The following is a 112,012-nucleotide window of genomic DNA, read 5'->3' on the forward strand; positions in this document are numbered from 1 at the left end:
TAGCAGTCACCGCCGAAACGACGCATCCCGACCTTTTTCGACAGCGCCTCGAACCGTGCCGATCCCGTCTCGTCGAACATGTCCGGGGTCGTCGTGTATAGCGTCGCATCGGCCAGACGGGTCACGCCGCTCGTCTTGCAGACCTTCCCATTCAGGGCTGCCCCCCCGCCGCGCAGCCCCACCCAGCGTTCACCCGTCGGCGGTATCGAGATCACCCCAAGTTCCGGCACCCCGTCGGACAGGCAGGCGATCAGCGTTCCGAAGGTCGGCATCCCCGAAACGAAACTCTTGGTGCCGTCGATCGGATCGAGCACCCAGACATGAGCCGCATCGAGCCGCGTGTTCTCATGCTCCTCCCCCAGGATGCCATGCGCCGGAAAACGTTCGGCGATCCTCTCGCGCATCAATGCCTCGATGGCGCGATCGGCCTGGGTGACAGGCGAAAGGTCGGCCTTTCGTTCCACGTCCAGGGGCTTGCGGAAATATGTCATCGCCATCGCGTCCGTCACATCTGCCAGCGTATCGGCGAAACGCGCCAGCTTCTCCCTGTCGGGTGACATCGTGGAGCTATGCATGAAATTTCCTCATTTGCGGGGTCTTGCAGGCCAAGCAGACCCGCGATTGAAATTAATCGTAGACAAAACGCACAAAAGTGCAAGACTACACAAATATCCCCACACCTGTTTCGACAGGCGCGGCAATGAGAACGGGTCCGGGCAAGGACTCGCACCGCCCCGGAAAAGCCCGGGAGCCAGAATTCTGAACCGACAAGGAGATTCGAGAATGACCACCTTCACAAAGATCACCACGGCATCGATGATCGCCCTGGGCCTGGGGGCTGCGGCCTCCGCTGACGAGCTCACGCTCTACACCGCACTCGAGGAAGAAGAGATCGCGGCTTATATCGAGGCCGCGCAGAAGGCGATGCCCGACACCGAGATCAACGTCTTGCGCCTGTCCACCGGCAAGCTGGGCGCGCGCATCCTGGCCGAGGCGGGCAATCCGCAGGCCGACGTGATCTGGGGATGGGCCGTCAGCGCGATGATGGACCCCCAGATCCTCGAGATGCTGGAACCTTACGAGGCAAAGGGCGTCGATGTGCTGCCGGCCAAATTCCGTGCGGATGACGGCAAGTGGTTCGCACCGATCGGCTACATGGGCGCCTTCTGCGTCAACACGGCACGACTGGAGGAAAAGGGCCTGCCGATGCCGAAAAGCTGGAAGGATCTCGAGAATCCGGCCTTCAAGGACGAGATCCTGATGCCCGATCCGAACTCCTCCGGCACCGGCTACCTGCATGTGAACGCCGTGCTGCAAAGCATGGGAGAAGAGGCCGGCTGGGCGCAGCTCGAAGCCATCGACCCCAACATGGCGCAATATACGTCGTCCGGTTCCAAACCCTGCAAATCGGCGCGCGTCGGCGAATACACTGTCGGGGTCTCTGTGGCTTTGACCGCGATGCAATCCATCAGCGAAGGGTATCCGCTGGCCATGGTCTTTCCCGAAGGCGGCGTCGGCTACGAGCTCGAAGCCTCAGGCCTGATGGCCAGCTCCGACAACAAGGACGCGGCAAAGGCGTTCCTTGACTGGACGATGTCGGACGAGGCCATCGGCCTTTACCAGCAGTACAAGTCATTGATCACCATTCCGGGCGTCGATGCCTCGGAGGCAGCAGAGAAGGCCGGGCTTCCGGCGGATATCTCGACTGTTCTTGCCGATATCGACTTTGTCGAGGCCGCCCAGAACCAGACCGCGGTCAAAGCAACCTGGAAGGAAAAGCTGGGTCGCTGATCACGGCTTGAGGGCACACTCCGCCCAGCCGGTGCGCGGGCCTCAACATGAGGCCCGCGCCCTTACGAAAGAAGAATGAAGCGCCATGTATCTGACCGTCCACAACGCCACCAAGATCTACGGAAACTTCACCGCGCTCGACAGTGTTTCGATCGATATCGAACAGGGTGAATTCGTATGCCTGCTGGGGCCGTCAGGCTGTGGTAAGACAACGCTCCTGCGCCTGATCGCCGGGCTGACCGAACTCGATGGCGGCGATATCCTGCTCGAGGGCGAGGCACTGTCGGACCTTCCTGCGCGCAAGCGCGGCTTCGGGATCGTATTTCAGTCCTACTCGCTCTTTCCCAACATGACGGTGGCCGAGAACATCGGCTACGGGCTGAAGATCCGCGGCGCAAGCCGCTCTGAGATATCCCGGCGCGTGAACGAATTGCTGGAACTGGTCAAACTGCCACGCGTGGCCGACAATTTCCCCGGCCAGCTTTCCGGTGGCCAGCAACAGCGCATTGCGCTTGCGCGCGCCATCGCCGTCGATCCGCGCGTCCTGCTGCTCGATGAACCGCTTTCCGCTCTCGATGCCAAGGTCCGGGCCGAACTGCGCGGCGAAATCCGCCACGTTCAGCGCTCGCTTGGCATACCAACCCTGATGGTCACGCATGACCAGGAAGAGGCACTGGCCCTCGCCGACAAGATCATCTGCATGAACCACGGGATCGTGGTGCAGGCCGGCACACCCGAAGATCTCTATCACCGCCCGCAAACACGTTTCGTCGCGCAGTTCATGGGGATCAGCAACCTCCTGCCTGCCGACGCGGTCCAGCGCGCATTTCCCGGCCTGATGGCGACGCGCCCCGCAACGGCGCAGGACACGCATATCGCCTGTATCCGGCCCGAGCAGATCGGCATGATCCCCGACCCGAACGGCAACGCCACGGTGCGCAGCATCAGTTTCCTCGGCAACCTTCGGCGCCTCGAGGTGGATAGCCCGGCAGGCCCGCTTGTGGTCGAGACCCATGGCGCGAACCCCTGCCGCGAAGGCGACAGCGTGACCCTTGATATCGCGCCTGAGGCCTGCATCTGGGTGGCTGACGACATGGCGCCGCAACCCGCGAAGGAAACGGCATGAGCACGACGGAACAGGCCGTCGCACCATCGCGCAAGCAGTTCGATTCAGACCGGCTGCTGACACTGGCATGCGTCGGGCTTCCGCTGCTCGGGCTCGTGCTGTTCTTCCTTTACCCGATGCTGATCGTGTTCCTGCGTTCGGTGACGGTCGATGACGGCTACGGGCTTGGGAACTACACGCAGGTTCTCGGCTCTGTCGGATTCTGGCGCGCGACCTGGCATTCGCTCGTCATGGGCGGCGCCACGACACTGCTCAGTGTCTTCCTGGGCTTCATCATCGCGCACGGGCTCTATCGCTGCGCATTCCCCGGCAAGTGGATCATCCGCGCGGTGATCGTCCTGCCGCTGCTTGCACCCTCGCTCGTGCAGGCGCTCGGGCTGATCTTCCTGCTGGGGCGCAATGGCGTCATCAGCCGCGCGCTCGGCGTCGAAATCGAGATCTACGGCTTCTGGGGTCTGTTGATCGCGAACACGCTTTACGCCCTGCCACAGGCGGTGATGATCATCGGCGCGGCGCTGGTGCTGCTGGACGCACGGATCTACGAGGCCGCGGACGTGATGGGCGCCTCGCCCGCGCGCCAGTTCCGCGACCTGACCCTGCCCGCGGCGCGCTTCGGGATCCTGAACGCGGCCTTTGTCTGCTTCACCATCACGATCACAGACTTCGGCAATGCGGCGGTGATCGGCGGCGACTATTCGGTCCTGGCGACCGAAATCTACTCGCAGGTGGTCGGCCAACGCAATTTCAACATGGGCGCCGTGGTGGGGATCATGCTGCTTCTGCCCACAGTAATTTCCTATGCGATCGAGCGACAGGCGATGAAGCGGCAGCGATCCGGGCAAGCCACCGGGCAGGTGCCCTTCCGTCCGCACTTCGCACCGCTGCGCGACACGCTCATGGCGTCACTCGCCCTGCTGATCTGCGCAGGGATCGTCGCGGTGATCGGCATCGTGGTCTATGCCAGCTTCGTGACCCTCTGGCCCTACAACATGGCGCTGTCCACCAAGCATTACGATATCACCCTGGCGGGTGGCTATTCATCGCTCAGAATGACGATCGTGATCTCCGTCATGGCCGCGACAGGCGGCACGCTGGCCGTGTTTCTGCTGGGTCTCGGGCTGCGGCGCCTGCCGGGAACCGTGGCCCAGCCGATCCAGCTTCTGGCCGCCATGCCCGCCGCAGTGCCCGGAATGGTGCTGGGCCTCGCCTATATCCTGACCTTCAATTCGACGGCGACACCGCTTTACCTTCTCTATGGCACCGCCACGCTGATCGCGATCATCAACTTCTATCACTATCACACCCAGAGCTTTCTCACGCTGATGACCGGCTTCCGCCAGCTTCCGCAGGCGCTTGAGGAGGCCGCAGGCAGCCTTGGCGCCGGCCTGCGGCGCACGGCCACCGATATCGTTGCGCCCTTCATCGCGCCGATGCTTGTCTCGGTCTTCTTCTTCCTCTTCATGCGCTCCATGGTGACCTTGTCGGCTGTGGTCTTCCTGACAACGCCCGACCTCAGCGTCGCCGCCGTGACGATCATGCGCCTCGACGACGCCGGTCTGACATCCCAGGCGGCGGCCTTTTCCACCTGCGTCATGGCTGTGGTCTGCGCGGCCCTGCTTGGCATGAAGGCCACCCTGGCGCTGATCGGCAGGCGCAACCGGACGAAAGGGACCGCCTGATGTGGGCGAAGGAACGTCACCAGCGGATCCTGTCCATGCTGGCCGCCAACCACCAGGTCAGCGCGAACGACCTCGCCGAGATGCTGAACGTTTCGCGGGAAACCGTCCGCCGCGACCTCCTGGACCTCGCCGAAACCGGGCAGGTCAACCGGGTCCACGGCGGCGCCGTCCTGCCCGAACCCCGTTCGGAAGAACCGTTCCGCCAACGCATGACAGCGCAGCTGCGCGCCAAATCCGAGATCGCACGCAAGGCGGTCAGGCTGATCCAGCCCGGACAGACGATCATGGTGGATGCGGGCACGACCACAGCGATCTTCGCAAGGGAACTCGCGAAACTGTCAGGCGTATCGGTCATCACCAATTCGCTCGACATCGCGACAACCCTTCAGGGGGCGGGCAAGCAGGTGTTGCTGCTCGGCGGCAGGATGGCCGCCGACGTCCCCGCCACCGTGGGCGAACTCACGCTGGCTGAGATCCGTCGCTTCCGCGTCGATCTCTGCTTCTCCGCGCCGGTCGCGGTGCATCCGCTCAACGGGGCGTTCTTCTATGACCTCGAGGAGGCCGAGATCGCCATAGCCATGGCACAGCAGGCGCCGCGCTCCGTCATCCTCGCGGACCAGAGCAAGCTAGGCGAAACAAGCCGCGTGCAATCCTGGGAGGCCGAGACCGTCGACACGCTCGTCACCAACCGCACGGCCCATGATGAACATATCGCCGCCTTCCGTCAGGCCGGGGTCAATGTCGTTCTCTGACGCCTGACTGCACAACGGGTACCCGCCGGGCCTTGGCTTGAGTGCGCGCGATGATTAGCTGTTCTCCAACGGAGGCCTTCATGCAGCATTTTTCCCTTCTCGACCTATCACCCATTCCAGAGGGCGGGACCGCCGCCGACGCCCTGGCGCGCACGGTCGATCTGGCCCGCGCCGCCGAACGGTCCGGCTATCACCGCTATTGGCTGGCGGAACATCACAACATGCCGGGGATCGCCAGCGCGGCGACCTCCGTGGTGATCGGTCATGTCGCCGGCGCGACCTCAACCATGCGGGTTGGCGCAGGCGGCATCATGCTGCCCAACCACGCGCCGCTGGTCGTTGCCGAGCAATTCGGCACGCTCGCCACGCTCTACCCGGACCGGATCGACCTTGGCCTTGGCCGCGCGCCCGGCACGGATATGGCCACCGCCCGCGCCCTGCGCCGCCACATGGCGCCCGAAGACAGCTTTCCCCAGGATGTTCAGGAACTGATCGGCTATCTCGGCGACGCATCCGATACAGCGCCCGTGCGCGCCATTCCCGGCACCGGCACCCATGTTCCGGTCTGGATCCTGGGCTCCAGCCTCTATGGCGCGCAACTGGCGGCCTATCTTGGCCTGCCCTACGCCTTCGCCTCCCATTTCGCCCCCGCCATGCTGGAACAGGCACTCGATGTCTATCGCAGCACCTTCCAGCCGTCCGCAGGATTGAAGGAACCACATGTAATGATCGCGGCGGGCGTCTGTGCTGCCGATAGCGATGCCGAGGCGGAGTTCCTGCGCTCATCGCAGATCCTCGCCTTCGCCCGGCTCAGAACAGGACGGCCCGGCAAGCTGCCGCCGCCCACACACGATCTGGAGCAGGAGATCCCGGCACCGGTCATGGCGCAGGTCAGGCAGGCCCTCTCGTGCTCGGCCACCGGCTCGCCCGCCATCGTGCAAAAGCAGCTCGGCGCGTTGATCGACAGGTTCCGACCCGATGAGCTGATGGTCACCGGAATGATCCACGATCACGATGCGCGCATCCGCTCCTTCGAGATCGCCGCAGACGCTCTTTCGGCGTTGCGTGACCGCCCCGCAGTCGCCTGAAACGAACGGGTTCGATCAGCGAACCCTTACCGGCCAATCCACCCGGCCCCGGCGCTCCAGGCGCCGGGGTCGGAATTCAGGTTTACAACACGGCACGTCTATGGAGACTGCGCCCATGCAGGAAAACCAGCCATCATAAGGCCCCGACCATGACCTCCTACGCTGCCACCACTGCCCTTGAGGCCGTTGTCGACTTTGCCTTGACCCACGAAACGCAGTGGCCCCGCAGCATGTATTATCCCGATGGCGCCTATGTCGGGAATGTCGAGTGGAACGAAACCGGCCCCTGGACCGAGATCGTCGGCCCTGTCGCAGAACGCGGCGGCCCCGCGGGCGTCGTCCTGCACCGGGGGCAGAGGGTGGCCGAATGGGGCGATCCCGAGCGCCCCGACATGACCTTCTCGATTGCCAAGAGCTATCTGTCGGTTCTCGCGGGACTGGCCGTGAAAGACGGGTTGATCCCGGACCTGGACGCACCGGTCGCCCGCACTGTGGAAGGGCCGTATTTCTCAGGTTCCCACAATGCGGGGATTACCTGGCGCCACATGCTTCAGATGAACAGCGAATGGCGTGGCGAGATTTTCGGAAAGGACGATCAGGTCGACCATTACCGCCAGATCGGTGTCGGTGCGGACAACAGCCGCAAGGGACAGTTGCGAGAGCTCGGACCACCCGGCAGCTATTATGAATATAACGACGTGCGCGTGAACGCGCTGGCCTACGCCTTGCTCTGTCGCTTTGGCCGCCCCTTGCCGGAGGTCCTGCGCGCTCGGATCATGGACCCCATCGGCGCCTCTGACAGCTGGCGGTGGGAAGGCTATTCGACCTCGTGGATCGATCTGGGCGAACAGCGCGTTCAGTCGGTCACGGGCGGAGGCCATTGGGGCGGCGGAATGTTCATCAGCGCGAATGACCACGCGAGATTCGGCCTGTTCATCAGCAGCAATGGCGCCTGGGACGGCAAGCAGATCCTGCCGGAAGACTGGATGAAGCGATCGCTCGAGCCGACGCCGACACTTGATAAATACGGCTTCCTCTGTTGGCTCAACAAGGGGCGCGATGCCAATCCCGCGCTTCCGTCAACTGCGTTCAGCGCCTTGGGCGCGGGTGGAAATTGCCTGTGGATCAACCCGGATGATGAGATCATTGCCGTGATGCGGTGGCTCGATCCGGCACATACGCAGCAGTTTCTCGAATCCCTCGTCAGCGCCATCCGGCACTGATTATTTCTGCCAATGCCGATGCCTCGACGTTCATGTCATGCCCGTCGGTGACCAGGGATCGGTGTCGACAAACGACACCGCCACCCCGCGGCGCCTGAACGCTCAGCGCCGCGCAGACCAAGGGCAAAGCGGCATGTGCCGGTTCACGTCCTTGTATAGCAGGTAGCGGAACGGCCCCGGCCCGCCAGCATAACAGGCCTGCGGGCAGAACGCGCGCAGCCACATGAAATCACCGGCCTCGACCTCAACCCAATCCTGGTTGAGCCGATACACGCCCTTGCCCTCCAGCACGTAGAGCCCGTGTTCCATGACATGAGTCTCGGCAAAGGGAATGACCGCGCCAGGCTCGAAGGTGACGATGGTCACATGCATGTCATGGCGCATGTCGTCGGGATCAACGAAACGCGTCGTGCTCCAGCGCCCCTCGGTACCCGGCATCGGGGTGGGTTCCACGAGAGTCTCGTTGGTGACCAGTGCCTCGGGCGGGGTGATCCCGTCGACCGCCTGATACGCCTTGCGGATCCAGTGAAACCGAACCGGCCCGCTGCCGGTGTTCCTCGCCTTCCATTGCGCATCGGGAGGGATATAGGCAAACCCGCCCGGCTGCATGTCATGATCGACCCCGTCGATGGTCAGCGCCAGCTTGCCCTCCATGACGAACAGCGCCGCCTCGACCCCCGGCGCGCTGTCGGGATGATCGCTGCCGCCACCCGGCTGAAGCTCGGCGATATACTGCGAGAAGGTCTCGGCAAAACCCGACAAGGGCCGGGCCAGCACCCAGAACCGCGCCTTTTCCCAGAACGGCAGAAGGCTGGCGACGATATCGGTCATGGTGCCACCCGGAATGACCGCATAGGCCTCGGTAAAGACGGCGCGCCCGCTCAGAAGCTGGCTTTGCGGCGGCAGGCCACCTTCGGGGGCGTGATAGCTGCGCTTGCTCATGGCTGGGGTCCTTCCACGTAAAGGGGGGTCTTGAACCGGTATTCCTCAAGGTTTTCACCGGGACCGATCCTGTCGATCACCGCATAATGCCCGCGCGCACCCATCGGCGCCAGCACACCGTGCCAGGTTGCGCGCAGCAGGTTCACCACCTGACCCGGACCGCTCAGAAAGGCGCGCGGCGCACCGGGGCGGCCACCCTCGTCCGGGGCAACCGTGACCAGCATGGCCACGCCGTTCAGCGGCACGAAGGTCTGGCTGCCCAGCGGATGACGCTCCATCATGTCTATGCGGCAAGGCCAGCTGCGCGCCTCGGCATCGAACAGGCTGAGACCCGCCCGCCCATCGGTGAAATCCAGCCGCGCGCGGTCATGAAACCTGCCGCAAAGACCCTCGTTTATCAGCATGTCAGGCGCGCCCCCGGCTTCGATCACGTCGCCAAAGGACCGGAATGCTGCCGCCGTCAGCGGCTCCGCCAGAAGCGCGCCGGTCATGGCAGCACCTCCTTCAGCCGCTCAAGCAGCGCCTGCTCGAACCCGTCGCAGGCGGCATCGGCCGACAGCCCCCCTGCGCTGTCCGCAGCCAGCGCCGAGCGCGCCTCGGGTCCGGCCCGCCGGAAGGCCCGGCAAAAGGCGTTGTGCAGTCCCACCGCGCTGTCATGCGCCGGGCCGAGCTCCAGCGCCCAGGCCCTCTCGGCCAGCCACGCCGCCGGACCCAGCACCGGCGCAAAAACCGCCACAAACCGCTCGCGCGACATCGCACTGGGGCGCTCGGCGCGCGCAGGCGGATGCACACGCGCCCAATGCTGCGCGATGTCGATCCGGCGCGGACACCAGACGCGCTCGTGCCGCTGCACATGCTCAAGGAACCGCTTCAGCCCCGCGATCTTGCCGGGTCGCCCGATCAGGCGGCAATGCAGGCCCACCGTCATCATCTTCGGCGCACCCGCCTGCCCCTCGGCATAAAGCGTGTCGAACGCATCCGTCAGATACGCCTCGAAATCGCCCCCCGTCACCCAGCCGGGCGAGGCAGCGAAACGCATGTCATTGGCCTCCAGCGTGTAGGGGATCATCAGCTGGTCGCGCTGCCCGAAGGCCCGCCAGTAAGGCAGATCGTCGTCATAGCAATCCGACACATAGTCAAACCCGCCCTCTTCGGCGACCAGCCGCACGGTGTTGACGCTGCAACGCCCCGTATACCAGCCGCGCGGCCGCTCGCCGACGACCTCTTCATGCAGGCGCACGGCCTCGGCGATGGCGGCGCGTTCCTCGGCCTCTTGCATGTCCTTGTGCTCGATCCATTTCAGCCCGTGGCTCGCGATCTCCCAGCCCGATGCCTTCATGGCCGCCACCTGTTCGGGGCTGCGCGCCAGCGCCGTGGCGACCCCATAGACCGTTGGTGCGATTCCCGCCTCGGTGAACAGGCGGTGCAGCCGCCAGAACCCGGCCCGCGCGCCGTAATCATAAATCGATTCCATGTTCCAGTGGCGCTGCCCCGGCCACGGCGCGGCACCGGGAATGTCCGAAAGAAACGCTTCGGAGGCCGGATCGCCGTGCAGCACGCAATTCTCGCCGCCCTCTTCATAGTTTACGACGAATTGCAAAGCGATCCTGGCGTCCCCCGGCCATTGCGGATCGGGCGGCGTGGGGCCGTGACCGCGCATGTCCCTCGGGTAGCGGTTCATCTCTGCTCGATCGCCCTGCGTCATGATTGTCGCTCCCTGTCATGCCTGTCCGCGGGCTCCGCTTTGGCCCTTCCTTTTCAGACGGCCTCAGTATATATTGTTAACAAAATAAACAAACAATTATTTTATGTCGATCTGGGTGAAGAAACCTGTAGGCTTCAACGGTAACCATCTTGTGGAGAGTTCCATGTCCGAAACACAGGAAAGCATGATCGTCGAACATGTGCTCGACGCGATCTCGGATCAGCGGCTGCGCGCCGGGACCAAGCTGGGCGAACAGGCGCTCAGCGATCTATTCTCCTGTAACCGTGCCCATGTGCGCCGCGCCCTTGCCACTCTCAGCGCCTACCAGGTGGTCGACCTGATCCCCAATCGCGGCGCCTTCGTCTCGACCCCCTCCGAGAACGAGGCGCGCGACATCTTCCAGGCGCGCCGCGCGATCGAGTCCACGATCATCCGCAACGTGGTGCGCCGCGCAAACGATGCCGACCTTGCCGCCCTGCGCTCGCATCTGACGCATGAAGACGAGGTGCGTCGGGAAAACGACCGCCCCAAGGCGATCCGCGCATCGCGCGCCTTTCACATGCTTCTGGCCCGGATCGGGCGGAACACGGTGCTTGAAAAATACCTCTCGGAACTCACCATGCGCACCTCGCTCATCATCGGCCTTTACGGGACCAACAAGGCCAGTCTCTGCGCCGATGACGAACATCGGCATATCGTCGACAGCATCGCGTCGCGTGACGAGGCCCGCGCCCAGGAGCTTGTGGATCACCACTTGCGCCATATCGAGAACGAGATCGAGTTCGGCTCTCAATCCCCGCGGATCGGGCCGCTCTCGTTCATCCTGCAACCCAGCGAAGGCTGAAAACCCGCCCCCGTCCGCGCACCCCTTCAGGTGGCGGCGGACCTGGCCTGCCCCTGCGCGTCCGGCGCGGTTTCCTGCTCATGCGCAAGGCGCCCGCGTGCGGCGTTGGTATAGCCACCCGCCTTCGATGTGGACAGCCCCGCCGCGACAAGGGCCTCCACCATCGTCACCGCGCAGGAAACCCCGTCGATCACCGGCAGCCCGAAGCGGCGCGACAGCCTGTCATTGAGATCGGCCATGCCCGCACAGCCCAGCACGATCGCATCCGCGCCATCCCGCTCCACCGCATCGCCGATCTCGGCGGCGATCAGCGCCTCGGCCCCCGCACCGTCGCTTTCAAGCTGCAGAACCGGCACATCCGTCGCCCGGATGCTGGCACAACGCCGCGACAGCCCGTAGCGCTCGAGGTTGTCGCGCAATCCCGGCAGCGAGCGCGACAGCGTAGTGACGACCGAAAAGCGGCAGGACACCATGCTGGCGGCGTGAAACGCCGCCTCGCCGATGCCGATCACTGGCCCGTCGAACATGCAGCGCAGCGCATCGACCCCGGTATCGTCGAAACAGGCCACGACAACCGCATCCACGTCGGGATGGCGCTCGGCCACCTCCAGCAGGCCATGCAGGCTGTTGGCCACATCGTGAAAGCCCTGGATGCTGGCCGGGCCGCTGCGGGGCTGGGTTGCGATGATCTGCGTGCCGGCGCGCGCGACGGCCTCGGCGGCCCTGCCGATCTTCGCCGTCATCGACGCTGTTGTGTTGGGGTTCACGACCAGTAGTTTCATGCCCTGCGCCTCCCTGCCGGATTTCGTGCGTTTCGCCACAGCCAAGATGGTTCGGCGCGCAGGTCACCCAGACCTGCATCGCTGATGGCCTGTTCGGCGGCTTGCGTCGCCTCTTGCATCACCGCTTCGGGGTCCATCGTCGCGACGGCACGCCCGCGCATGACGATGCGCCCGTCGACGATCACCGTGTCCACATCCGCCGCGTTGGCGAAATGGGTCAGCGCATGCAGCGGCATCGTCGATGGCGTCATATGCGGCTTGCGCATGTCGACCAGCACGATATCCGCCTTCTTGCCCGTCTCGAGCGAGCCGATCTCGTCCTCGAGGCCCAGCGCGCGCGCGGCGTCGATCGTCGCCATTTCCAGCACCTTGCCTTCCGGCAGGACCGAGGGATCGGCGAAATGGCGGCGGTGATAATGCATCGCCTGCGCCATGTGCCGGAACATGTCGTAACCCCGGTCCGGCGCGGCCGCATCCGAGCCAAGCGCAACGCATATGCCGCGTTCGACCATCTCGGGTGCGGGGCAGCGGCCGAGGATCGACATGATCGCGCTCGGGTTATGGGCGATGGCGGCCTTGGATTGCTCCAGCGCCACGATGTCCTCCTCGGTCAGGTCGACCGAATGCGACAACAGCGCGAATGACCCCAACAGCCCCAGCGCATGGGCATAGGCGATGCTGCCCTCACGGTGGCCGTCCTGCGTGAACAGAACGCCGTGGCGCGCGCGCAGCGCGGCGACCGCCTCGCTCATGCTGCGGATTTCGTTTTCCGGCGCCGGGTCTTTTCCCGGCGGGGCATAAACGGGCATCACAAGGCAGATGCCGGTGCGCCGCTCCAGGATATCGTTGTGGCGCGCGATCAGGTCTTCGCTGACCTCAAGCTGGCGCTCAAAGCTCAGCGGCTTCGCCCCGCCGTCCGGCCCGCGATAATTCTGCGGGAAAGGCGCGCGCCCCGGCCCCACCGCCAGCATCGTGCGCAGGCCGCTTTCGCGCGTCGCCGCGCAATGCGCATCGCCGAACGCCGGATCATCAGTGCGATAAATGTCGGCACCCCCGCCCAGCAGCGTGACGCAGGTCGTGACCCCGCCCATCAAACGCTCCAGCAGCGAAAGACGCGCTTCGGCCCGCCAGAAACCGACATCTGTGCCGCCCGCGTAAAGTGTCTCGCAGGCGCCGAACCAGGCCTGCACGTCGCCCGCCCCCATTGCCCGTACCAGCCCGTGTCCCGCATGCGAATGGCAGTCGATCAGGCCCGGAATGACCGCCATCCCGCGCGCGTCGATCACCTCGACGGCGGTATCAGCCAGATGCGCCAGATCACCGTCGCGCCCGATGGCCTCGATCCGGTCGCCCTTTACCGCGATCGCCGCGTCCTCGATGACGCGCCGCTCGGGATCGAGCGTGAGCGCGGTGGCGTGGCGGATCAGAATATCGGTCATGCGAGGTCCTTCTTGATGGGATAGGTCGGCTCGAAAATCTCTTCGACCGGTGGGTGGTTCAGCGTGCGGTCGGGATATTGCGCGACCATAGCGTCGAAACGCGCCTGCGCGCCCTCGTGCAGGGCGTGGTGGTCGACGCCGGGAATGACGCCCTCCTGCATGACGAAACGCCCGTCGATCACGACGCTGCGCACGTCACGCCCTGCGCCGTTCAGCAGCAAGGTCTGAATCGGGTCGATCACCTGCCCGATGGCCGGGTCATCCAGCCCGATCACCGTGATATCGGCGCGCGCACCCGGCTCAAGCCGCCCCAGGTCCGGCCGCCCGAGCGCATCCGCGCCGCCCAGCGTGGCAGCGTCGTAAAGATCACCTGCGCGCACCGCCTGCGCATCGCCCGCGGCCATGCGTGCCGTCATCAGCCCGATCTGCATGTTCAGGATCATGTCAGGCGGATGGGTATCCGTGCCCATGCCGATCCGCAGCCCGGCATCGCGATAGCGCGCGAAATCCCGCAGCATCGTACCGCCCCGTGCCATGACCAGCGGACAATGCGCCAGCGACGCGCCGCTCTCGGCCAGGATCTCGAGGTCGGGCGCATCATGCGCGATCCCGTTCACCCCGGCGATATAGGTCAGATGCGGCAGGATCGCGCGCTCGGACAGAAAGCCGATATCGCGCAGCCATTCGGGCGGACCCTTGCCATGCATGTCCAGAACGCTCTGATACTCGAACGCCGACTGGCAGCAATGCAGGCGAACCGGCACCGCCAAGTCACGCGACACCTGGGCGCTGCGTGTCAAGAGCGCCTCGGTGCAGGTCTCGATCCGGTCGGGCGCCAGCATGGTGCGCACCAGCCCCCCGGCGCGCCCCTCGAAAGCGGTGCAGAAACGTTCGGCCTGCTCCAGCCCCTCAAGCCCGCGCGCCTCGTCGAAATGAAACGCGATCTCGCCCGGCGCGGTGACATAGGTGTTGCCGCTGCGATAGGCCGGCCCGAGGTAAACCCGCAGGCCCAGCGCCTCGGCGGCTTCGGCGGCACCGGCGAACTCGTCCCATGTCTCGCCCCATTCACGATAGAAAAGCGAAGCGATCGGCAAGGCCGTGGTGATACCGTTGCGAATGAGGCGCGTGAAGCCATAGTGCTTCTGCCAGACCAGGTCCTCGGGCGCATACATCTCGCGCGGACCGGCCTCCATGTAACTTTGCGGCCAGACGCGCCCCTTCTTCCAAGCGGGCTGGTTGTCGAACCCCAGCACGGTGGTATCCAGATCGCCCAGCGCATCCAGATCCACGAAGCCCGGCCCGATCAGCGCCCTGCCGCAATCATGCCGCTCGGCCACCTCTCCCTCGAAACGATGCCCGACATAGATGACCGCGCCATCCTCGAACACCAGCTCGCCATCGGGGATCAGCACATGGCGGCCATTCTCATGGCCGACCACCCACGCCGCCCGCATCAGGATACGGCCCTTCTCTCGGTGCTGTCCCATCACGGTGCCTCTCTCAGCGCCCGGCCGTCGCGGGCAACGACGCGCCCCGCCTTCAGTACCAGCTTCCGCGCCGGGCGTGCGGCGACCGCATGAGTCACGCTCTCGGCCTCGACCAACACCAGGTCGGCGCGGCATCCCTCTTCGATGCCGTAACCGTCAAGCTCCATCACCCGCGCGCCGCCCCAGGAACAGCACCACAGTGCATGTTCCACGTCACGGTCGGCCCGCAGGTTGTTGCGCAGCCCCAGCAGCATCGCGCGCTCCAGCATGTCGCCATTTCCGTAAGGGCCCCATGTATCGCGGATCCCGTCCGACCCCGCGCAAAGCACGACACCCGCCGCGCGCAGATCCTCGGCCAAAGGCACCGGGCGCGACGGCGTTGCAACCGTGGCGACGTGAATCTGCGCATCGGCCAGTTCGCCCACCAACGCGCGTGCCCGGTCACGGTCAGGCATACCCAGACAAAAGGCATGGCTGATCGTGACCTTGCCCTGCATGGCATGGGCACGCGTGCGCTCGATGATCATCTCCATGCTGAAGGCGCCCAGCTCACCAGGCTCGTGCAGATGGATGTCGATGGGCTTGCCATGTTTCTCGGCCAGCGCAAAAACCGCATCCAGCTGCCCCTTGGGGTCCGCGTCGATCCCGCAGGGGTCGAGCCCGCCGACCACATCCGCCGGGCCGCGCAGGGCCTCGTCCAGCAATTCCAGCGTGCCGGGGCGCGACATCAGCCCCGATTGCGGAAAGGCGACGATCTCGATATCGACCTGGTCCGCCAGTGCCGCGCGGGTCGCCGCGACGCCCTCGATCCCGGCAAGCCCCACCTCGGTATCCACGTCCACATGGCTGCGAATGGCGGTCGACCCATGCCCCAGCGACAACAGCGCCTGGCGCATCGACTGGCGATGCGGTTCAATATCCCATTCGCGCCGCAACCGGCGCTCGGTGTCGATCTTGTCGCGCAGCGCCGGGCCGGCCTGATGTTCGCGCCAGCCCATGCCCCACAGGGTCTTGTCCAGATGGGTATGCGCCTCGACCAGCCCCGGCAGCAGGATCGCGCCGCCGCAATCCTCCTCAGGCAGGCCGTCCTCGGCGGGCAGGCCGGGGGCGATGCGCGCGATGCGCCCGTCCCGGATCAGCATATCGGTGGCGTCAGCGCCGAACGGGCGCAGGTTTCGCAGCAGGATATCGTTGCTCATGCCGGCCTCTTGGTCTGATCTTTGCCCGCAAGCGCCTCGCTCGGGGTCAGCACGAACTGCCGGTCCGAAACGATGTAATTATCCGCATGAAGCCGGGCCACCGGCTGATAGACATCCTCGCGCACATAGCGCCCGGCCTCGTCAAGGCAGGTCTCGCGCACATGCATCTGCACCACCTCGCCCAGCACGATCGCGCGGCGCGGATAATCGATGATCTGCGACACGCGGCATTCCATGGAAGCGGGCGCCTCGCGCACCCTCGGCGGCGCGACCTTCAGCGACGGCGCATGGTTCATCCCGGTCAGCGCCACCTCGTCCACATCGTCGGGGAAGTTGATGCCGCAATCCACCATCTGCTGCGCGATGGCCATGTCACACAGGTTGACCACGAACTCGCTCGACCGCCGGATATTGCGCATCGTCTCCTTTTCGACCCCGTCGGGGCGCGTCTGGATGCCCAGGATCACGATCGGCGGATCCTGCGAGAACACGTTGAAAAAGCTCATCGGCGCGGCGTTCGGCGCGCCCTCGGCACTGGCCGTCGTGACCAGCGCGATGGGGCGCGGCGCAACGAAACTGCACAGCAGGCGGTAACGGTCCTGTGGCGGCAGTTGCTCGAAATCGAACTCCATCACGCAACCCCCCGCGCCAGCTCCATCGGCGCGCGCCCCGCGGCGCCGGGGCGACCCGATGAGCCATCGGCGCCAGTCACCGCATGGCAGGCAACGCGCGTGCCGCCCTCGCGCGCCACCAGATCGGGCGATTGCGCGCGGCAGATATCACTGGCCAGCGGGCAACGCGGATTAAAGGAACAGCCCGGCGGCGGCGTGATCGGGTTGGGCACCTCGCCGGTGACGGCCACGCGATCGCGCCGCGCCATCGTGATGTCGGGCACGGTGTCCATCAGCAGCCTTGTATAGGGATGCTCGGGCGCCTCGAAGATTCGCTGCGCCGGGCCCGCCTCGACCAGGCGGCCCAGATACATGACGCCGACATAATCGGACATGAAATCCACCACCGCCAGGTCGTGACTGATGAACAGATAGGTCAGCCCCAGTTCGGCCTGCAGATCCCGCATCAGGTTCAGGACCTGCGACTGGACCGACACGTCCAGCGCCGATGTGGGCTCGTCGCAGACCAGGAAGTCGGGTTTCGACGAAATCGCCCGCGCGATCGAAATGCGCTGTCGCTGACCGCCGGAAAACTGGTGCGGGAACTTGTCGCCATCCTGCGCCGACAGGCCGACCATCTCCAGCAGGCGGCCGACCTCCCGCTGCTCCTCGGCACGGCCCGAGGTGATCGAGAAACTGCGCAGCGGCTCGGCGATGATGTCGCGCACGCGCCACCTGGGATTGAGGCTGGCATAGGGATCCTGAAAGATCATCTGGATCCGTTGCCGATACGTGCCCCGCGCCGAGGCATGCAGCCCCGTCAGGTCAGTGCCGTCAAATCGGATCTTCCCGCCCGAGGCGGCATGCAGCCCGACAACCAGCTTGGCCACGGTCGATTTCCCGCAGCCCGATTCACCCACGAGGCTGAAGGTCTTGCCGCGCGGAATGTCGATATCCAGACCGTCCACGGCCCGCAGAAAGCTCTTGCCCTTGCGCTCGATCATGCGGTTCAGCAGCGGCGGCGACAGGTCGAAGGTCTTGGACAGCCCGCGCAGCGACACCAGCGGCTCGCCCGATGCGCTTGTTGCAGCAGAGGATGTGGCGGATGTTGAAACAGCGCTCATACCGGTTCTCCCTGATAAAGGTGACAGGCGACGGCGCCGCCCTCGACCGGCACGGCGACCGGTTTCGTGCTCCTGCAGGCGTCGAACGCCTTCGGGCAGCGCGGATGAAAAGCGCATCCCGTGGGCAGGGCAGTCAGGCGCGGCATCGCGCCGTCGATCTGGGTCAGGCGCTCGGCATTGGATCCGATGCGCGGAATCGATTGCATGAGCCCCTTGGTGTAGGGGTGATGCGGCGCGCGCACGACCTTTTCCACCGGCCCGATCTCGACCACGCGGCCCGAATACATGACCGCCACCCGGTCGGCGGTTTCGGCGATCACGCCCATGTCATGGGTCACGAGGATCACCGCCGCGCCATGCTCGCGGCACATCCGCTTGAGCAGGTCCAGGATCTGCGCCTGGATCGACACGTCAAGCGCGGTCGTCGGTTCGTCGGCGATGACCAGCGACGGCTCGGCGCACAGCGCCAGCGCGATCACGACCCGTTGGCGCATCCCCCCCGAGAACTGGTGCGGATACTGGTCGATGCGCGCGTCCGGCGCCGGAATGCCGACCTCGCCCAGGAACTCGATGGCGCGGCGGCGCGCGGCCTCGCGGCTCAGGTTCATGTGGGTGCGGATCGTCTGGATCAGCTGCTGCCCCACCGTCATCAGCGGATTGAGGCTGGTCAGCGGATCCTGGAAGATCGCCCCGATCTTGCGGCCGCGCAACCGGCGCATCGCTTCCGCGGGCAGGTTGTCGATCCGCTGCCCCTCGAAACGGATCTCGCCCCGATCGATCCGGCCCGGGCGCTCCAGCAGGCCGGTGATGGCGGTGCCGGTCAGCGATTTGCCGGCACCCGATTCACCGACCATGCCCAGGATCTCGCCCGGCGCCAGGTCAAAGGTGATCCCGTCCACCGCGCGCAGCGGTCCGTGCCGCGTATCAAAGCAGATTGACAGATCGCGCACCGACAGCAGCGGGGACGTTTTTGATTGTGCGGTCATCTTGATCGCTCCTTTTCTCGGCTTCAGCGCAGCTTCGGATTGAGGGCGTCGCGCAGCCAGTCGCCCAGCAGGTTCACCGCCAGCACCAGCGCCACCAGCGTCAGCGACGGAAAGATCACCACCCACCAGATGCCGGAGAACAGATACTCGTTGCCCACCCGGATCAGCGTGCCCAGCGACGGGTTCGTCGGCGGCATCCCGACCCCGAGGAAGGACAGCGTTGCCTCGATCAGGATCGCCATCGCCAGGTTGATCGTCGCGATCACCAGGACCGGCCCCATCACGTTGGGCAGGATATGCCGGAACAGGATGGCGAGCGGGCGCCGCCCGACCAATTGCGCGGCAAACACGTATTCGCGCCCGCGCTCGACCATCGTCGAACTCCGCACGGTGCGGGCATATTGCACCCAGGTCGTCACCGTGATCGCAAAGACCAGCACGATCAGCGCGGCGCTGTCATGCATCTCGCGCGGCAGCGCGCCCCGTGCGATCCCGCTGACGAGCAGCGCCACCAGGATCGTCGGAAAGCTCAGCATCACGTCGGCGATCCGCATGAAGAACGCATCCACCATGCCACCGAAATATCCGCTGACCAGGCCCACGACGATGCCGATCACCATCGCCAGCGCGACACTCACGAACCCTACCGCCAGCGAAATGCGCGAACCGTAAAGGATCGCCGAAAGAACATCGCGGCCCTGGTTGTCGGTTCCGAGAAGAAAACGCGGATCGCCGCCCTCCACCCAGACCGGGGGCAATTCGCTGTCCCACAGGCTCAGCGTCGAAACATCGAAGGGATCATGCGGCGCGATCCAGGGCGCCAGCAACGCCGCCATCACGATACACAGCGTCACGATGGCCGCCGCCACGGTCACATAGGAAGTGCGGAAACGATAGAAGATGTCGCTCTTCAGGATCGCCGCGATGCGAGATTGGGGAAAGACTTCAAGGGCCATGTCAGGTCTCCTTCACGCCCGAACCGACAGGCGCGGGTCAATGGCGAAGTAGAGAAGATCGACGATCATGTTGATCGCCACGAATACCAGCGCGACAAGCACCAGGTAGGCGGACATCACCGGGATATCGGCGAAACTGACCGCCTGGATAAACAGCAGGCCCATCCCCGGCCACTGGAACACGGTCTCGGTGATGATCGCGAAGGCGATCATCGATCCCAGCTGCAGACCGACGATGGTGATCACCGGCATCAGCGTATTGCCCAGCGCATGGCCGAAATTCACCGCCCGGTTGGTCAGCCCGCGCGCCTTGGCGAAGCGCACGAAGTCCGAACGCAGGACCTCCATCATCTCGGCCCGCACCAGCCGCATGATCAGCGTGACCTGAAAGAGGCCCAGCATGATCGCCGGCAGGATCAGCGACTTCAGGCCGCTCACCGTCAGGAATCCGGTGCTCCACCAGCCGATCTGCACGGTCTCGCCGCGCCCGAACGAAGGCAGCCAGTTCAGCCAGACCGAGAAGATCAGGATCAGCAGGATACCGGTGACGAATGTCGGCACCGAGATCCCGATCAGCGACCCGATATTGAGGATATTGCTCAGCACCCCCTTGGGATGAAGCGCAGTGTAGATCCCGATCGGCACGCCCAGCAGCAGCGCAAAGACCGCCGCGGCCAGGACCAGTTCCAGCGTCGCGGGCAACCGCTCGGCGATCATCTCGGCCACCGGGCGCTTGTTGCGGTAGGAAATACCGAACTCACCTTTCGCGACACCGCTCACGAAGCGGGTGAACTGAACGGTCACCGGCTGATCCAGCCCCAGGTTCTCGCGCAGCGTCTGGCGATCCTCCGCCGTTGCGTTTTCCGGCAACATGCTGTTCACCGGGTCGCCGATGAACCGGAACATCGTAAAGGCGATAAGGGCGACAGCCAGCATCACCAGGACGGACTGAAGCAAACGGCGAATGACGAACGCTACCATGATGGAACCCTCCGGGTTGGACAGGTGGACGGAAAGATGAATGGGCCCGCGCGCAACCGCCGGGCCCACCCGTCGCGGATCACTCGATGGTCGCGTACCAGAGGCGCGGCTTGTTGTCGGCGGTGATCGGAATGTTCACGCCATCGCGCACCGCCCAGGCCAGCGGCTGCTGGTGCAGCGGGATCATGGCAACCTCGTCACGCGCGATCTTGAGCGCCTCGCTCATCATCGCATTGCGCTTCTCGACGTCAAGCTCGACCGCCACCTTGTCCGTCAGCGCGTCCAGCTCGGGGTTGGAATAGCCACCGGGATTCCAGGCGCCCATGCGGTCGCCCTTGGTGTGCAACAGGGCCGACAACACGCTGTAGCTGTCCAGCATCGGCAGCGTCGCCCAGCCCACCATGAAGATATCCGCGCCCCCGGCCAGGACCTTTTCAAAATGCTTGGACGGAGTCTGGGATGTCAGCTGCGCATCGACGCCGATCCGCGCCCACATGGCAGTGATCGCCTGGCAGATTTCCTCGTCATTGACATAGCGGCTGCTGGGGCAGTCGAAACCGACCTCGAAACCATCGCCATAACCGGCCTCGCTCAGCAGCGCCTTGGCCGCTTCGGCGTCGGCGGGCGGCAGCACGTCCAGCTCCTCGCTGTAACCCGGCACCGGCGGCGCCACCAGAAGCGCGGTGTTGCGTGACATGTCGCGCATGATCTTCTTGCGGATCAGCTCCATGTCGATCGCCCGCCACAGCGCCTGGCGCACCCGCACATCCTGAAGCGGGTTCTTGTCGGTCAGGTTGGAATTGTGCAGCTTGTCGGTGTGGTTCATCCCCAGCATGATGGTGCGCAGCGCCGGCGCAACGATCACCGAGGCCCCGTCGGCACGCTCGATGCGCCCGACATCCTGAAGAGGTGCCGGGGTGATGAAGTCGAGCTCGCCCGACAGGAGCGCGGCAATGCGCGTCGCGTCCGATCCGATCGGGCTGAACTCGATCCGGGTCAGGTTGTGTTCCGGCTCGTCCCACCAATCCTCGTTGACGGTCAGCACGGTGCGCGCATCGGGCTGGCGGCTCTCCAGCATGAACGGCCCGGTGCCGTTGGAATTGGCGACCGCATAGTTCTCGCGCCCGCCGCGCATGTCGGCCGGCAGCAGCGCGTCATGCTCGGCCATCCATTCCTGGTCGAGGATCAGGATGTTGGTCAGGTAGTTCAGCACGATGGGGTCCGGCCCAGACAGCACAAGATCGACCGTATACTCATCCACCTTCTCGATGGATTTCATGCCGGGAATGTTGCTCTTGACCGGCGATGTCTCATGCGCCGCCCGCTCCAGCGAGGCAACCACGTCATCGGCGGTAAAGGGATTGCCGTTGTGGAAATTGACGCCCTCGCGCAGCTTGAAGCGCAGGCGCGTCGGTTCGACGAATTCCCAGGACGTGGCCAGCGCGGGCTCGACCTCCAGATCCTGATTGTAGCGCACCAGCCCTTCATAGACATGGTTCAGGAACCCGATCGTGTTGCTCTCGGTCATCGAATGCGGGTCCATCGCCGCGATGTCGGTGGAATCGGCCATGCGCAATGTGTTCGCCCCGGCGGCGCCCGCCATAAGCGCTGCGATCGCGGTGGCGGCCAATCCGGATGTGAGACGGGATGCAAAAGTCATTGTTTTCTCCATGTTGGATATTCAGGTAGCGCGCTTCTGCGGCAGCGTTCTCAAAATCGTATCCAATTTTTGTTGACAATCAAGGGATTTTTTTACGTAATTTTGTTAACAAGAATTTGTGCCAGTTTCGCGCGTGAAATCATCGCCTTACGCGCCGGCCCTCTGTTTGCCCTGGCGCGATTGCCCTCTCCGGGACAATCGGATAACCTTCCCATTCCGCGACATTGCCGGAATCTTCCCAGACCCCGACGACCATCAGAGTGACGACTTCCATGAATGAAAAGCGCCTCGAAACGGCGGCCAGCAACGGGTCGGGAACAGTCGCCAAAGCCTTTCAGATCATTCAGTATGTCACCTCGTCGGCGCGCCACTCCGTAACCGTGTCCGAAATCGCCGAGGAACTCTCGCTGCCCCGGCCCACCGCCAACCGCCTGATCAGCAACCTGATCAAACTGGGCATGCTCAAACGCGATGGCGGCGGCACCCGCATCATCGAAGGCGACGAGCTCCTTCACATCGCCGGCGACGTGCTCGAGGGGGCCGCCTCGCGCGGACCACGGCACGAGATCCTGAGGCAGCTTGTCATCGACACCCGCGAAACCGCCAATGTCGGCGCGGTATCCTCGGGGCAGATCGTTTATCTGGACCGGGTCGAGGCGATCTGGCCGCTGGCATTCCGCCTCGATGTGGGCAGCCGCGTGCCGCTGCATTGCTCGGCCATCGGCAAGGTTCTCCTCAGCAACATGCCCCAGGCCCAGCGCCGCAAATACCTCGATGCGATGACCCTGTCTCGGCGCACCGACAACACGATCTGCGCCCGTGACGCACTCGAGGCCGAACTTGACAACATCCGCGACACCGGCGTTGCCTTCGACAACGAGGAGTGTTTCGAAGGCGTCATCGGCATCGCCGTGCCGGTCCTGTTCAAGCAGAATCAGCACAGCATGGGCCTCGCCCTGGTCGCCCCCAGCGCCCGCCAGACCCTCGAGGGCCTCCGCGATTTCCTGCCCGCCATGAAAACCGCCGCCGCCAACCTCGCCAAGTGCTACCCGGACTGATTTCTACCGCACCGCCCTAACCACCCGAAAACAATAAAGACTCGCCCTCAAGCGGCGCGCCCGGCCATGTCGGATGTCCGAATCCTGTTGGATTCGCGAACGCCCACGATTGACATCGGATCGAATATTGATCCATTGTGGATCACATAGTGACTTATGCAGCATTTTGGGAGGAGGGTTGCATGGTTCAGAACACCCCCTTGGGACAGACCCGCCCGGCATCGGCCTTATCGGGCCGCCCGGCATGACCGGCTTCGCCAATCTCTGGCGCAACGCCGAACGCCTGGCGATGCTCTGGCTCTATGCCTTCATCGTCCTTGTCATCGTCATCGAGGTGATCCGCCGCTTCGTCTTCGACTTCTCGTCGATCTGGGGCGAAGAGGCGGCGCGCTTCGCCTTCATCTACCTCGTGTGGATCGGCGCGGCGGTCGGCGTGCGCAACCGCTCGCATATCCGCTTCACCATCCTTGCCGATATCCTGCCGCCGCGCGGCGCCACACTGCTTTCGATGATCGGCAGCCTTGCCATCATCGGCTTCGCCGCCTTCGCCTTCTACTGGTCGCTCGAACCCATCGCCACCTCGCTGCGCTTCGGTTCGGTCTCCGAGGGGCTTCGCCTGCCCCGTGCCTGGTTCCTGGTGGCGGTGCCGATCGGCTTCACGCTCGTCCTGCTGCGCGCCCTCGGCGTGCTCTGGGCGGATATGCGCGCCTTTCGCGCCAACCAGCCCCCGCCATCGGGCGAGAAACTGTTCGACTGAAGGGGGACACAGGCATGTTGTATCAAACCGCAGAAGCCTCGCTCGACATCGGCTGGGACGTGATCTTCCCACTGATCCTGCTGGGCGTCCTGTTCCTGCTGGCGATCCCGATCTGGGTCGCGCTCGGGATCACCGCACTCACGATGCTCTGGCTGACGGGCGCACTGCCGCTTTCGCTCCTGGGCGAAAGCCTGTTCAGTGGCGTGAACCACTACGCGCTGATCGCGATCCCGCTCTACCTGCTGACGGGCGATGCGCTGGTGCGCACCGGCCTGTCCAAGAAACTGCTGGATTTCGCCGAGGCCACAATGGGCTCGCTGCGCTCCGGCATGGGCACCTCGACGGTGCTGGGCTGCGGGTTCTTCTCCAGCATCTCGGGCTCTGACGCGGCGGGCTGCGCCGCCGTCGGGCGCATGACCTACGCGCGCCTCGTCGAAAAGGGCTACCCCACGGGCTACGCCGCTGCGCTGGTGGCGGCGGGCGCCTGCACCGGCATCCTGATCCCGCCGTCGATCGCCTATATCATCATCGGCATGATCCTCGGCATCTCGGCCGCCAGCCTGTTCGTCGCGGCCATCCTGCCCGGCGTGCTGGTGCTGGTCTCGATCATGGTGACCAACATCATCCTCAACCGGATTCATGGCTACGAGAACAGCAGCGCGTCCTTTTCCCTGCGCAACTGGTTTCTGGCGCTCTGGGAGGCGAAATTCGCGCTCTCCATTCCCTTCGTGATCCTCGGCGGGATCTATTCCGGCATCTTCACCCCGACCGAGGCCGCCGCCGTCGCCGTCGCCCTGACCCTGCTGATCGGCTTCTTCAGCGGCACGCTCACCTTCGCGGACGTGCCCGAAATGCTGTGGAGCTCGGCCAAGGTGAACGGCATCATCGTGCCGATCATCGCCGTCGCCCTGCCGCTTGCGCAGGCGCTGACGCTGGTCCAGGTGCCGCAGGGCTTCGCCGACCTGATCCGCTCGATCACCGATGATCCCAACATCACGATCCTGCTCATGCTGGGTGTCTTCATCCTGGCCGGCTGCGTGATGGAGGCCACCCCGAATATCGTGATCCTCGCACCGATCATGTTCCCGCTCGCCCAGGAAATCGGCATGAACGACATCCAGTTCTGCATCTTCCTGATCACCTCGCTTGGCGTGGGCTTCATCACCCCGCCGCTCGGGCTCAACCTGTTCGTGATCTCATCGGTGACCGGCCAGCCCATCCTGTCGGTCGCCGCACGCGCGCTTCCCTATGTGCTGAGCATGCTGCTCGTCGTGCTGCTGATCGCCTTCGTGCCCGCAATATCAACATGGTGGATGTGACCCAGCGCCACGGCGCCGGGATCCGAACCACCCGCCATACCTGAAAGGAACCGCTCCATGTCGCAACCCGCCAGCAAGCCTCTTCCCGGCGCGACTGACAGCCGAAACCTCGCACCGCTCGAGATCGAGACCCCTTGCTGGACGCTCAGCGCTGATGACGACGACCTGCGCGCCGTCCCCGTGCCCGAACTGGCCGCGATGCTCGAACAGCTTTTCCTGATCCGTCATTTCGAGGAACGCCTGCTCGAACTCAGCAAGGAAGGCCTGCTGCACGGTCCCGCCCATGCCAGCATAGGACAGGAAGGCGCCGCCGTCGGCCTGATGTCGGCACTCGACTCGGCGGACAAGATCAACGGCACGCACCGGATGCACCACCAGTTCCTCGCCAAAACCCTGAACCATGCCAGGGTCGCGGGCTACAACCCGCTGGAACAGGAGGTCTCGCAGCAGTCACAGGAAGTGCTGTTCTCGACCTATTCGGAAATCCTCGGCCTTTCGTCGGGCTATTGCGGCGGGCGCGGCGGCTCGATGCACCTGCGTGAACCGGGCGCGGGCGTGCTCGGCTCCAACGCCATTGTCGGCGGCAACATCCCCCACGCCGTGGGCTACGCGCTGGCCGACCGGATGCGCGGCAGCGATGCCATTTCCGTCGCCTTCTTCGGCGATGGCGCGATGCAGATGGGCACCGCCTACGAGGCGATGAACCTCGCTGCGCTCTACAAGACATCCACCGTCTTCGTCGTCGAGAACAACCTCTACGCGGTCTCGACCCACCTTTCCGAACAGACCCGCGAAACCCGGCTCAGCGCGCGGGGGCTGGCGCTTGGCGTTCCATCGATCACCTTCGACGGCATGGATGTCATCGCCGCGCGCCGCGCGATGGAAATCGCCCGCTCCCTCATGGCCGAAACGCCGGGGCCGGTGCTGCTCGAGGCGCGCACCTATCGCCACCTCCACCAGTCCGGCCCGCTCCGGGGCAGCGCCTTCGGCTATCGCGACAAGGACGAGGAAGACGCTTGGCTCGAACGCGACCCGACCCGCACCTTCCCGGCCCGGCTTGAACGGCTGGGCATACTCGACGCCGCCGACACCGACCGGCTGCGCACCCGCGCGCAAGGCGCCGTGGATGCGGTGCTCGACCGGCTGATCGAAGGCAGCGGCGACTCCCGCCGCCTCCTGCCCAGCCTCTGGCCCGATCCGGCCACCGTGGAATTCGGCATCCGGGGCGATCTCTCGGAACTGAAGGACCGCCGCCAGCAGGAAGAATCCGACCTCGCCGAAACCGACAGCCGCGAGGCCCGCTTTCAGGACGTGATCTCGGAATCGATGCTTCTCAACATGGAGCGTTTCGACAATCTCTTCATCATGGGCGAAGACGTTCACCGCCTGCGCGGCGGCACCGCCGGCGCAACGCGCGGCATCGGCGAGCGCTTCCCAGACCGCCTGCTCGGCACACCGATCTGCGAAAACGGCTTTACCGGGGTGGCGCTCGGGGCGGCACTCAACGGGATGCGCCCCGTGGTCGAGATCATGTATCCCGATTTCGCGCTGGTCGCCGCCGACCAGCTTTTCAACCAGATCGCCAAGGTGCGGCACATGTTCGGCGGCGGCTTCCCGGTTCCGGTCGTAGTGCGCAGCCGCGTCACCCAAGGCACCGGCTACGGCTCACAGCATTCGATGGACGCCGCCGGGCTTTTCACGCTCTATCCGGGCTGGCGCGTTGTCGCCGCCTCGACGCCGCATGACTATATCGGCCTACTCAATGCCGCCGTGGCCTGTGACGATCCGGTTCTGGTGCTGGAATATCACCAGCTGTTCTCCAAGAAGGGGCGCGTGCCGGCCAGCGACTGGGATTATATCGTGCCTTTCGGCAAGGCCCGCGTCGCGCGGCAGGGGCGCGATGCCACGATCCTCACCTACGGGCCGATGGTGGATATCTGCTGCGAGGTCGCCGACAGCACCGGGCTTGATGCCGAGGTGATCGACCTGCGCACGCTCGATCCGCTCGGGCTCGACTGGGACACGATCGAAACCAGCCTGCGCAAGACCAACGCGCTCCTGATGGTGGAACAGACCACGCGCGGCACCTCGATCGGCTCGCGCATCGTCAACGACGCGCAGCGGCGGCTGTTCAACCTGCTCGACTACGAGATCCTGCATGTGACCGGCACCGAATCCTCGGCTGTGGTCTCTAAGGTCCTCGAAGAGGCCGCCTTCGCGCGCGCCAGCGACGTCGAAGCGGCACTGCGCCAGGTCATCGGCGATCGCAATCTCAACCGAACGGAGGTCATGAAATGAGCGTCTCGGATCTTGTGAAACGCGTCCACCACACCGCCATCTGCGTTCAGGATTTCGACGCGATGCGCGGGTTCCTGGTGGATTTCCTCGGTTTCGCCATCGACGGAGAGATCCCCGAACGCAGCGAGGCCGAACTCTCCGCCGTGGTCGGCCTGCCCGATGTCAGCCTGCGCTGGGGGCTTTACCGCTGCGGCGACCACCGGGTCGAACTGTTCCATTATTTCAGACCCGAGGGGAAATCCCTGCCCCCCGCGCAATGCGACACCGGCTTCACCCATCTCGCCTTCGAGGTCAGCGACGTGCACGAAGCCCATGAGCGCTCCATCGCGGCGGGCTACCGGCCCAACTCTGAACCCCAGTCCATGCGCGGCGGCGTCAGCCAGGTGTTCTACCTGCAAGGCCCCGAGGGCCTCGTGGTCGAGTTCATGCAGTTCCGCGCCGAGGCCCCGGCATGACCCGGCCCGCCCCGATCCCCGACGTTCCCGCCCACACCGTTGCATTCATCGGTCTCGGCACGATGGGCAGCGGCATGGCCGCGCGGCTGGTCGCGGCAGGTCATGACGTGCGCGGCCACGACATCGATCCCGGCCGCCTGCAATCCTTTGCGGCCACCGGCGGCAAACCTTGCGACAGCGTCGCCGAAGCCTGCGCGGGCGCACAGATCATCATGACGATCCTGCCGCGCGACGAACATGTCAAAGCTGTCTGCCTCGGGCCGGGCGGCATCGCCGAAAGCGCCGCCAAGGGTGCGCTGCTCCTCGAGATGAGCACCATCCTTCCCGACACCAGCATCGCCCTGCACGACGCCCTTTCGGACGCCGGACTGCGGGTGCTTGACGCACCGGTCGGGCGCACCCCGAAAGACGCCGCACAAGGCACGCTCCTTGTCATGGCAGGCGGTACACGCGAGGATTTCGATGCCGCCCAGCCGGTGATCCTGCCGATCTCGGACAAGGCCGTGCATCTTGGCCCCAAGGGCTCCGGCATCCGCATGAAGATCGTCAACAATTACATGGCTATGGTCGGCATGGTGATGACCGCCGAAACCCTGGCGATGGCACGCCGCGCCGGTATCGACAGCATGGCGGCGACGGATGTGCTGCAAAGCACCACCGCCGGGCGCGGCCAGATCAACGTCAATTTCCCCGCCAAGGTGCTCAGCGGCGACACCACGCCCGATTTCCCGCTCTCGATGGGCGAAAAGGACATCTCGCTGGGGCTGGCCCTGGCGCAACAGCTCGGCGTGCCGCTCTCGCTTGGCGCACCCGCACGCGATCTCTTCGCGCTCGCCGGTCCGATGCATATGGGCGATCTCGACTGCACCGCCATGCTGCTGCTGATCGAGGAACTGGCCAAGACCGCCCCCGCCGACCCGGAGGAGGAATCGCCATGACCGCCCCCGCGCGCACCCGGCGAACCCTGTCCCACCGCCTCACCGGGCTGGTGGCGCTGCTGCTCTTCGCGATCTTCTCGGGCAGCATCATCCTCGCCAAGGCCGCGATGATGGGCGGCTTCACCGCCCCCCGGCTCCCGGCCCAGACCGAATTCCTGCTGCTGCTCGCCAGCACGTTCCTGGCGATCGTCTTCCTGATCGGGGAAGAGACGCGGAAAAAACAACAATCCCGGCACTCACCAGACCGGACAAATGAATTTCAACCAGAGGAGGAGAGACAATGACCACCCCCAACAACCCGATGGAAGCCCCCAGCTCCGAAGACCGGCGCAACTTCCTGAAACTTGCCAGCACCGCGGGCTTTACCGTCGCCGTCGCGGCGGTGGGCGCGGGCACGCTCGGCGTTCCGGCAGCCGAGGCGCAGACCAGCGCCGAAGAGGCCGAACGCGAGGCCGCCGCCGATCACGTCATGACCATCGCCACCGCCTATCGCCTTGGCACCACCCGCACCTTCCCGGTGATGCAGCTGCATCTCAAGGAAAACATCCAGAACGCCTCGCGCGGCAAGGTCTATGTGCGCCTTGTGCCCAACGGATCGCTTGGCGCGGGTGCCGAACTGGCCGAAAAGGTCCAGAATGGCACGATCCAGGCCGCTCAGCACTCGATGGCCAATTTCGCGCCCTTCGCCTCGGCGGTGGATATCATCAACCTGCCCTTCTGGTGCGGCGACAACCAGAAATTCGTCAACCTCGTCACCTCGGATATCTGGAAATCCGAAGTCGACGCACGGGTCGCCCAAAGCGGGTTCAAGGTGCTGCTCTACCAGCCGGTCGATCCGCGCACCGTCAGCGTCCGGCGCGGGCTGCGCGACGGGCCGGTCAAGACGCCCGAGGACATCCGCGGGATCAAGTTCCGCGTGCCCGGCTCCAAGATCCTGGCCCAGACCTACAGCCTGCTGGGCGCCAACCCGACGCCGATCGCCTGGGGCGAAACCCCCTCGGCACTGCGCCAGGGCGTGGCCGACGCGCTTGACCCCAACGTGATGGGGCTCAACCTCTTCGGCTTCAAGGACATCGTCTCGCATGTCACCTTCACGCGCACGGTGCCCGATGGCGGGGTCTATTCCTGCAACGCCGAATGGTTCGATGCGCTCGACAGCGACACCCGCGAGGCGGTGGAATGGGGTGCGCGCATCACCTTCCTGCAAAACCTCTCGCAGGTGCCATCCTCGCGGAACTTCGCGATGAACGAAATGGCCGCCGCCGGTGTCCAGTTCTACTCGCCCACCGAAGACGAGATGGCCCAATGGGTCGAAGCCGCTGGCGCCCAGCGCCCGGAATGGGACGACGTCAAGAAGGACCTGGTCGGCTCCATCGACACCTTCGAGAAGCTGCGCGAAGCGGCGGAAACTGACAGCGGCCTCTACGTCCACGACGCCTGATCCCTCACCGCCCCCGGCGCAGCCTGTCGGGGGCGGCTCACCCTGCCGCACGAACAGCACCACTTCACGAAAAGGTCACGCATGCCCAATCAAGTCACGATGCCGCGTCTCGACAAGGACATGGAAGAAGGCCGCATCGCAACATGGCACCGCGCCGAAGGCGACAAGATCGCCAAGGGCGATGTGCTGTTCGAGATCGAGACCGACAAGGCCGCCGTCGAGGTGGAAGCCGAACATGACGGGCACCTGCACCACATCGCCTTGCCGAGCGGCGAAAGCGCCCCCGTCGACAGCGTGGTCGCCTGGATCTACGCCGCCGATGAAGAGGTCGGGTCGCCGCCCGAAGCTCCGGCGCCTGCGCCCGCCAGCGCCGCACCGGACGAATCCACCCCCTCCGCGCAAAAGCCCGCCCCACAGGCGCGCGCACTGCGCGAACCCGCCCCCCGTCCCGCCAGCGCCGCCGCCCCGTCGGGCGGCCGCGTTCTCGCCACTCCCGCCGCCCGCGCCGAGGCCGAGTCCCGTGGCCTCCCGCTCGAGGGCATGACCGGCACCGGCCCTGCCGCGCGCATCCAGAAATCGGATGTCCTCGCCGCCGCCGACGCGACGGCCCCGGACTCCGCCGCACCGCCGCTGCAACCCGAAAACCCACCCGGACCGCTCTCGGTGCTTTCCACGGGCGGTGGCGATCGCCTGCCGATGGTGATGATCCACGGCCTTCTTGCCGACGCATCCGGCTGGGACAAGCTCGCAAAGCCGCTTGGCCGCGATCGCCCGGTTCACCGGATCGAGCTCCCCTGTCATGGCCGCTCGCCACTGGGCCGGATCGCGGATTTCGCCGATCTCGTGCGATACCTTCGCCATGCCTTCGATGGCATCGACACCGAACGCTGCCACCTTGTCGGCCATTCCCTTGGCGGTGCGCTGGCGCTCGCGCTTGCCGATACGCGCCCGCGCCGCATCGCGTCGCTGACCCTGATCGCGCCTGCGGGACTTGGCCCCGAGATCAACGGCGACGCCGTCGCGGGCATGTGCCGCGCCACCCGCGCCGACAGTCTCGGTCCCTGGATGAAACGCCTGACCGCTGATCCCGACGCGATCGGCTGGTCCTATGTGAAGGCCGCCGCGGCGGGGCGGCGCGACCCCGCCCTGCGCGCGGCGCAATCGGCGCTGGCGGATGCGCTGTTCCCCGACGGGGTTCAGGCCTTCGACATGCGCGCCGCCCTTGAGCGGCTGGACATGCCGACGCGCATCATCTGGGGGCGTGAAGACCACATGATCCCCTGGCGCCACGCGCTTCACGCGCCGGGTCACGTGGCGCTCAACCTCTTTCGGGCTGTCGGCCACATGCCCCATTATGAGATACCGGAACAGATCGAACCGCTGCTGGCACAGTTGCCCTGAACGCGCGACGATGCCGGACGGACCTCACAGAATTCAAAGGACATGACCCATGGAGAACAGAGTAGCCCTCATATCCGGCGCCAGCGGCGGCATCGGCGCCTGCATCGCGCAACTGCTCACGCAACGCGGCTGGTCGCTCTCGCTGGGCGCCCGCGACCCTGACGCCCTGGCGCAACGCTTTCCCGATGCCCATGTGGTCCGCCATGACGCGACCGCCTGCGACGAAGCGGAATGGGTCGCCGCCGCCCGCGCCCGTTTCGGCCGGATCGACGCGGTGATCTGCTCGGCTGGGGTCACCTCGCCGCACGACGTGATCGAGATCGAGGACGACGCATTGGAACGCATGTGGGAGATCAACGTGAAATCCCCCCGCCGCCTCGCGCGTGCGGCCTGGCCCGATCTTTGCGCCAGCGGGCAGGGCCGCGTCATCCTGCTGGTATCCCTGTCGGGCAAGCGTGTCCGCTCCGCCGCCAGCGCCTCTTACGCTGTGACCAAACACGCCGCCCTCGCCCTCAGCCACGGTCTGCGCCGCAAGGGCTGGGAGGATGGCGTGCGCGCGACCGCGATCTGTCCGGGGCGCGTCCGCACCAACATGACCAGCGGCGTCACCGGCATCGCCCCCGAGAACATGACCCAGCCCGAGAACGTGGCCGAGATGGTCGGGCTCGCGCTCGACATGCCCAACACGGCGTCGCTGGCGGAAATGATGGTGAACTGCGATCCCGAGGACCAGTATTGACCATGCAACGCGGTGCAAAGTTGCCGATCCGCTGATCCCAACCGGCATTCCGGACCCGGAACGCGGGCGCAAGGCACTCTGATTGCCGCGATTGTCGCGCGCCAGCTACGCGCGCGGCACCCCCGTCACATGGTGCCTTGCCCGCGTCCTCATGACTCGGATGCCGTATCGGTCAGGTAACTCTGGACCTCTTCACCATCTTCAAGCCCGGGTTGCGTCTCGCCCTGCAGGTCTTCGGGCACTGTCCATCCCGGCTCGATCCCGGTCATGTCAGGCAGTTCATGCGCGATCCCCTTGTGGCAATCGATGCAGGTTCTGTCCCCCGACAGCAGGTACTCCGTGTGGATCTGCGCCGCGCGCGGTGACTGACGGCTGAGGTCCATGGCGGTTTCGGTATGACAGTTACGGCATTCCAGACTGTCATTGGCCTGCAACCGCGACCATTCCCGCTTGGCCATGACAAGCCGGTGATCGAGGAACTTCTCGCGCGTGCTGATCGTGCCGAAGATATGTCCCCAGACCTCCTTCGAGGCCTGCATCTTGCGGGCGATCTTGTCGGTCCACTCATGCGGAACATGACAATCCGGGCATCCGGCGCGGACACCCGACCGATTGGAGAAATGCACGGTGCGCGACAGCTCCTCATAGACGTTGGCCTCCATCTCGTGACACGAGATGCAGAATTTCTCGGTGTTGGTGTATTCCAGCGCCGTGTTGAACGCGCCCCAGAAGACGACACCGCCGACAAAGCCGCCCAGCGTCAGGAAACCGAGGCCAAGCGTCCCGGCCGGTGTCCACAAGACCCGCCAGAACCAGCGGAAAGGTTTCAGGATCCAGCGCATGTCAATCGCTCCCGGCGGCGTTGACACCCATTTCGGACATGTCCGTGAAACTGTTTCCGATCAGTGGCGCCGTGTCGGCCTGCGGCACATGGCACTGCGTACAGAAATACCGGCGCGGCGACACATCGGCCAGCATCTGCGTCTCGCGGGTCATGTAGTGGGTGATCGAGATCATCGGCGCACCCGAGCCTTCGGTATGTTCGCGCCTGTGGCACGACATGCAGCGGTTGGCATTGACCGAAAGCTGATACCCTTCAATCGAATGCGGGATCACCGGCGGCTGTTCGGGATAGGCGCGCATCTGGCGGACATCGTCGGTGACATACTGCTTCAGCGGCTCGGCCGGGCTCGACACCATCGGATCGGGCGACGATCCCGAAAGCTCGGGAACGCCCTGCGCGAACACGAAGCTGGCGACAAGGCAGGCGGCGAAAATCGCGGTCAGACGAAACTGTGTCATCATACCGGCTCCACGCGCACGGCGCATTTCTTGAAATCCGTCTGCTTCGAGATCGGATCGGTGGCGTCCAGCGTCACCTTGTTGATAAGCTGACTGGCGTCGAACCAGGGCACGAAGATCACGCCCGTGGGCATCCGGTTGCGGCCACGTGTTTCAACCCGGCTGCGGATCTCGCCGCGACGCGAGATGACCCGCACCTCCATGCCCTGGTTCAGACCGCGTTCACGGGCATCGACCGCGTTCATGAACACCTTGGCGCCGGGGAATGCCTTGTAAAGTTCGGGCACGCGCATCGTCATCGACCCGGAATGCCAGTGTTCCAGAACACGCCCTGTCACCAGCCACATATCGAACGCATCGTCCGGGCTTTCCGCCGGCGGCTCGTAGGGAACCGCAAGGATCACGGCCCGCCCGTCCGGCTTGCCGTAGAACTCCACGCCCTTCCCGTCGGCCACGTAGGGATCATACCCCTCGCGGAACCGCCATTTCGTCTCCTTCCCATCGACGACGGGCCAGCGCAATCCGCGCACCTCGTCGCTCTGATAGGTGTCGTAAGGGGCCAGGTCGTGACCATGCCCGCGCCCGAAGGCGGCATATTCCTCGAACAGGCCCTTCTGGATATAAAAGCCGAGATCCTGTGCCTCGTGGTTGGCGTATTCCTCGGGCATGTCATCAAGCGGATAGGCATCGACCTTGCCGTTGGCGAAGACCACGTCAAAGATCGTGCGCCCGCGGTATTCCGGGTTGGCCGCCAGGATGTCCTCGGGCCAGACCTCGTCCGTGGTGAATCGCTTGGAAAACTCCGCCAGCTGCCACAAATCGGAACGCGCCTCGCCCGGCGCGTCCACCAGCTGGTGCCAGGCATGGGTGCGCCGCTCGGCATTGCCATAGACGCCCTCCTTCTCGACCCACATGGCCGCAGGCAGAACGATATCGGCCGCCATCGCCGTCACGGTCGGATAGGCATCGGACACCACGATCATGTTGTCGGGGTTGCGATAGCCCTGGTAGGTCTCGTTCTGCGCATTCGGCGCGGCCTGCAGGTTGTTGTTCACCTGTATCCAGTAGAAGTTGAGAACCCCGTCCTTGAGCATCCGGTCCTGCTGCACGGCGTGGAAGCCCGGCTTCGTGTTCAGCAGGCCACGCGGCAGCTTCCATATATCCTCGGCGTGTTCGACATGCTCGGGATTGGTCACGACCATGTCGGCCGGCAGCCGATGCGCAAAGGTGCCCACCTCCCGCGCCGTGCCACAGGCCGATGGCTGGCCGGTCAGCGAAAACGGCGAGTTGCCGGGCTCGGAAATCTTACCCGTCAGCAGGTGGATGTTATAGACCATCTGGTTTGCCCAGACCCCGCGCACATGCTGGTTGAACCCCATCGTCCAGAGCGACATCACCTTGGTGTCCGGGTCGGCATAGAGCTCCGCAAGCTCTTCGAGAAATCCGGGCTCCACCCCCGAAAGTTCGCTGACATACTCCAGCGTATAGTCCGCGACATGCTGCTTGAACGCCTCGAAATCGGACGGCTCCATCAGGCCGGCATTGCCGGCACCCTGCGCCGCCACTTGCAGCGGGTGATCGTCGCGCAGACCATATCCGATATCCGTCTCGCCCTTCATGAACGTCGTGTGCTTCGACACGAACTCCTCGTTCACGCGGCCGGTCTGGATGATGTGATTGGCGATGTAGTTGAGGATCGCCAGATCGGTGCCCGGCTTGAACACCATCGGAATGTCCGCAAGGTCCATCGACCGGTGCGTGAAGGTCGACAGCACCGCACATTTCACGCCCGGCGTGCCAAGCCTGCGATCAGCCAGCCGGGTCCACAGGATCGGGTGCATCTCGGCCATGTTCGAACCCCACAGCACGAAGGCGTCGGCATGCTCGAAATCGTCATAGCACCCCATCGGTTCGTCGATGCCGAAGGTCCGCATGAAGGCCGCCGCCGCGGACGCCATGCAATGACGCGCGTTCGGGTCCAGGTTGTTCGAGCGGAACCCGGCCCGCATCAGCTTCGACGCCGCATAGCCCTCCATCACCGTCCACTGCCCCGAGCCGAACATCCCGATGCTCTCCGGCCCCTTCTCGGCAAGCTGCTTCTTGACGCGGTCCGCCATGACATCAAACGCCTCGTCCCAGCTGACCGGCTCGAATTCGCCATCCTTGTCGAACTGTCCGTTCCGCTTGCGCATCAGCGGTGTCGTCAGGCGGTCCTCGCCATACATGATCTTGGACAGGAAATAGCCTTTGACGCAGTTCAGGCCCCGATTCACCTCGTGCTGCATGTCGCCATGCGTGGCCACCACCTTGCCTTCCTTGACGCCGACCATCACGCCGCACCCTGTGCCGCAGAACCTGCAGGGCGCCTTGGACCAGTTTATCTTCAGCGCATCGACACCGCCGGGAACCGGTTGCGCAAGCGCGGCCTCGGACAAGCCCGCAGCAGACGCTGCCAGCGCGGCGGCGTGGGCCTTCAGAAGTTGGCGTCGGGTCAGGTCGAGTGGCATGTGGGATCCTCCGGTTCCTCGGCGTGTTCAAAGACCATGTTGGCCACCAGAACGCCCTCCATCAGGTTGATCTCGGTCAGCCTGTCGCCAAGCTGGCCGGTGCTGGTGCCTTCGATCGTCACGATGAGCCGCGTGTCGTCGCCGCCATGCACCTCCACCCCGTCGAGCGCCTCGACATTTCGGCGCACCCCCTGCCATGAACCTTCGGCGACGGTGACGACGGCGGATGAGACATGCCAGCGCGGCTCAGACATTTTCGGGCACCCTTTCGACAGCATGGATTGCATCCGCCGGGCAGGCCGCCGAGCAGGCGGCGCACCCGGTGCAGGATGTGGCGTCCAACTCGGGCAGGAATGGCCCGCCGATTCGCGGGCGCATGGAAATGGCGGTTTCGGGACAGACATCGCGACAGGTCATGCAGGCGATCCCGGCCTTCACAAGGCAATCGTCGGAAATCTGCATCACATGCGCCATTGCCCCATCAGCGGCGATCACCCCCTCCGGACAGGCGGCGGCGCATTCGCCGCAAAAGGTGCACTCCCCGGCCTCGGGATCCAGCGCAACCAGGCCCTTCGTGATGTGAAGAATATGTTCGGGACAGGCGTCAACGCACATCCCGCAGGCGGTGCAGGCCGACAGCGACTGCTTCGATACGCCGGGTGGCCGTGCCCTCCCGGGCTCCGGGTGCGGGCGGCCGCGAAGCAGATCGCGTCGGGATAGGGTGGCCCGTGTCGACATATCCCTTCAGTGCCCCGCCGGGCCCGGCGGCCCGGATATCAGCTGATACATCCACACCAGGAAGCCGTAACCGCCCACCGCACCCACGGCCACGACCGGCCAGATACCGAAAGCCAGGATCAGGAAATTCATCAGTTCCTTGCGTCGCTGCGGTTCGCGCGGCGTGGAACCCGGTTCGGTTGCTTGTCGAAGAGACATCGCTTCCTTCCCGGCCGCATTGCAGGTTCAGTCCGATACTGCAGCCTGACACCCATGGTAACAAAACCGTGTTTGAAAATTCAACACCAGTGTCCCGCGTCACCAGAATCCCGCCGATCCCGACGATGGGATCAACGGCAAAAGCACACACGCCCGCCCATGACATTCCGCAACCCTGGATCAAAATGGCGACCCCGGCAGGATTCGAACCTGCAACCTGCCCCTTAGGAGGGGGCTGCTCTATCCAGTTGAGCCACGGGGCCGTCCGGCCCCCCTTTAGCGCGCCGCTCGGGCTTTGTCATCGGTCGATTGCACCGCGCGTGGCGCTTGATCCCCTGGCGCCCTTCGCGCTAACACTGACAAAAGCCCTTCAGGACATCCCGACGTGACCAAGCCCGATCATCGCCCCCTGACCCTGCGCGACGTATCCGAGGCCTCGGGCGTTTCCGAAATGACCGTGAGCCGCGTTCTGCGCAACCGGGGCGACGTCTCCGATGCCACCCGCCAGCGCGTGCTCGAAGCCGCCAAGCGCCTCGGCTACGTGCCCAACAAGATCGCGGGCGCGCTCGCCAGTCAGCGGGTCAACCTTGTCGCCGTGATCATCCCCTCGATGTCCAACATGGTCTTTCCCGAGGTCATGACCGGGATCAGCCAGATCCTCGAGGAAACCGATCTCCAGCCGGTTGTCGGCCTCACCGACTACCTTCCCGAGAAAGAGGAGAAGGTCCTTTACGAGATGCTCTCCTGGCGCCCTTCAGGGGTCATCATCGCCGGGCTCGAACATTCCGATGCCAGCCGCGCGATGCTGCGCGCCTCGGGCATTCCCGTGGTCGAGATCATGGATGTGGACGGCACGCCGGTCGATTCCGTGGTCGGCATCTCGCATCGCCGCGCCGGTCAGCAGATGGCGCAGGCGATCATCAAGGCCGGGTATCGGCGCATCGGCTTCCTCGGCACCAAGATGCCGCTCGATCACCGCGCGCGCAAACGCTTCGAGGGCTTCACCCAGGCCCTTGCCAAGGCCGGGATCGAAGTCGCCGACCAGGAATTCTATTCCGGCGGTTCGGCGCTGGTGAAGGGCCGCGAGATGACCGAGACGCTGCTCAAACGCACGCCCGACCTCGATTTCCTCTATTACTCGAATGACAAGATCGGTGCGGGCGGGCTCATGTATCTCATCGAACAGGGCATCGACATTCCCGGCCAGGTCGGGCTTGCCGGTTTCAACGGGCTGGACCTGCTCAAGGGCCTGCCGCGCGAACTGGCCACGATGGATGCCTGCCGGATCGAGATCGGCCGCCGCGCCGCGCAGATCATCGCCGACCGTGTGGAACACCCCGACCAGACGGACCCCGTGCGCGTCGCGCTGGAGCCCACGATCACCTTCGGCGACACCCTGCGCCGCGACTGACGCAACTCCGGCAGCCCGCGCTCACCGCTCCCTCACCGCGCGCCGCCGCCTCACCGGCCAGACCTCCAGCACACCCGCCAGCAGCACCAGAGCGCCGCCCACAAGTTCCATCCCGCGCAAATGCTCATCCGCCAGCAGGGCCGCGGACAGCGCACCGACAAGAACCTCGGTCATCAGCAAGATACCGACCCGCGCCGGCTCCAGCCGCACGGTCGCCCACATCAGACCGCCAATCGACAGCACCCACCAAAGGCCCCCCGCCCCAAAGGCAAGCGCCAGCAGCTTCCAGCCATCGCCAAGGCTGTCGCCATTCGGCAAGGGCGCCAGAAGCGGCGCCAGCAGGCAGGATGCCACCATCCCGCCAAGGGCAAAGACAAACGCCGCCTCGACCGGCCCCAGCACCGATTTCGACCGGATTCCCGTCGTCCCGACCGACCACAGAAGCCCGGCCAGCAGGGCCATCCATTCGCCGATGCTGCGCGGCACCGGCACCATGCCATCCGCGCTCAGCATCATTGCAAGGCCGGCAAGACCCACGCCGATCGCCAGCAGCCGCATGGGTGGGGTATGCCAGCCCATCACGTAGCGGCCGATCAGCGTGCTCCAGACCGGCGTCAGGAAGTAAAGCAGGATGACGATCGCGACCCGGCCATAGACGAAGGCCACCGAATAAAGCGCGAAGGCCGCGCCGCCGATGGCGATAGAGACCAGAGCGACGCCGCCCGCATGCCGGATCGCGCGCCAGCGCCGCAGCGCGGATGGCAAAAGCAAAAGCACCGCCGATCCGGTCACGGCCACCGTGCCCCATGCGCCGCCCAGGCCCATCTCGCTCAGGGCGCGCACCGCAAGCCAATAGAAGCCCCAGAATGCCCCCGTGGCGAAGACGATGGCTGTGGCCAGCCCGGTGACGTGATGATCGTTCATGATCCCGCACTCGGTTCAACGCGCCCTGGCGGGCAATCGCGCCGCCCGGCCGCGATATCTGAAACGAACAGCGCCCCTGCAATCCACTGCAAGGGCGCTGATCTCTTGTCTTTCGCACGACGCGAGCCGACGCTCCGCCGACTCATCGTGTCAGGCGGTTTTCTTGCCCTTGATCGGCGCCCAGATGCGCTTGTTGGTCAGGTAGAGCAGCACCGTCAGCACGGTCAGGAAGATCACCCCGGTCAGACCGGCCTGCTTGCGGGCCATCATCTTGGGTTCGGCCGCCCACATCAGGAAGGCCGCGACATCCTCTGCCTCGTGATGCATGGAGTTGGAATGGCCGTCGGCATATTCCACGTCCTCGCCGTAAAGCGGCGGTGCCATCGCGATCCAGCCGCCCGGAAAGGCGGTGTTCTCGTAAAAGGTCGTGCCGGCCTCGAACTTGTCCTCACCGGTATAGCCGGTCAGGATCGAGACGATATATTCCGGTCCGCCCATGCCGTTGAACAGCTGCGAAAGTCCGGTGCCGTAGGGGCCGTGGAACCCGGCGCGCTTCTTGGCCATCAGGCTCAGGTCCGGCGCATTCGGGTCGTTGGACGCCGGGAAATGGTCCGTCGGCTTGGCTTCGCGGAAATCGTCCAGCTCGGGATCGAACACCTCGAACTGCGCCGCATAGGCGCGCACCTGGTCGGCGGGCAGATGCGGCCCGCCCTCGTCGCCCAGGGTGCGCAGCGGCACATAGGTCATGCCGTGGCAGGACGAGCAGATCTCGGTATAGACCTGAAGGCCGCGTTGCAGCTGGTTCTGGTCGAACGTGCCGAACGGACCCTCGAAGGAGAAGTTCACATCCTCGATGTGGCCTTCCCCGCCGGCCGCCAGCGCACCACCGGCCGAAAGGGTCAGGGCGGCGACTGCGGTAATCGCGAGTTTCTTCAACATTGTCCCGTGTCCTTTCTTATTCGGCAGGTGTGGCGGCGGTCTGACCCGCGTCACCGGATGCCTTGGGGTAGTGCGCATCGAAATCGGCTTCGATGGTCTCGGGCGGCGTTTGCGGTTTCTCGATCACGCCAAGCAGCGGCAGGATGACCAGGAAATACGCGAACCAATAGGCCGATCCGATCAGCGAGATGGTCGAATAGGGCGGCTCCGCCGGCATCGCACCCGCCCACATCAGGACGACGAAATCCAGCACCAGCAGGGCGAACCACCATTTGAACATCGGCCGGTAACGGCCCGAGCGCACGCTCGATGTATCCAGCCACGGCACCAGCGCCATCACCGCGATCGCGCCGAACATCGCCAGCACACCGAAGAACTTGGCGTCGATGATGCCGCCGGTGATCCAGCTGGCGAACATCACCACCCAGACATCCGCGGTAAAGGCCCGCAGGATCGCGTAGAAGGGCAGGAAATACCATTCCGGCACGATATGCGACGGCGTCACCAGCGGGTTGGCCTCGATATAGTTGTCGGGATGGCCCAGGTAGTTCGGCATGAAGCCGACGATCGCGAAGAACACCACCATGATCAGGGCCAGCGCGAAAAGGTCCTTCATCACGAAATAGGGCCAGAACGGCACCGTGTCCTTCTCGGCCTCGGCCTTCGAGCCGCGCCGCACTTCGACACCGGTGGGGTTGTTGTTGCCCGTGGTGTGGAAGGCCCAGATATGGATCGCCACCAGCGCCGCGATCACGAAGGGCAGCAGGTAATGCAGCGAGAAGAATCGGTTCAGCGTGGCGTTATCGACCGCCGGTCCGCCCAGCAGCCATGTCTGGATCGGCTCACCGATGAAGGGAATCGCACCAAACAGGCCGGTAATCACCGTGGCACCCCAGAACGACATCTGCCCCCAGGGCAGCACGTAGCCCATGAAGGCCGTGCCCATCATCATCAGGTAAATCAGCATCCCGACGATCCACGTGATCTCTCGCGGCGCCTTGTAGGAGCCGTAATAGAGACCGCGGAAAATGTGGATGTAAACGGCAAGGAAGAACAGCGACGCGCCGTTCATGTGCAGATACCGAAGCATATGCCCGCCATTCACGTTGCGCATGATATGCTCGATCGACGCGAATGCCATGTCCACATGCGGCGTGTAATGCATCACCAGCACGATGCCGGTCACGATCTGCAACGCCAGACAGAAGGTCAGGACGATGCCCCAGATCCACATCCAGTTGAGGTTCTTGGGGGTCGGGATCATCAGCGTGTCATAGAGCAGGCCGACAATGGGCAGGCGCGAATGAAGCCATTTCGCGCCGCCAGACTTCGGTTCGTAGTGATCGTGCGGAATTCCGGACATGAGTGCTTTCCTTATCCCAGTTTGATCGTCGATTCGTCGACGAATTCGGCGATCGGCACCGGCAGGTTCTCCGGTGCGGGGCCTTTGCGGATACGGCCAGACGTGTCGTAATGCGACCCGTGGCAGGGGCAGAACCAGCCGCCGACATTGTCCGCCGCGGTATAGTCGCCGGCATTGCCCAGCGGCACACAGCCCAGATGCGTGCAGACACCCATCTGAACCAGCCACTCGCCCGCCTCGTCCATCGTGCGATTCTCGTCATTGGCGGGCACGTCGCCCTCGATATTGTTGTTGCGTGCGATCTTGTCCGGCAGATCCGCCAGGTCGACCGCGCGCGCATTCTCGATCTCGGCCGCGGTGCGGCGGCGGATGAACACCGGCTTGCCCAGCCATTTCACTGTCAGCTGCGTGCCCTGGTCCACACCCGAGATATCGACCCGGATCGAGCTCAGCGCCTGAACGTCTGCCGACGGGTTCATCTGGTGCACGAGCGGCCAGATCGCGGCCCCTGCGGTCACCGCCCCCGCGCCTGCGGTGGCATAATAGAGAAAATCTCTGCGGGTGCCTTCGTGGTTTTCTGCGTGGGACACGGGTTTTACTCCATTCTCATAGACGTCACGGCGCCCCGCCGTCTGCACAACGCAAGAACGCGGGTCCGTTTGGATCGCTATTTAGCGGGCGATTCAAGGGCAGTCCAGTATGCAATCCTATCGTTTCATTCATGGCGCGGAAGTGTCGCGCTTGAGACCCGCGCAGCGCAGGTGTATCTAGCACCCAGACTCGCCCCATCGCAACGAAAGCATTCCCCCATGAAAACATCGATTGCCGCAAGCGCCCTTCTGGCCGCCTCCGCCCTCGCCAGCCCCGCCGCCGCCGAAATGGAACTCAGCCTCTATCTCGGTGTGCAAAGCGTCGCGGGCTCCAACGCCTCGGGCTACCTGCCCGGCGGCGCCCCCTTCAACCGTTCGATGGACTGGGAGGGCAAGCCCCTCGACAGCCCGATCTATTATGGCGGCCGTGCGATCTGGTGGCTCGACAACAATATCGGCTTCGGCCTCGAGGGCACCCACGTCAAGGCCTATGCCTCGCCGCTCGACCGCCTGGCGCTCGGCGTCAACCGGATGGAGCTTTCGGACGGCCACAACATCATCACCGCCAACGTGATGAAACGCTGGCCCGGCGCCTTCAAGCAGACCCCGAAATTCACGCCCTACCTGGGCGCGGGCGTCGGCGTCGCCATTCCCCATGTCGATATCGAGGTCACAGGCTCGCCCGTGCGCACCCACGATTTCGAAGTCACCGGCCTCGCCCTTCGCGGGATCGCCGGGCTGAAATACGACTTCAACGAAAGATGGGCGCTGTTCGGGGAATACCAGTTCACCTGGTCGGACAACGACATCACCATCGACCCCGCACCCGGCCAGTTCGCTGGCAAGATGAAAACCGAAATCCTGTCGCACGCCTTCAATATCGGCGTCAGCTACAGCTTCTGATGTTCCCCAAGGCGGCGGCGCAGCCAGCGCCGCCCCTTCGCCGCCCGCTCAGCCCGTCCCGGCCAGCTTCTTCTGGCGCGCAAAGGGGCTGCGCCCCAGCCAGACCTGCATCCGGTCGGCCAGCCCGCGATCCCCTTCCAGCGACATTTTCCCCTGATCCAGTGCCTGCCTGACCGTCGTCAGCCCCATCCAGATCGCCGTCATGCATTTCAGATCGGTCTCCACGAACAGATCGACGTCGAAACCCGGATCTATCGAACACAGATCGACACTCTTTCCCGGCTCGACAATCAGCCACCAATCCCGGCGACCCTCAGGCTGATCGGAGTAAAGAAACGCGAAAACCGTCTTTCTGAGCGGCAATGGCGTCGGGTCGAGGTTGCGGCGCATGTCCCACATCAACAGCCCCGGATCGACATTCTTGAGGCTCGGCTCGGCCTCGATCCATTTCTGACCCCATGTGCCGAACGCCTCGATCACCGGTGCAAGGTCGCGCCCTGCCTCCGTCAGCTCATAAGCCATGTGACCGGAATCCTCGGGGGCCGGGCTGCGGGTGACGATCCCGGCGCGCTCCAGTTCGCGCAGACGTTTGGATAACAGCGTTGGTGACATCCTCGGCACGCCCCGGCGCAATTCGTTGAAGCGCGCCGATCCGGCCACCAATTCACGTAACAGGACCATCGTCCAGCGCGGGCACAGAACCTCCGCCGCCATGGCGACGGGACAGAACTGGCGATAACTTTGATCCGCCATGGTGCCTCCAAAGCATTACCCTACCCGATCCCGCACAAAAATTCGACTCCTGATACAGATCGTGCACTGGCAGCGCCGTGTCCCGGCCTGTCACTGTCGGGCCACGAGGCCGGCCTCCGGACCTCGACAAGGGAGAAGGAGATTCAAGATGAATTCACTGGGCAAAGAGATAAACACCGCCACCCTTTTTGAACGCCTCGGGGCAACCGAAGGCGTCCGCCAGCTGGTCGATGGCGTCATCGACGCGCATATGCTCAACCCCGAGATCAAGGCGCGCTTCCTGCCCTATCAGGATGACGCCGATCATCTGGCCGGAATCAAGAAACATGTCTGCGACTTCTTCGTGCTCGGCGCGGGCGGGCCTGACCGATACGAGGGCCGCTCCATGCCCGAGGCGCATCGCGGCATGAATATCAACGCGGCGGAATTCCTCGCCGCGACTGACGATATTCTCGATACGATGGAACAGCACGGCCATGACGCCGCCACCAGAAACGAGGTTCTGGCGATCGTCTATTCCCTCAAGGACGAGATCATCCGCGTCTGACCGGGCACAAGGCCCGTGCGGGGCGGGGCGGCTCGCGCGCACGCACCGCCCCGGCCATTCATCAATGCGGGCGCGTCGCCACCATGCTGTCGCGCTGCGCGAAAACGGCGAACCAGTCATCCAACGCATCGTTGCCCTTGCGCCAGCCGCGGTCGTCATGGCGGAAATCCAGATAGGCCAGGGCACAGCCCACGGCGATCTGCCCCATGTCCAGCGGCCCGCGCAGATGGCTCATCCAGCGCGCGTTCAGCGCCCCGACCGCCCGCTCGACCTTGGCCCATTGTGCGTCGACCCAGGCCTCCACAAAGGCTTCACCGGGGCGCATCTTGTGCTCGTAGACCATCAGCACCGCCGCCTCCATGATCCCGTCCGCTGTCGCTTCCAGCGTCAGGGTCTCCCAAAGGCGCCCGTCCGGGTAAAGTCCGGCCCGCGCACGATCATCGAGATAGCGGCAGATCACCCGGCTGTCATAGATCGCCGGACCCTCCGCGCGGATCAGCGCCGGGATCTTGCCGATGGGATTCGCGCTCGCCACTTTGGGGGCGGTGTCATAGGGCGTGGTCGCCGCCGTCACCAACTCGACTTCGTCCAGCTGCCCGGTCTCGTTGAGCAGCACCAGAACCTTTCGCACGAATGGCGACGTGCCCGAGGAAATGAGCTTCATCTTGTCACTCTCCAATTGGATAATCCGCGCAAGCTTAGGGCGCACCGGGGCGCTTGAACAGCCCCGTGATCCGCGCGACGCACAAGAGGGGGATCACGCCGAATCCGGCCCGATTTCCGGTTCTGTACACATCTTTTCGCCAACCCGGTCATTCCTGTACAAAAGCGGCGTACAAAACGGACGTTTTGTACGTTGCTCAGGCCGCCACCAGCTGCTGACCGCGGGTGCCGGTGACAGTCGCCGTGACGATCTGGCCTTCCTCCCGGTCGGCGTCGAACGCCACCTCGGTGAACTGCTCCGTGCGCCCCATCCGGGGGTTTTCCATCAAGATGCGGTGGGTCCGCCCCTGTTGCTCCGCAAGATGTCGGGTCACCTGCGCCGCGCCCGCCGCGCGCAATTGTGCCGCGCGTTCCTTGATGTCCTTGCCATGCACCTGCGGCATCCGCGCCGCGGGCGTGCCGGGGCGCGGGCTGTAGGGAAAGACATGCAGCCATGTAAGCTGGCATTCTTCTACCAATTTCAATGAGTTAGCGAACGCTTCCTCGGTTTCGGTCGGGAACCCCGCGATGATATCCGCCCCGAATGTCATCTCCGGCCGCAACCGCTTCGCCTCCTCCACAAACCGTATCGCATCCCCCCTCAAATGCCGCCGCTTCATCCGTTTCAGGATCAGGTCATCCCCATGCTGAAGGCTCAGGTGAAGATGCGGCATCAGCCGCGGCTCGGTGGCGATCGCCTGCATGAGGTTTTCGTCTACCTCTATGGAATCAATGGAAGAAATTCGCAGGCGTGGCAGGTCGGGCACCAGTTTCAGGATGCGCATCACCAGGTCGCCAAGGCGCGGCGCCGCGGGCAGATCGGCGCCCCAGCTGGTCAGATCGACCCCCGTCAGCACCACCTCGTTATACCCCCGCGCCACCAGCCGCCGGATCTGATCCACTACCACCCCGGCCGGCACCGACCGCGAATTTCCCCTGCCATAAGGAATAATGCAGAACGTGCACCGATGGTCACACCCGTTCTGCACCTGTACATAAGCCCGGCTCCGGGACCCGAAACCGTCGATCAGGTGACCGGCGGTTTCGGTCACGCTCATGATGTCGTCTACCTGGCAAGCCTCTGTTTTACCTATGAAATCCGCTGCCATGCCCTTCCAGGTTTCGGGCTGCATCTTCTCGGTGTTCCCGATCACGGCGTCCACTTCGGCCATCGCGGTAAAGGTCTCGGGCTCGGTCTGCGCGGCGCAGCCGGTGACGATCAGGCGCGCGTCGGGATGCTCTCGCCGCAAGCGCCGGATCTCCTGCCGCGCCTTGCGCACCGCCTCTGCCGTGACCGCACAAGTATTTATGATTACAGCGTTTTCCAGGCCCGCTTGCTGGCTGAGCTCTTTCATCGCCTCGGTTTCATAGGCGTTGAGGCGGCATCCGAGCGTGGTGAATCGCGGCGCCTGCGTCATCCGATCCCCCTGAGGAACGCATCCGTCAGCACCCCGTCGAACACATGCATCGTCTCGCCCGTCATCCAAACCCCGTCTTCGCGCCACTCCACATGCAGCGTCCCGCCATCCAGGTCTATCCGCACCTTCCGCCCCGTCAGCCCCCGCCGCGCCGCCGCCACCGCCACGGCGCAAGACGACGACCCCGACGCCAACGTCACCCCGACGCCCCGTTCCCAGACCCGCATCCGCAGATGATCCTTGCCGATCAGGCTGGCGACCTGAACGTTCGTGCGCTCGGGATAAAGCGGGTGATGTTCATAGCGCGGGCCGAACTGCTCAAGGGGAATCGCCTCGGAATCCTCAACAAAAAAAGAGCAATGCGGGTTTCCCATGCCCGTCGCAGCGGGCCCGCCCTCGATCGGCAGTTCCAGTGTATCCATCTCCTCGGCCAGCGGAATGTCGCGCCAGTCAAGCTGCGGCTGGCCCATGTTCACCGAGGTCAGCCCCCCACCCGCATCCACCGCATGAAGATCGCCACGCGCCGAGGTCAGATGCAGGCGCTCGCGCCCGGTCTCGTCCATCAGGAACCGCGCGATACAGCGCGTGGCATTGCCACAGGCCGCTGACGCCGAGCCATCCGAATTATAAAATGTCAGATGCCCATCCGCCGTCCCTTGCGAGATCACCGCAAGCTGGTCGAATCCCACCCCCGTCCGCCGGTCCGCCACGGCAAGAACCAGGGCCGGCGTAACATCGACGCCGCGCGCACGCGCATCCAGCACGACAAAGTCGTTCCCCAGCCCGTGCATTTTCATGAAGGGCAAACCGGTATCGCTGCGCGTAGTCATGAGCGGGCATATAAACCTCGTGTCGAAACGAATCCAGCGTCCATGACCAAAACCGGCAATTTCGGGCTTGACCCCCTGCCCGCCACTTTCTAGATAGGCCGCCTAGTGGGCCGTTAGCTCAGTTGGTAGAGCAACTGACTTTTAATCAGTGGGTCGCAGGTTCGAATCCTGCACGGCTCACCACTTATCCGGAATTTCTGCAAGCCGGGATGGCGCTTGTGGACGTGATGCGAGAGCGTCTGAATCAGGCGGCGTCTAGACGCATCTCGAGGGTGCCAAGCCCGTCGATCTGCCCGGCAATGTTGAGCCCCGGGCTGAGCCAGGGCAACCCGTTGAGCGAACCCGTGATCACCACCTGCCCCGGCTGCCAGCCCCCGCAATGTGCACCGATGGCGAGGGCGAACTTGCACAGCGTTTCAAAGGCATCGCCACCAGGAACCCTTGCGGCGCCGTCCAGCAGCACCTCGCTTCCGGCCTGAAGCCGCCCCGCGGCGCGGGTCACGTCCTGCGCCCGCCAGTCGCGCAAGGGATCGCCCAGGACCACGGCACCGTTGATCTGGTTGTCAGCCATTTTCAACAAGGGATCGGCCGCGACCGGATCGGCGATGCGCGCACGCACCAATTCAAGCGCAGGCAAGAGCTCTACCGCCGCGCGCAGGCGCGAGGCGAAATCAGATGCCATCGGATCGGGCAGAGGTTCGAGCAGGCGAAAGGCGTATTCCATCTCGACCCCAACCGCTTCCTTAGCCGGAATCGATAGGGTTGCGGGGCTGTCATGAATGTCGCTGGAATAGATCGGCGCGATCACGATGGGCGCATCGGGCGGGCACGCCACCTTGAAGCCCCCTACCGGCCCAAAGGACGCAGCCAACCGCTCCTGAACCTCAAAGGCGCCTTCGCGGGTCAGCCCCTCCCCGGCGCTGTTGGGCACCTTGGTGCCGCCACGGCGGGCCTGTGCGAGCAATCGGGCCAGTGCCTCGGGCATGATGACTCCTGTTCGTGATCTGTCTCAGGCCGCGATCACCGCGCCTGCCGCGATCATCGCTTCGATTGTCGCGTCGTCATAGCCCGCCTCGTCCAGAACGTCACGGCTGTGCTGGCCCAGAACCGGGGCGGGGCAATTGATGCTGGCAGGTGTCTCACTGAACTTGACAGGATGCCCGAGGGTCTTGACCTGACCGGCCGTGGGGTGATCGAGCGACACGATCATGTCGCGCGCCAGCGCCTGCGGATCGGCCTGCATCTCCATGATGCTCAGAACCGGGCCTGCGGGCAGGCCGGCGCGCTCCATCCGCTCGAGCCAAGTGGCGGTGGTTTCGCCTGCCAGCTTTTCGTTCAGGATCTGCTCCAGTTCGGGCAAGTGCTGCATGCGGTCGTGATTGCTGGAAAAGCGGGGATCCGTCCCCAGTTCAGGCGCACCGATCACGTCCAGGAAACGCTCCCAGTTGCGCTGGTTCGCGGCGCCGACATTGATCCAGCCATCGGATGTGCGAAACGATTGGTAGGGCGCATTGAGGGGGTGCGCCGAGCCAAGCGGCCCCGGCGACGCGCCCGTGGCGAAGGCGATGGCGGATTGCCAATAGGTCTGGGTGATCGCCGCCTCGAACAATGACGTATCGACCTTCTGGCCCTCGCCGGTCTGAAGCATCCGCGCATAGGCTGCCGAAACGCCCATTGCCCCGATGATCCCGGCGGTGATGTCGGAAATCGGCGCACCCGGTTTCACCGGTGGGCGGCCCGGCCCTTCGCCCGTGATCGACATCAGGCCAGACATGCCCTGCGCGATCAGGTCGAACCCGCCACGCTGCGCATAGGGGCCGGTGCGCCCGAAGCCCGAAATCTCGCAATAGATCAGGCGCGGATTGATCCGGCGCAGCTCCTCATAGCCAAGGCCAAGACGCTCCATCGTGCCCATGCGGTAGTTCTCGATCACCACATCCGCGGTTTCCAGAAGCCGCCTGAGGGCGGTCACGGCATCGGCCTGCTTGAGGTTCAGCGCAATGCCCCGCTTGTTGCGGTTCATCATCATGTAGGCGGCGGATTCTCCATTGATCGCGGGGGGCACGAAACGGCGGCTGTCGTCTCCGTCGGGCTTTTCCACCTTGATCACGTCGGCGCCCATATCGGCCAGCATCAGTCCACAGACCGGCCCGGCCATGATATGCGCCAGTTCGATCACCTTCATTCCGGCAAGCGGGCCGGTAGCGTTGCGCGGGTTCACGTCCCCGTCCATTGCGGCTTCTCCTTGGCAAGAAATGCTTCCAGACCGTGGCGGAAATCATTGCTCATGTAACACAGCTCTATCAGGTCGGAATCTTCGGCACGGGCGGCTGCCTGATTGCGCCGCATCGCTTCCTTGGTCGCACGCAGCGTGAGTGGGGCCATCTTCGCCAGATGCATTGCCAGCGACTCCGCGCGCTCCATCAGGGCGGCCTCGTCGGGCAGGATCTCGGTTACCAAGCCACAGTTCAGCGCCTCGTTGGCTTCGATCAGGCGGGCTGTGAAGATCATCTCGCGCACACGGCCCGCTCCCATCAAGGCGCTGAGCCGCCCGAGATTCGCTGCTGCAAGGCAGTTGCCCAAGGTCCGCGCGATTGGGAATCCGAACTTCAGGCTGGCGCTGGCGATGCGCAGATCGCAAGCCGCCGCGATCGCCGCGCCGCCGCCGGTGCATGCGCCGTTGATGGCAGCGACAGTCGGAACCGGGCAACGCTCGACTGCTTCGAGCACCGCGTCGATCCGGGCTTCGTAGTCCAACGCATCCTGCGCCTTATCAAAGGCACGAAACTGGGTCATATCGGTGCCCGCGGCAAAGGCCTTGCCGCCAGCACCCGACAGCACCACGGCGCGCACGCTCCCGTCCTCAGGCACATTACGACACAGATCGGCCAGAGCCTCATACATCGCGAAAGTCAGCGCGTTGCGCGCCTCCGGGCGGTTGAACGTGATCCAGAGCGTCTGTCCGCTCAGCGAATGTGTCAGTTCACTCATAGGAACCTCATCTGTAGAAATATTCGACCAGGAAGAGCGGCACCGAAGGCACATAGGTGCACAGCATCAGCACCGCCAAGAGAACCCCGACAAACCACACATTGACCTTGGACACCTCCCAGATGTTGGCGCGCGCCACGGCACACGACGTGATCAACACCGACGCCACCGGCGGCGTTTGCTGACCGATTGCAAGGTTCAGCGTCACGACGAGACCGAAATGCACCGGGTCGATGCCCGCCGCGTTGATCAGCGGGATCACGATGGGAACGACCAAGATGATCGCCGCCGCCGAATGGAGGAAGAAGCCGATGACCAGGAAAAAGAAATTCAGGATCAGCAGGATCAACCATTGCTCGGATGTGACCGACAGGATGCCTCGCGCCAGTTCCTGGGGAATCTGGGCACGCGTAAGGAAGCCGCCCATCAGGACCGAAGCCGCCACCAGCAGCATCACGATTGCCGTTTGCATACCACCATCCAGCATGGCACGGCGCAGGTGCTTGACGTCGATCTCGCGATACCAGATCGACACGATGATCGCGGCGATCACTGCAAGGCCCGCCGCCTCGGTGGCGGTAACAAAGCCGCCGAAGATGCCGCCAAGGATGATCACCGGCAGGGAAAAGGCCGGAAGAGCATCGATGAAGGTCTCGCGCAGGCGCGGGATGTTGAAGGCGTCTTCAGTCGGCAGGTTGTAACGGCGCGCAAAGATGTAGGCGACCAGCATCAGCCCGGCCGCCCCCAGCAGGCCCGGCACCACGCCCGCGACGAACAACTGCTCGACCGAGGTATTGGCCGAAGCCGCGTAGAGGATCATCGGGATCGAAGGCGGAATGATGATCGCCAGCGAGGCCGAAGACGATGTAACGGAAGCCGAAAGCTCCTTGGAATAGCCGCGCTTCTTCATCTGCGGTATGAGGATTGAGCCCATAGCCGCAACATCCGCCACCGCCGAGCCGGAGATTTCCGCGAAGAACAGCGACACGCCGATATTGACCATCGCCAGCCCGCCCCGGATGAACCCGATCAATGCCGAGACGAAATTGATCAGCCGGTCCGTGACCCCACCCGCATTCATGATCGCGCCCGCCAGAACGAACATCGGGATGGCGATCAGAGAGAACTTGGTCGAGCCGTCATACATGTCGAGAGCGATGGTCACGAGGCTCGAGGGGCCCTCGCTGACAAGCAGGCCCAGGACTCCCGCCAGCGCAAGCGCGACTGCGATCGGAACATTTATACAGATCATCGCAACCAGTGCGACGAAAATGGCAAGCATAAGCATCAGGCTCGACCCTCATTCTTGTGCAGTTCGATCTCGACCTCTTCTTCGATCTCGGCATGTTCCAGTGAAATGCCCCGCCGCGTCTTGGACCAATACTCGGGCAAACTCAGCAACTGGCAGATCATGAAGAGGATGGCGCCGATGGGAATGACCGATTGCGTCAGTTGCACCGGCACCCAGGTCAGCGAAACCAGCCGGTCACCGGCCAGCACCTCGAGAACCTGAAGGCCAGCACGCGCCATCAGGAAGAAGAAGGTCAGAACCAGAAGCTCCCCAAGCAACACCGCGCCCAGGCGAAACTTTGGCGGTAGCGCCAGAAGAACCGAGTCGAACCCGATATGACGTCGATGCAGCGCCGCGAGCGCCGAACCATAATAGGTTATCCACGCCAGCATGATTGCGGCGACTTCGTCATACCAAGAAAAGCTCTGCCCCATCAGGCGGGCGAGAACGGCGACGATCACGATCAGGGTCAGCATGACCATCAAGACAATCGTTATGCCTTCCAGGATACGACTGACGAACTGATTGATGCGATACAAAACGGTCATTTTTGCTTTCTTTTCGCAGAAGGCCCGCCGCGGCTCATGACATAAGAGGCCGTCGGCACCGAGATACGGAGACGCAAGACAATAAGAACCGGCGGCCCGTCAGACGGGCCGCCGGAAAAAGTTCACCGGGTCAGCCCGACTGGGCCAGACCCATCACTTCGTCGATCATTTCCTGAGCACCGTCGACCTCGGCGGCGAAGCCCTCGTAGATCGGCTTGGATGCCTCGATGAACGCCGCCTTGTCGGCCTCGTTCACCTCAACACCGGCGTCCTTGATCACGCCAAGAAGCTCCTCTTCCAGCTGCGCCGCCTTTTCATAAGTGAAATCCTGGGTCTTGCTCGCGCAGTCACGCAGCAAGGTCTGGACGTCTTCGGGGTGGCTCGAGAATGTCTTGTCCGACGCCAGGATATAGGCCGGCGTGTAGACGTGCCCGGTGATCGAAAGGTATTTCTGCACTTCCTGGAACTTGGCCGAGGCAATCTGAGCATAGGGGTTTTCCTGCCCGTCGATCACACCCGTCTGCAACGCGGTGAACACGTCGGAGAAGGCCATCGGGGTCGGATTCGCACCGTATTCCTGGAACATCTTCACGCGCCATGCGCCATTGGGCGTGCGCAGTTTCACGCCCTTCAGATCCTCGGGCGTGTTGATCGGGCGCACGTTGTTGGTGATATGACGAAAACCGTTCTCGGCGAGCCCGACGATATAGTAACCGTTCTCCTGCGCCGCCGACTGGAACTTGTCCATCATGGCACCCTGCACCCGGCGCATGTGGTCGCGGTCCTGGATGATATAGGGCATCTCGAAGATACCGAACACGTCGTCCACCGACGACATCACCGAGGACGGCAGTGCGAAGTCGACCTGGCCCAGCTTGAGCTTCTGCAAAAGCTCCTTGTCCTTGCCAAGCTGGGACGAGCCGAAGGTCTGCACTTCGATCTTGCCCTCCGAAGCACTGCCCACGCATTCAGCAAAATTGTTGACGCTGGCCTCGAAAAGAGAGCCGGGCGCGCCGACATGGCCGAACTTCATCGTGATATCGGCGGCCATTGCGGGCGCCGCCATCAGCGCGGCAACGGTTGTTGCGATAAGAGTCTTTTTCATTGGATCCTCCCTTGGTTTTCGATCAATGCACGGGCGAAATCACCGGAAATTTACGTCTTCTTGTTCACCTCGTCCGCGCGGTTGGCACTTGCGTCTTCGGGGCAACCGCTTCGCCCCTATCGTGCAGCGATCGGCCTCCTCCTGCCGCTCGCTGCATGGGTTCTTCGTCTTCAGGCTGCGGCGCGGGCACCATCGAACTTGCGCCCCAACACCTCCATTGCTGCCTGCACACCGCCCGCCTTATGCGGCACACCCGCATCGCGCAGGCCCATTTCGACCCCCGACAGGGTGCCGCACAGCATCAGGTCGTTGAAGTCACCGAGATGGCCAATGCGGAACACCCGGTCTGCGACCTTGGAAAGGCCATTCCCCAGCGACATATCGTAATGGCGCAAGGTTACCGCCCGGAAGTTGTCAGCCGAATGACCCTCAGGCATCATCACCGCCGTCAACACAGGCGAGCGATGCTCGGGCACCTTGCACAACACATCGAGCCCCCATGCCTCGACCGCAGCGCGCGCGGCCTCTCCATGGCGCTTGTGACGCGCAAAGACATTCTCAAGACCCTCTTCATGCAACAGCATGTCGAGCGCCTCGTTCAGTCCATACAGCAGGTTTGTCGCCGGAGTGTAGGGGAAATAGCCCGTCTTGTTGGGGCCTTCCATCTCGTCCCAGCTCCAGTATGAGCGCTTCAAACCAGCGGCTTCGGACGCTTTGATCGCCTTCTCGCTGATCGCGTTGAACGACAGGCCCGGCGGCAACATCAGCCCTTTCTGAGACCCCGAAACCGTAACATCGACACCCCATTCATCATGGCGGAAATCGACCGAGGCCAGCGACGAGATCGTATCGACCATCAACAGCGCGGGATGCTTTGCGGCGTCCATTGCGCGGCGCACGTCATGAATGGGCGATACCGCGCCGGTAGAGGTTTCATTATGAACCACGCAGACCGCCTTGATTTCGTGACCGGCGTCCTCGCGCAATCGCGCTTCGATCGCATCGGCGTCGGCACCACTGCGCCAGTCGCCCTCGATGAAGACCGGGTTCAGGCCCAGCTTCTCGGCTAATCCCTTCCAGAGCGTCGCGAAATGGCCGGTCTCGAACATCAGCACGCTGTCTCCAGGCGATAGAGTGTTGACCAGTGCCGCCTCCCAGGCGCCTGTGCCCGACGACGGATAGATCACCACCCGCGATTCGGTCTTGAAGACGGCCTTCATCCCTTCGAGCGCCTTGCGGCCCACATCGGCAAAGGCCGGTCCACGGTGGTCCATGGTGGGATAATCCATCGCACGCAGGATGCGGTCGGGGACATTGGAGGGGCCAGGGATCTGCAGAAAGTGTCGGCCAGCGGTCATGATCTCTCTCCCAGAATAGCTCTGCGCCCCTCAAGGACGGGGCGATTGAATCTGGTTGAATTGAATTCTGAATTCAATATTCTGTCAATACGTCATTGAAATATTTTTACGAGGACGGGCCGAATGTTGAAAGAAAAGACCCGGAGCAGGTTGGCGCGCGAGATCGAGGGAGAGGTCCGGCTGGACGCGTTTTCGCGCGGACGCTACGCCACCGATGCCTCGATCTATCAGATTATGCCGGCGGCCGTGGTCATTGCAAAATCCACAGATGATGTGGCGGCGGCCCTTGATGCCTCTCGCGAAGCCGGTCTGCCGCTGACGATGCGCGGCGGCGGCACCTCGCAATGCGGCCAGACGGTCAATTCGGGTCTGATTGTCGATTGCTCGAAACATCTCAACCGAATTCTGGAGCTGGACGTCGAGGGCCGTCGCGCCGTGGTCGAACCGGGAATCGTGCTCGACGATCTCAACCGTCAGCTCAAGCCGCATGGCCTGTGGTTTCCGGTCGATGTCTCCACCGCGTCGCGCGCCACGATAGGGGGCATGGTCGGCAACAATTCCTGCGGTTCGCGCTCGCTGCGCTATGGCACCACGCGCGACAATGTCGAGCGAATCGAAGGGCTGCTGGCTGATGGCTCCCTGTTTGACTTCGGCCCCGGAAGCGGCAATCGCGTGCCGGAACCGCTGCTGCGCCAGATGCTTGAACTTGGCGCCCGCGAGGCGGACGAGATCGAAGCGCGCTTCCCGAAGGTTCAGCGGCGCGTGGGCGGCTACAATATCGACGCGCTGGTGCCGGGGGCGGCGCCCATCAATCTTGCACACCTGCTGATTGGCTCCGAAGGGACGCTCGGACTCTCCACCGCGATCGAGATACGGCTCTCGCCCCTGCCCTCGAAGACCCGCGTGCTTGGCGTCTGTCATTTCCCCACCTTCCGCGCCGCGATGGAGGCAGCAAAGCCGCTTGTCGGGCTGGGTCCGACATCGGTCGAACTCGTGGACAAGACGATGATCGGACTGGCGCGATCGATCCCGATCTATGCCAAGACACTCGAGGAGTTCGTGCGCGGCGAGCCCGCCGCCATGCTCTTCGTCGAGTTCGCCGATACACCGCCGGAGAACGAGGAGAACATGCGCCGCCTTGCCGACACGATGGCCGATCTCGGCTATGGCTTCGGCAAGGAAGGCGCATATCAGGGCGGGGTCGTCGAAGTCTGGGACATGGCCCTTGCCGCCGATATCGGCGAACTGCGCAAGGCCGGGCTCAATATCATGATGTCGATGAAGGACGAGGGAAAGCCAGTCTCCTTCGTCGAGGATTGCGCCGTCCCGCTGGAACATCTGGCCGACTACACCGACAGGCTGACCGAAGTGTTCCACAGTCATGGCACCGAAGGCACCTGGTATGCGCATGCCTCGGAAGGGTGCCTACATGTCCGCCCCGTCCTCAACCTCAAGCTGGACAAGGACGTGCGCGTCATGCGCGAAATCGCGGAAGCCGCCTTCGAGATGGTGCGCGATTACAAGGGCTCGCACTCAGGCGAACATGGCGACGGCATCGTGCGCTCGGAGTTCCACGGCAAGATGTTCGGGCCGCGTATCCTTGCGGCCTTCGAGGAGGTCAAGACCGCCTTCGATCCTGACAGCCAGCTCAATCCGGGCAAAATCGTTCATGCGCCGAAGATGGATGACCGCAGTCTGATGCGTTATCCGCCGGATTACGATTTTGCCGACCTCCAGAACGGCCATGACTGGTCCGCCTGGCCCGGAAAGGGTGGCGGCTTCCAGGGCGCGATCGAGATGTGCAACAACAATGGCGCCTGCCGGAAACTGCAAGGCGGCGTGATGTGTCCCAGCTATCGGGTCACCCGGGACGAGCGCGACGTGACGCGCGGGCGGGCCAACACCCTGCGCCTGGCCCTTTCAGGACGCTTGGGGAAAGATGCGCTCTATTCGGACGAGATGGCCGAAACGATGAAACTCTGCGTCAGTTGCAAAGCCTGCAAGCGCGAGTGCCCGACCGGTGTCGACATGGCGAGGATGAAAACCGAGGTCCTTTATCAGCGCGGTCAGAAGCTGGGTTATGGGCTGCGCGAACGGCTGATCGCCGAAATGCCGCGCTATGCGCGGGTGGCGGTGGCGCTGCGCTGGCTGGTGGCGCTGCGCAACAAGGTGCCGCTGCTGGCGGCATTGGGAGAGCGGATCACAGGTTTGGCGCGCCAACGCAGCCTGCCAGGTTTTCGCGCCGACTTCTTCCGCGACTCCGAGGTCGGGAAAACGCCCGGAAAAGGCGGAGCAGGCAAGGTCGTGCTGTTCACAGATACGTTCAACCGCTGGATGGAGCCCGACATTCCGCGCGCCGCCCTGAGGGTGCTGGAACGCGCCGGATACGAGGTGATCACCGCCCAAAGCCCCGGTCGCCGCCCGCTGTGCTGCGGGCGCACCTACCTGGCTGCGGGCATGATCGACCGCGCCCGCGATGAGGCCCGCCGCACGCTGACGGCGCTCTTGCCGCATGTCCGCGCGGGCACACCGATCATCGGCCTTGAACCATCGTGCCTGCTAACCTTGCGCGACGAGTTCCTGACGCTGCTTCCCGGCGCCGAAGCAAAGGCGCTTTCCGAAAACGCGATGCTGTTCGAGGAGTTCATCGCGCGCGAGGCACGGGCGGGTCGCCTCAATCTGCCGATGACCCCGTCCGCCGGGGCCGCGCATGTCCATGGCCACTGCCACCAGAAGGCCGCTGGCGTGATGAGCGACATGGATCAATCTCTTGGGTTGGTGCCGGGGCTGGAGGCGGCCAACATCGAAAGCAGTTGCTGCGGCATGGCGGGCGCCTTCGGCTATGGCGCGGAAACCTATGACGTATCGATGAAGATGGGCGAGTTGTCCCTGCTGCCAGCTGTCCGCAAGGCCGCGCCGGACGACCTGATCGTGGCGAATGGCACCTCCTGCCGCCATCAGATCGCGGATGGCACCGGCCGCCGCGCCTTGCACATTGCGGAAGTTTTCGACAGAGCGTCCGAAAATGCGCTAGAACGGGGGCAGGACAGTGTTTAAGGATCACCAAACAGCCCATATGAGCCAGTTGAAGCCAGAGCCAATCGGGCGCACAGCCCTTGCCGTGGAAATCACGAACAGGCTGCGCCAGATGATCCTGGAGGGTCAGTTGCAGCCGGGTGAGAAAATCAACGAGAAGCTGCTGACGACCCAGTTCGGCGTGTCCCGCACGCCTCTGCGCGAAGCACTCAAGGTCCTGGCCGCTGAGGGACTTCTCGAGCTGATTCCGCATCGCGGCGCGGTCATCACCCGCCAGAGCGAAGCGGAACTCGCCGAAGTCTTTCAGGTCCTCGCCGCGCTCGAGGCGCTGGCCGGGGAACTGGCGGCGCTGAATGCCACTGAAGCCGAAATCGCCCGCATCGCAACCATGACCGCGGAACTGCGCCGCTCATACGATGAAACCGACCGGCCCACCTATTTCCGCATCAATCAGGCGATCCACAAAGCGATCCTGCACGCCGCGAAGAACGAGAGCCTTGCCAAGTCGCATGAATTGCTGGCCTACCGCGTTCAGCGCGCCCGGTATCAGGCGAACCTGACGCCCGAACGCTGGCGCGCCGCTGTTGAGGAACACGAGGCGATTGCAAATGCCCTTGCCACGCGCGATGCCGCGAACTGCGCAACGCTCATGAAAAATCACCTGCTCAGAAAGTTCGCCTCGATCTCGGCGCAATAGACCGGGATCTCCGCCGCCTGTCCGAGCGCACAATACCAGGGCGAGGACGGGGCGCAGGCGTCAGTGCAGACACCCGCACCCCGCAGACTTTATCCCAAGGCGTCGCTGCAGCGCTTGCAGGTGCCGGGATGCGCATGGCTGCCGACATCCGGCAGGATCTTCCAGCAGCGCATGCATTTCGCACCCATTGCCCGCTCGAACACCACGCCGACATCCTCAACCTCGGGCATGCGGAAGGCCTCGTTCGGCATCGGATCGCCGGTCAAAACGATATCTGAGGTGATGCATACATCCTCGAAGTTCACGCTCTTGAGCGCTGCAAGCATCTCGGGGTCAAGCACATGCACGACCGGGGCCGCCTCGAGGCTCGCGCCGATCACCTTGTCGGTACGCTGGATTTCCAATGCAGCCGTCACCACGCGGCGCGCCTTCCGGACCTTTGCCCATTTCGCCGCCAGCGGCTCGTTGAGCCAATCGGCGGGGGTTTCGGGTATATCGACCAGGTGGACGCTGGCATCATCGCCCGCGTTCCGTTCCAGCCAGACCTCCTCCATCGTGAAGGTCAAGACCGGCGCAAGCCAAGTGGTCAGGCGGTGGAACAGAAGGTCCAGCACCGTGCGGGCTGCGCGCCGCCGCGCGGTGTCACCGTCGCAATAAAGCGCGTCCTTGCGGATATCGAAATAGAAGGCTGACAATTCCACCGTGCAGAAGTTGAACAGCTGCTGCACGACACCTTGGAAATCGTATGATTCATAGCCCTTGCGCACTGTGTGATCCAGCTCGGCCAGACGGTGAAGAACCCATCGTTCGAGTTCGGGCATATCCGCCGGATCGACGCGGTCGCTTTCCGAGAAATGCGCAAGCGCCCCCAGCATGAAGCGCATGGTGTTGCGCAGGCGGCGATAACCGTCGGCCACACCTTTGAGGATCTCCGGCCCGATCCGCAAATCGGCGGTATAATCCGACTGAGCCACCCAAAGACGCAGGATATCCGCGCCATATTGCTTGGTCACATCCTCGGGCGCGACGGTGTTGCCAAGCGACTTGGACATCTTGTTGCCCTTCTCGTCCAGCGTGAAACCATGCGTCAGCACCCCGCGATAAGGCGCGCGGCCAATGGTGCCACAGGCCTGAAGCATCGAGGAGTGGAACCAGCCGCGATGCTGATCGGTGCCTTCGAGGTAGAGATCGGCCAACCCGTCCTCGGACCCATCCTCGCGGTCGCGCAGCACGAAAGCATGGGTCGAACCGGAATCGAACCACACATCCAGGATGTCATCGACCTTGTTCCACTCGGACGGATCGTAATCATTGCCAAGGAAACGCTCCTTGGCGCCGGGCTTATACCAGGCATCCGCGCCCTCGGCCTCGAACGCATCGAGGATGCGGGCATTCACCTTTTCGTCGCGCAGCAGGTAGTCGGGATCACTTGGCATCGCGCCCACTTTGGTAAAGCAGGTCAGCGGCACGCCCCAGGCGCGCTGGCGGCTCAGCACCCAGTCTGGCCGCGCCTCGATCATCGAGTACAGCCGGTTGCGACCGGTGCGCGGCGTCCAGGTCACCAGCTCGTCGATTGAGGTCAGCGCGCGTTCGCGGATCGTCTTGCCATAGGTATCCTGCCCGTCGCCGACCTCGCGGTCGATGGCGGCGAACCATTGCGGCGTGTTGCGATAGATCACCGGCGCCTTGGAGCGCCAGGAATGCGGATAGCTGTGCTTGATCTTGCCGCGTGCCAACAGGCCGCCGACCTCGACCAGCTTGTCGATCACGGTCTTGTTGGCATTACCTTCCTTGCCCTTGCGATCAAGGATATAGGTGCCCCCGAAGAACGGCAGATCGGCGCGGAAACCGCCATCGTCCATCACGTTATAGGTGATGACCTGCTCCAGCATCCCGAGGCCGCGGTACAGCTCGAATTCCTCCATCCCGTGCGAGGGCGCGCAATGGACGAAACCTGTCCCTTCCTCGTCGGTGACGAAATCGGCGGCGCGGAAATCACGCGGATCATCCCATTCGCCATTGCCGCCTTCGGCGCCGGCAAGCGGGTGGGCAAGGCTGAGGCCCGAAAGCTCGTCGGCGGTCACATCGCGGACCCGTTTCCACATGCTGTCTTCCAGCCGCGCGCGGGCCATGACATCTGCAGCCAGCTTGTCGGCAAGGATGAACCTGTCCCCTGCGTTCGCCCAGCATTCGCCAGGTGTGCCGGTGACCTCGTAGAGGCCATAGGCAAAGCTCTCGCCATAGACCACTGCCTTGTTCGACGGGATCGTCCAGGGCGTCGTGGTCCAGATCACGACATTGGCACCCTTCAGATCACCTTCGGTCACGACCGGGAACTTCACCCAGATGGTAAAGCTTTCCTTGTCGTGATACTCGACCTCGGCCTCGGCCAGGGCGGTCTTTTCGACGGGCGACCACATCACCGGCTTGGAGCCCTGGTAAAGCGTGCCGGTCATCAGAAATTTCTGAAACTCTTCCGCGATGATCCGTTCGGCCCGGAAGTCCATGGTGAGATAGGGTTTTTCCCACTTTCCCGTGACCCCAAGACGCTTGAACTCGTCGCGTTGGATACCGATCCAGCCCTCTGCGAAGCGGCGGCATTCCTGGCGGAAATCGACGATATCCACCTCGTCCTTGTTCTTGCCCTTGGCGCGATACTGCTCTTCGATCTTCCATTCGATCGGCAGGCCGTGGCAATCCCAGCCGGGGATGTAGCGGGCATCGCGGCCCATCATCTGCTGCGAGCGCACGACCATGTCCTTGAGGATCTTGTTGAGCGCGTGGCCGATATGGAGATGGCCGTTGGCGTAGGGCGGGCCGTCATGCAGGGTAAAGGGCTTGCGGCCCTCGGCGCGCTCGCGCAGGCGGTCGTAGATGCCGATGCGTTCCCAGCGATCCAGCCATTCGGGTTCGCGCTTGGGCAGGCCGGCGCGCATGGGAAAATCGGTTTCCGGCAGGTTCAGCGTGTCTTTGTAGTCGGGTGTTTCGGCGCTCATTGCGGGCGTCCTTGTCACTGTCGTATCTGGAAAAATCGTTTCATGGCATAGGTTTGCATGCCAATAGCCCCGGCAACTCCTGTGGTCAGAGCGCCGGGCCGGTAATTCGGATGATGATTGCCGGGTTCCGCATCATGACCGCCTTATAGGCATGGTGCAAAGCGAGGTCCAGTGGGCGCTTGCAGAGCGCGGCGAGGCGCGCCACATAGGGGACATGACAAACGCGATGCCACCCCGATTCAACATCACGCGACCCGAGATCGAACGGGTCGTTGCGGCATTCTACGCGACCGTCAGACGCCACCCCGGACTGGCACCCGTTTTCGCGGCACAAGTGGATGACTGGACGGCGCATGAGGCGAAAGTGTCTGATTTCTGGGCAAATTCCATCCTTCACGAGCGCAGTTACGATGGCAGCCCGATGGCGGCCCATGTCAAGGCGGGCAATGTCAAACCGGGCATGTTCTCGACCTGGCTGGAGCTGTTCGACGCCACGTTGAAGGCCGAGCTGCCGCCCGAAAAGGCCGCTGCGTGGTCGGCGCTGGCGCATCGGATCGGGCGCAGCCTGCGCGCCGGCGTGGTCGAGCGCGAAACCCTGCCCGGAGGCATCCCCAAGCTGCGCTGAGAGCGTACAAAACGGACGTTTTGTACGCCGGTTTTGTACCGAAATCGGAAGCCGCCGCGCGGATTTCGTACAGAATGCGTTCCCGAGAACCCGCGACCCCCCCGCCGGGTTCCCTGCCCCGCGCGTCGATAGGCCCATTTCTGCCGACCCTCTGCACCGAAACTGGCCGGACCCCGCCGGAAACCGCCCGGTCGCCAATTGGCGCTGCGGGACGGCGAAGCGATGGGCCAGACTGGAAGCACGGGGCAGGCAACTGCAATGGAGGAAATCATGTATGGACCTCAACACGACCTCAATCGCGGCACCTCGCCGGACCCATATTCCGAGCCCAACCCGGTTGGCTCGCGTTCATCGCGGGGGTCGGTGATTGCATTGTTCGTCATCGTCGCCCTGATCGGCGGTTTCATCATGCTGGGCAGCCTGGGTGACGGTGCGACCACCACCGAGCCCGCGGCGACGCAAGGCACGCAATAACGACCACCACTCAAAGCAACGGATGCCGCCGGGTCACACAAGACCGGCGGCATCTATCTGTCGTGCTATCGTCCCGTGCGAAACAGGCCGGTCAGGGCGCGTTTGACGATCCCGCTGACCGAGGGGCGGCGGGCGCGGGTGAAGGGCAGCGGGCGGCAGACCTCGAGAGCGGCGACGCCGACACGCGCGGTGAGCGCACCATTAACCACACCTTCACCAAATCTGCGCGATATCTTGGACATGACCCCGCCACCTGCAACGGAGCCGATCAGATCGTCGCCCACAGCCACAGCCCCCGTCGCCACCAGATGCGTGAGCACCGCGCGCGCCAGACGCCAGCTGCCAAGCGTGCCCGACCGCCCGCCATAGATTTCGGCGATGCGCCGGATCATGCGGATATTCGCGGTGAGCGCCGCCACAACATCCGCCAGCGCCAGCGGCACAACTGCCGTGACGGTCGCGACCTGCCGGGCGGCGGCTTCGATCTCGAGGGTGGCCGCGCGGTCGAGCGGCGCCAGAAGCTCGGCCTCGGCCAGCGCGAACAGGCCCGTCGCATCGAACTGATCGGGGAGGCGTTCGGCAAGGCGGTCGCGGCCCCAGCGCGTGTCTTCGCGCCCGGCGTAGAGCCGCGTCAGATCGCCGATCACGGCGCGGGCCGCAGCGAGGTCTTCGCCACCCAGCGCCTGATGGGCGCGCGATTGCAGCCGGTCGATCCGCGCCAGCCGCGCGAAAGCCGCGAGTTCGCGCAGCGCGATGACAAGAAGCACCACCACGAAGGCCAGGATCAACCCGCTGATCGCATAGCCCAGGAGCGGCGCGCGCTCGATCAGCCCGGTGACGAAATCCCATGCCGCCACCGAAACCGCAGCACCGAGGATCGCCATGAGCAAGCCCCAGAAAAGCCGCCCCAGCCGCGACGGACGGCGCGCCGCCAGCGTGGCGACGGTCTGCATGGCGCGGCCTTCGGGGGGTGTGGGCGCGTCGGGTTCAGGCACCGGCGGCGCACTGTCGGGGCCGGGCACGGCGCTGCTGTCGTCGCCATCGCCGAGGTCGATCAGGATCGGTCCCCTGGTCATGGATCGGGCCTTTCGCGTGACTGCCAGACCATATGGATATCCGGCATGTTTTCATCATTGCCCGCGCCATCGCTCCGGCCCGCCACATCAAAGCCCTGGCGCGCGTAAAAGGCACGCGCCGGGCTGTTGGCCTCGAGCACCCAAAGCTCGAGCCGGGGCGAGCGGGTCTTGGCATCATCGAGAAGGGCACGCGCCAGCCCCTGACGGCGGGCGCGGGGATGGACATAAAGCGCATGGATGCGCGCACCGTCGCGCGCGATGAACCCCGCCGGGCCGCGCGCGTCAAGGGCGATGCACACCCAGCCGCGCGAGATCACCTTGAGCATCAAGCCAAGGTCGCTGCGCTTGCTGCGCATGACCGGCAGCCAGGGCGTGGCACGGGTGAACGACCACAGGATCGCCAGAAGCCACGGCGCATGGAAGATATGGGCGCGCGCCGGGGTCACAGCCGGTCACCGAAGAGAAACTGCGCGGCGCGGTCCAGCCTGATATGGGGCGGGCCTTCGCCGGGTTTCAGCGTGAGGCGGGCGGGTGCGAAATTCATCACCTGATACTGCGCATCGAGCCATTCGCCCGCCCCTTCACGCGCCGGCGAGAGCAGGCGCGCGGGGTCCTCGGGCAGTTCGCCGGGATAGAAGGCCGCCTGTTTGCCGCGGCTTCCGTCGTCCTGAAGCAGCCGCCCGCGCACGCAATCGAGCGGCTTGCCGTCATGCTGGATGGTTTCCTCGGTGGTGGCCCGCAGAGCGGCGATGGCCATGGCCTGCGTTTCGGCCCCGGCGAAATCGGCGCGGTCGCGCGCCTCGCGGGTGAGCGCGGCCATGATCGCCGCAAGGCGCTGGTGTTGCGTGTGATGCAGGTGGTCGGCCTTGGTGGCGGCAAAGAGGATGCGCTCCACCTGCCGCCCCATCAGAAGGCGCGTCAGGAACGCATTGCGACCCGGGCGGAAGGCGCCAAGGATTTCGGACATGGCGCGGCGCATGTCCTCGACCGCGCGCGGCCCGCGGTGGATGGCGCCCAGCGCATCGACCAGCACGATCTGCCGGTCGATCCGGGCGAAATGATCGCGAAAGAAGGGTTTGACCACTTCGCGCTTATAGGCCTCGAAGCGGCGTTCCATCTCGCGCCAGAGCGATTTGCGCGGCGCGGAGGCGGCGGGCGCGGGCAGTGGTGCGAAGGTCAGCACGGGCGATCCGGCCAGATCGCCCGGCAACAGGAACCGCCCCGGATTGCAATCATAGAACCCCGCGTCGCGGGCCGCGTTCAGATAGGCGGTGAAGGCCTTGGCAAGCGACTGCGCCGTGGGTTCGTCAAGCGGTGCCGTTGCGTCGGTGGCCCCGGCAAGGCGCAGGAAATCGGCGGCCTCCGCGCGGCTGTCGATGCGCGTCAGGACATCGCCGGACCAGTCGGCATAGCTTTTGTCGAGAAGCGCCAGGTCGAGCAGCCATTCACCGGGGTAATCGACGATATCGAGATGCACCACACGCGGCCCCGAAAGCCCCGCCAGAAGCCCCGATGGCCGCACCCTGAGCGACAGGCGCAGTTCGGAGATGGCGCGGGTGCTGTCGGGCCAGTGCGGCGTGGGCGAGGTGAGCGCGCCGAGATGGGTTTCATAGTCGAAACGCGGCACTGTCACATCGGGCTGGGGCTGCAGGAACGCCCCCGAGATGCGACCGTCCGCCACCGCCTGAAGCCCGCCCATGCGCGCACGGTCCATCAGGTTGGCCACCAGCGAGGTGATGAACACCGTCTTGCCCGAACGCGCCAGCCCCGTGACGCCAAGGCGGATCACCGGCTCGAACAGGGTTTGCGACAGGGTGTCGGTCATGTTGCCGACCCCGCGCGAGAGCCCGTCGGCGATATCGGTGATGATCAAGCCCCGCCCCCTTCGCCTTGCTGAGCCGTTGGTGCTGTCCCTGAAGATAGTCGCCCGCGCTGGCGGTTGCCAGAGGGGAGGTTTGGGGGATTGTTCCCCTGCCGGTCACGGGGTATCTGGCGTGCATGCCCAGATACGCTTTGAAAGTCGAATATCATGGCGCGCCCTTTGTCGGGTGGCAGCGTCAGCGCGACCAGGTTTCGGTGCAGGGCATGATCGAGGCGGCGCTTGCGAAGCTCGAGCCGGGGCCGCATGCCATCGCCGCCGCCGGGCGCACCGATGCGGGGGTGCATGCGCTGGCGCAGGTCGCGCATTGCGACCTTGAACGCGACTGGACGCCGTTTCGCCTGTCGGAAGCGCTCAACCATCATCTCAAGCCTGCGCCGGTAGCGATCGTGGCCTGCGCCGTGGTGGCGGATGACTGGCATGCACGGTTCTCGGCGCTGGAGCGGCGATACCTGTTTCGCCTGCTGATGCGGCGCGCGCCAGCGACGCTGGAGCACGGGCTGGTCTGGCAGGTGCCGCGGCGGCTTGATGTGGCGGCGATGCGCGCGGGCGCGGCGCATCTGGTGGGGCATCACGATTTCACGACTTTCCGCTCGACCATCTGCCAGGCGAAGAGCCCGGTCAAGACGCTGGATGCGCTGGAGATCGCCGAGGTCGAGGGGATCGCGGGGCCCGAGTTGCATTTCACCCTGCGGGCGCGCTCGTTCCTGCACAACCAGGTGCGCAGCCTTGTGGGCTCGCTCGAGCGGGTGGGCGCGGGGTCATGGCGCCCGGATGACGTGAAAACCGCGCTCGAAGCCCGCGACCGCGCCGCGTGCGGGCCGGTCTGCCCGCCGCATGGGCTTTACCTGGCCGGTGTGCGCTATGGGGTTGATCCTTTCGCCTGAGGGGGCGAGGCAATTCTCTTGCCCTGTCGGCGCGAACAGGTGAGGCTCGGCGTCAGGCCGCCGGTTGAGCGCGGTGCATGCAACAGGGACGGTATTCATGAAAATCGGCTTTATCGGGCTGGGCAATGTCGGGGGCAAACTGTCCGGCAGCCTGCTGCGCAACGGCCATGACCTGACGGTTCATGACCTTGACGACGACCTCGTGTCAGGCTTTGTCGCGCGCGGCGCAAGGGCGGGCGAAAACCCCGCGCAGCTGATGCGCGACTGCGAGGCAGTGATCACCTGCCTGCCCTCGCCCGCGGCCTCGGCTGCGGTGATGGAGCAGATGCTGCCCGAGGTGGTGCCGGGCAAGATCTGGCTGGAAATGTCGACGACCGACGCGGGCGAGATCAAGCGCCTTGGCGAGATGGTCGGGGCGCGCGGCGGCGCGGCGGTGGATTGCCCGGTTTCGGGTGGCTGCCACCGGGCCGATACCGGCAATATCGCCATCTTCGCGGGCTGCGGGCGCGATACGTTCGAGAGGGTCCTGCCGCTGCTGACGACGATGGGGCGGCGCGTGCTGCATACCGGCGACCTGGGCAGCGCCTCGGTGCTGAAGGTGATCACCAATTACCTTGCCACCGCCAACCTGCTGAGCTGCTGCGAGGCGCTTGTCACGGCCAAGGCGGCGGGCATGGACCTGGCGACCGCCTATGAAGCGATCAGGATCAGTTCCGGCACGTCCTTCGTGCATGAAACCGAAAGCCAGGTCATATTGAACGGCAGCCGCGACATTTCCTTCACGATGGACCTCGTGAAGAAGGATATCGGCCTGTTCCAGAAGATCGCCGACGAGGCGGGGGTGCCTCTGGAACTGTCGCCGCTGCTGATCTCGATCTTCGATGACGGCATCGCGCGCTATGGCGAGCGGGAACTTTCGCCCAACATCATCCGGCGGCTGGAGGATGCCACCGGGCTCGATATCCGCGCGCCGGGCTTTCCGGCGCAGATGGTGGATGACGAGCCCGAAGAGCCGGGATACGAGGTGCGCCCCGCCACGCAACGCTGAAAGGCGGCCCCGTTCCATGAACAGGGCCGCATTTGCCTTTGATCTTGGCGCGCGGCGCGGGTAAACGAGCGGCGTGCGGTCCCGTAGCTCAACAGGATAGAGCAGCTGACTTCTAATCAGCAGGTTCGGGGTTCGAGTCCTCGCGGGATCGCCAGAGTTTCGGTTGTGAACGCCGTTCGCTTCTTTCCTTGTCTTCAGAGCAGGCCTGCGAGCCAGAGATAGAGGGGCAGGCCGACCGTGATGTTGAACGGGAATGTCACGCCCAGGGAAAGTGTGAGGTAAATCCCCGACTCGGCCTGGGGCAGTGCGATCTTCATCGCCGCGGGCACTGCGATGTAGGAGGCCGAGGCCGAGAGCACCATCAGCAGGAAAAGACTGCCGGTCTGCAGGCCGATCGCCCCGCCGAGTCCCATCGCCAGCAGCGCGCCGATGACGGGCATCAGGATGCCGAAGGCAAAGAGACCCATGCTCAGGAGGTGCCGGTTGCGCAGCAGGCTGCGACCTGCCGACAAGCCCATGTCCAGGAGAAACAGGCAGAGGATTCCAGTGAACGGCGTCACGAAGAAGGGCGCGATCAGGTCCATGCCCTTGTCCTGCGTCAGCGAGCCGATCAGGAAGGCGCCGGTCAGGAGCACGATCGAGCCATTGGCGAAGAGCGCCCGCATCGACACGCTTCCCGCCGTGCCCTCGCGCCCGAAGCGATGCACGATCCACAGTGCCGAGAGGATCGCCGGCACTTCCATCGTGGCCGCGACAGCGACCATGTAGCCATCCGAAGCGATGCCGGTAAGATCCAGCAAACTGGAGGCGGCGACGAAGGTCACGATTGAAATCGAGCCGTAATGCCCCGCCACCGCGGCGGCGTTCAGCGCGTTGAGGCGGGTCATGCTGCGCAGGAGCGCGAAGGCGATGAAGGGGATCGAAAAGGACAGTATCAATCCCGCGCCCAGCGCGGTGAAGACTTCGAGGCTCACGCCGCTATTCGCCAGGCTGTGCCCCCCTTTGAAGCCGATCGCCAGCAGCAGGTAGAGTGACATGAACTTTGCCGCGCCTTCGGGGATCGAAAGATCGCTGCGCACGAAAGCGGCCAGAAGGCCGAGAATGAAGAACAAGATCGTCGGCACCATCAGGTTGCCCACAAGGCTGTCGAACATTGGCATGGTGTATGTCTCCGTTAACAGGTTTCGTGCCTGTTGCCGGAAATCTTCATATAGCTTAAATACAAATCAAACACATTATAGATAGTATGAGGCTATGAGATGCGGCCCACCTTGCGCCAGATGGAATACATCGTCACGGTCCATCAGCTGGGCGGTTTCGGCCTTGCCGCGGAAAAGCTGAATGTCAGCCAGCCCAGCCTGTCCAACCAGGTGGCCGCGGTGGAAGCCGATCTTGGTGTGCGGCTTTTCGAGCGCGGGCGCGCAGGCGCGCGCGCCACGGCACGCGGCGAGGATTTCGTCATGCGCGCGCGCCGCATCCTGTCCGAGTTCGAGGCGCTGCGTGGCAGGATGCTTTCGGACCTGCCTTTCGGCGGGAGGCTGCGGCTGGGCGTGTTGCCGTCAATCGGGCCGTATCTCTTGCCGCAGGCGATGATGGCGCTGCATGAAACCGAGCCCGATCTGCGCGTGATCGTCCGGGAGGAAAGCACGCTGTTCCTTGATGAGGGGATACGGAGCGGGCGTTTCGACGCAATCATCTCGACGCCCGAGGACCATCCGAACACCTTTCAGCATCCGCTGTTCATGGAACCTCTCTGGGTGGCGGTGGCGCAGGATCATCCGCTGGCAGAGCGCCCGCAGGTCATGGCGGCGGACCTCGCGGGGCAACGGCTTCTGACGCTGGACACGGGTCACCGGCTGACGCGCATCGTCTATGGGATCGCAGGGGCGAGCGGCGCCACGGTTTCGGACGATTACGAGGGCACAAGCCTCGACTCGATCGTGCTTATGGCGGCGACCGGGGCAGGGATTGGTATCCTGCCGGACCTCTTCGCGCGGCGGCAGGGCATCCATCGCAGCGAAGTCCGGGTGATGCCGCTTGTCATGCCGGATGCCGACCGCCAGATCGGCCTGCTGGTGCCGACGGGTCGTTCCGAGACTTTCTTTGAGAACCTTGCGACGATCCTGCGTGGCGCGGCGGAGACGCTTGAACTCGACGTGACGGCGACCAGCGTTCAGGACGCGGTTTGACATGAATCGCCTGCCCGAGCGTACCGCGCCTTGCAGATCAGGCCGGGCGCCCGATCAGCCGGTATCCGACACCGCGCACCGTCTGGATCGGATCGAATCCGAGATGTTCCATGAGCAGGCCGCGCGTGCGGCACACGCCGGCATCTATCAGGCGGCTGCCCTTTTTCCAGCGCCCGTATCCGTAGGCGAGCCTTTGCAGCATGCGGCGGTCGAAGACATGGCCGGGCGCGTCGAAGAAGGGTCCGAGGATGTTGATATCCAGCTTTCCGAGTGCCGCGGTCCTTTGCCCGTAAGCCAGGCGAAATCGGGCTTCGTCCAACTGCAATGCGCCGTAGCAGCGCGACTCTTGCAGGATCCATGGACGCTCCCTGCGCAACAGGGCGCGGACAGCGAGAAAGGTTTCAAACACACCTGAATCGGGTGCGACCCTGTCGAAATTGGCATACGCGCCCGCGCATCGGATCCCGGCCTCGGAAATGAAAAGAACCGGCATCGTTTCGGTCCGGCGCGATGCATTGATATCCGCAAGAAGCGAGGCCGGGTCATGACCGTCCTGCGCACCGAGAATGACGACAAGATCGGGTTTCGCCTGCCCGATCCGGTGCAGGAGGTCCTCTTTCGTGCGCGCCTTGGTCATCGACAGGCCGGCGCAGCGAAGGGCGGTCGTTGCTCTGGTTCCGGCGATGCGGTGCTGGCCGAACACGATGGCAGGGCGGATGACGGTATCTTTAACGGGAAGGATATCTGCCGTCGCTTCACCCAAGCGCATAACCCGCGCCGCGCACGGTGCGCAGGGGGTCGCCGCCACCGTGCTGGCAGAGCGCCTTGCGCAGCCGCCCGATATGCACATCGACCGTGCGGGTATCGACATAGATGTCGCGCCCCCAGACCCGGTCGAGCAGCTGTTCGCGCGACCAGACCCGGCCCGGTTTTTCCATGAAGGTCGAGAGCAGCCGGAATTCCGTCGGCCCGAGCTTCAGCGGCTTGTCGGCGCGGGTGACGCGGTGGGTTTCGGAATCGAGCATGATATCCTCGTACTCCAGCCGCTGGCCCACAGCCGAAGGCCGAGTGCGGCGCAGGAGCGCGCGCACGCGGGCCATCAGCTCGATCACCGAGTAGGGTTTGACCACGTAGTCGTCGGCGCCGGTTTCCAGCCCGCGCACGCGGTCCACCTCTTCGGAGCGGGCCGACAGCATCAGGATCGGCACGCCCCGCGTGTCGGGGCGGGTCTTGAGCTGGCGGCAGACCTCGATCCCCGAGACATTCGGCAGCATCCAGTCCAGCACGATCAGGTCCGGCGCTTCCTCGTCGACCAGCAACAGCGCCTCCTCGCCGTTCTCGGCGGTGGTGACGCGGAAGCCGTCGGCCTCGAGGTTGTAGCTGAGAACCTCGCGCTGGGCGGGTTCGTCTTCGACCAGAAGAACGGTGGGCTGATCGCTAGACATGGGGTGCTGGCCTTTTCGTTCAGGTATCGGGTGCGACGTTGGGGTCGGTCGAGGTGCGGTCCTGTTTGGGGCGCGGGTCCTCGGGCATCTCGCCGGTGACAAGATAGATCACCTGCTCGGCGATGGAGGTGACATGGTCGCCCATGCGCTCGGTGTTCTTGGCGATGAAATGAAGATGCATGCAGGGCGTGATGTTGCGCGGGTCTTCCATCATGAAGGTGAGGAACTCGCGGAACAGGGCGTTATACATCTGATCGACATCGTGGTCGCGCTGGACGACATCATGCGCAAGGTCGGCATCGCGCTGGATATAGGCATCGAGCGCGGAGCGCAGCATGCGTTCAACCTCGCGCGCCATGCGGCGCAGCGCGGCGGAGGATCCGTTGATCGGAGCCATCTGCGACAGGACCGTCGTGCGCTTGGCCATGTTCTTGGCATAGTCGCCGATCCGTTCCAGATTGCCGGCGATCTTCATCACTGTCAGGATCACCCGAAGGTCGATGGCGGTGGGCGCACGCAGCGCGATGACGCGGGCGGCTTCCTCGTTGATCTGTTCCTCGAGATCGTCAATGGCCTGATCGCCCGCGCGGACCTGTTCGGCCAGTTCCTCGTCGCGGGTTTCCATCGAGGTGGCGGCATCGAGGATCGCTTTCTCGACCAGCCCGCCCATCTTCATGATCAGGGCCTGGATGGTTTCGAGATCGCGATCGAAGGCCGAAGCGATATGGGTGTCGGACATTTGGGGGCTCCTTAGCCGATACGGCCGGTGATGTAGCTTTCGGTGCGCTCATCCTCGGGATTGGTGAAGATGTGCCCGGTTTCGCCGAACTCGACGAGTTCGCCGAGATGGAAGAAGGCGGTTTTCTGGCTGACGCGGGCGGCCTGCTGCATCGAGTGGGTGACGATGATGACCGAGAAGTTGGCGCGCAGTTCGTCGATCAGTTCCTCGACCTGCGCGGTCGCGATGGGGTCGAGCGCCGAACAGGGTTCGTCCATAAGCAGGACTTCGGGCTGGGTCGCGACGGCACGCGCGATGCAGAGGCGCTGTTGCTGGCCGCCCGAAAGGCCGGTGCCGGGGGCGTCGAGCCGGTCCTTGACCTCGTCCCAGATCGCACCGCGGCGCAGGGCGTTCTCGACGATCTCGTCGAGTTCCGCCTTGGAGCGGGCCAGCCCGTGAATGCGCGGCCCGTAGGCGATATTGTCATAGATCGACTTGGGGAAGGGGTTGGGCTTCTGAAAGACCATGCCGACCTTGGCGCGCAGCTGCACGGGGTCGACCTTCTTGTCGTAGATATCCTCGCCATCGAGCCGGATGTCGCCTTCGACGCGGCAGACATCGATCGTGTCGTTCATCCGGTTGAGGCAACGCAGGAAGGTGGACTTGCCACAGCCCGAGGGACCGATGAAGGCGGTCACCGTGTTGTCCTCGATCTCGACATTCACGTCCTTGATGGCGTGGGTGTCACCATACCAGACCTGCACGTTGCGGGCGGAGAACTTGGTTTTGGCTTCTGTCACGTCTCTCTCCAGGGTTGGCGCGTCATACATGGGTCGGTCCCCTTGGTCTTACCAGCGGCGCTCGAAACGGCGGCGCAGGATGATGGCGATGATATTCATGGTCATGAGGAAGACCAGAAGGATGATGATGCCGCCCCAGGCGCGTTCATAATAGGCCGGGTCGGCACGTTTGGCCCACTCGAAGATCTGGGCGGGCATGGCCGAGTTCGGATCGAGGAAGCCCGAGGCCAGCCCGTCGGGCGCGTTGGTGGCGATATAGCCCACCATCCCGATCAGCAGCAGCGGCGCGGTTTCGCCAAGCGCCTGTGCGAGGCCGATGATCGTACCGGTCAGGATGCCGGGCATGGCCATCGGCAGGACGTGGTGGAACACCGCCTGCATCTTGGAGGCCCCTACCCCGAGCGCCGCGTCGCGGATCGAGGGCGGCACGGATTTGAGGCTGGCTCGGGTCGAGATGACGATGGTCGGCAGCGTCATCAGCGTCAGGGTCAGCCCCCCCACCAGCGGCGCGGATTGCGGCAGGTGTGCGAACTGGATGAAGGCCGCGAGGCCGAGGATACCGAACACGATCGAGGGCACTGCGGCGAGGTTCGAGATATTCACCTCGATCAGGTCGGTAAAGCGGTTCTGCGGGGCGAATTCCTCGAGATAGATCGAGGCGGCGACACCGATCGGCAGCGACAGGCCCAGCACCACCAGCATCATGAAGAACGAGCCCAGCATCGACACGCCTAGACCGGCCTGTTCGGGGCGCGATTCCGAGGCGTCGGCCCCGGTGATGAAGGCGAGGTTGAAGCCCTTGGTGATCACGCCCGCGTCATGCAGCTTATCGGTCAGGTCGAGATGCGCGACATCGATATTCTTGTCGCGGGTCACATCCTCGCGTTTGACCCGGCCCTTGAGATAGCCATCGACCCGCGAGGCGGCGAGCAGGCGGAATTCGACCGTCTGGCCGATCAGTTCGGGATTGGCGATCACCGTGTCGCGGATCTGCGCGGCGGCCGAAGCCGAAAGCAGTTTCTTCATTTCGGCGGCACTGTCGAGTTCGGTGTCTGCGCCGGATGCCTGCACCGTTTCGAGAAGGGCGTTCTCGACCAGGGGGTTGTAACCGAAGGTCGAGACCTTCTTGATATCCTCGATGTTGCGCTCGCCGTTCTTGTCGAGCTTGGCGGGATCGAGATAGACCGGCACATTGACGAAGGTCTGCTGGAAGGCGCCGACCCCGTTGATCAGGATCGCCCCGAGCAGAACCACAAGGAAAACGAGGCCGATGGAAACGGCGGCGATGCCATAGGCGCGAAAGCGGGCTTCGGCGCGGTTGCGGCGGTTGGTGCGCGCGTCGACATCTTTGAGCGAGCGGGCATGGCGCGGTTCGGGAAGGCTCGCGTCGGTCATTCGTATTGCTCCCGGTACTTGCGGACAATGTAGAGGGCGAAGACGTTGAGCCCCAGGGTGATGACAAAGAGCGTCATGCCCAGCGCGAAGGCCACCAGGGCCTCGGGGCTGGCGAAATCGGCGTCGCCCGTCAGCTGGCTGACGATCTTGGCGGTCACCGTGGTCATGGCGTCGAACGGGTTCATCGAGAGCCGCGCCGCGGCCCCGGCCCCGAGCACGACGATCATCGTCTCGCCGATGGCGCGGCTGGCGGCCAGCAGGATGGCGCCGACGATGCCGGGCAGCGCGGCGGGCAGGATCACCTGCCGGACGGTCTCGGACTTGGTGGCGCCCAGCCCGTAGGAACCATCGCGCATGGCTTGCGGCACGGCGTTGATGATATCGTCCGAAAGCGAGCTGACGAAGGGGATCAGCATGATTCCCATCACAAGACCGGCGGTCATCACGGCAGTGCCCGCCTGCATCCAGTCGAGACCGCCATCGCCGAATACCTTGAGCAGGAGCGGACCAACCGTCAGCAGCGCGAAGAGGCCGTAGACGATGGTGGGGATACCGGCCAGCACCTCAAGGAGCGGCTTGGCGATGGAGCGGATTCGCCGGGGCGCGTATTCCGACAGATACACCGCCGAGAAAAGCCCGATCGGCACCGCCACGGCCAGCGCGATCAGCGAGATGTAGAACGTGCCCCAGAGCAGCGGCAGGATGCCAAGTTCGGACCCGCCGCCGAAGCTGGGCGACCAGGTGGTGCCGAAGAAGAAATCCCAGGCCGGGTAGAGCTTGAAGAACTCGAGCGTGTTGAAGATCAGCGACAGCACGATCCCCAGCGTCGTCAGGATGGCGATGCTGGCAGCGGCCACCAGAAGCGCCTTGATGCCCGACTCGACCACGTTGCGGGCGCGGAACTCGCCATTGGTGCGCGAGAGCGCATAGCCGAAGCCCAGAAGGGCGATCGCGAGCACGGTGATCGTCATGAGCAGGCTCGCCGTCGAAGAGGCGCGGCGGTATTCCTGCGCAGCCTTGAGCACCGGGGCGCTGACATCCGAGCCGAGCGCCACGCCGACTTCGCCGAGGCGATCACGGATATTATTGAACTCCGGACGCAACGAGGCGGCGTCCTCGGCGCTGATCGTGCCTTCGCTTACCGCAAGATCGAGCCCGTCGGCGACACGGCGCACATCCGACATGACAAGCCCGCGGGTCGAGGCCTCGGGAATGGCGCTGTCGGGCAGGCCCGCGGAAATCGCGTTGTCCACGATCAGCGGCTGGAGGATCACCCAGAGCGCCAGGGCGCCGAGCGCGGGAACCAGCGTCATCAACAGCACATGCGCCCCGTAGTAGCGGGGCAGCGAATGCAGGTTGCGGCTGTCGCCTCCGGCGCTTTTCAGGGCGCGGGAACGACCCAGGACATAGCCGGTGACGGCCAGGGCCAGGACGAGCAGAACAATCCAGGTTGCGGGCATGGGGGCCTCGGATCAGGACAGGGGGAAGCAGGGAAAGGGAGGGGCGGCGTGCGGCACGCCGCCCCGGTTGCCGGTGGGCAGGCTTACATGCCTTCGCCCATCGTCTTTTCGTCGGCGATCATGGCCTGGGTGTCGGCCAGCTCGGGATCCGAGACAAGGCCGTAGTTGGCCAGCGGGCCGGAGGGGCCTGCAACCTCGTCGGACACGAAGAACTCGGCATATTCCTTGAGGCCGGGGATCACGCCGATATGGGCTTTCTTGATGTAGAAGAACAGCGGGCGCGACACCGGGTAGTCACCGGCGGCGATGGTTTCGGTGGTCGGCTCGACACCCGACATGGTCGCCACTTTCAGCTTGTCGGTGTTGTTCTCGTAGAACGCCAGACCGAAGACGCCCACGCCATCGGCGTTGGAGTCGATACGCGCCAGCGTTTCGGTGTAGTCGCCGTCGATATCGACCGACTTGCCATCGGTGCGGACCGCCATGCAGGCGTCTTCGACCGCATCTTCGTCCATCCCGGATTCTTCCATCGCCTTCATGGCGCCGGTGTCTTCGCAGCCCTGAAGCAGGACTTTCTCTTCAAAGACCTCGCGGGTGCCGTGCTTGGTGCCGGGGATGAAGGCGGCGATTTCCACTGCCGGCAGGTCGCCGTTGAAATCCGCCCACTGGCTGTAGGGATTGTCGACCAGTTCGCCATCTTTCAGCACCTTGGGCGCCAGGGCGTTATACCAGTCGGCGGGCTCGAAGGCGGTGAAGGCCGGGCCGTCGATCTGGCTGGCGAAGACGATCCCGTCATAGCCGATGCGCACTTCGATGATGTCGTTGACACCGTTTTCGCCGCAGGCCTTGATTTCCTTTTCGCGGATGGCGCGCGATGCATTGGCGATGTCGATGGTGTTCTCGCCGACGCCTTCGCAGAAGCGCTTGAGACCCGCCGAAGAGCCGCCCGATTCAATGACGGGGGTCGGGAAGTCGAAGTTTTCGCCGAAGGCTTCGGCGACGATCGAGGCATAGGGCAGCACGGTCGAGGAACCGGCAACCTGCACGTTGTCGCGCGCCGCGGCAGCGCTTGCCGACACAGCGACAAGAGCGAGCACAGAGGTGCTGATTTTGGTGAAAGACATGATGACTCCTGATTTTCTCTGTTCGGCCTGAGCAGTCGGCCATGCCCGCTGGCCTACGCGCGGTCTGTGATAGATATGCAAAAGTTAAATGACAGTTTTATGACACCGGCTGCTATCCGCGCCCGAAACTGCGGGCCGACCAGAGGCGGCTTGTCAGGGGCGACCTGTTGTCCGTGGGACGTGTCGCGCGGCTTTAGGGTGAAAGGCGGCTGACTTGGCCGGTCCGGCAGGGTCAGCGGCAGGATTTGCCGCCCGCACACGATGGCGCGGGCGGCTGAGGAAGCGGTTCCGGGGACGCGTCAGAACTTCGCTTCAACCTTGAGATAGAATGTCCGCCCCGCCTCGTTCACCTGCGTGACCGTCGGGTCGAACAGGTTGGCGCGGCTCAGGTGGTTGGCATAGGTCTCGTCGGTGACGTTGTTGATCCCGGCAAGGACGATCGCGTTCTTCGTCAGTTCATAGCTGCCAAAGAGGTCCAGCGTGGCGAAACCCGGTGTCGGGCCAGGATCGCGCGCCGGGTCGATCTGGTTCTGGTCCAGCGCCCAGTTCACCCGCGCGCCCGCGCGCCAGCCATCGATCCCGTAGGCCAGCGAGATCTGCCCTTGCAGCGGCGGGATCTGCGCGATGTCACGCTTGTCGGTGGTGTTGCGGCCCTTGGTCCAGGTAGCGTCGCCCCAGATCGCCCAGGGGCCTTGCTCCCATCCTGCCGACAGCTCGATACCGCTCAGCTCGGCGCTCACGTTGCGATAGGTGGTGACACCCGCGACGCTGAACTGGTCGCGCAGGATATAGTCATCCACCCAATCGGCATAGGCCGATGCGTTGAGATACCATGCGCCCTTGTCGATCTGCAGACCGAGGTCGAGCTGGTGGTGTTTCTCGGGGTCGATATCGGGGTTGCCGACCCAGTTGGCACGCCCCATTGCCCGTTCGGTGGCATCGGCGGTGCGCACCGAGCGCGACAGGCCTGCGAAAACCGTGGTGTCGGGATTGAGCGCATATTCCAGGCGCAGCAGGCCGCCGACATTGTCCTCTTCACGCGCTGTGTTGAAGGTGGTGCCGTATTGCATCGTGTAATAGGTGTTGGGCGTGTTCCCGGCATCAAGAGCAGGCGCGAAATTCGCGGCGCCTGCACTGGCCTTGACCCGATCATAGCGCAAGCCCGCCTTCAGCATCGCCTTGGGCGACAGCTCGGTTTCGGTCTCAAGGTAGATGCCGGTCTGCTTGATCGTCACATCGGGCCACATCAGGAAGCGCGAACGCGACGGGTCGGCGTTATCGAGCAGCGGGATCATCGGCGGCATCCCGGCATACATCATCGCAAAGCGATTGTTGGACTGGTGGTCGATGCCCAGCTTGGCGGTGGTGCGGCCGAAATCGAGATGCGCCTCGAGCTTGCCGCCGGTGGTATCGGAGGTCGCCGGGGTGCGCATCGCCATGCCGAGGAGCGGGCGCAGCGAATAGTTGTCCATGACGTGATCGACTTCGCTGCTGAACAGCGATCCCTCGATCCGACGCAGCGCACCGGCATTGACATCCATCCCGCCGCGCAGACGGTAGATGGTGGTTTCGTCAAACGGGCTGTCCATGCCCGCACCCGGATAGAGGCTGTCTTCGACGAGCGAGTAATCGTAGTCGAGCGCGAGGTCGATGCCGTTGGCGGCATAGCCCAGCGTCACCCCCGCCCCGGTCTGGTCATAGGCACTGCGCACGGTGCGCCCGGAGCCGTCCACATAGTTGTTCGCGTTCTTGCGCTCGGCTGCGGCCTCGGCATAGAAGCCGCGCCCCAGATCCACCGAGATCTGGCCGCCAAGCTCGGTGCCGGTGCCGTTCGATCCCGCACCCGCGCTCAGATGGCCCTCTACGCGTTTGCCGGACGCAAGCTCCGGCGCCTTGCGGTTCAGGACCACCGTGCCGCCAGAGCCCCCCGGCCCGTGCGTAACCGATGCATAGCCGCGCTCGATCAGGACCTCGTCGGCGCGCAGGAACGAAGCGCTGCTGGTGGGCGGGTCCATCCGGTTGGGACAGGCGCCGTAGGTAAAGGACCCGGCGTCAATGATGTTGAGCTGGTTCTGCTGCTGGCCGCGAATGACCAGCTCCAGCCCGTGACCGCCCATGCGACCGGCGGTCAGGCCGGGGGCGGTGGCCAGGATGGCGGCCCCGTCGGACACGGGGCTGCTGTTCATGCCGCGCGGCACAAGCACGGTGGACATCGGGCCATCGGCCTGGGCCGGGCGCTCGACGGTGATCGGGGTCAGTTCGGTTGTCGCCTCGGGGGCGGCTTGCGCCAACGCACAGGGCGCCAGCGAACACATCAGTATGGCTGTGACGCCAAGGCGTTTCGTTGCGGGGTAGAACATCGGTCTTCCTTCCGAATGCTGGAATGATCGTCATGACACGCGGGCCCGAAAAAAGGGCCGGCGCAGAACCGTGGCGGTCGCAATCAGTGTTGCGGTCGCGGCGCGCATTTGGCGCGCGGTGCTATTGGCTCAGACGATGGAAGGAGGTGCGCGAATGGCGTAGGCGTGCGGTGCGCGAACGCGCGGCGCGAGGGCGCTGTCGGCCATGCGATAGCGCAGCACGCGCGGCGCCGGACGCGGTGCGGGACGGGCAAAATCGCCAGTGGCAAGCGTGATGGAAACGATACAGAGCGGGCAATGCCCTTCCATATCGCCAGAGGCGTCGCCCTCATTGCCGGGGACGGTGAGTTCCTGCACGCCATCTTCGGTGCAGATCACCATGTGCAGCGCCTGCGACGCCGACGCCCCGATCGGCGGCAGGAACGCCGTCGCCACCTGCACGGCCAGGAGAGCCGACAGGATCAGCGACAATAACCCCGCGGGGGAGGTCCGGTTCTGCGTGCCACGTTTCATCGCCGAACAAATGAAACAATCCGCACCCCTCTGGCAATCGAAAAGGTCACGCTTTCGTGAGGTCCTTATGTGACATTTCATCACAAGCCCCCGGCGCAGCCACATGACATGCGTGCTGTCGCGGCCTCTGGTCCTTCGGGGGAAAACGCCATATATATTGCGTGAATATGAAGAATTTCTGGAAGACTCTAGTGAGAGACAATCATAACGGCAGACTGACCCGCGACGGAATCCGCATCCATGAGACCGCGGATTTCGCAGGCATGCACAAGGCCGGGGAACTGGCGGCGCGCATCCTCGACGAGGTGGCCGACCATATCCATCCCGGCCAGACCACCGGCGCGATCGACGCGCTGATCGAAGACAAGGTCAATGAAGCGGGCGCGAAATCGGCGACCATCGGTTACAAGGGCTATCAGCACGCCAGCTGCATCAGCGTGAACCACGTGGTCTGTCACGGCATCCCGGGCGACAAGAAGCTGAAGGACGGCGATATCCTGAATATCGACGTGACGGTGATCGTGGATGGCTGGTTCGGCGACACCAGCCGCATGTTCGTCGCCGGCAAGCTGAACCGCAAGGCCGAGCGCCTGATCCAGGTGACGCATGATTCGCTGATGAAGGGGATCGAGGCGGTGAAGCCCGGCAACACCTTCGGCGATATCGGTCATGCGATCCAGACCTTCGTCGAAGGCAACCGCATGTCCGTCGTGCGCGATTTCTGCGGGCACGGGCTTGGCCGGGTGTTTCACGCACCGCCCAACGTGCTGCATTATGGCCGCGAAGGCACCGGCCCGGTTCTGGAAGAGGGCATGTTCTTCACCATCGAGCCGATGGTGAACCTCGGGCGCCCCGAAACCAAGGTGCTGGCCGACGACTGGACAGCGGTGACGCGCGACAAGTCGCTCTCGGCCCAGTTCGAGCATTCAATCGGCGTCACCTCGGATGGCTGCGAGATCTTCACGCTATCGCCCGCGGGCCGCTTTCACCCGACCTGGACGACCAGCTAGGCGGACGCGCCGCGCGCCTGCGCGCCCTGCCCCGCCGCGCGGTCGAACCGCGCCAGAAAGCGCGCCATCTCGGCGTCGCTGGCCGGTGTTCCGGTGTAGATGCGCGCGTAGAACGGCACCCGTTCAAGCCGCGTGTCGAGGGTCTCGCGCACCTGCATCGAGATATAACCGATCTGCCCGTGATAAAGCGTGCTGACACGCACATAGGCGTCCTGCGGACCATAACCGTGCCCTTCCAGCATCGCCTGCAAGGCATTGATGCGGCGCGTATCGGCGTCCTTGAGCCGCGCCATCACCGCATCCGATTGCAGCGCCCAGCCGCGAATGGCGAATTCCAGCCGGGAGTCGAAACTGCCTTCGTCGATGAAACAGGCGATGACGTTCAGCACCGCCTCGTTCGCGGTGGCGCCATAGGCCTGCGCGGCGGCCAGCAGGCTTCGGGTATTGGTATCTTCCCAGTGATCCAGCAGCGCCTCCAGCAGATCGGCGCGATCCTTGAAGAACCAGTAGAAACTGGTGCGCGAAAGGCCCAGCCCGCTTGCCAGCGGCTGAATCTTGACGCCGCCCACCCCGCGCCCGATCAGCGCGCCAAGCGCCGCCTCGAGCCAGAGCTCGCGTGAGCCGCGCCAGCCGCTGTCCTTGCCTGTGTCCCTGCCTGCGCTCATGGCGCCCTCCGCCTGTCAGCGGGCCATCCGCCCTGCAAAAGTATACACCTATGTCGTCATACTTGACATGAGTGTCCAGTTTTTTCAACCTCGCCTGAAGACCACCAGATTCGGAAGGCCAGCCATGTCCAGCGATCCCCTTCTCCAGCCCTACAGGCTCAAGCATCTGACCTTGAAGAACCGCGTTCTGATCTCCTCGCATGAACCGGCCTATGCCGAAGACGGCCTGCCCAAGGACGCCTATCGCGCCTATCACGTCGAACGCGCGCGCGGCGGCGTGGCGCTGACCATGACCGCCGGATCGGCTGTCGTCTCAAGGGACAGCCCGCCCGCCTTCAACAACATCCTCGCCTACAAGGACGAGGTAGTCGGCTGGATGAAGAAACTCACCGATGAATGCCACGAGCATGATTGCGCGGTGATGATCCAGCTCACGCATCTGGGCTGGCGCACCCGCTGGGACAAGGGCGACTGGCTGCCTTCGGTCGCGCCGGGACATGAACGCGAGCCCGCCCATCGTGCCTTTCCCAAGAAGGTCGAGGAATGGGACATCGCCCGGATCGTCGCGGATTACGCCGATGCCGCCGAACGCATGCAGGCGGCGGGGCTCGACGGGATCGAGCTGGAATCCTACGGGCATTTCATGGACGCCTTCTGGTCGCCCCGGCTCAACGATCTCGATGCGCCCTATGGCGGCGACCTGGACAACCGGATGCGCTTCGCCTTCGAGGTGCTTCAGGCGATCCGCGACAGGGTCGGCCCGGATTTCATCGTCGGCATGCGCTACGTGGCCGACGAGCAGGTCGAGAACGGCATCACCCGCGACGAAGGACTCGAGATCACACGGCGGCTCAAGGCCAGCGGCCTCGTCGATTTCCTCAACGTGATCCGCGGCCATATCGAAACCGATGCCGCCCTCACCGACGTGATCCCGGTGCAGGGCATGCGCAGCGCGCCGCACCTGGATTTCGCCGGCGAGATCCGCGCCCAGACGCAGGTGCCGGTGTTCCACGCCGCGCGCATCCCCGATGTTGCGACCGCGCGGCACGCCATCGAAAGCGGCAAGCTCGACATGGTCGGCATGACCCGCGCCCACATCACCGAACCCCATATCATCCGCAAGGTCATGGCCGGTGAAGAAGACCGCATCCGCCCCTGCGTGGGCGCAAATTACTGCCTCGACCGGATCTACCAGGGCGGCGCGGCGCTGTGCATCCACAACCCCGCGACCGGGCGCGAGCTGAGCCAGCCGCATGTGATCCCGGCGGCAGAGCGCAAGCGGCGCGTGGTAATCGTGGGGGCGGGGCCGGCGGGCATGGAGGCCGCACGCGTCGCCGCCGAACGCGGCCATGAGGTGATCGTCCACGAGGCCGCCAACGACCCCGGCGGGCAGATCCGCCTGACGGCGCAATCGCCGCGCCGCCGCGAGATGATCTCGATCATCGACTGGCGCATGGCCGAATGCGAGCGCATGGGCGTGCGCTTTCACTTCAATTCCTTCGCCGAAGCCGGCACCGTGACCGGCGCGGCGCCCGATGTGGCGGTGATCGCCACCGGCGGGCTGCCCCATACCGAAATGCTGCGCGCGGGCAACGATCTCGTGGTCTCCGCCTGGGATATCCTCTCGGGCGACGCACAGCCGGGACAGAACGTGCTGATCCATGACGAGGCGGGCGACAACGCCGCCCTTCAGGCCGCGCAGCTGATCGCCGAGGCCGGTGGCAAGGTCGAGATCATGACCCCCGACCGCAGCTTCTCGCCCGAGGTCATGGGCATGTCGCTGACCCCCTACATGCGCGCACTGCAGAAACTGGACACCACCTTCACCGTCACCTGGCGCCTTCTGGCTGCGCATCGTGACGGCAACCGGTTGCGGGCCGAAATCGGCAGCGATTACGACAGTGTGACGCGCGAGCGCCATGTCGACCAGATCGTCGTCAATTACGGCACGCGGCCGCTCGACGATCTCTATTTCGACCTGCGCCCGCAGTCTTCCAATCTCGGCGAGGTCGATTACGACGCGCTGCTCGAAGGCACGCCCCAGACGATCACCCGCAACCCCGACGGCGCCTTCCAGCTCTTTCGCATCGGCGACGCGGTCTCATCGCGCAACACCCACGCCGCGATCTACGACGCCCTGCGCCTGCTGAAATCCGTCTGACGCCAAACTCGGCCGCTTCATCTGGCCCGAAATACCTCGGGGGGTCCGGGGCGCTGGCCCCCCGGCCCTGCCACGGAAATCACGCCCGCAACATCAAGCACAACGCCCGCCAAAACGGCGCGATGAGATGACATATCTGAATGAGAGATTTGGTGGAGCCTAGGGGGATCGAACCCCTGACCTCTTGCATGCCATGCAAGCGCTCTCCCAGCTGAGCTAAGGCCCCATCGGACGGGCGCCGGGCCCGTCATTCGCCGCTATCTAGGCAAAGCGGCAGGCGGGATCAAGTGGAAAATCCCGCCTTTTCGCGTTCAGCTTTCGTTGTCTTCGGTCGAGACGTCGGCGATCTCGTCGAGCGACACGCTGTCCTCGTCGTCATCGTCCAGAACGTCATCCCCGAGATCCACGTCGACATCATCATCGTCCAGCACTTCGCTGTCGTTGTCGGTCTCGGCGGACTTCATCTTCTTGGTTTCGGCGTCTTCCTCATCGGCGGTGATCGACCGGCTCTTGCCGGTGTCCATCTCGACGACCTCGCCCGTATAGGGGCTTACGATCGGGTTCTTGTTCAGGTCGTAGAACCGTTTTCCGGTGGTCGGGCAAACGCGTTTGACGCCCCATTCTTCCTTGGGCATGGGTGATCCCCTTTGGCTCTTTCTGTCTTGTCGACGGTCAGCGCCACCTGCCATAACGCGACAAAGGTGTCAAAGGCTTTAAGCAGCCCCGCGCATACCGTCGATCAGGAGGGCATATGGGCCACCACATCCTGCCGGGCAACCCCCCTCTGGCGCTGACGCTGCGCCGTTCGCCGCGCGCGCGCCGGATTTCACTGCGCGTGTCGCGCCTTGACGGGCGCGTGACCCTGACCATGCCGCACGGCGTGCGCGAGGGCGAGGCGCTCGATTTCGCCCGCACCAAGGAAGACTGGCTGCGCGCCCAGCTCGATGCGCGCCCGCAGTCGGTGGACGTGACCATGGGCGCCACCATCCCGGTCGAGGGGCGCTTGCTGCGAATCGTGCCCGGCACGGGGCGGCGAATCCTGCGCGATGGCGACGAGATCGCCGTGCCCGGCCCCGGTGCCGCCGCCCCGGCGCGGCTGAGGGCCTGGCTCAAGGGGCTGGCGCGCGACCGTCTGGCGACAGCCTCGGATCGTCACGCGACGGCGCTCGGGCGGCCCTATGCGCGGCTCACGCTGCGCGACACGCGTTCGCGCTGGGGGTCGTGTTCAAGCGGCGGCGGGCTCATGTATTCTTGGCGGCTCATCATGGCCGCGCCCGAGGTGCTGGATTACGTTGCCGCGCATGAGGTCGCCCATCTGGCCGAGATGAACCATTCCCCCGCATTCTGGGCGGTGGTCGCGCACCTTTGCCCCGATTACCAGACGCCGCGCCGCTGGCTGCGCGACCATGGCACCGGGCTGCACCGCTATCGCTTTGACGTCTGAGCGCCGCCATTTGCCCATTTGAGCGATTGACCTTGGCGCATTTCGTGATCACAAAAGACGAATGCTGCTCAACCCGCGCCCCGATCCCGCCCCGTCGGCCCATGACCGCGTCTATCGCGGGCTGCGCGGACGAATCATGCATGGGGAACTGGCCCCCGGCCTGCCGCTGACCCTGCGCGGAATCGGCGCGGAATTCGACGTGTCGATGACCCCCGCCCGCGAGGCCGTTCGCCGCCTGTCGGCCGAAGGCGCGCTGACGATCTCGAGCTCGGGCCGGGTCTCGACCCCGGAGCTGAGCAATGACCGGATCGAGGAACTGGCCGCCCTGCGCGCCCTGCTCGAGGTGGAACTGGCCAGCCGCGCCCTGCCGCGCGCCCACATCGCGCTGATCGAACGGCTGCAAAGCATCAATTCGCGCATCGCCGAGGACATCGCCCGCCAGGATGCCGTGGCCTATATCCGCCGCAATCTCGAATTTCACCGCACGCTTTACCTGCGCGCGCAGGCACCGGCGATGCTGGCGATGGCCGAAACCGTCTGGCTGCAACTGGGGCCGACCATGCGCGCGCTTTACGGACGGCTGCGCCGCAAGGACCCGCCGCATTATCACCGCCTGATCATCAGCGCCCTCAAGGCCGGGGACGAACCGGGACTGCGCCTTGCTGTGCGCTCGGACGTGACCCAGGGGCTGCGGATGCTGGTGGCCTGAGCGGCATGGACCTTCCCATCCTGTTGATCGCGCTTGGCGGGCTTTTCCTTGTGGGGCTGGCGGCGGATACCATAGGGCGGCGCACAAGGCTGCCGCGGGTGACAGTGCTTCTGGCCTGCGGGATCGCGGTGGGCGGCTCGGGCTTCGATCTCATCCCGCCGCAGGTTCAGGCGCTTTATGAATTCCTGTCGGTGACGGCTCTGACGATGGTGGCCTTCGTGCTGGGCAACGCGCTGACGCGCGGCAATCTCGCCCGGCACGGGCGCGCGATCCTGTCGGTGTCGGCGATGATCGTGCTGGCGACGGTGCTGATCGTGGCGCTGGGACTGTGGCTGCTGGGCGTGCCGCTGGCGGTCGCGCTGGTGCTGGGCGCCATCGCCACAGCGACCGACCCCGCCGCCACCCAGGACACGATCCGCCAAAGCCGCCTCTCGGGGCCGTTCGTCGATCAACTGAAGGGCATCGTCGCCATCGACGACGCCTGGGGCGTGATCGTCTTTTCCGTGCTCGTGGTGCTGGCGCTTGGCCTTGGCGGCGAAGCTGCCCCCGATCTTCTGCGCGACGCCGCCTGGGAGATCGGCGGCGCGCTGATGCTAGGCGCGGCGATCGGGCTGCCCTCGGCCTACCTCACCGGACGTTTGCGACGCGGCGAGCCGATGCTGACCGAAGGGCTGGGCATCGTGTTCCTGACCGCCGGCCTGTCGATCTGGGCCGGGGTGTCCTTTCTGCTGGCGGGTATGACGGCGGGTGCCGTCATCGCCAACTTCGCCCGCCACCACGGCCGCGCCTTCCACGAGATCGAGCATGTCCAATGGCCGTTCATGATCCTGTTCTTCCTGCTGGCCGGTGCCTCGCTGAAGATCGGCGTGGTGGCGCAACTGGGCATGATCGGGCTGGCCTATGTCGTGCTGCGGATCGTGGCACGGCTTGCCGGGGGCTGGATGGGCGGCGCGCTGGCCGGGTCCTCGCCCGCCGAGCGGCCCTGGTATGGCCTCGCACTCTTGCCGCAGGCCGGGGTGGCGGTGGGCATGGCGCTGGTGGCGGCACGCGAGTTTCCCCAATATGCCGACCTGATCCTCAGCCTGACCATCGCAACCACGGTGATCTTCGAGCTGATCGGCCCGGTCGCGACCCTGTGGGCAATCCGGCGCGTGCAGGCGCGCAGCGACGCGCCCTGACCGGCACGCCATCAACGCCGCCAGCGCCTCTGATCAGGCGGCCAGCCCCTTCGAACCCATGTTGAGAAACTTGTCGCGCCGGTCCTGGATCAGCTTCTTGGGGCTCTTGCCATCCAGCTCGCTCAGCATGGACTCAATCGCCTTGCCAACGCTGGCAATGGTCTTTTCGCGGGCGCGATGCGCGCCCCCCAGCGGCTCCTCGATCACCCGGTCGGCCACGCCCAGCCGGGTCAGGTCCTGCGCGGTGAGGCGCAGCGCCTCGGCGGCCTCGCGCATCTTCTCGGCATCCTTCCACAGGATCGACGCACAGCCCTCGGGGCTGATCACCGAATAGATCGAGTGCTCCAGCATCGCCAGCCGGTTGGCCGTGGCAAAGGCCACCGCGCCGCCCGAACCACCCTCGCCGATGATGACGCTGACCAGCGGCACGCCGATCTGAAGGCATTTCTCGGTCGAGCGCGCGATCGCTTCGGACTGTCCGCGCTCCTCGGCGCCCTTGCCGGGATAGGCACCGGGCGTGTCGACCAGCGACACCACCGGCAGGCCGAACTTGTCGGCCATCTCCATCAGGCGAATCGCCTTGCGATAGCCTTCGGGCCGGGCCATGCCGAAATTGCGCTCGATCCGGGACTTTGTGTCGTTGCCCTTTTCATGGCCGATCACCACCAGCGGGCGCCCGTCCAGCCGTGCGAGCCCGCCCATCACCGCGTGATCGTCGGCGAAATTGCGATCTCCGGCCAGCGGCGTGTATTCACTGAACAGCGCCTTGATGTAGTCGCGGCAATGCGGCCTGTCGGGGTGACGCGCCACCTGGCATTTACGCCAGGGCGTCAGGGTCTTGTAAAGATCGCGCAGCATCGCGTCGGCCTTGCGGTCCAGCGCACCGGCCTCTTCCTCGACATCCACGCCCTCGCCCGCGCGGGCCATCGCGCGCAGCTCCTCCGCCTTGCCTTCGATTTCCGCCAGCGGCTTTTCGAAGTCGAGGTAATTGGTCATCGCACACTCCAAGGTTGACGCGGCGATATATGGCCGCGCGGACGCCGTTTTGCAATCATATCGCACAGTCATGGCAAGGAGAAAAGACAGCCCCGGCCATTGGCGCGGGGCTGTAAGTGGAAGGAAACGCAATACCCCGACACAACCGGGCGATTGCCTCTGTCCCGGCATGTCGGTCCTGCAAGGGTCCGGACGCCAGTGATCCTCATGAATTCGCGTGGACAGCAAAGTGTCCGCCGCGATTACATGCCGAATCGGGAATGTTATCCTTGATCCAAATCAAGCTGTCGGGCGCGCCGCCCCAAGCGCCGCGCGCAGCGCCTGTTCCGGCGATGCCAGCACCGGCACCCCCAGATCATCCAGACGCTCCGCCGCCCCCGCCATCGAGGCCTGCGCCAGAACCACCACGCCCGGCCCCTCGATATCCGGCACCGCCGCCCGGATCGCGGCGGCGATGGCCGCCTCGAAGGCCTCGTGTTCGCCCGCCTGGAACAGCGGCCAGAATTCCGTGAGCGCCAGCAGGTGAACCGGCCCGGTCCCGCCTTCGGCCCTGATCGCGCGTTCGAGCAGCGCGCGGCTCGGCTCCAGCGTGCTTTCGGCCGCATAGGCCAGCATCACCGCACCACCCCTGCGCGCCGCCGCCTGCATCATCGGCCAGTCGATCCGCATCGCCCCGGCCTCTTCCGCCGCCGCGCCGATCGTCGTGCAACTGCAGAGAACCGGCCCGCCCGCCGCACCGACCATCTCGGCGATCTCTGCCGCCACATCGCCGGGCGTCCCGTCCTTGGCGCGCTCCAGCCAGTCGGGCCGCACCACATGGCGCAGCTCCGCCCCCGGCGCGACCCGGTCGCGCAGCGCATCGAACGCGCCGCGATGCAGCTCTGCGGTATGCAACAATGTCAGTGCCATCACGCTCCCCTCAGCCCTGCCCGGCCCATAGCACGGGAATGAGCGTCGCCACCAGCAGCGCAGCCATCACCCAGTTGAACACCCTGAGCCGCGCCGGGTTCTTCAACAGCCGCCGCATCTGCTGGCCCAGCACCGTCCAACTGGTGGTGCTCACAAGCGAAACGGCCACATAGATCCCCGCCACCCACAGCACAGCCACCAGATCCCGGCTCGCGGCGTAAAGCGTGATCGCCGAAAGCGCCATCGACCAGGCCTTGGGATTGACCCATTGAAACGCCGCCGATTGCAGAAAGGTCAAGGGCCGCCCGCCCGCCTGCACCTCGCTGGGCGGCGCGGCATTGGCGATCTTCCACGCCAGATACAACAGGTAAACCACACTCAGCACCCGCAGAATCGCATAGCTGGCGGGCCACAGATCGAACACCTGCATCACCCCGATCCCCACCAGCGCGACCATCGCCGGAAAGCCAAGGCCGATCCCCAGCATATGCGGCACCGAGCGCCGGAATCCGAAATTGGCGCCCGACACCATCAGCATCAGGTTGTTGGGTCCCGGCGTGATGACCGTGACAAAGGCGAATGCGACCAGCGCAGGGAGTAATTCGAGTGTCATGGCCGCAATCCTATGCGCCCATCCGCGCATTTGAATTGCGTTCTTTTGCGTCAGATGGATTTCTATGCAATGATTCGCCACAATGGATAATATCGACGACCATATATTGCGCGAAATCTCCCGGGATGGGCGCATCAGCAATCTCGAGCTGGCCGAGCGCGTCGGGCTCTCGCCCTCGGCCTGCCTGCGCCGGGTCGCGGCGCTGGAACGCTCGGGCGTGATCACCGGATATCGCGCGGTGCTCGACCGCGCCGCGCTTGGCGTCGGCTTCACCGCCTATGTCACGGTTGGGCTCAATGCCCATACCAAGGCCAGCCAGGAAGCCTTCGAGCGCGCCATGTCCCGCGCCCCCGAAGTGGTGGAATGCCACAATATCACCGGCGCGGTGGAATATCTCCTGCGGGTCGAGGCCGCCGATCTCGCCGCCTACAAGAGCTTTCACACCGATGTGCTGGGAACATTGCCGCAGGTGAACGCCATCACCTCATATGTGGTCATGGGCTCGCCCAAGGACGAACGCGCCTGACCACATGAAAAGGGCCGGAATGAACCCGGCCCCTTCTTCTGTTCCGAAAAATCCCGGGGGGAGTCGCGCCCCGGCGCGGCAGGGGGCAGCGCCCCCCTAGACCCGGCCCTTCCACGGCACCAGCCATTTTTCGGCCTTGCGCATCAGGATGTCGATGCCATAGCCGATGATGCCGATCAGGATGATCCCCATGATCACGATATCTGTCAGCTGAAACCGGCTCGCGACCATGATCATCATGCCGGCACCCTTTTCGGCGGCGACGAGTTCGGCGGCCACCACCGTGCCCCAGCAGACCCCCATCGCCACCCGCGCCCCAGTAAAGATCTCGGGCAGCGAGTTGGGCATGATGACATGGCGCATCAATTGCCACTTGCTGGCGCCCAGGGAATAGGCGGCATGCACCTTGGAAATCGCCACGCCCGACACGCCTGCGCGCGCCGAAATGGTCATGATCCACAGTGCGGCCAGGAACAGCAGGATGATCTTGCCGCTTTCACCGATCCCGGCCCAGATGATCACCAGCGGGATCAGTGCCAGCGGCGGCACCGGGCGCATGAATTCCACGATCGGGTCGAACCAGCCGCGGAACCAATCGCTCAGCCCCATCGCATAGCCCAGCGGAATCCCCACCAGCGCGCCAAAGAAGAAGCCCACGATCACCCGGAACAGCGACCAGTAGAGATGCTCCCAGAGGGTGAAGTTCTGATAGCCCTGGCTGGCGATCTCGCCGACACGGGCAACCACGGCCTCGGGTGCGGGCAGCCATATCGGCTCCATCTGCATCCCCTTGGCGGGGCTGAAATTGAGCGACCCCTTGGAGGTGATCGCCACCTCGCCGTCGGCGACTTTTACGGTATCGCCGGGGCCGGCAGGCTGGCCGTCGATCGCCACGATCTTTGCACCCTCACTGCGCTTCGCCTCGTCGTTCTTGTCCATCAACAACAGTTCCGAACGCCACGCGCCCACGGTGATCGCATCGTTCTTGGCAAACCCGTCGCCGGGTTCGATCTCAGGCTCTTCCACGGCCTCGCCCACCTTGAACACGCGCGCATAAACCGTCGCATCGTCCCGCGCGCCGTCCGGGGCCTCCAGCGTATAGGTGAACTGCGTATCGCCCACGAAGGGGCCGGGCGCATGGATCGGCACCCAGTGGCTGCCGGTGAACGCCCCCCAGAGCAGGAAGATCGTCACCACCGAGATGACGCTGGCCCAGCGGTCCGGGCGCACGGCGCTTTCATCGCCGAAGGTCACCGTCTTGAGGGATGTGAAATCCCTGCGCTGCATCGCGCCGCGCAGCAGCTTGCGCACGACAAAGAACGAAAGGGCGAAAACAGCGATATAAATGAGCAGAAGGGTCATCAGGCTGTCTCCTCGGTGCGGCCCATGATCTCTTCTTCCATGTCCCAGATCATCGACAGGATCTCTTCGCGCTTCTGGCCGAATTCGGGGTTCTTCTTGACCTCGCGCAGGTCCTTACCGACACCCTCATCGGCGAAGGGCAGGCGATATTCCTTGTGGATGCGCCCCGGTCGCGGCGCCATCACCAACAGGCGTTCGCCCAGCAATAGCGCCTCTTCGACCGAATGGGTGATCAGGATGATGGTCTTGCCGGTCTCTTTCCAGAGCTTCAGCACCAGCCCCTGCATCTTTTCGCGCGTCAGCGCATCGAGCGCGCCCAACGGTTCATCCATCAGGATCACGTCAGGGTCGTTGGCCAGGCAGCGCGCCAGCGCCACGCGCTGCTGCATCCCGCCCGACAGCTCATAAACCGCCTTGTCCTTGAAATCCTTCAGCCCCACCACCTCGAGCAGGTGATTGACCGAATCCGTGTAATCCGCCTTGCTCCGCCCGGCCATGCGCGGCCCGAAACTGACATTGTCGCGCACGCTCATCCACTCGAACAGCGCGCCCTGCTGGAACACCATGCCGCGTTCGGCATCCGGCCCTTTGACCTGATGATCGTCCAGCATGATCCGCCCCTCGGTCGGGGCGAGGAACCCTGCCAGGATATTCAGAAGCGTGGTCTTGCCACAGCCCGACGGGCCGAGCACGCTCAGAAGCTCTCCGCTTTGCAGTTCAAGCGTCACATCCTTGAGGGCCTGCACATGGCCGCCCCCCGGCAGATCGAAACGCATCGATATGTTTTCGATTGATAGCGTCGACATCCCGCCCCCGTTCTGGTTGTTGATCTGGTTGCTGAGGTCTCAATTCGCACGGACCCGGACGCATATGGCCCGGATCCGCGCTTCGGGATGGTCGCTTACTGACCGGCTGCCTGCTGGAGCGGCCCGACATTCACGTTGTTTTCATAGGTGTCGAGCGCGGCGTCGATGCTGCCGGCCTCCACGAAAACATCCGCAACACCCTTCATGAACTCCTGCGCGCCGCCGCCCAGCCATTTGGCGGTCAGCTGCTCTTCGACCGACGGAAAGACAAAGGTGTCGATGGTGGCCGCGGTGGCCTCGACATCCATGCCGCTGTCCTTGGCGATGACCGGCAGCATCTTGTCCCGGTTGGCCGGATCGGCCCACATCGCGTTGGCGTCGCCCGTCACCTTCAGGAATGCCGCGACCACGTCGGGGTTCTCGGCGATGAAGTCCGAGGGGCCGCTGGTCACGTCAAAGACGAGAATGCCCAGCTCTTCCTTCTCGGCGCCGGTCAGCAGGACGTTGCCATGCTCCTTGGCGCGCCGCAGGCTGCCGCCCCAGCCGCAGAACATGTCGACCGCGCCCTGCGCGATCGCCGCCGCACCTTCGGGCGGGGCCATGTTCACGATATCGAGCGAAGCGAGGTCGACGCCGAAATGGTTCATCTGCTTGAGGAAGCCGTAATGCGCCGCCGTGCCCAGCGGCACCGCCACCTTCTTGCCCGCCAGTTCACCGGCATTGTTCTTGTCGATCTCAAGCGCCTCGGCAACGACGCAATTGTCGTTATCCGAATAGGACACGGCCACGTCGACCACCTGAAGGTCCTGCCCGGCGCTGGTGGCGACCACGAAGGGCGGCACGCCCTGGCTGACCGACAGCTGCACATCGCCACTGGCCATCGCCGCGCTCATCGCCGTGCCGGTATCGAAGGCGCGCCAGTTCACCGTCATGCCCAGCGCCTCGTCATAGGTGCCCTGAACCTTGGCGTATTGGAACGGCATCGGCCATTCGAGGAAATAACCGACCGTCAGCTCTTCAGCATTGGCAACGCCGGCACCTGCCAGCATGGCCGCCCCGGCCACAGCCGACATCAGTCTTGTCTTGATTTTCATGTGAGTTTTGCTCCCCTTGGTTTTCTTTTCTGTCCTGTCCGGGTCACCCCCGGCGCGATGCCGCGCATGCTACATCAGCAGGAACTTATCCGATCCGCAATCTGTATTGCCCCGTTATCCGAGCCGAAATTCGGACTCCGATCAACGCTTTTATGGCATTTGCCCAAGGATTTCGGCTTTCATGAAATCGCCATTTGGGGAAGATGCACGAAATTGCAGCGGCTTTCCCGGCATATAGCGGTCAGGGCTTTCCCCCGCCGGGCATTTTGGCGATAGTCAAAGCTGTCAACTGGCCCTATCCGAAACACCGGATTCGAGGCTCAATTGTGGAAATTCGATCAAACCGGCCCTGGCCCGCCCCATACATGCGGCCAATGACCAGACCGGCGCAACCTGATGGAGCATCTCATGATGGACGGAAACCTGCCCAACGACATCGAAAAGATCGTCGAAGCCGATCGCGCGCATGTCTGGCATCACCTGACACAGCACAAACCCTTCGAGACCGGCGAGCCCCGGATCATCGTCGAGGGGCGCGGCATGCGCGTCTGGGACCAGCACGGCAAGGAACATATCGATGCCGTCTCGGGCGGTGTCTGGACGGTGAACGTGGGCTATGGCCGCGAACGCATCGCCAACGCCGTGCGCGACCAGCTGATCAAGTTGAACTATTTCGCAGGCTCGGCGGGTTCGGTGCCCGGCGCGCTGTTCTCCGAAAAGCTGATCTCAAAAATGCCGGGCATGAGCCGCGTCTACTATACAAACTCGGGCTCCGAGGCGAACGAGAAAGCCTTCAAGATGGTCCGCCAGATCGCGCACAAGCGTTACGGCGGCAAGAAGCACAAGATCCTGTATCGCGAGCGCGACTATCACGGCACCACCATCGCCGCGCTGTCGGCTGGCGGCCAGGATGAGCGCAATGCCCAATATGGCCCCTTCACACCCGGTTTCGTGCGTGTGCCGCATTGCCTTGAATACCGCGCGCAATGGGATCTGTCCGGCGAGGAATACGGCCAGCGCGCCGCCGACGCCATCGAGGAAGTGATCCTGGCCGAAGGCCCCGATACCGTCGGCGCGCTCTGCCTCGAACCCGTGACCGCGGGCGGCGGCGTCATCACCCCGCCGCCGGGCTACTGGCCCCGTGTGCAGGAGATCTGCCGCAAATACGACATCCTGCTGCATATCGACGAGGTCGTCTGCGGAATCGGGCGCACCGGCACATGGTTCGGCTATCAGCATTACGGCGTCGAACCCGATTTCGTGACGATGGCCAAGGGCGTCGCCTCCGGCTATGCCGCGATCGCCTGCTGCGTGACGAACGAAAAAGTCTTCGACATGTTCAAGGAAGACGCCAGCGATCCGATGGATTACTTCCGCGATATCTCGACATTCGGCGGCTGCACGGCGGGTCCGGCGGCGGCGCTGGAAAACATGGCCATCATCGAGGAAGAGGGTCTGCTCGAAAACACCGTGGCTATGGGCGATTACATGCTCGACCAGCTGAACGCGCTCAAGGACAAGCATGAAGTCATCGGCGACGTGCGCGGCAAGGGCCTGTTCCTTGGTGCCGAACTGGTTGCCGACCGCGCCAGCAAGGAACCCGTCCCCGAGAAACAGGTGCAGGCGGTCGTCGGCGACTGCATGGCGCAGGGCGTGGTGATCGGCGCGACCAACCGCTCGATCCCCGGTTTCAACAACACGCTGTGCTATTCGCCCGCCCTGATCGCGCGCAAGGACGATATCGACCAGATCATCGAGGCAACCGACAAGGCGCTGACCAAGGTCTTCGGTTGATTTCCTGACAGATTCAGGTTCCCCACCTGCCCCGGCATCTTCGCATGCCGGGGTTTTTTCTTGCCGGGGCAATGCGGTGCTCGGCGCAGTTTCGCCTTGCACCCCCACGCCGGGGCTGGCTCATTCGCGGTCAGGCGCGACTCATCCCGAGGTGCCGGCTGACCAGATGAACAGGAGCCACATGAAACCGAAACTTTTCCTTCTTCTCGCCCTTTCCCTTGCCGCCTCGCCCGCCGCGGCCCACCTGCCGCCCGGCGAATACGGCTCGTTCATGGCGGGGGTCACGCATCCGCTCTTCGGGCTCGATCACGTCCTGGCGATGATCGCGGTCGGCCTCTGGGCGGCGCAGATCGGCGGTCGCGCCCTCTGGCAGGTGCCCACGGCGTTCGTTGGTGCGATGCTGGCCGGTTTCGGTCTGGCGCTGATCGGGATGCCCCTGCCCTTTGTCGAGCCGATGATCCTGGCATCCATCATGCTGCTGGGCCTTGTGGTGGCGCTCGCGCTGCGCCCCTCGGCTGGCTGGGCGATGGCGCTGGTCGCCGGTCTGGCGCTGTTTCACGGTCATGCGCATGGCGGCGAACTGGGCAGCGCAGCGGCGCTTCAGTTCGGCGCGGGTTTCGCGCTGGCGACGGCGGGGCTGCATCTGGTCGGACTGGCGGTCGCGCTGCTCTTTGCGCGCGCGCTGCGTGCCGGCTCCGGGCTGGTGCTGCGCGCGATGGGCGCCGCCACAGGCCTGGCCGGTGCGTTGATCGCCCTCGGTTGAACCCTGCGCTGTTAACCATTCATTGACGGTTCGGGGCGCGTGACGGGCGCGCGCCCCGTTAACCTCTTGGTTCACGGTGCAGGAAACCGACGCGATACCGATGCAATGCCGACGCGATGCCGATCACGGATTTCGCTTGTTAATCAAACCGATATCACCGTTTCGCCCCGCCTTCAGCCATCATGCACCGCGCGGCTGTCCACGGGCGCCTCGTCGCGCTCATGCTTCCCGTAATCCCGGATCACGCTGACCACCCGCAGCCGGTAATCCGCGAACATCTCGTTGCGCCCGGCCTTCTGCGCGCCCCTGTGCGCCTCCAACTGACGCCAGCGCTCCACCGCCGCCTCATCCTCCCAAAAGCTCAGCGACAAGAGCTTGCCCGGAGTGGTCAGGCTCTGGAAGCGTTCGACACTGATAAAGCCTTCGACCTGTTCGGCCAGCGGGCGCATCCTGGCGGCCATGTCAAGGTAAGGCCCCTGCTGGCCCTCTGCCGGTTCAACCTCGAATATCACGGCGATCATGATGTGCCTCCTGTCCTGCGCGTTGCCCGACCATCCCCCGGCAAGGCGCACCATTCAAGCCCCGGCGAATCTCCGGTAACGGCCGTCGCGCACGCATGGCGCGCAGAGCGCGGGCGCAAATACATGCCTTGCGTGCATAAGACCAGATTGCCACGCGGATAAGTCCAATCTATCCTGACCGCATGGCCATTTCAGTCGAAACCTTTTTCCTCAATCCCGATGCCGAAGGCACGCTTCAGGCGAAGATCCAGCAGATGATCGCCGAAGGCATCCTGTCAGGCCGCTTTCGCAAGGGCGAGAAGCTGCCAAGCTCGCGCAAGCTGGCGCGCCATCTGGGCGTCAGCCGCATCACGGTGACATTGGCCTATACAGAATTACAGGCCAGCGACTATCTCGAAGCGCGCGACCGCTCGGGCTATTTCGTGTCCCAGAACGCCCCCGAGCCGCCCGAATTCGACGCCCGCGCGCCGGGGCGCGATACGATCGACTGGTCGCGCGCATTGGGCCGGCGCTTTACCGGCGGCAACACGCCCGAGAAGCCGCAGGACTGGTCGCGCTACCGCTATCCCTTTGTCTTCGGGCAGACCGACCCGTCGCTGTTCGATCATGCCAACTGGCGGCACTGCGCGCTTCAGGCCCTTGGGCAGAAGGATTTTCAGGCGCTGACAACCGACTATTACGATCAGGACGACCCCAAGCTGATCGAGTTCATCTTGCGCCACACCCTGCCCCGGCGCGGCATCCTGGCCCAACCCGACGAGATCCTCGTAACGATGGGCGCGCAGAACGCGCTGTGGCTGACCGCGCAGGTCCTGCTGACCCAAAGACGCACCGCCGCCATCGAAGAGCCCTGCTATCACGCGCTGCGCGATATCCTCATGCAATCGCGTTGTTATCTTGCCTCGGTCGACGTGGACCGCGACGGACTGCCGCCCGCCGATCTGCCGCGCTATGCCGATGTGATCTTCACCACGCCCAGCCACCAGGCACCGACCAACGCGACCATGCCGATGGCCCGCCGCAAGGCGCTTCTGGAAAAGGCGCGCGAGATGGACGCGCTCATTGTCGAGGACGATTACGAGTTCGAGATATCCTTCTTGCGCTCGCCCCTGCCGGCCCTGAAATCGCTCGATACCGATGGGCGGGTGATCTATGTGGGCAGCTTTTCCAAGTCGATCTTTCCGGGTCTGCGGCTGGGGTATCTGGTGGGCTCGCGCCAGTTCATCCGCGAATGCCGCGCCCTTCGTGCCAGCGTGCTGCGCCACCCGCCGGGCCATATCCAGCGCACCGCGGCCTATTTCCTGAGCCTTGGTCATTACGACAGCCTGATCCGGAGGATGGGGCAGGTCTTTGCCCGTCGCAGGCAGGTGATGGAACAGGCCCTCGCGGATCACGGGCTGGGCGTCGAGGGGCGCGGCGTGTTCGGTGGCTCCTCGATCTGGATGCGGGCGCCTGATGGCGTCGACACCGCCGAGCTGGATGAACGTCTGCGCGCGCGCTCGGTGCTGATCGAACCCGGCCAGCCATTCTTTCGCGGCCCCGCCGCGCCACGCAACTATTACCGCCTGGCCTATTCCTCGATCCCCTCCGAACGCATCCCCGACGGAATCGCGATCCTGTCCGAAGAACTGGCCCACCTGCGCCGACTGGCTCTATGATGGCAAGCATTCTGGCCCTACTTCCTGTCTCCCCCCCAGCCTAGTTTCCCCCCAACCCAAAACCCCAACACCCCCCTCTGCTCAGGAGAACTCCTATGAAAATGACCACAGAAGAAGCCTTTGTGAAAACACTCCAACGGCATGGGATCGAACATGCTTTCGGGATCATCGGGTCGGCGATGATGCCGATTTCGGATCTGTTTCCGCAGGCGGGAATCATGTTCTGGGATTGTGCGCACGAGGGTAGCGCCGGGATGATGGCGGATGGCTACACGCGCGCGACCGGCAAGATGTCGATGATGATCGCGCAGAACGGCCCCGGCATCACCAATTTCGTGACCGCTGTGAAGACCGCATATTGGAACCACACCCCGCTGCTGTTGGTGACGCCGCAGGCGGCCAACAAGACGATCGGCCAGGGCGGCTTCCAGGAGGTCGAGCAGATGGCCCTGTTCCAGGACATGGTCGCCTATCAGGAAGAAGTGCGCGATCCGACCCGCGTTGCCGAGGTGCTGGCGCGCGTGATCTCCCAGGCCAAGCGCCTGTCGGGTCCGGCGCAGATCAACATTCCGCGCGATTACTGGACCCAGGTGGTCGATATCGACCTGCCCGAGGCGCTGGAATTCGAGCGCTCGCCGGGTGGCGAAGGTTCGGTGGAGCGGGCTGCGAAACTGATGTCCGAGGCGAAGAACCCGGTCATCCTGAACGGCGCGGGCGTCGTCCTTTCGGATGGCGGGATCGACGCCAGCAAGGCGCTGGCCGAACGTCTGGATGCACCTGTCTGTGTCGGCTACCAGCATAACGATGCCTTCCCCGGCTCGCATCCGCTGTTCGCGGGGCCGCTTGGCTATAACGGCTCGAAAGCGGGGATGGAGCTGATCTCGCAGGCAGATGTGGTGCTGTGCCTTGGCACGCGCCTCAACCCATTCTCGACGCTGCCGGGCTATGGCATGGAATACTGGCCCAAGGACGCCAAGATCATCCAGGTCGACATCAACCCCGACCGGATCGGCCTGACCAAGAAGATCGAAGTCGGTATCGTGGGCGATGCCGCCAAAGTGGCCAAGGGCATCCTGGCACAGCTTGCCGAGACGGCTGGCGACGCGGGGCGCGATGCCCGCAAGGCGAAGATCGCCGAGACCAAATCCCGTTGGGCGCAGCAGCTCAGCAGCATGGATCATGAGGATGACGATCCCGGCACCACCTGGAACGAGCGCGCGCGCGCCGACAAGCCCGATTGGATGAGCCCGCGCATGGCATGGCGCGCAATCCAGTCCGCATTGCCGCGCGAGGCGATCATCAGCTCGGATATCGGCAACAACTGCGCCATCGGCAACGCCTATCCCTCGTTCGAGGCAGGCCGCAAATACCTGGCGCCGGGTCTGTTCGGACCCTGTGGCTATGGCCTGCCGGCGATCGTTGGCGCGAAGATCGGCTGCCCGGACGTTCCGGTCGTGGGCTTTGCCGGTGACGGCGCCTTCGGCATCGCGGTCAACGAGCTGACGGCGATCGGGCGCAGCGAATGGCCCGCAGTGACGCAGATCGTGTTCCGCAACTACCAGTGGGGCGCCGAAAAGCGTAACTCGACCCTGTGGTTCGATGACAATTTCGTCGGCACCGAGCTGGACCAGGAAGTGAGCTATGCCGGCATCGCCCAGGCCTGCGGCCTGAAGGGCGTCGTGGCGCGCAATATGGAAGAGCTGACCGAGGCGCTGAACCAGGCGATCAAGGACCAGATGGAGAATGGCAAGACCACGCTCATCGAAGCCATGATCAACCAGGAGCTTGGCGAACCCTTCCGTCGTGACGCCATGAAGAAGCCCGTTCAGGTCGCCGGAATCGACAAGAACGACATGAAGCCCCAGAAGGTGTGATGGCAGACGCACCCGACGCAACCACCCCGAGGCCGGTCGACCTTGTGCTTGCACAAGACCCGGCCCCGGCGGCGAAAATCGCCTTGAGCGAAGGCAGCGACCCCCGCGTGGTAGCGGGGGCGCTGGCGGCGCGCAGGGCCGGGATCGCCGGTATCATCCTTGTGGGCGACGAAGCGGGCGTGCGCGCCGCGCTGGCCACCGAAGGGGGCAGCGACGGTGACGGGATCGAGATCCACGATCCCGCCACATCGCCGCTGACCGAAGATTTCTCCGCCGCATATCACGACCTGCGCCGCCATAAGGGCATTGACGCGGCCGCCGCGCAGACCGCGGTGCAAAGCCCTCTGGTCTATGCCGCGATGCTGGTGCGTCAGGGCTATGCCGACGGCACCGTGAGCGGCGCCGTGACGACCACCTCGGACGTCGTGCGCACCGCCCTTCAGGTCATCGGCAAGGCGCAGGGCGCCGCGATGGTGTCCAGCTTTTTCCTGATGTATCCGCCCGAACACGCCACAGGCGACGCGCGCGCCATGCTGTATTCCGATTGCGGGCTGGTCATCGATCCCTCGCCCGAGGAACTGGCCGCGATCGCCGCCAGCTCGGCCGCATCCTGCCGGGCGCTGATGCGCCAGGAGCCGAAAATCGCCATGCTGTCCTTTTCCACCAAGGGCAGCGCGCGCCATGCCTGCGTGACCAAGGTCACTGACGCGCTGAAGCACCTCAAGAGCAGTCACCCGGATTTGCAGGCCGATGGGGAGCTACAGTTCGATGCCGCCTTCATGCCCTCGGTCGCGGCCTCCAAAGCGCCGGGTTCGGATGTGGCGGGGCATGCCAATGTCATGATCTTCCCCAATCTGGACGCCGGGAATATCGGCTACAAAATGACCCAACGGCTGGGTGGATATGCGGCCATCGGGCCGATTCTGCAGGGCCTTGCAAAACCCGCCAACGATCTTTCGCGCGGCTGTGTCGCGCAGGATGTGACCGAGATGATCGCAGTGACCGTATTGCAGGCCCGCGCCTGATCCGAAAACCGGGGCAGAGATCCCGGACAGACCTCAAGCAACCGCCATGTCGGGCGTCAGACGATGCCCCGCCGTGACCGACGCCAAAACAGGGAACGCCCGATGACACATCACCAGCCCAAGATCGAGACCTCGCCCAAGGTGTCCGACGAGGTGCGCAAGACCACCTGTTACATGTGCGCCTGCCGCTGTGGCATCAACGTCCACATGAAGGATGGCAAGGTCGCCTATATCGAGGGCAACCGGGACCATCCGGTCAATCGGGGTGTCCTGTGCGCCAAGGGCAGCGCCGGGATCATGCAGCATAACGCCCCCTCGCGGCTGCGTGCGCCGATGAAGCGGGTGGGGCCGCGCGGCTCGGGCGAATTCGAGGAAATCAGCTGGGACGAGGCGCTGAAGATCGCCACCGGCTGGCTTGCGCCGCTGCGCGCCGAAGCACCCGAAAAGCTGGCCTTTTTCACCGGGCGCGATCAGTCGCAGAGCTTCACCAGCTACTGGGCGCAGAACTTCGGCACGCCGAACTATGCCGCGCATGGCGGGTTCTGTTCAGTCAACATGGCAGCGGCCGGCATCTACACGATGGGCGGCGCGTTCTGGGAATTCGGCCAGCCCGACTGGGATCATACCAAGCTGTTCATGATCTTCGGCGTCGCCGAGGACCATGACAGCAACCCCATCAAGATGGGCATCGGCAAGATCAAGGCGCGCGGTGCCAAGGTGATCGGGGTCAATCCGATCCGCTCGGGTTATAACGCGGTGGCCGACGACTGGGTCGGCATCACCCCCGGAACCGATGGGCTGTTCATCCTGTCGCTGGTGCACGAGCTGCTGCGCGCCGGGCGGATCGATCTGGATTACCTGGCACGCTACACGAATGCGCCGGTCCTGGTGAACATGGATCCCGAATCCCCCGAGCACGGGCTGCTGATGCGCGACGAGGACGGCAAGACGCTGGTCATCGATCGCAAGACCGGCAAGCTGACGCCGTTCGACCAGAAAGGCGTGCAGCCTGACCTCTCGGCCAGCTACCGGCATGGGGGTGTCACCCACAAGCCGGTCATGCACCTGATTGCGGAACGCTACATGGATTCGCAATACGCCCCCGAGGCCGTGGCCGGGCGTTGCGGCATCAGCGCCGACAAGATCCGCACCATTGCCGCCGAACTGGCCCGTGTGGCCTTTGACGAGGAAATCGTGCTCGACCAGGAATGGACGGATTTCCGGGGCGAGACCCACAAGCAGATGAAGGGCCGCCCGGTTGCGTTCCACGCGATGCGCGGGATTTCGGCGCATTCCAACGGGTTCCAGACCTGCCGTGCACTGCATATGCTTCAGATCCTGCTGGGGTCGGTCGAGGTGCCCGGCGGTTTCCGCTTCAAGCCGCCCTATCCCAAGCCTGTCAGCGCCCACCCCAAGCCGCACAGCGCGGTGACACCGGACAAGCCGCTGGACGGCCCGCATCTGGGTTTCGTGCAGGGGCCGGACGATCTGGCGCTGAAGGACGATGGCAGCCCGGTGCGCATCGACAAGGCGTTTACATGGGAAAACCCGATGTCGGCGCATGGGCTGATGCATATGGTGATCTCGAACGCCCATGCCGGCGATCCCTACAAGATCGACACGCTGTTCATGTACATGGCGAACATGTCCTGGAATTCCAGCATGAATACGCGCGGCGTGATCGACATGCTGACGGACAAGGATGAAAACGGCGAGCATGTCATCCCGCATATCATCTATTCGGATGCGTATAGTTCGGAGATGGTTGCCTATGCCGACCTGATCCTGCCCGATACCACCTATCTGGAGCGCCATGACTGCATCAGCCTGCTGGACCGCCCGATCTGCGAGGCGGATGCTGCGGCAGATGCGATCCGCTGGCCGGTGGTCGAACCCGACCGCGATGTGCGCGGCTTTCAATCCGCGCTGTGCGATCTTGGTGCACGGCTGGGCCTGCCGGGCTTCGTCAATGCCGATGGCAGCCAGAAATACGCCGACTACGCCGACTACATCACCAATCACGAGCGCAAGCCGGGCATCGGCCCGCTGGCGGGCTGGCGCAAGGGCGAGACCGGCCCAAGCCACGGGCGCGGCGCGCCCAATCCCGAGCAGTTGGACCGCTACATCGAGAATGGCGGCTTCTTCGTGAAACACATCCCCGACGCGGCCAGCTACTACAAGCCGTGGAACATGGCCTATCAGGACTGGGCGGTGGAGCTGGGCATCTTTGACAGCCCGCAGCCCTATATCTTCGACCTCTATGTCGAGCCGCTGCGCCGCTTCCAGCTGGCTGCCGAGGGCCACGGCGAACGCCAGCCTCCGGACCACCTGCGTGAACGCATCCGCGAAACACTGGACCCGCTGCCGATCTGGTATCCGCCATTCGAGGATGGCGGCATCGATACCGAAGAGTTCCCGGTTCACGCCCTGACGCAGCGGCCGATGGCGATGTATCACAGCTGGGGCAGCCAGAATGCGTGGCTGCGCCAGATCCACGGGCATAACCCGCTCTACCTGCCGACCGGGCTTTGGGAGGCGAACGGCTTTGCCGATGGTGACTGGGCGCGTGTCACCTCGGCACATGGCGAAATCACCGTTCCCGTGGCGCATATGGCCGCGCTCAACGAAAACACGGTCTGGACCTGGAACGCCATCGGCAAGCGCAAGGGGGCCTGGGCGCTGGACAAGGACGCGCCCGAAGCGACCAAGGGTTTCCTTCTGAACCATCTCATTCACGAGTTGCTGCCGGCCAAGGGCGACGGGCTGAGATGGGCCAATTCGGATCCGATCACCGGGCAGGCGGCATGGTTCGACCTGCGTGTGAAGATCGAAAAGGTGGCCGCCCCCACCGAAAGCCAGCCCGGCTTGCCGCCGATCCACTCGCCGGTGGGCCAGGGCCCCGATCATCTGGAATGGAAGGTGGGCAAATGACACAGCTGCCAGACCGCACCGAAAAGAAGCTCGGCCTTGTAATCGACCTGGACACCTGCGTCGGCTGCCATGCCTGCGTGGTGTCCTGCAAGGGCTGGAACACCGAGAACTACGGTGCACCCCTATCGGATCAGGACCCTTACGGCAGCGCGCCCACCGGCACGTTCCTCAATCGCGTGCATTCCTACGAGGTTCAGCCCGAGCAGGGCACTGCGCAGCTCATTCATTTCCCGAAATCATGCCTGCATTGCGAGGACGCGCCCTGCGTCACCGTCTGCCCTACGGGTGCCAGCTATAAGCGGGTCGAGGACGGGATCGTTCTGGTCAACGAGACTGACTGCATCGGGTGCGGCCTCTGTGCCTGGGCCTGCCCTTACGGCGCGCGCGAACTGGACGCGGCCGAAGGCGTCATGAAGAAATGCACGCTATGCGTCGATCGCATCTATAACGAAAACCTGCCCGAGGAAGACCGGGTGCCGGCCTGCGTGCGCACCTGCCCGGCGGGGGCGCGGCATTTCGGCGACCTGGGAGACCCGGACAGCGACGTGTCGCAGCTGGTCGAGGCGCGAGGCGGTGTCGACCTGATGCCCGAGCAAGGCACGAAACCGGTCAACAAATACCTGCCGCCACGCCCCAAGGACCAAATGGACCGCCCCGCAGCGCAGCCCGAAGGCGATATCGACGTGCTGGCGCCATTCCTGAAGCCGGTAGCCGAAGAGCCGAAGGGCTTCATCGGCTGGCTCGACAAGGCATTGGAGAAACTCTGACATGCATCCCGCCCCTTCTGTCATCATCTTCACCACGCTTTCCGGGCTTGGGTTCGGGCTTCTTGTCTGGCTGGGCATGGGGTTTCCCTTTGTCACGGGATGGGTGGCTTTTGCCTTTTTCGCGATCGCCTATGCGCTGGCCGTGGGCGGGCTCATGGCCTCGACGTTTCACCTCGGGCATCCCGAACGGGCGCTGAAGGCGTTCACCCAATGGCGGACAAGCTGGCTGAGCCGAGAGGCATGGGTCAGCGTCGCGGCGCTGATCGTGATGGCGCTCTATGGTGCAGGGCTGGTGTTTCTTGGCGCCAAATGGACCGCCCTTGGGTGGCTGGGCGCGGCGCTGTCGCTGCTGACGGTCTATTGCACCTCGATGATCTACGGGCAGCTCAAGACCGTGCCGCGCTGGAAAACACCGCTGACGCCGGCGCTGATGCTGGCGATCGCGTTGGCGGGCGGCGCGCTTTTGGCCGGGCAAGCCCTGGCGGCATTGATCCTGCTACCGGTGGCGGCGGTGCTTCAGGTGCTGTGGTGGGTGCGCGGCGACATGGCCCTGAGCCGGAGCGGCACCGACATGGCCAGCGCCACGCAGCTTGGCGATATCGGCGCGGTGCGCGCCTTCGAGCCGCCGCATACCGGGACCAACTACCTCTTGCGCGAATTCGTTCACGTGGTCGGGCGCAGGCATTCGATCAAGCTGCGGATCATCGCGCTGATCCTGGGATACGCGCTGCCGGTGGTGCTTCTGCTGGCGCCGTTCACGCATCTGATGGCGTTTCTGGCGGTGGTGTCGCACCTGGCCGGAATCGCCGCCTCGCGCTGGCTGTTCTTTGCAGAAGCCGAGCATGTGGTCGGCCTCTACTACGGCAAGCGCTGAACGGGCGGCGCGGGACGCCGCCGGGCAACTATTCGTCTTGCCCGGTCCATTGTGCGATCTTGGGATCGAGCCGGTTGGCGCGAAAGCGTTTCCAGCGCACCCGAATACCCCAGGCGAAAGCGGCAAGCAGGGTCAACAGGATGATGTTGAACCACGGGATGATCCGCTGATCCGGCCCCGTGGCCGCCTCGACCGCGACCGCATTGGGATAGATCGACAAGAACTCGTTGCGCCATCCGTAATGCGTGACGACAACCCATTGCGGACTGGCGGCGTTCTTCTTTGAAATGAGATCCGAAGCCTCGGCCTGAAGGTTCGAGGTATCGAACTTGAAGTAGGGCGGCCAACCCCAGCCGGTATCCTCGTTGCGATAGATCATCGGCTTGTCATTGGTGCGGAAGGTCTGAATGAAGAACACGTCGCGATTGGTGCTGGTCATGTCCTCGCCGGTGTCGGCCCCGGACCAGAACAACGAGTTGTCCCCCGGATCGACGCGCTTTTCGTAGGTGTCGGTGATCCGGCCGATATCGTGCTGCGGCAGCGTGTAGTGCAGGAACGCCACCACCAAGAGCCAGAACAGCCCCCAGAATCCCCATTTGACATAGACCATTCCGGCCCCCTCACATGAAATTCGTCACATAGATGATCACCGCGATCACGGTGACCGGGATGACATAGACCAGCAGGATCAGCCTGCGCCTGAGCGAATGCTCGTAGTCGGTCATCCCTGTCTCGATATAGGTATCCTTGTCGCCGGGCCTACCCGTTTCCTCCCATTCGCGCTCGAGTTTTCCGCGCCGGACCGCGCGGGACCAGAGCGAGATCGCCACGTAGATGACCGTCAGGGCAATGAAGCCGAACACCACGAGTCGCACAAATGCCAGCATTCAGGCCCCGCCCATGTCTGTAACCATTTGCACCTGAATAAGGATTGATCCGCCCCGGCGCAATGACAGCATGCCGGGTGACGGGCGGCCACACGGGCCGCCCGGAGGGGCTTCAACCGATCACATTGAAGTCCGGTCCGTAGGGATAGCCGGTGATGTTCTCGTTGCCGTCGGGCGTGATCACCAGGATATCATGCTCGCGGTAGCCCCCTGCACCGGGCTGTCCCTTGGGCAGGGTCAGCATCGGTTCCATGCTGATCACCATGCCGGGCTGAAGGATCGTGTCGATATCCTCGCGCAGTTCCAGACCGGCCTCGCGCCCGTAATAGTGGCTCAGCACCCCGAAGGAATGGCCATAACCGAAGGTCCGGTATTGCAGGAGGTCGCGTTCCTCGAAGAAGGCGTTGATCGCGTGGGTCACCTCGGCGCAGCTGATCCCCGGTTTGAGTAGCGATATACCGTATTCATGCGCCGCGACATTGGCCTCCCAGATCCTGAGGCTGGCATCGTCCACCTCGCCCAGGAACATGGTGCGCTCGAGCGCGGTGTAATAGCCCGAGACCATCGGAAAGGTGTTGAGGCTCAGGATATCGCCGCGTTCGAGGCGGCGCGCGGTCACCGGGTTGTGTGCGCCATCGGTATTGATCCCCGACTGAAACCAGACCCAGGTGTCGCGGTATTCGGCGTCGGGGAAGCTTCGGGCGATCTCCTGTTCCATCGCGTCGCGACCGGCCATTGCCACGTCGATCTCGCGCACGCCTTCCGCCACCGCCTCGCGGATCGCATAGCCGCCAAGATCGGCCACCCGCGCGCCTTCGCGGATCAACGCGATCTCGGCGGGGGACTTCCACAGGCGCTGGCGCATGGTCGCAGCGGCGACATCGACCATCGTAAGCGGCTTCAGCACATCCTCGAGCGCATCGCGCTGTTGCAGGGTCAGGTGATCGCCCTCGTAACCCACGACACGGTTTTCCCCGGCCACCGACAGGACCGCACGCCAGAAATTGCCGCGCTGCCAGTCCGTGTAGGTGATCGCGTCACCATATGAGCGCCGCCAGGGCTGCCCTGCGTCGATCCCCGCGCTGATCGTCACGCAGTCGGTGTCGGTCACCACAAGGCCGTAGGGGCGCCCGAACGCGCAATAAAGGAACCCGCTGTAGTAGGCGATATTGTGCATCGAGGTGAAGACGACCGCCTGCGCGCCGGCATCGTCCATGATCTGGCGCAACCCTTTGAGGCGGGCTTCATATTCGATTTCGGCAAAGGGCAGCTTGGCCTTTTCGCCATTGTGGAAACGATACATTTCAGGACGTGCAGTCATGACGACCCTCCTTCGACAAGAAAGGTCCCGGCGTTCAGGACGGTTGGATTGCCGGCCCCGTGGAGCGACGCCATCGCCCCGGCCCGAACCCTTCCTTGCTGATCCTGACGGTTCTGGCAAGATGGTTTGCGACACCTTCAGAGGATTTTGACCACAATGCGCGCCTTGCCCGGACCCAGAAACCTGATTACCGACGTGCCGGGCCTGATGGTGGGCAATGCCCATGATGCGGCGGTCAGAACCGGCGCCACCGTCCTGTTGGGCGATGCGCCCTTCGTCGCCGGGGTGCATGTGATGGGCGGCGCGCCGGGAAGCCGGGAAACTGACCTGCTGGCCGCCGACAAGACCGTGAGCGAGGTCGACGCGCTGGTGCTGTCGGGGGGCTCGGCCTTTGGTCTTGATGCGCCTTCGGGCGTGGCGGATGCGCTGCGTGCTGCGGGGCGCGGCTTTGCCGTGGGCGACCAGAGGGTGCCCATCGTGCCCGGCGCGATCATCTTCGACCTGCTGAATGGCGGTGACAAGGACTGGCCCGAAAACCCCTACAAACGCCTTGGCGCAGAGGCGCTGGCGGCGGTCGGGGCGGACTTCGCTCTTGGCTCTGCGGGGGCGGGGATCGGGGCGACCACGGCCAATCTGAAAGGCGGGCTTGGCTCGGCGTCGATGGTGCTGGAGTCCGGGGTCACGGTAGGCGCACTGGTGGTGGTCAATGCGCTTGGCGCGGCCACGGTGGCGGATGGACCGCATTTCTGGGCCGCTCCGTTCGAGATCGGCGACGAGTTCGGCGGCCTCGGGCCTGCGCCTGCCTATCCATATCCCGACCTGCCGAAAACCAAGCTGTCACAGCACGCCAATACCACCATCGGCATCGTTGCGACCGATGCGGCGCTGACGAAACCGCAATGCACGAGGCTGGCCACCGCCGCGCATGACGGTCTGGCGCGCGCCCTTGTGCCTGCGCATACGCCGATGGATGGCGATCTGATCTTTGCAGCCGCGACCGGCGCGCGATCGCTGAAGAACGAGGTTGCAGACAGCCTGGCGATCGGCCATGCGGCGGCGACCTGCATGGCGCGCGCGATTGCCCGCGCCGTCTATCTGGCGGCGCCCGCGCCGGGCGATACCCTGCCCGCCTGGTCCTCGCTCAGCCGATAAGCGCTTGCACCATCTTGCTGTCGGGCTCGGCCAGGGCGTCGATCACATCGAAATGATGGCGGCCCTCGGCCTCGACCACGGGGCATTCCCATGCCTCGCCCAGCCAACGCGCCTGATCCAGAAACGCTGGACGTTCCGACGCCCCGACCCAGACGGTCACCGGGATATCCATCGGCTGCATCAACACCGGGCTTTCGGCGCGGGCCGCCGCCATATCAAGCCCGAGCTGCGCATTCATCGAGGTCTTGAGAAGCGGACGCAGGTCGGCGACGGGCGAGATCGGCACGACGCTATGGATGCGCTGCGCCACGTCATCTTGCAGCACGCCTGCCACCGCCATGCGCGCCACCAGATGACCACCGGCGGAATGGCCCGCCAGAGCGATCGGGCCATAGATTTCAGCCGCTGCCGTGGTTACCGCGCGGGCGATCTGGCGGGTAATTTTGCCAATCGTGACATCCGGGCAAAGATCATATGAGGGCATCGCCACGGCCCAGCCCCGCGCCAGCGCACCAGCGGCCAGATGCGACCAATAGGAACGGTCGAACCTGAGCCAGTAACCGCCATGCACGAAGACACAGAGACCGGTCGGTTCCCCCCTTGGGAGGAAGAGGTCAAGCGCCTCGCGCGCGCCCGGCCCGTAGGCATGGTCCAGCCGGGCATGGCCGGTCTCGCTCATGGCCTCGCGAAAGGCCGCAGCCTTTGCCGCCCAACGGGCCGGATAGGCATCGGCACCCGCGATATGGGCCGCATTTGCATAGGCGTCGTCCAGTTCCATCGCAATATCCCGCTGGTTAGGCTGGACAAGCCTAACGCAAGATGGTTTGCCTTTGCGAGACCAATCCGAAAAGGGGAAACGCCATGACCAAGACCGACCTGAAATCGCTACTCAAGGACCCAAGCCTGCTGGCCGAACAGGCCTATCTGGCAGGGGAATGGGCGGATGGCGACCACGGCACGTTCGAGGTCACCAACCCCGCACGCGGCGACGTGATCGCCAATGTGGCCGACCTGAGCCGCGCGCAGGTGGCCAAGGCCATCGCCGAGGCCGAAGCCGCGCAGAAGGAATGGGCGCGCTGGACCGGCAAGGAACGCGCGGCCGTGCTGCGCAAATGGTTCGACCTGATGATGGAAAACCAGCACGATCTGGGCATCATCCTGACCGCCGAACAAGGGAAGCCGCTAGCCGAGGCCAAGGGCGAGATCGCCTATGGCGCCAGCTTTGTCGAGTTCTTCGCCGAAGAGGCCAAGCGCATCTATGGCGAGACCATTCCCGGCCACCAGCGCGACAAGCGCATCACCGTCATCAAGCAGCCCATCGGGGTTGCGGCCTCGATCACGCCCTGGAACTTTCCCAACGCGATGATCACCCGCAAGGCGGCACCCGCGCTGGCCGCAGGCTGCGCCTTTGTCGGACGCCCGGCAGCCGAAACGCCCTTGTCCGCAACGGTTCTGGGAGTTCTGGCCGAACGCGCGGGCATTCCCAAGGGCGTGTTCAGCATCGTCACCTCGTCGCGCTCGTCCGAGATCGGCAAGGAGTTCTGCGAGAACCCGACCGTGCGCAAGCTGACCTTCACCGGCTCGACCGAGGTGGGGCGTATCCTGCTGCGCCAGGCCGCCGACAGCGTGATGAAATGCTCGATGGAACTGGGCGGCAACGCACCGTTCATCGTGTTCGACGACGCCGATCTGGATGCCGCCGTCGAGGGCGCGATCATGTGCAAGTTCCGCAATAACGGCCAGACCTGCGTCTGCGCCAACCGGATTTATGTCCAGGCCGGTGTCTACGATGCTTTCGCCGAGAAACTGAAGGACGCCGTCAGCAAGCTGAAGATGGGCGACGGACTCGATGAAGGCGTGGCGCTTGGGCCGCTGATCAACTCGGATGCCATTGAAAAGGTTCAGGAACACGTGGCCGACGCGAAATCCAAGGGCGCCAGCGTGATCCTTGGCGGCGGCGATCCGGTGCAGGGCGAGGGCTATTTCCTGCCCCCGACCATCGTGACCGGTGCGACGCAGGACATGCAGTTCGCCACCGACGAGACCTTCGGCCCGCTGGCGCCGCTGTTCAAGTTCGAGGACGAGGACGACGTGATCGCGATGGCCAATGACACGATCTTCGGTCTGGCCAGCTATTTCTATGCCAAGGACCTGAGCCGGGTCTACAAGGTGGCCGAAGCGCTGGAATACGGGATCGTCGGGGTCAACACCGGCATCATCTCGACCGAGGTCGCGCCGTTCGGCGGGGTCAAGCAATCGGGGCTTGGTCGCGAGGGCAGCCATCACGGGATCGATGAATTCCTGGAGATGAAATACATCTGCATGAGCGTCTGAGCCCGAATCGGGGTCAAGCCTCTGGTTAACAAGGCAAAACCCGCTTCGGTATCGCACCGGTAAAACGTCGGTATCACATCGGTATCAAGCACAGCCGCGCGCCCCCTAACAGGGCGCGCGGTTTTTTGCGCGTGACGCCGTGTTGCCCTCGCCCGCAATGGCCCGATCAGGATAGACTGGCACCGTGCCCGAAGACCCGAAGGAGCCGACCATCATGACCCGTCTTATCGCCACCCTCCCCGCCCTTGCCCTGACCATGGCCCTGACCCTTGCAGGCCAGCCGGGCAACGCGCAGGAGGAGCCCCGCACGATCAGCGGATCGCTGAGCTACATGCAAAAGATCGCCCTGCCCGACGACGCCTCGGTCACGGTGGCGGCGACGGGCGCCTTCGGCACGATCCTTGGCGAGGTCCAGTTCGGCACCGAGGGACGGCAGGTGCCGATCCCCTTCAGCTTGGATGTCCCGGCGAAGCTGTCGGGCCGGGTCGGCGCGGTGATCCGCATCGCCGGGCAGCCGCGATGGCTGGTCGAGGACGTGCCGTTCAAGGCGGGCGATGAGGCAGTTGACCTCGGCGCACTGAGGCTGAGTCAGGTCACGCCGCTGGCTTTTGCCACGCGATACGATTGCGGCGGTAGCGAAGTTGAATTCGGCGTGCTGGGTGAGCGCGCGATACTGCGTGTCGACGGACGCGACATCGAGATGGAGCAGGTCAGGGC

Annotated in this window: 107 protein-coding genes and 4 tRNA genes (2 of these 111 cut by a window edge); 47 read left to right on the forward strand and 64 right to left on the reverse strand. The window is 64.4% G+C overall.

Translation table 11 applies throughout. The features are described 5' to 3' along the window. Positions 1-575, reverse strand: partial view of a histidinol-phosphatase gene (gene hisN / locus ROH8110_RS16660; protein ID WP_085818870.1) — the 5' portion only. It extends 214 nt beyond the left edge of the window; only the first 575 of its 789 coding nucleotides appear in the window; the start codon lies at positions 573-575; the stop codon falls past the left edge of the window. 208 nt (positions 576-783) lie between these two features. On the opposite strand from hisN, the gene ROH8110_RS16665 reads away from it, so the two are divergent. From ROH8110_RS16665 to ROH8110_RS16690, 6 genes are all read left to right on the forward strand, one after another. Further along, positions 784-1,791: an ABC transporter substrate-binding protein gene (locus ROH8110_RS16665; RefSeq protein ID WP_085818871.1), complete on the forward strand. Its 1,008-nt coding sequence runs from the start codon at positions 784-786 to the stop codon at positions 1,789-1,791. A gap of 85 nt (positions 1,792-1,876) precedes the next feature. Next, positions 1,877-2,917: an ABC transporter ATP-binding protein gene (locus ROH8110_RS16670; RefSeq protein WP_085818872.1), complete on the forward strand. Its 1,041-nt coding sequence runs from the start codon at positions 1,877-1,879 to the stop codon at positions 2,915-2,917. After that, positions 2,914-4,596 carry an ABC transporter permease subunit gene (locus ROH8110_RS16675; protein WP_085818873.1) on the forward strand — a complete coding sequence of 561 codons (1,683 nt, stop codon included), beginning with the start codon at positions 2,914-2,916 and terminating at the stop codon, positions 4,594-4,596. The genes ROH8110_RS16670 and ROH8110_RS16675 overlap by 4 nt, the downstream gene beginning before the upstream one ends. Then, a complete protein-coding gene (locus tag ROH8110_RS16680; RefSeq protein ID WP_085818874.1) occupies positions 4,596-5,348 on the forward strand; it encodes a DeoR/GlpR family DNA-binding transcription regulator in 753 nt (250 codons plus the stop codon). Before ROH8110_RS16675 ends, ROH8110_RS16680 begins: the two co-directional genes overlap by 1 nt. A gap of 80 nt (positions 5,349-5,428) precedes the next feature. Continuing rightward, a complete protein-coding gene (locus ROH8110_RS16685; RefSeq protein WP_085818875.1) occupies positions 5,429-6,436 on the forward strand; it encodes an LLM class flavin-dependent oxidoreductase in 1,008 nt (335 codons plus the stop codon). A 230-nt stretch (positions 6,437-6,666) separates the two neighbouring features. After that, positions 6,667-7,659, forward strand: a complete 993-nt coding sequence (locus ROH8110_RS16690) for a serine hydrolase domain-containing protein (RefSeq protein ID WP_217808221.1) — start codon at positions 6,667-6,669, stop codon at positions 7,657-7,659. Positions 7,660-7,761: 102 nt separating this feature from the next. Here ROH8110_RS16690 and ROH8110_RS16695 read toward each other — a convergent pair whose 3' ends face one another. Genes ROH8110_RS16695 through puuE form a run of 3 tightly spaced genes read right to left on the reverse strand, consistent with a single transcriptional unit; the run spans position 7,762 to position 10,282 of the window. Then, the gene (locus tag ROH8110_RS16695) at positions 7,762-8,601 is read right to left on the reverse strand and encodes a bifunctional allantoicase/(S)-ureidoglycine aminohydrolase (protein ID WP_085818877.1); all 840 of its coding nucleotides are present in this window, start codon (positions 8,599-8,601) and stop codon (positions 7,762-7,764) included. Continuing rightward, entirely contained in the window at positions 8,598-9,092 is a 495-nt protein-coding gene (locus tag ROH8110_RS16700; protein WP_085818878.1) for an ureidoglycolate lyase, read from the reverse strand. The genes ROH8110_RS16695 and ROH8110_RS16700 overlap by 4 nt, the downstream gene beginning before the upstream one ends. Continuing rightward, positions 9,089-10,282 (reverse strand): allantoinase PuuE, encoded by a 1,194-nt coding sequence (gene puuE, locus ROH8110_RS16705; RefSeq protein ID WP_085818879.1) that lies wholly within the window; start codon positions 10,280-10,282, stop codon positions 9,089-9,091. Before puuE ends, ROH8110_RS16700 begins: the two co-directional genes overlap by 4 nt. A gap of 187 nt (positions 10,283-10,469) precedes the next feature. Here puuE and ROH8110_RS16710 point away from each other — a divergent pair, with 187 nt between their 5' ends. Next, positions 10,470-11,150, forward strand: coding sequence for a GntR family transcriptional regulator (locus ROH8110_RS16710; protein WP_085819068.1), 681 nt, complete (start codon positions 10,470-10,472; stop codon positions 11,148-11,150). A gap of 26 nt (positions 11,151-11,176) precedes the next feature. Here the strand turns inward: ROH8110_RS16710 and ROH8110_RS16715 are convergent, their stop codons facing one another. The 10 genes from ROH8110_RS16715 to ROH8110_RS16760 form a co-directional block, all read right to left on the reverse strand. Further along, positions 11,177-11,932 carry an aspartate/glutamate racemase family protein gene (locus ROH8110_RS16715; protein ID WP_085818880.1) on the reverse strand — a complete coding sequence of 252 codons (756 nt, stop codon included), beginning with the start codon at positions 11,930-11,932 and terminating at the stop codon, positions 11,177-11,179. Continuing rightward, positions 11,929-13,371 carry an amidohydrolase family protein gene (locus ROH8110_RS16720; RefSeq protein WP_085818881.1) on the reverse strand — a complete coding sequence of 481 codons (1,443 nt, stop codon included), beginning with the start codon at positions 13,369-13,371 and terminating at the stop codon, positions 11,929-11,931. The genes ROH8110_RS16715 and ROH8110_RS16720 overlap by 4 nt, the downstream gene beginning before the upstream one ends. After that, positions 13,368-14,858, reverse strand: coding sequence for an amidohydrolase family protein (locus ROH8110_RS16725; RefSeq protein ID WP_085818882.1), 1,491 nt, complete (start codon positions 14,856-14,858; stop codon positions 13,368-13,370). Before ROH8110_RS16725 ends, ROH8110_RS16720 begins: the two co-directional genes overlap by 4 nt. Beyond that, positions 14,858-16,057: an amidohydrolase family protein gene (locus tag ROH8110_RS16730; protein WP_085818883.1), complete on the reverse strand. Its 1,200-nt coding sequence runs from the start codon at positions 16,055-16,057 to the stop codon at positions 14,858-14,860. Before ROH8110_RS16730 ends, ROH8110_RS16725 begins: the two co-directional genes overlap by 1 nt. Beyond that, positions 16,054-16,689 carry a flavin reductase family protein gene (locus tag ROH8110_RS16735; RefSeq protein WP_085818884.1) on the reverse strand — a complete coding sequence of 212 codons (636 nt, stop codon included), beginning with the start codon at positions 16,687-16,689 and terminating at the stop codon, positions 16,054-16,056. The genes ROH8110_RS16730 and ROH8110_RS16735 overlap by 4 nt, the downstream gene beginning before the upstream one ends. Continuing rightward, positions 16,689-17,792, reverse strand: coding sequence for an ABC transporter ATP-binding protein (locus ROH8110_RS16740; RefSeq protein WP_085818885.1), 1,104 nt, complete (start codon positions 17,790-17,792; stop codon positions 16,689-16,691). The genes ROH8110_RS16735 and ROH8110_RS16740 overlap by 1 nt, the downstream gene beginning before the upstream one ends. Next, the gene (locus tag ROH8110_RS16745; protein WP_085818886.1) at positions 17,789-18,778 is read right to left on the reverse strand and encodes an ABC transporter ATP-binding protein; all 990 of its coding nucleotides are present in this window, start codon (positions 18,776-18,778) and stop codon (positions 17,789-17,791) included. Before ROH8110_RS16745 ends, ROH8110_RS16740 begins: the two co-directional genes overlap by 4 nt. A gap of 23 nt (positions 18,779-18,801) precedes the next feature. After that, positions 18,802-19,734 (reverse strand): ABC transporter permease, encoded by a 933-nt coding sequence (locus ROH8110_RS16750; RefSeq protein WP_085818887.1) that lies wholly within the window; start codon positions 19,732-19,734, stop codon positions 18,802-18,804. A gap of 12 nt (positions 19,735-19,746) precedes the next feature. After that, positions 19,747-20,715, reverse strand: a complete 969-nt coding sequence (locus ROH8110_RS16755) for an ABC transporter permease (protein ID WP_085819069.1) — start codon at positions 20,713-20,715, stop codon at positions 19,747-19,749. 79 nt (positions 20,716-20,794) lie between these two features. Continuing rightward, positions 20,795-22,285, reverse strand: a complete 1,491-nt coding sequence (locus ROH8110_RS16760; RefSeq protein WP_245962876.1) for an ABC transporter substrate-binding protein — start codon at positions 22,283-22,285, stop codon at positions 20,795-20,797. On the opposite strand from ROH8110_RS16760, the gene ROH8110_RS18950 reads away from it, so the two are divergent. The 11 genes from ROH8110_RS18950 (at position 22,284) to ROH8110_RS16810 (ending at position 32,781) form a co-directional block, all read left to right on the forward strand. Next, complete coding sequence (locus ROH8110_RS18950; protein ID WP_245962875.1) at positions 22,284-22,451, forward strand: hypothetical protein; 168 nt, start codon at positions 22,284-22,286, stop codon at positions 22,449-22,451. The two genes, ROH8110_RS16760 and ROH8110_RS18950, sit on opposite strands and share 2 nt — an antisense overlap. A 184-nt stretch (positions 22,452-22,635) precedes the next feature. Then, positions 22,636-23,433 carry an IclR family transcriptional regulator gene (locus tag ROH8110_RS16765; RefSeq protein ID WP_211330794.1) on the forward strand — a complete coding sequence of 266 codons (798 nt, stop codon included), beginning with the start codon at positions 22,636-22,638 and terminating at the stop codon, positions 23,431-23,433. 244 nt (positions 23,434-23,677) lie between these two features. Further along, the gene (locus tag ROH8110_RS16770) at positions 23,678-24,190 is read left to right on the forward strand and encodes a TRAP transporter small permease (protein ID WP_211330793.1); all 513 of its coding nucleotides are present in this window, start codon (positions 23,678-23,680) and stop codon (positions 24,188-24,190) included. 14 nt (positions 24,191-24,204) lie between these two features. Then, positions 24,205-25,509, forward strand: a complete 1,305-nt coding sequence (locus tag ROH8110_RS16775; RefSeq protein ID WP_085818889.1) for a TRAP transporter large permease — start codon at positions 24,205-24,207, stop codon at positions 25,507-25,509. Between the two features lie 57 nt (positions 25,510-25,566). After that, positions 25,567-27,807 carry an alpha-ketoacid dehydrogenase subunit alpha/beta gene (locus ROH8110_RS16780; RefSeq protein WP_085818890.1) on the forward strand — a complete coding sequence of 747 codons (2,241 nt, stop codon included), beginning with the start codon at positions 25,567-25,569 and terminating at the stop codon, positions 27,805-27,807. Continuing rightward, positions 27,804-28,262 carry a VOC family protein gene (locus ROH8110_RS16785; RefSeq protein ID WP_085818891.1) on the forward strand — a complete coding sequence of 153 codons (459 nt, stop codon included), beginning with the start codon at positions 27,804-27,806 and terminating at the stop codon, positions 28,260-28,262. The genes ROH8110_RS16780 and ROH8110_RS16785 overlap by 4 nt, the downstream gene beginning before the upstream one ends. Further along, complete coding sequence (locus ROH8110_RS16790; protein WP_085818892.1) at positions 28,259-29,200, forward strand: NAD(P)-dependent oxidoreductase; 942 nt, start codon at positions 28,259-28,261, stop codon at positions 29,198-29,200. Before ROH8110_RS16785 ends, ROH8110_RS16790 begins: the two co-directional genes overlap by 4 nt. Next, positions 29,197-29,484, forward strand: coding sequence for a hypothetical protein (locus ROH8110_RS16795; protein ID WP_085818893.1), 288 nt, complete (start codon positions 29,197-29,199; stop codon positions 29,482-29,484). The genes ROH8110_RS16790 and ROH8110_RS16795 overlap by 4 nt, the downstream gene beginning before the upstream one ends. Next, positions 29,481-30,641, forward strand: a complete 1,161-nt coding sequence (locus ROH8110_RS16800; RefSeq protein ID WP_085818894.1) for a TRAP transporter substrate-binding protein — start codon at positions 29,481-29,483, stop codon at positions 30,639-30,641. The genes ROH8110_RS16795 and ROH8110_RS16800 overlap by 4 nt, the downstream gene beginning before the upstream one ends. 81 nt (positions 30,642-30,722) lie before the next feature. After that, positions 30,723-32,042 (forward strand): acetoin dehydrogenase dihydrolipoyllysine-residue acetyltransferase subunit, encoded by a 1,320-nt coding sequence (locus ROH8110_RS16805; protein ID WP_085818895.1) that lies wholly within the window; start codon positions 30,723-30,725, stop codon positions 32,040-32,042. Positions 32,043-32,091: 49 nt separating this feature from the next. Beyond that, on the forward strand, positions 32,092-32,781 hold the full coding sequence (locus tag ROH8110_RS16810) for an SDR family NAD(P)-dependent oxidoreductase (protein ID WP_085818896.1): 690 nt from the start codon (positions 32,092-32,094) through the stop codon (positions 32,779-32,781). A 149-nt stretch (positions 32,782-32,930) separates the two neighbouring features. Here ROH8110_RS16810 and ROH8110_RS16815 read toward each other — a convergent pair whose 3' ends face one another. The 7 genes from ROH8110_RS16815 to ROH8110_RS16845 all read right to left on the reverse strand — a co-directional run bounded on the left by ROH8110_RS16815 (position 32,931) and on the right by ROH8110_RS16845 (position 37,789). After that, entirely contained in the window at positions 32,931-33,623 is a 693-nt protein-coding gene (locus tag ROH8110_RS16815; protein WP_085818897.1) for a NapC/NirT family cytochrome c, read from the reverse strand. A 1-nt stretch (position 33,624) separates the two neighbouring features. Further along, entirely contained in the window at positions 33,625-34,083 is a 459-nt protein-coding gene (locus tag ROH8110_RS16820) for a nitrate reductase cytochrome c-type subunit (protein WP_170156519.1), read from the reverse strand. After that, positions 34,083-36,590: a periplasmic nitrate reductase subunit alpha gene (gene napA / locus ROH8110_RS16825; RefSeq protein WP_085818899.1), complete on the reverse strand. Its 2,508-nt coding sequence runs from the start codon at positions 36,588-36,590 to the stop codon at positions 34,083-34,085. The genes ROH8110_RS16820 and napA overlap by 1 nt, the downstream gene beginning before the upstream one ends. After that, positions 36,575-36,844: a chaperone NapD gene (locus ROH8110_RS16830; protein ID WP_085818900.1), complete on the reverse strand. Its 270-nt coding sequence runs from the start codon at positions 36,842-36,844 to the stop codon at positions 36,575-36,577. Before ROH8110_RS16830 ends, napA begins: the two co-directional genes overlap by 16 nt. Beyond that, a complete protein-coding gene (locus tag ROH8110_RS16835; RefSeq protein ID WP_085818901.1) occupies positions 36,837-37,328 on the reverse strand; it encodes a 4Fe-4S binding protein in 492 nt (163 codons plus the stop codon). Before ROH8110_RS16835 ends, ROH8110_RS16830 begins: the two co-directional genes overlap by 8 nt. Positions 37,329-37,334: 6 nt before the next feature. Further along, positions 37,335-37,526 (reverse strand): periplasmic nitrate reductase, NapE protein, encoded by a 192-nt coding sequence (napE, locus tag ROH8110_RS16840; protein WP_085818902.1) that lies wholly within the window; start codon positions 37,524-37,526, stop codon positions 37,335-37,337. Positions 37,527-37,712: 186 nt separating this feature from the next. After that, positions 37,713-37,789: transfer RNA gene (locus ROH8110_RS16845), tRNA-Arg, on the reverse strand. A 122-nt stretch (positions 37,790-37,911) separates the two neighbouring features. Between ROH8110_RS16845 and ROH8110_RS16850 the strand changes: the two genes are divergently transcribed. Continuing rightward, entirely contained in the window at positions 37,912-38,937 is a 1,026-nt protein-coding gene (locus ROH8110_RS16850) for a LacI family DNA-binding transcriptional regulator (RefSeq protein ID WP_085818903.1), read from the forward strand. A gap of 21 nt (positions 38,938-38,958) precedes the next feature. On the opposite strand, the gene ROH8110_RS16855 is transcribed toward ROH8110_RS16850, so the two are convergent. The 4 genes from ROH8110_RS16855 to petA all read right to left on the reverse strand — a co-directional run bounded on the left by ROH8110_RS16855 (position 38,959) and on the right by petA (position 42,753). Then, positions 38,959-39,861 (reverse strand): DMT family transporter, encoded by a 903-nt coding sequence (locus ROH8110_RS16855; protein ID WP_085818904.1) that lies wholly within the window; start codon positions 39,859-39,861, stop codon positions 38,959-38,961. Between the two features lie 150 nt (positions 39,862-40,011). Next, positions 40,012-40,800, reverse strand: coding sequence for a cytochrome c1 (locus ROH8110_RS16860; RefSeq protein WP_085818905.1), 789 nt, complete (start codon positions 40,798-40,800; stop codon positions 40,012-40,014). Positions 40,801-40,816: 16 nt separating this feature from the next. Next, positions 40,817-42,163, reverse strand: a complete 1,347-nt coding sequence (gene petB, locus ROH8110_RS16865; RefSeq protein WP_085818906.1) for a cytochrome b — start codon at positions 42,161-42,163, stop codon at positions 40,817-40,819. Between the two features lie 11 nt (positions 42,164-42,174). Further along, positions 42,175-42,753 carry a ubiquinol-cytochrome c reductase iron-sulfur subunit gene (gene petA, locus ROH8110_RS16870; RefSeq protein WP_085818907.1) on the reverse strand — a complete coding sequence of 193 codons (579 nt, stop codon included), beginning with the start codon at positions 42,751-42,753 and terminating at the stop codon, positions 42,175-42,177. Between the two features lie 219 nt (positions 42,754-42,972). Here petA and ROH8110_RS16875 point away from each other — a divergent pair, with 219 nt between their 5' ends. Next, entirely contained in the window at positions 42,973-43,656 is a 684-nt protein-coding gene (locus tag ROH8110_RS16875) for an outer membrane protein (protein WP_085818908.1), read from the forward strand. Positions 43,657-43,704: 48 nt separating this feature from the next. On the opposite strand, the gene ROH8110_RS16880 is transcribed toward ROH8110_RS16875, so the two are convergent. Continuing rightward, the gene (locus ROH8110_RS16880) at positions 43,705-44,409 is read right to left on the reverse strand and encodes a winged helix-turn-helix transcriptional regulator (RefSeq protein WP_085818909.1); all 705 of its coding nucleotides are present in this window, start codon (positions 44,407-44,409) and stop codon (positions 43,705-43,707) included. 148 nt (positions 44,410-44,557) lie between these two features. Between ROH8110_RS16880 and ROH8110_RS16885 the strand changes: the two genes are divergently transcribed. After that, entirely contained in the window at positions 44,558-44,956 is a 399-nt protein-coding gene (locus ROH8110_RS16885; protein ID WP_085818910.1) for a group I truncated hemoglobin, read from the forward strand. 61 nt (positions 44,957-45,017) lie between these two features. On the opposite strand, the gene ROH8110_RS16890 is transcribed toward ROH8110_RS16885, so the two are convergent. The 3 genes from ROH8110_RS16890 to dapF form a co-directional block, all read right to left on the reverse strand. Beyond that, complete coding sequence (locus tag ROH8110_RS16890) at positions 45,018-45,620, reverse strand: glutathione S-transferase (protein WP_085818911.1); 603 nt, start codon at positions 45,618-45,620, stop codon at positions 45,018-45,020. A 196-nt stretch (positions 45,621-45,816) separates the two neighbouring features. After that, positions 45,817-47,076: a tRNA (N(6)-L-threonylcarbamoyladenosine(37)-C(2))-methylthiotransferase MtaB gene (gene mtaB, locus ROH8110_RS16895; RefSeq protein ID WP_085818912.1), complete on the reverse strand. Its 1,260-nt coding sequence runs from the start codon at positions 47,074-47,076 to the stop codon at positions 45,817-45,819. After that, the gene (dapF, locus tag ROH8110_RS16900) at positions 47,073-47,906 is read right to left on the reverse strand and encodes a diaminopimelate epimerase (RefSeq protein WP_085818913.1); all 834 of its coding nucleotides are present in this window, start codon (positions 47,904-47,906) and stop codon (positions 47,073-47,075) included. The genes mtaB and dapF overlap by 4 nt, the downstream gene beginning before the upstream one ends. Positions 47,907-48,013: 107 nt before the next feature. Between dapF and ROH8110_RS16905 the strand changes: the two genes are divergently transcribed. Next, positions 48,014-48,089, forward strand: a tRNA-Lys gene (locus tag ROH8110_RS16905). 61 nt (positions 48,090-48,150) lie between these two features. Here ROH8110_RS16905 and ROH8110_RS16910 read toward each other — a convergent pair. From ROH8110_RS16910 to ROH8110_RS16940, 7 genes are all read right to left on the reverse strand, one after another. Further along, positions 48,151-48,891: a 2-keto-4-pentenoate hydratase gene (locus ROH8110_RS16910; RefSeq protein WP_085818914.1), complete on the reverse strand. Its 741-nt coding sequence runs from the start codon at positions 48,889-48,891 to the stop codon at positions 48,151-48,153. 24 nt (positions 48,892-48,915) lie between these two features. Then, positions 48,916-50,139, reverse strand: coding sequence for a CaiB/BaiF CoA transferase family protein (locus ROH8110_RS16915; protein ID WP_085818915.1), 1,224 nt, complete (start codon positions 50,137-50,139; stop codon positions 48,916-48,918). After that, positions 50,124-50,897 carry an enoyl-CoA hydratase gene (locus tag ROH8110_RS16920; RefSeq protein ID WP_085818916.1) on the reverse strand — a complete coding sequence of 258 codons (774 nt, stop codon included), beginning with the start codon at positions 50,895-50,897 and terminating at the stop codon, positions 50,124-50,126. The genes ROH8110_RS16915 and ROH8110_RS16920 overlap by 16 nt, the downstream gene beginning before the upstream one ends. 7 nt (positions 50,898-50,904) lie before the next feature. Next, the gene (locus ROH8110_RS16925) at positions 50,905-52,185 is read right to left on the reverse strand and encodes a TRAP transporter large permease (protein WP_085818917.1); all 1,281 of its coding nucleotides are present in this window, start codon (positions 52,183-52,185) and stop codon (positions 50,905-50,907) included. Then, a complete protein-coding gene (locus ROH8110_RS16930; RefSeq protein WP_085818918.1) occupies positions 52,185-52,736 on the reverse strand; it encodes a TRAP transporter small permease in 552 nt (183 codons plus the stop codon). Before ROH8110_RS16930 ends, ROH8110_RS16925 begins: the two co-directional genes overlap by 1 nt. Before the next feature lie 130 nt (positions 52,737-52,866). Next, positions 52,867-53,841, reverse strand: coding sequence for a TRAP transporter substrate-binding protein (locus ROH8110_RS16935; RefSeq protein WP_085818919.1), 975 nt, complete (start codon positions 53,839-53,841; stop codon positions 52,867-52,869). Positions 53,842-54,011: 170 nt separating this feature from the next. Then, positions 54,012-55,199, reverse strand: a complete 1,188-nt coding sequence (locus tag ROH8110_RS16940; protein WP_085818920.1) for a pyridoxal-phosphate-dependent aminotransferase family protein — start codon at positions 55,197-55,199, stop codon at positions 54,012-54,014. Positions 55,200-55,322: 123 nt separating this feature from the next. Here ROH8110_RS16940 and ROH8110_RS16945 point away from each other — a divergent pair, with 123 nt between their 5' ends. Together ROH8110_RS16945 and ROH8110_RS16950 are read left to right on the forward strand one after the other, a co-directional pair. Further along, positions 55,323-58,256: an FAD-binding and (Fe-S)-binding domain-containing protein gene (locus ROH8110_RS16945; protein ID WP_085818921.1), complete on the forward strand. Its 2,934-nt coding sequence runs from the start codon at positions 55,323-55,325 to the stop codon at positions 58,254-58,256. Positions 58,257-58,320: 64 nt separating this feature from the next. Continuing rightward, positions 58,321-58,932: a GntR family transcriptional regulator gene (locus tag ROH8110_RS16950; RefSeq protein WP_245962874.1), complete on the forward strand. Its 612-nt coding sequence runs from the start codon at positions 58,321-58,323 to the stop codon at positions 58,930-58,932. 89 nt (positions 58,933-59,021) lie between these two features. On the opposite strand, the gene ileS is transcribed toward ROH8110_RS16950, so the two are convergent. Beyond that, complete coding sequence (ileS, locus tag ROH8110_RS16955) at positions 59,022-61,928, reverse strand: isoleucine--tRNA ligase (RefSeq protein WP_085818923.1); 2,907 nt, start codon at positions 61,926-61,928, stop codon at positions 59,022-59,024. Positions 61,929-62,142: 214 nt separating this feature from the next. Between ileS and ROH8110_RS16960 the strand changes: the two genes are divergently transcribed. Both ROH8110_RS16960 and ROH8110_RS16965 read left to right on the forward strand, forming a co-directional pair. Continuing rightward, a complete protein-coding gene (locus ROH8110_RS16960; RefSeq protein WP_085819072.1) occupies positions 62,143-62,553 on the forward strand; it encodes a group III truncated hemoglobin in 411 nt (136 codons plus the stop codon). 270 nt (positions 62,554-62,823) lie between these two features. Next, a complete protein-coding gene (locus ROH8110_RS16965) occupies positions 62,824-63,027 on the forward strand; it encodes a hypothetical protein (RefSeq protein ID WP_139837427.1) in 204 nt (67 codons plus the stop codon). 65 nt (positions 63,028-63,092) lie between these two features. Here ROH8110_RS16965 and ROH8110_RS16970 read toward each other — a convergent pair whose 3' ends face one another. From ROH8110_RS16970 to ROH8110_RS16980, 3 genes are read right to left on the reverse strand one after another with little or no spacing between them, the layout of a single operon-like run. Further along, on the reverse strand, positions 63,093-64,103 hold the full coding sequence (locus ROH8110_RS16970; RefSeq protein ID WP_085818925.1) for a YcjF family protein: 1,011 nt from the start codon (positions 64,101-64,103) through the stop codon (positions 63,093-63,095). Further along, positions 64,100-64,549 carry a GNAT family N-acetyltransferase gene (locus ROH8110_RS16975; RefSeq protein WP_121143716.1) on the reverse strand — a complete coding sequence of 150 codons (450 nt, stop codon included), beginning with the start codon at positions 64,547-64,549 and terminating at the stop codon, positions 64,100-64,102. Before ROH8110_RS16975 ends, ROH8110_RS16970 begins: the two co-directional genes overlap by 4 nt. After that, positions 64,546-65,976, reverse strand: a complete 1,431-nt coding sequence (locus ROH8110_RS16980; protein WP_085818926.1) for a YcjX family GTP-binding protein — start codon at positions 65,974-65,976, stop codon at positions 64,546-64,548. Before ROH8110_RS16980 ends, ROH8110_RS16975 begins: the two co-directional genes overlap by 4 nt. A 125-nt stretch (positions 65,977-66,101) precedes the next feature. Here ROH8110_RS16980 and truA point away from each other — a divergent pair, with 125 nt between their 5' ends. The 3 genes from truA to ROH8110_RS16995 all read left to right on the forward strand — a co-directional run bounded on the left by truA (position 66,102) and on the right by ROH8110_RS16995 (position 68,071). Next, positions 66,102-66,869, forward strand: a complete 768-nt coding sequence (gene truA, locus ROH8110_RS16985) for a tRNA pseudouridine(38-40) synthase TruA (RefSeq protein ID WP_085818927.1) — start codon at positions 66,102-66,104, stop codon at positions 66,867-66,869. Between the two features lie 97 nt (positions 66,870-66,966). Next, a complete protein-coding gene (locus ROH8110_RS16990) occupies positions 66,967-67,917 on the forward strand; it encodes an NAD(P)-dependent oxidoreductase (protein WP_085818928.1) in 951 nt (316 codons plus the stop codon). 77 nt (positions 67,918-67,994) lie between these two features. Beyond that, a tRNA-Arg gene (locus ROH8110_RS16995) sits at positions 67,995-68,071 on the forward strand. A 40-nt stretch (positions 68,072-68,111) separates the two neighbouring features. On the opposite strand, the gene ROH8110_RS17000 is transcribed toward ROH8110_RS16995, so the two are convergent. Further along, positions 68,112-69,077 carry a sodium-dependent bicarbonate transport family permease gene (locus tag ROH8110_RS17000; protein WP_085818929.1) on the reverse strand — a complete coding sequence of 322 codons (966 nt, stop codon included), beginning with the start codon at positions 69,075-69,077 and terminating at the stop codon, positions 68,112-68,114. A 99-nt stretch (positions 69,078-69,176) separates the two neighbouring features. Here ROH8110_RS17000 and ROH8110_RS17005 point away from each other — a divergent pair, with 99 nt between their 5' ends. Further along, positions 69,177-70,106, forward strand: coding sequence for a hydrogen peroxide-inducible genes activator (locus tag ROH8110_RS17005; protein WP_085818930.1), 930 nt, complete (start codon positions 69,177-69,179; stop codon positions 70,104-70,106). Positions 70,107-70,143: 37 nt separating this feature from the next. Here ROH8110_RS17005 and ROH8110_RS17010 read toward each other — a convergent pair whose 3' ends face one another. The 9 genes from ROH8110_RS17010 to ROH8110_RS17050 all read right to left on the reverse strand — a co-directional run bounded on the left by ROH8110_RS17010 (position 70,144) and on the right by ROH8110_RS17050 (position 79,921). Beyond that, entirely contained in the window at positions 70,144-70,869 is a 726-nt protein-coding gene (locus ROH8110_RS17010) for a winged helix-turn-helix transcriptional regulator (RefSeq protein ID WP_170156518.1), read from the reverse strand. Beyond that, positions 70,862-71,551, reverse strand: coding sequence for a phosphate regulon transcriptional regulator PhoB (gene phoB, locus ROH8110_RS17015; protein ID WP_085818932.1), 690 nt, complete (start codon positions 71,549-71,551; stop codon positions 70,862-70,864). The genes ROH8110_RS17010 and phoB overlap by 8 nt, the downstream gene beginning before the upstream one ends. A gap of 19 nt (positions 71,552-71,570) precedes the next feature. Next, positions 71,571-72,290 (reverse strand): phosphate signaling complex protein PhoU, encoded by a 720-nt coding sequence (phoU, locus tag ROH8110_RS17020; RefSeq protein WP_085818933.1) that lies wholly within the window; start codon positions 72,288-72,290, stop codon positions 71,571-71,573. Between the two features lie 11 nt (positions 72,291-72,301). After that, the gene (gene pstB, locus ROH8110_RS17025; protein WP_085818934.1) at positions 72,302-73,099 is read right to left on the reverse strand and encodes a phosphate ABC transporter ATP-binding protein PstB; all 798 of its coding nucleotides are present in this window, start codon (positions 73,097-73,099) and stop codon (positions 72,302-72,304) included. An 18-nt stretch (positions 73,100-73,117) separates the two neighbouring features. Next, a complete protein-coding gene (pstA, locus tag ROH8110_RS17030; protein WP_085818935.1) occupies positions 73,118-74,464 on the reverse strand; it encodes a phosphate ABC transporter permease PstA in 1,347 nt (448 codons plus the stop codon). Continuing rightward, a complete protein-coding gene (gene pstC, locus ROH8110_RS17035) occupies positions 74,461-75,924 on the reverse strand; it encodes a phosphate ABC transporter permease subunit PstC (protein WP_085818936.1) in 1,464 nt (487 codons plus the stop codon). Before pstC ends, pstA begins: the two co-directional genes overlap by 4 nt. 83 nt (positions 75,925-76,007) lie before the next feature. Then, complete coding sequence (locus ROH8110_RS17040) at positions 76,008-77,048, reverse strand: substrate-binding domain-containing protein (RefSeq protein ID WP_085818937.1); 1,041 nt, start codon at positions 77,046-77,048, stop codon at positions 76,008-76,010. A gap of 299 nt (positions 77,049-77,347) precedes the next feature. Then, positions 77,348-79,408 carry a TonB-dependent receptor domain-containing protein gene (locus ROH8110_RS17045; RefSeq protein WP_085818938.1) on the reverse strand — a complete coding sequence of 687 codons (2,061 nt, stop codon included), beginning with the start codon at positions 79,406-79,408 and terminating at the stop codon, positions 77,348-77,350. Between the two features lie 129 nt (positions 79,409-79,537). Beyond that, positions 79,538-79,921: a DUF2946 family protein gene (locus ROH8110_RS17050; protein WP_085818939.1), complete on the reverse strand. Its 384-nt coding sequence runs from the start codon at positions 79,919-79,921 to the stop codon at positions 79,538-79,540. A 167-nt stretch (positions 79,922-80,088) separates the two neighbouring features. Here ROH8110_RS17050 and map point away from each other — a divergent pair, with 167 nt between their 5' ends. After that, positions 80,089-80,931, forward strand: coding sequence for a type I methionyl aminopeptidase (map, locus tag ROH8110_RS17055; RefSeq protein WP_085818940.1), 843 nt, complete (start codon positions 80,089-80,091; stop codon positions 80,929-80,931). On the opposite strand, the gene ROH8110_RS17060 is transcribed toward map, so the two are convergent. Then, the gene (locus ROH8110_RS17060) at positions 80,928-81,596 is read right to left on the reverse strand and encodes a TetR/AcrR family transcriptional regulator (protein ID WP_085818941.1); all 669 of its coding nucleotides are present in this window, start codon (positions 81,594-81,596) and stop codon (positions 80,928-80,930) included. The two genes, map and ROH8110_RS17060, sit on opposite strands and share 4 nt — an antisense overlap. Before the next feature lie 124 nt (positions 81,597-81,720). On the opposite strand from ROH8110_RS17060, the gene ROH8110_RS17065 reads away from it, so the two are divergent. Further along, entirely contained in the window at positions 81,721-83,757 is a 2,037-nt protein-coding gene (locus ROH8110_RS17065; RefSeq protein WP_085818942.1) for an NADH:flavin oxidoreductase, read from the forward strand. 150 nt (positions 83,758-83,907) lie between these two features. Here the strand turns inward: ROH8110_RS17065 and ROH8110_RS17070 are convergent. Both ROH8110_RS17070 and ROH8110_RS17075 read right to left on the reverse strand, forming a co-directional pair. Next, positions 83,908-83,983: transfer RNA gene (locus tag ROH8110_RS17070), tRNA-Ala, on the reverse strand. An 85-nt stretch (positions 83,984-84,068) separates the two neighbouring features. Next, a complete protein-coding gene (locus ROH8110_RS17075; RefSeq protein ID WP_085818943.1) occupies positions 84,069-84,392 on the reverse strand; it encodes a TIGR02300 family protein in 324 nt (107 codons plus the stop codon). Positions 84,393-84,508: 116 nt separating this feature from the next. Between ROH8110_RS17075 and ROH8110_RS17080 the strand changes: the two genes are divergently transcribed. From ROH8110_RS17080 to ROH8110_RS17090, 3 genes are all read left to right on the forward strand, one after another. Continuing rightward, a complete protein-coding gene (locus tag ROH8110_RS17080) occupies positions 84,509-85,201 on the forward strand; it encodes a M48 family metallopeptidase (RefSeq protein ID WP_085818944.1) in 693 nt (230 codons plus the stop codon). A gap of 61 nt (positions 85,202-85,262) precedes the next feature. Further along, complete coding sequence (locus ROH8110_RS17085) at positions 85,263-85,910, forward strand: GntR family transcriptional regulator (protein WP_085818945.1); 648 nt, start codon at positions 85,263-85,265, stop codon at positions 85,908-85,910. A gap of 5 nt (positions 85,911-85,915) precedes the next feature. Then, positions 85,916-87,088 carry a cation:proton antiporter gene (locus ROH8110_RS17090; RefSeq protein ID WP_085818946.1) on the forward strand — a complete coding sequence of 391 codons (1,173 nt, stop codon included), beginning with the start codon at positions 85,916-85,918 and terminating at the stop codon, positions 87,086-87,088. A 33-nt stretch (positions 87,089-87,121) separates the two neighbouring features. Here the strand turns inward: ROH8110_RS17090 and ROH8110_RS17095 are convergent, their stop codons facing one another. The 3 genes from ROH8110_RS17095 to ROH8110_RS17105 all read right to left on the reverse strand — a co-directional run bounded on the left by ROH8110_RS17095 (position 87,122) and on the right by ROH8110_RS17105 (position 89,606). Beyond that, positions 87,122-88,084, reverse strand: coding sequence for an acetyl-CoA carboxylase carboxyltransferase subunit alpha (locus ROH8110_RS17095; RefSeq protein ID WP_085818947.1), 963 nt, complete (start codon positions 88,082-88,084; stop codon positions 87,122-87,124). Positions 88,085-88,363: 279 nt separating this feature from the next. After that, positions 88,364-88,993 carry a hypothetical protein gene (locus ROH8110_RS17100; protein WP_176236623.1) on the reverse strand — a complete coding sequence of 210 codons (630 nt, stop codon included), beginning with the start codon at positions 88,991-88,993 and terminating at the stop codon, positions 88,364-88,366. Positions 88,994-89,003: 10 nt separating this feature from the next. Further along, entirely contained in the window at positions 89,004-89,606 is a 603-nt protein-coding gene (locus tag ROH8110_RS17105; RefSeq protein WP_085818949.1) for a LysE family translocator, read from the reverse strand. Positions 89,607-89,688: 82 nt separating this feature from the next. On the opposite strand from ROH8110_RS17105, the gene ROH8110_RS17110 reads away from it, so the two are divergent. Continuing rightward, the gene (locus tag ROH8110_RS17110) at positions 89,689-90,132 is read left to right on the forward strand and encodes an Lrp/AsnC family transcriptional regulator (RefSeq protein WP_085818950.1); all 444 of its coding nucleotides are present in this window, start codon (positions 89,689-89,691) and stop codon (positions 90,130-90,132) included. Positions 90,133-90,228: 96 nt separating this feature from the next. Here ROH8110_RS17110 and ROH8110_RS17115 read toward each other — a convergent pair whose 3' ends face one another. From ROH8110_RS17115 to ROH8110_RS17125, 3 genes are all read right to left on the reverse strand, one after another. Continuing rightward, on the reverse strand, positions 90,229-91,494 hold the full coding sequence (locus tag ROH8110_RS17115; protein ID WP_085818951.1) for an ABC transporter permease: 1,266 nt from the start codon (positions 91,492-91,494) through the stop codon (positions 90,229-90,231). Then, on the reverse strand, positions 91,494-92,300 hold the full coding sequence (locus tag ROH8110_RS17120; RefSeq protein WP_085818952.1) for a taurine ABC transporter ATP-binding protein: 807 nt from the start codon (positions 92,298-92,300) through the stop codon (positions 91,494-91,496). The genes ROH8110_RS17115 and ROH8110_RS17120 overlap by 1 nt, the downstream gene beginning before the upstream one ends. A 95-nt stretch (positions 92,301-92,395) precedes the next feature. After that, the gene (locus ROH8110_RS17125; protein WP_085818953.1) at positions 92,396-93,394 is read right to left on the reverse strand and encodes a taurine ABC transporter substrate-binding protein; all 999 of its coding nucleotides are present in this window, start codon (positions 93,392-93,394) and stop codon (positions 92,396-92,398) included. 411 nt (positions 93,395-93,805) lie between these two features. Between ROH8110_RS17125 and ROH8110_RS17130 the strand changes: the two genes are divergently transcribed. Then, positions 93,806-95,188, forward strand: a complete 1,383-nt coding sequence (locus ROH8110_RS17130) for an aminotransferase family protein (RefSeq protein WP_085819074.1) — start codon at positions 93,806-93,808, stop codon at positions 95,186-95,188. A 181-nt stretch (positions 95,189-95,369) separates the two neighbouring features. After that, on the forward strand, positions 95,370-95,951 hold the full coding sequence (locus ROH8110_RS17135; RefSeq protein ID WP_085818954.1) for a HupE/UreJ family protein: 582 nt from the start codon (positions 95,370-95,372) through the stop codon (positions 95,949-95,951). A gap of 173 nt (positions 95,952-96,124) precedes the next feature. Here the strand turns inward: ROH8110_RS17135 and ROH8110_RS17140 are convergent, their stop codons facing one another. Then, on the reverse strand, positions 96,125-96,472 hold the full coding sequence (locus ROH8110_RS17140; RefSeq protein ID WP_085819075.1) for an antibiotic biosynthesis monooxygenase family protein: 348 nt from the start codon (positions 96,470-96,472) through the stop codon (positions 96,125-96,127). A 182-nt stretch (positions 96,473-96,654) separates the two neighbouring features. Between ROH8110_RS17140 and pdxR the strand changes: the two genes are divergently transcribed. The 6 genes from pdxR to ROH8110_RS17170 all read left to right on the forward strand — a co-directional run bounded on the left by pdxR (position 96,655) and on the right by ROH8110_RS17170 (position 105,601). After that, entirely contained in the window at positions 96,655-98,130 is a 1,476-nt protein-coding gene (gene pdxR / locus ROH8110_RS17145) for a MocR-like pyridoxine biosynthesis transcription factor PdxR (protein ID WP_085818955.1), read from the forward strand. 95 nt (positions 98,131-98,225) lie between these two features. Beyond that, positions 98,226-100,004, forward strand: coding sequence for a sulfoacetaldehyde acetyltransferase (gene xsc / locus ROH8110_RS17150; protein WP_085818956.1), 1,779 nt, complete (start codon positions 98,226-98,228; stop codon positions 100,002-100,004). Beyond that, positions 100,004-101,029 (forward strand): phosphate acetyltransferase, encoded by a 1,026-nt coding sequence (gene pta / locus ROH8110_RS17155; protein ID WP_085818957.1) that lies wholly within the window; start codon positions 100,004-100,006, stop codon positions 101,027-101,029. Before xsc ends, pta begins: the two co-directional genes overlap by 1 nt. Positions 101,030-101,131: 102 nt before the next feature. Beyond that, a complete protein-coding gene (locus tag ROH8110_RS17160) occupies positions 101,132-103,960 on the forward strand; it encodes a molybdopterin oxidoreductase family protein (RefSeq protein WP_085818958.1) in 2,829 nt (942 codons plus the stop codon). Further along, the gene (locus tag ROH8110_RS17165) at positions 103,957-104,727 is read left to right on the forward strand and encodes a 4Fe-4S dicluster domain-containing protein (protein WP_085818959.1); all 771 of its coding nucleotides are present in this window, start codon (positions 103,957-103,959) and stop codon (positions 104,725-104,727) included. Before ROH8110_RS17160 ends, ROH8110_RS17165 begins: the two co-directional genes overlap by 4 nt. A gap of 1 nt (position 104,728) precedes the next feature. After that, on the forward strand, positions 104,729-105,601 hold the full coding sequence (locus ROH8110_RS17170) for a dimethyl sulfoxide reductase anchor subunit family protein (RefSeq protein ID WP_085818960.1): 873 nt from the start codon (positions 104,729-104,731) through the stop codon (positions 105,599-105,601). A 28-nt stretch (positions 105,602-105,629) separates the two neighbouring features. Here ROH8110_RS17170 and ROH8110_RS17175 read toward each other — a convergent pair whose 3' ends face one another. The 3 genes from ROH8110_RS17175 to ROH8110_RS17185 all read right to left on the reverse strand — a co-directional run bounded on the left by ROH8110_RS17175 (position 105,630) and on the right by ROH8110_RS17185 (position 107,809). Continuing rightward, a complete protein-coding gene (locus ROH8110_RS17175; protein ID WP_085818961.1) occupies positions 105,630-106,211 on the reverse strand; it encodes a DUF1523 family protein in 582 nt (193 codons plus the stop codon). A 10-nt stretch (positions 106,212-106,221) separates the two neighbouring features. Further along, on the reverse strand, positions 106,222-106,488 hold the full coding sequence (locus ROH8110_RS17180; RefSeq protein WP_085818962.1) for a hypothetical protein: 267 nt from the start codon (positions 106,486-106,488) through the stop codon (positions 106,222-106,224). A gap of 112 nt (positions 106,489-106,600) precedes the next feature. Next, positions 106,601-107,809 (reverse strand): aminopeptidase P family protein, encoded by a 1,209-nt coding sequence (locus tag ROH8110_RS17185; protein ID WP_085818963.1) that lies wholly within the window; start codon positions 107,807-107,809, stop codon positions 106,601-106,603. A gap of 156 nt (positions 107,810-107,965) precedes the next feature. Between ROH8110_RS17185 and ROH8110_RS17190 the strand changes: the two genes are divergently transcribed. After that, positions 107,966-108,961 carry a P1 family peptidase gene (locus ROH8110_RS17190; RefSeq protein ID WP_085818965.1) on the forward strand — a complete coding sequence of 332 codons (996 nt, stop codon included), beginning with the start codon at positions 107,966-107,968 and terminating at the stop codon, positions 108,959-108,961. Here the strand turns inward: ROH8110_RS17190 and ROH8110_RS17195 are convergent. Further along, complete coding sequence (locus ROH8110_RS17195; RefSeq protein ID WP_085818967.1) at positions 108,951-109,739, reverse strand: hormone-sensitive lipase; 789 nt, start codon at positions 109,737-109,739, stop codon at positions 108,951-108,953. The two genes, ROH8110_RS17190 and ROH8110_RS17195, sit on opposite strands and share 11 nt — an antisense overlap. Before the next feature lie 83 nt (positions 109,740-109,822). Here ROH8110_RS17195 and ROH8110_RS17200 point away from each other — a divergent pair, with 83 nt between their 5' ends. Further along, a complete protein-coding gene (locus tag ROH8110_RS17200; RefSeq protein WP_085818968.1) occupies positions 109,823-111,295 on the forward strand; it encodes an NAD-dependent succinate-semialdehyde dehydrogenase in 1,473 nt (490 codons plus the stop codon). Positions 111,296-111,509: 214 nt separating this feature from the next. Then, positions 111,510-112,012, forward strand: the beginning of a protein-coding gene (locus ROH8110_RS17205; RefSeq protein ID WP_245962873.1) for an META domain-containing protein. 751 nt of this gene lie beyond the right edge of the window; 503 of the gene's 1,254 nt are visible here — the first part of the coding sequence; its start codon is at positions 111,510-111,512; its stop codon lies beyond the right edge, outside the window.

This window comes from Roseovarius halotolerans, from assembly GCF_900172255.1.
GTDB lineage: Bacteria > Pseudomonadota > Alphaproteobacteria > Rhodobacterales > Rhodobacteraceae > Roseovarius > Roseovarius halotolerans.

Coding starts and splice junctions, on each gene's coding strand:
- ROH8110_RS16755 (WP_085819069.1), bottom strand. CDS start 20,715: ATGGTAGCGTTCGTCATTCGCCGTTTGCTTCAGTCCGTCCTGGTGATG.
- ROH8110_RS16730 (WP_085818883.1), bottom strand. CDS start 16,057: ATGAGCAACGATATCCTGCTGCGAAACCTGCGCCCGTTCGGCGCTGAC.
- pdxR (WP_085818955.1), top strand. CDS start 96,655: ATGGCCATTTCAGTCGAAACCTTTTTCCTCAATCCCGATGCCGAAGGC.
- ROH8110_RS16990 (WP_085818928.1), top strand. CDS start 66,967: ATGAAAATCGGCTTTATCGGGCTGGGCAATGTCGGGGGCAAACTGTCC.
- ROH8110_RS17175 (WP_085818961.1), bottom strand. CDS start 106,211: ATGGTCTATGTCAAATGGGGATTCTGGGGGCTGTTCTGGCTCTTGGTG.
- napE (WP_085818902.1), bottom strand. CDS start 37,526: ATGTCTCTTCGACAAGCAACCGAACCGGGTTCCACGCCGCGCGAACCG.
- ROH8110_RS16780 (WP_085818890.1), top strand. CDS start 25,567: ATGTCGCAACCCGCCAGCAAGCCTCTTCCCGGCGCGACTGACAGCCGA.
- mtaB (WP_085818912.1), bottom strand. CDS start 47,076: ATGACGCAGGCGCCGCGATTCACCACGCTCGGATGCCGCCTCAACGCC.
- ROH8110_RS17185 (WP_085818963.1), bottom strand. CDS start 107,809: ATGACTGCACGTCCTGAAATGTATCGTTTCCACAATGGCGAAAAGGCC.
- ROH8110_RS16875 (WP_085818908.1), top strand. CDS start 42,973: ATGAAAACATCGATTGCCGCAAGCGCCCTTCTGGCCGCCTCCGCCCTC.
- ROH8110_RS17000 (WP_085818929.1), bottom strand. CDS start 69,077: ATGCCAATGTTCGACAGCCTTGTGGGCAACCTGATGGTGCCGACGATC.
- ROH8110_RS17195 (WP_085818967.1), bottom strand. CDS start 109,739: ATGGAACTGGACGACGCCTATGCAAATGCGGCCCATATCGCGGGTGCC.
- ROH8110_RS17060 (WP_085818941.1), bottom strand. CDS start 81,596: ATGAGCGCAGGCAGGGACACAGGCAAGGACAGCGGCTGGCGCGGCTCA.
- ROH8110_RS17080 (WP_085818944.1), top strand. CDS start 84,509: ATGGGCCACCACATCCTGCCGGGCAACCCCCCTCTGGCGCTGACGCTG.
- phoU (WP_085818933.1), bottom strand. CDS start 72,290: ATGTCCGACACCCATATCGCTTCGGCCTTCGATCGCGATCTCGAAACC.
- ROH8110_RS16775 (WP_085818889.1), top strand. CDS start 24,205: ATGTTGTATCAAACCGCAGAAGCCTCGCTCGACATCGGCTGGGACGTG.
- ROH8110_RS16910 (WP_085818914.1), bottom strand. CDS start 48,891: ATGCCCGAGGCACTGGCCCGATTGCTCGCACAGGCCCGCCGTGGCGGC.
- ROH8110_RS16820 (WP_170156519.1), bottom strand. CDS start 34,083: ATGACACAGTTTCGTCTGACCGCGATTTTCGCCGCCTGCCTTGTCGCC.
- ROH8110_RS17005 (WP_085818930.1), top strand. CDS start 69,177: ATGCGGCCCACCTTGCGCCAGATGGAATACATCGTCACGGTCCATCAG.
- ROH8110_RS16685 (WP_085818875.1), top strand. CDS start 5,429: ATGCAGCATTTTTCCCTTCTCGACCTATCACCCATTCCAGAGGGCGGG.
- ROH8110_RS16810 (WP_085818896.1), top strand. CDS start 32,092: ATGGAGAACAGAGTAGCCCTCATATCCGGCGCCAGCGGCGGCATCGGC.
- ROH8110_RS17140 (WP_085819075.1), bottom strand. CDS start 96,472: ATGATCGCCGTGATATTCGAGGTTGAACCGGCAGAGGGCCAGCAGGGG.
- ROH8110_RS17125 (WP_085818953.1), bottom strand. CDS start 93,394: ATGAAAATCAAGACAAGACTGATGTCGGCTGTGGCCGGGGCGGCCATG.
- map (WP_085818940.1), top strand. CDS start 80,089: ATGAAGAATTTCTGGAAGACTCTAGTGAGAGACAATCATAACGGCAGA.
- ROH8110_RS17135 (WP_085818954.1), top strand. CDS start 95,370: ATGAAACCGAAACTTTTCCTTCTTCTCGCCCTTTCCCTTGCCGCCTCG.
- napA (WP_085818899.1), bottom strand. CDS start 36,590: ATGCCACTCGACCTGACCCGACGCCAACTTCTGAAGGCCCACGCCGCC.
- ROH8110_RS16945 (WP_085818921.1), top strand. CDS start 55,323: ATGTTGAAAGAAAAGACCCGGAGCAGGTTGGCGCGCGAGATCGAGGGA.
- ROH8110_RS16750 (WP_085818887.1), bottom strand. CDS start 19,734: ATGGCCCTTGAAGTCTTTCCCCAATCTCGCATCGCGGCGATCCTGAAG.
- truA (WP_085818927.1), top strand. CDS start 66,102: ATGCCCAGATACGCTTTGAAAGTCGAATATCATGGCGCGCCCTTTGTC.
- ROH8110_RS16830 (WP_085818900.1), bottom strand. CDS start 36,844: ATGTCTGAGCCGCGCTGGCATGTCTCATCCGCCGTCGTCACCGTCGCC.
- xsc (WP_085818956.1), top strand. CDS start 98,226: ATGAAAATGACCACAGAAGAAGCCTTTGTGAAAACACTCCAACGGCAT.
- ROH8110_RS16745 (WP_085818886.1), bottom strand. CDS start 18,778: ATGACCGCACAATCAAAAACGTCCCCGCTGCTGTCGGTGCGCGATCTG.
- ROH8110_RS16665 (WP_085818871.1), top strand. CDS start 784: ATGACCACCTTCACAAAGATCACCACGGCATCGATGATCGCCCTGGGC.
- ROH8110_RS17065 (WP_085818942.1), top strand. CDS start 81,721: ATGTCCAGCGATCCCCTTCTCCAGCCCTACAGGCTCAAGCATCTGACC.
- ROH8110_RS16725 (WP_085818882.1), bottom strand. CDS start 14,858: ATGGGACAGCACCGAGAGAAGGGCCGTATCCTGATGCGGGCGGCGTGG.
- ROH8110_RS16675 (WP_085818873.1), top strand. CDS start 2,914: ATGAGCACGACGGAACAGGCCGTCGCACCATCGCGCAAGCAGTTCGAT.
- ROH8110_RS16890 (WP_085818911.1), bottom strand. CDS start 45,620: ATGAAGCTCATTTCCTCGGGCACGTCGCCATTCGTGCGAAAGGTTCTG.
- ROH8110_RS16960 (WP_085819072.1), top strand. CDS start 62,143: ATGACAAACGCGATGCCACCCCGATTCAACATCACGCGACCCGAGATC.
- ROH8110_RS16855 (WP_085818904.1), bottom strand. CDS start 39,861: ATGAACGATCATCACGTCACCGGGCTGGCCACAGCCATCGTCTTCGCC.
- ROH8110_RS16935 (WP_085818919.1), bottom strand. CDS start 53,841: ATGAAAAAGACTCTTATCGCAACAACCGTTGCCGCGCTGATGGCGGCG.
- ROH8110_RS17045 (WP_085818938.1), bottom strand. CDS start 79,408: ATGTTCTACCCCGCAACGAAACGCCTTGGCGTCACAGCCATACTGATG.
- ROH8110_RS17040 (WP_085818937.1), bottom strand. CDS start 77,048: ATGTCTTTCACCAAAATCAGCACCTCTGTGCTCGCTCTTGTCGCTGTG.
- pstA (WP_085818935.1), bottom strand. CDS start 74,464: ATGACCGACGCGAGCCTTCCCGAACCGCGCCATGCCCGCTCGCTCAAA.
- ROH8110_RS17130 (WP_085819074.1), top strand. CDS start 93,806: ATGGACGGAAACCTGCCCAACGACATCGAAAAGATCGTCGAAGCCGAT.
- ROH8110_RS17095 (WP_085818947.1), bottom strand. CDS start 88,084: ATGACCAATTACCTCGACTTCGAAAAGCCGCTGGCGGAAATCGAAGGC.
- ROH8110_RS17200 (WP_085818968.1), top strand. CDS start 109,823: ATGACCAAGACCGACCTGAAATCGCTACTCAAGGACCCAAGCCTGCTG.
- ROH8110_RS16835 (WP_085818901.1), bottom strand. CDS start 37,328: ATGTCGACACGGGCCACCCTATCCCGACGCGATCTGCTTCGCGGCCGC.
- ROH8110_RS16680 (WP_085818874.1), top strand. CDS start 4,596: ATGTGGGCGAAGGAACGTCACCAGCGGATCCTGTCCATGCTGGCCGCC.
- ROH8110_RS16885 (WP_085818910.1), top strand. CDS start 44,558: ATGAATTCACTGGGCAAAGAGATAAACACCGCCACCCTTTTTGAACGC.
- ROH8110_RS17190 (WP_085818965.1), top strand. CDS start 107,966: ATGCGCGCCTTGCCCGGACCCAGAAACCTGATTACCGACGTGCCGGGC.
- phoB (WP_085818932.1), bottom strand. CDS start 71,551: ATGTCTAGCGATCAGCCCACCGTTCTTCTGGTCGAAGACGAACCCGCC.
- puuE (WP_085818879.1), bottom strand. CDS start 10,282: ATGAACCGCTACCCGAGGGACATGCGCGGTCACGGCCCCACGCCGCCC.
- ROH8110_RS16880 (WP_085818909.1), bottom strand. CDS start 44,409: ATGGCGGATCAAAGTTATCGCCAGTTCTGTCCCGTCGCCATGGCGGCG.
- pta (WP_085818957.1), top strand. CDS start 100,004: ATGGCAGACGCACCCGACGCAACCACCCCGAGGCCGGTCGACCTTGTG.
- ROH8110_RS16970 (WP_085818925.1), bottom strand. CDS start 64,103: ATGACCAGGGGACCGATCCTGATCGACCTCGGCGATGGCGACGACAGC.
- ROH8110_RS16815 (WP_085818897.1), bottom strand. CDS start 33,623: ATGCGCTGGATCCTGAAACCTTTCCGCTGGTTCTGGCGGGTCTTGTGG.
- ROH8110_RS17110 (WP_085818950.1), top strand. CDS start 89,689: ATGGATAATATCGACGACCATATATTGCGCGAAATCTCCCGGGATGGG.
- ROH8110_RS17100 (WP_176236623.1), bottom strand. CDS start 88,993: ATGGCACTGACATTGTTGCATACCGCAGAGCTGCATCGCGGCGCGTTC.
- ROH8110_RS16695 (WP_085818877.1), bottom strand. CDS start 8,601: ATGAGCAAGCGCAGCTATCACGCCCCCGAAGGTGGCCTGCCGCCGCAA.
- ROH8110_RS17160 (WP_085818958.1), top strand. CDS start 101,132: ATGACACATCACCAGCCCAAGATCGAGACCTCGCCCAAGGTGTCCGAC.
- ROH8110_RS17090 (WP_085818946.1), top strand. CDS start 85,916: ATGGACCTTCCCATCCTGTTGATCGCGCTTGGCGGGCTTTTCCTTGTG.
- ROH8110_RS16920 (WP_085818916.1), bottom strand. CDS start 50,897: ATGAGTGAACTGACACATTCGCTGAGCGGACAGACGCTCTGGATCACG.
- dapF (WP_085818913.1), bottom strand. CDS start 47,906: ATGACTACGCGCAGCGATACCGGTTTGCCCTTCATGAAAATGCACGGG.
- ROH8110_RS16795 (WP_085818893.1), top strand. CDS start 29,197: ATGACCGCCCCCGCGCGCACCCGGCGAACCCTGTCCCACCGCCTCACC.
- ROH8110_RS17075 (WP_085818943.1), bottom strand. CDS start 84,392: ATGCCCAAGGAAGAATGGGGCGTCAAACGCGTTTGCCCGACCACCGGA.
- ROH8110_RS16770 (WP_211330793.1), top strand. CDS start 23,678: ATGACCGGCTTCGCCAATCTCTGGCGCAACGCCGAACGCCTGGCGATG.
- ROH8110_RS16965 (WP_139837427.1), top strand. CDS start 62,824: ATGTATGGACCTCAACACGACCTCAATCGCGGCACCTCGCCGGACCCA.
- ROH8110_RS17105 (WP_085818949.1), bottom strand. CDS start 89,606: ATGACACTCGAATTACTCCCTGCGCTGGTCGCATTCGCCTTTGTCACG.
- ROH8110_RS17115 (WP_085818951.1), bottom strand. CDS start 91,494: ATGACCCTTCTGCTCATTTATATCGCTGTTTTCGCCCTTTCGTTCTTT.
- ROH8110_RS16785 (WP_085818891.1), top strand. CDS start 27,804: ATGAGCGTCTCGGATCTTGTGAAACGCGTCCACCACACCGCCATCTGC.
- ROH8110_RS16940 (WP_085818920.1), bottom strand. CDS start 55,199: ATGACCGCTGGCCGACACTTTCTGCAGATCCCTGGCCCCTCCAATGTC.
- ROH8110_RS17050 (WP_085818939.1), bottom strand. CDS start 79,921: ATGAAACGTGGCACGCAGAACCGGACCTCCCCCGCGGGGTTATTGTCG.
- ROH8110_RS16690 (WP_217808221.1), top strand. CDS start 6,667: ATGTATTATCCCGATGGCGCCTATGTCGGGAATGTCGAGTGGAACGAA.
- pstC (WP_085818936.1), bottom strand. CDS start 75,924: ATGCCCGCAACCTGGATTGTTCTGCTCGTCCTGGCCCTGGCCGTCACC.
- ROH8110_RS17120 (WP_085818952.1), bottom strand. CDS start 92,300: ATGTCGACGCTATCAATCGAAAACATATCGATGCGTTTCGATCTGCCG.
- ROH8110_RS16670 (WP_085818872.1), top strand. CDS start 1,877: ATGTATCTGACCGTCCACAACGCCACCAAGATCTACGGAAACTTCACC.
- ROH8110_RS16710 (WP_085819068.1), top strand. CDS start 10,470: ATGTCCGAAACACAGGAAAGCATGATCGTCGAACATGTGCTCGACGCG.
- ROH8110_RS16740 (WP_085818885.1), bottom strand. CDS start 17,792: ATGAGCGCTGTTTCAACATCCGCCACATCCTCTGCTGCAACAAGCGCA.
- ROH8110_RS16790 (WP_085818892.1), top strand. CDS start 28,259: ATGACCCGGCCCGCCCCGATCCCCGACGTTCCCGCCCACACCGTTGCA.
- ROH8110_RS16715 (WP_085818880.1), bottom strand. CDS start 11,932: ATGAAACTACTGGTCGTGAACCCCAACACAACAGCGTCGATGACGGCG.
- ROH8110_RS16720 (WP_085818881.1), bottom strand. CDS start 13,371: ATGACCGATATTCTGATCCGCCACGCCACCGCGCTCACGCTCGATCCC.
- ROH8110_RS16805 (WP_085818895.1), top strand. CDS start 30,723: ATGCCCAATCAAGTCACGATGCCGCGTCTCGACAAGGACATGGAAGAA.
- ileS (WP_085818923.1), bottom strand. CDS start 61,928: ATGAGCGCCGAAACACCCGACTACAAAGACACGCTGAACCTGCCGGAA.
- ROH8110_RS16925 (WP_085818917.1), bottom strand. CDS start 52,185: ATGCTTATGCTTGCCATTTTCGTCGCACTGGTTGCGATGATCTGTATA.
- ROH8110_RS18950 (WP_245962875.1), top strand. CDS start 22,284: ATGCGCAATGTGTTCGCCCCGGCGGCGCCCGCCATAAGCGCTGCGATC.
- ROH8110_RS16915 (WP_085818915.1), bottom strand. CDS start 50,139: ATGGACGGGGACGTGAACCCGCGCAACGCTACCGGCCCGCTTGCCGGA.
- petB (WP_085818906.1), bottom strand. CDS start 42,163: ATGTCCGGAATTCCGCACGATCACTACGAACCGAAGTCTGGCGGCGCG.
- ROH8110_RS17170 (WP_085818960.1), top strand. CDS start 104,729: ATGCATCCCGCCCCTTCTGTCATCATCTTCACCACGCTTTCCGGGCTT.
- ROH8110_RS16735 (WP_085818884.1), bottom strand. CDS start 16,689: ATGGAGTTCGATTTCGAGCAACTGCCGCCACAGGACCGTTACCGCCTG.
- ROH8110_RS17085 (WP_085818945.1), top strand. CDS start 85,263: ATGCTGCTCAACCCGCGCCCCGATCCCGCCCCGTCGGCCCATGACCGC.
- ROH8110_RS17165 (WP_085818959.1), top strand. CDS start 103,957: ATGACACAGCTGCCAGACCGCACCGAAAAGAAGCTCGGCCTTGTAATC.
- ROH8110_RS16860 (WP_085818905.1), bottom strand. CDS start 40,800: ATGTTGAAGAAACTCGCGATTACCGCAGTCGCCGCCCTGACCCTTTCG.
- ROH8110_RS16930 (WP_085818918.1), bottom strand. CDS start 52,736: ATGACCGTTTTGTATCGCATCAATCAGTTCGTCAGTCGTATCCTGGAA.
- ROH8110_RS16700 (WP_085818878.1), bottom strand. CDS start 9,092: ATGACCGGCGCGCTTCTGGCGGAGCCGCTGACGGCGGCAGCATTCCGG.
- ROH8110_RS16800 (WP_085818894.1), top strand. CDS start 29,481: ATGACCACCCCCAACAACCCGATGGAAGCCCCCAGCTCCGAAGACCGG.
- ROH8110_RS17180 (WP_085818962.1), bottom strand. CDS start 106,488: ATGCTGGCATTTGTGCGACTCGTGGTGTTCGGCTTCATTGCCCTGACG.
- pstB (WP_085818934.1), bottom strand. CDS start 73,099: ATGTATGACGCGCCAACCCTGGAGAGAGACGTGACAGAAGCCAAAACC.
- ROH8110_RS16760 (WP_245962876.1), bottom strand. CDS start 22,285: ATGGCCGATTCCACCGACATCGCGGCGATGGACCCGCATTCGATGACC.